This is a genomic window from Azospirillum aestuarii, assembly GCF_016632405.1.
GTDB classification, from domain to species: Bacteria; Pseudomonadota; Alphaproteobacteria; order Azospirillales; family Azospirillaceae; genus Azospirillum; species Azospirillum aestuarii.
Window position 1 is genome coordinate 57672 of sequence record NZ_JAEPIV010000013.1, and the last position, 113221, is coordinate 170892.

Sequence of the window (113221 nt, forward strand, 5' to 3'; positions counted from 1 at the left end):
CGGCGTTGACCTCCCGCGCGATGGCGACGCGGTCGCGCAGGCGGATGAACATGTCCTTGTCGCGGGTCAGCCGCACCCGGTAGCGGCCCGAGCCTTCCAACTGGCGCTTCAGCTCCCGCGCCATCGCCAGCGTGATGTCCTTCTCATAGACCCCGCCGACCCCGACCGCGCCGGGATCGACCCCGCCGTGGCCGGGATCGACGACGATCATCGGCTTTTCCGGAACCGGCGCCGCCCGCGGCGGGACCGGCGGCGGCAGGGCCGCGGCGACCGGCACGATGGGGTCCCTCTTCGCCGGCGGGCGGGCCGCCTCGCGGCTCACCGACGCGGTCCCGGTGGTCACGGCGACCGGGGCGGAGGCGGCGAATTGCGCCGGGGTGGTGCGGGCGATGTCGAGGACGAAGCGCGGCTTGAAGCCGTCGCGCGGCGGGATGAGGTAGGACTCGACCACCCGCGCCGGCCCGTCGGTCTCCACCACCAGGCGGGAGGCCCCGCCGTCGCGTCCCCCGCCGTCGCGCCCTTCGAAGCGGTAGCGGGCGACCACGCCCTTGCCCGCCATCACCGTGTTGCCGCCCGGCCAACTCACGTCCGGCAGATCGACCACGACGCGGTAGGGCGAGCCGTGCACCGACACGGTGAAGGGCACCGAGTCGGTGAGTTCCAGAACCAGCCGCGTCTTGTCGGGATGCAGGCCCAGCCGCGCGTTCAGGACGGACACCCGTTCCTGCACCGGCGGCGGAAAGGGAAGCGCCGCGGTGGTCTGGGCCTGCGCCGGGGCGCACGGCAGGACGGCCGCCCCCAGAAGGGCGCCCAGCGCAGCGACAATCGCGAGCAATCGGGGCATCCGTTCCACCAGAAACCGCAAACCGGCAAAGCCAGCGGTCAGCTATAGCGCAGCGAAATCAAGGCGCTCAACGGTGGTGTCCGGGTGCGTGGCGGAATTGTCGGCGAGGGTGCCGTTCATGCAACACCGCCCTGCCCCCGCAAGATGCCGCCGAACCGGATGCGGCGGACCGCAACTTTCGCCGAATTCCACGTTGTGCATGGTTTCGTGCTTGTCTATGGTAGCTCTGCGACATACCGCGACCCACCAGCCCACTCTTCCGAGAGGTTTCTCTCCGGGGTGACTGTGGGCGTCGCCCGCGGACCCCAACGGCCGAAATTTACATCATCGGGCGCGGTCCGGGGCGTGACGCTTCTGGGTTGCCGGTGGATTGGGACGAAACCTCGAAGCTGGTGCCGGCCGCAAGGCCGTAACCCGGAGGCCGAAGCCCGACCCGTCCTGGCTGCTTCGTCAGCGCCGTTCGACGGGTTAGGGGCCGGTTCCGCAGGCTTCGCTCACAACGATGACGCGCCCCGGCGGCTTGACCGTCGCGCGGGCGGCCTGGGGCGTCATGGGGATCTTGTATGGCCAAGCGCATGCTGGTGGACGCCACGCACCCGGAGGAAACCCGGGTTGCCGTGGTCAATGGGAACAGACTCGAAGACCTCGACTTCGAAATCGCCACCCGGAAGCAACTCAAGGGCAACATCTACCTTGCCAAGGTGACCCGGGTCGAGCCGTCGCTCCAGGCGGCCTTCGTGGAATATGGCGGGAACCGGCACGGCTTCCTGGCCTTCTCGGAAATCCATCCCGACTATTACCGCATCCCGATCGCCGACCGTGAGGCCCTGCTGGCCGAGGAACGCCGGTTGGAGGAGCAGGCCGAGGCCCGCGCCGAGGCCGCCGCCGACGGCGCCGTGATGGCCGAGCCGATCCGCCCGGAGCAGGTGGAGGAGGAAGTCTCCCCCATGCCCGGCTCCTACGCGGAGGCCGAGGGCGACGGTTTCGAGGGCGACGTCCCGGCCTTCGCCACGGACGCCGGTTCGGAGGGCGGTTCGGACGAGGCCGCGGATTCGGATGAGGCTCCGGAAGGCGCCGCCCAGGCCGAAAGCCCGGACGTCATCGGCGGGGACGAGGTCGAGGAGGCCCACCGCCGCCGCGCCCGCCCGCTGCGCAGCTACAAGATCCAGGAAGTCATCAAGCGCCGGCAGGTCATGCTGGTCCAGGTGACCAAGGAGGAGCGCGGCAACAAGGGCGCGGCGCTGACCACCTACCTGTCGCTGCCGGGCCGCTACTGCGTGCTGATGCCCAACACGGGCCGCGGCGGCGGGATCTCCCGCAAGATCACCAACCCCGCCGACCGCAAGCGCCTGAAGGAGATCCTGTCCGATCTCGACATTCCGGAAGGCATGGCGGTCATCCTGCGCACCGCGGGGCTGGAGCGCTCCAAGCAGGAGATCAAGCGCGACCTCGAATATCTGCTGCGCCTGTGGGACGACATCCGCGTCCAGACGCTGAAGTCGTCCGCGCCCTGCCTCATCTATGAGGAGGCGAACCTCATCAAGCGCTCGATCCGCGATCTCTACACCGACGACATCGACGAGATCTGGGTGGAGGGCAGCGCCGGCTTCAACACCGCGCGCGACTTCATGCGCATGATGATGCCGAGCCACACCAAGCGCGTCATGCAGTACCAGGACGACACGATCCCGCTGTTCCACCGCTATCAGGTGGAAACGCAGATCGACGCGATCCACAGCCCGGTCGTGCAGCTCCGCTCCGGCGGCTACATCGTCATCAACCCGACCGAGGCGCTGGTTTCCATCGACGTCAACTCGGGCAAGTCGACGCGCGAGCGCAACATCGAGGAAACGGCCTACAAGACCAACCTCGAAGCCGCCGACGAGGTGGCGCGCCAGCTTCGCCTGCGCGACCTCGCGGGCCTCATCGTGATCGATTTCATCGACATGGAGGAGCCCCGCAACAACGCCGCGGTGGAGCGCCGCCTGAAGGAGGCGATGAAGAACGACCGGGCTCGCATCCAGCTCGGCCGCATCTCCGCCTTCGGCCTGCTGGAGCTGTCGCGCCAGCGCCTGCGCCCGTCGCTGCTGGAAACCAACTTCGAGCGCTGCCCGCACTGCTCCGGCACCGGCGTCATCCGCTCGGTGGAGTCCGCCTCGCTGCACGTGCTGCGCGCCATCGAGGAGGAGGGCATCCGCAAGCGGTCGTCGGAGATCACCGTCTTCGTGCCGACCCGCATCGCGCTCTACATCCTCAACCAGAAGCGCGGCGAGCTGACCAAGATCGAGGACCGCTACCGGTTCCGCGTCATGGTCCAGGCCGACGACACGCTGATCGCGCCGGATCTGCGCCTTGAGCGCGTGAAGGCCCGCACCCCGGAAGACGATGTGCCGCTGGTCAGCGCCGAGCGCGCCCTGGCCGAGACCGACCGCATCCTGGCCGCCGAAGCCGAGGAGGCCGAGGAGGAGGCGCCCGTCGTGGAGGCCGTCGAGGCCGAGGTGACGGAACGCGCCGACGCCGCCGGGGAGAGCGAGGGCGACCGCCGCCGCCGCCGCCGCCGCCGCCGCGGCCGTGGGCGTGACCGCGAGGATGGCCGCGCGCCGTTCGGCGAGTCCGCCGAAGCGGCCGACGAGGCGGCCGAGGGTGACGAACTCGAAGCCGATGCCGCCGATGCCGACGAGACGGCGATCGATGAGGAAGCGATCGAGCGCGCCCAGATCGAGGCTCCGGAGTTCGTCATCAACGACGTCGATGTCGGCCCCGCCCACATCGAAGACGGGGACGACGAGGACGAGGACGCCGATCTGGCGGCGTCCGAGGCGGAAGACGGCACCGACGGGTTCGAGACCAACGGTGACGCCAATGGCGAGCGCAAGAAGCGCCGCCGCGGCAAGCGCGGTGGTCGCCGGCGGTCCCGCCAGCGCGAGGGGCTGGAAGCCGGCGAGGGCATGCCCTCCGACGGCGCCGAGGGCGAGGCGGAGGCCGAACCCTTCCCGACCGCCGTCGAGGCCGGCCGCGCCGTCAATCCGCCGGAACTGCCGGCGGACATGGAACCGGTCGAGTTCGACTGGGTCCTGACCAGCGCGGTGGCCGCCGAGTCCGCTCCGGAAACCACGGCGGACACCGCCGCGGAGATTCCGTCCGCGGCGCCTGTCGCCCCGGTGGCGGAGGAGGCTCCTGCCCGCAAGCCGCGTCGTGGCCGCGCCAAGGCGACCGCCGCGGAAGCTGCCGAGGCGGTGACGGCGGAGCCGGAAGCGGCCCCCGCCAAGCCGAAGCGCGCCGCGAAGAGCGCCAAGGCCACCCCGAAGGCTGCCCCCCAGGCCGTCGCGGCCAAGGCTTCGGACGAAGCGGCCGCCCAGGCGCCGGCCAAGCCGTCGCGCAGCCGCAAGGCGAAGGCCGAGGCTGTCGAGGCCGCTCCGGCCCCGGTTGCTGCGGCCCCGGTCGCCGAGGAGCCGAAGAAGCGCCCGGCGCGCAAGCGCAAGACCGCGGCGGACGCTCCCGCCGAGGCGGCGCCCGCTCCGGCCCCGGTTGCGGCCCCGGTCGCCGAGGAGCCGAAGAAGCGTCCGGCGCGCAAGCGCAAGACCGCGGCGGACGCCCCCGCCGAGGCGGCGCCCGCTCCGGCCCCGGCTGCGGCCCCGGTCAACGAGGCGCCCGCGGCCCCGGTCAACGAACCGGCGGCTGAACCGGCCAGCGCAAACCCCGCTCCGGGGGCCAAGGCGCGCCGGGGCTGGTGGAACCGCTAAGCGCGTTTCATCGCCGAGCAGACTGGAGAAGGCGCCGCGAGGCGCCTTTTCCTTTTCCTGAAACCGCGAAGGGTCCCGACCATGAGCAAGGCCTTCACCCGGGAAAACGACTCCGCCGGCGACGACGACGAGGCCGACGATCCCAAACCCTTGCCCAAGGGCGTGAAGAACTACATGACGCCCGAAGGCTTCCAGCGCATGCAGGAGGAGCTGCGCTCCCTGCTGCGCGTCGAACGCCCGAAGGTGGTCGAGGTGGTGTCCTGGGCCGCCGGCAACGGCGACCGCTCGGAAAACGGTGATTACATCTACGGCAAGAAGCGCCTGCGTGAGATCGACCGGCGCATCCGCTTCCTGACCAAGCGCCTGGAATCGGCGGAGGTGGTCGATTCCAGGCTCCAGAAGAACCGCGACCGCGTGTTCTTTGGCGCCACCGTCACCTACGCGCGGGAGGATGGGACGGAGAACACCATCACCATCGTCGGCGCCGACGAGGTGGACATGGACCGCGCCCATGTGAGTTGGATTTCGCCCATCGCCCGCGCCTTGCTGAAGGCGCAGGAGGGCGACGTGGTGGACCTGCACACCCCCGCCGGGCTGGAGCAGATCGAGGTCGTCACAATCCGCTATCCAGGCGACGCGGCGTGAAGAAGGCTGGGGCTACAGCAGCCCCAGCTCCCCCAGTTCGGTGCGCAGGCTGGCGGCGCCGGAGAAACGATGCGCCGTCATGCCGAGGTCGCGGGCGGCCTCGACGTTGGCGGGGCTGTCGTCGATGAAAAAGCAGTCCGCGGCCCGCAGACCGTAGCGATCCAGCAGAAGCTGGAAGATCGCCGGGTCCGGCTTCACCAGCCTCTCATCACCGGACACGATCACGCCGTCGAACAGGGTCAGGAAATCGAAGCGCTGGCGGGTCAGCGCCAGCTTGTCCGATGAGAAGTTGGTGATGGAATAGAGCGGCGTCCCGCGCTGCTTCAGCTCCGTGAGGATCTCCGGAGTTCCGGCGACGGGGCCGGGCACCATCTCCTCCCACCGCTCGTGATAGGCGCGGATCAGCTCGCGGCAATCGGGGAACTCGGCGGTCAGAAGGGCGACCGCCTCGTCCCACGGGCGGCCGCGATCCTGCTCCAGGTTCCAGGCGGGTGTGCAGACGTTGTCGAGGAAGTCCTCCATCAGGTCCTCGTACCCGTCGAACAGTTCGCGGTAGAGATGCCGCGGGTCCCATTCGATGAGCACCTGGCCGATGTCGAAGACGACGGTGGTCGGCTTGGTCATCGTCAACTCCCGTGTCAGCCTCAGCCCTTGCGGGCCGCGGCGACGAGTTCCTTCATCTGGTCCAGCTTGATGGCGCCGGGGACCAGCTCGTCGCCGATGACGAAGGCCGGGGTGCCGCGGATGCCCAGCTCCTCGGCCAGCGCCTGGTTGGCCGCGATGACCTTCAGCACCTCGGGGCTGTTCATGTCCTTCTTCAGCTTGTCGGTGTCGAGCCCGACCGACTTGGCCAGCCGCTGGATAACCTCGTCGTCGAGCTGGCCGCGGTGGGCCATCAGGGCGTTGTGGAATTCCAGATACTTGCCCTGCCCGCGCGACGCCAGGGCCGCCTTGGCCGCGCTCAGCGAGGCCGGGCTGAGGATCGGGAACTCCTTGAAGACGAAGCGCAGCTTGCCGTCGTCCTTGATCAGGCGCTCGGTGTCGGCCTGCACGGCCTTGCAGTATCCGCACTGGTAGTCGAAGAACTCGACCACCGTCACGTCGCCCTTGGGGTTGCCGGCGACCGGATCGGCGGGGTTCTGGAACAGCGCTGCCTTGTTGTCGGCCAGCGCCGCCTTGGCCTTCTGCTCCTCGGCCATCTTCTGGCGCTTCTGGAGCGAGTCCACGGCCTCCAGGATGATTTCTGGATTCTTGAGGATGTAGTCGCGCACCACCTCCTCGACGGCCTTGCGCTGCGCGTCGTCCATCGGGCTCTGCGCCTGGAGGGCGGGGGCCAGCAGCCCCGTCGGAAGGGCCAGCGCGGCGGCGAGCGCCAGGGCGGCGGGGCGGAAGCGGGTCATGACAAACTCTCTCGTGGGGAGCCAAAACGGCGCGAATCGGGGCGATACTGTGGACCGGGACGGCGGGGTCAGGCAAGACGGCTGTGCGCCGCGCGAACGGAGGACGCTCACTTGCCACCCGCCTGCCCGCGGATGTCCTGGGCGCGCAGCCAGCCGGGGGAACCAGCGGGCAGCAGCTTCTCCGCCCGCTCCGCCTGGAAACGGGCCATCGGCTTGTCGCCGCGGGCGAAGGCCTCCTCGGCGGTGGCGTAGGCAACCATGCCGGCGTTGCCCTTCATGCTCCAGGCCTGGGCCATCAGCCGCCACAGGAAGGCGGACTGCGCCTGGGTCTTGGACGCCACCTGAAGGTTGCGCAGCGCCTCGTCGGCCAGCCGGCCGTCGTTCTGCTCCATCAGCGAATGGGCCAGCGAGACGCGGATGCTGCCGGCGTCCGGCTCCAGCTCGATCGCCTTGCGGTAGGGGGCGGCGGCGTCCACCGCCCGCCCGTTCTGCAGCATCAGGTCGCCCTTCATCTCATAGAGGAAGGCGTTCCTCGGCTCCTGGGCGATCAGCCCGTCGACCAGCGGCAGGGCCTGCCGGACCTCGCCGCGCCGGAAGTAGGCGTAGGCCCGGCCGTAGCGCGCCACGAAGGACGGATCGTCCGCCTTGTAGCGGCGCAGCGCCCCGTTGGGGTCAAGATAAGCGTAGAGCTTGGCCTGGATGCGGCGGAACTCCTCGTTCCACTGCGCCGGCACCGGCTTCTTGCCGGCGCGCGACCGCTCCACGAAATTGCGCACCGTCTCGATGCGCTCGCGGGTCAGCGGGTGGGTGCGGCGGTAGCCGGCGTCGCGGTCCACCAGCAGCGGATCGTCGGCGGCGCCCAGCTTCTCCAGGAAGGTGACCAGCCCCTCCGCCGAGATGCCGGACTGCTCCATATAGGACAGGCCCGCCTGGTCGGCCGAGGACTCCTGGCTGCGCGAGAAGGACAGGAAGTTGCGCTCCGCCAGATGCTGGCCCAGCATGACACCCGCGGCACCGGCCCCGGCGTTGCCCGCGGCGATGCCGCCGACGATGCCGATGCCCATGCCGATCAGCGAGGACAGGAAGGCGTTCTCCATCGCCTCCGACCCGCGGACCAGATGGCCGCCGGCGATGTGGCCGGTCTCGTGGGCGATCACGCCGATCAGCTGGCCGGCGTCCTCCAGCCCGAGCAGCAGGCCGGTGTGCAGGAAGATGTTCTGCCCGCCCGCGACGAAGGCGTTCATGGTGTTGTCGTTGACCAGGACGATGTTCACCACGTCCGGATCGATGCCGGCGGCCTGGAAGATTGGCCGCGCCATGTCGCGGATGATATGTTCCGTCTCGGCGTCGCTCAGGAACTGCATCTCCTGGCGCCGCTGCGCGCCCGCGGGCGGCGACCACGACAGAACCATCACGGCAAACATGGCGATGACCGAAACCAGCCTGCTGGGCTTGCGCACCGTTTCTTCCTCCGCACACCGGGGCACCGGGCAGCCGGTCAAGATGCCGGTCCGGGCGCCCCATTCCACCCGCCGAATCTGGCAAGGGTTGGGCGCGATTGCCATAGCCGCATCGCTGGTGGGCGGTTGCGTCAACACGAAATACCGCACGGGCGCCCCGTCCCAGAGCTTCGTCGCGGCGGACGAGCCGCGCGCGGCGGAGATCGGGCGCGACATCATCGCCCAGGGCGGCAAGGCCGGTGACGCCGCCACCGCCATGGCGATGGCGATGGCCGTCACCCTGCCGTCGCGCGTCGGGATGACCGGTGGCGGCGTCTGCGTGGTGTTCGACGCGGCGAAGAAGGAAACCCGCACGCTCGACTTCCTGCCCCGACCCGCCGGCACCGGTGGGGCCGCCCTGCCCGGCTTCCTGCGCGGCGTCTACGCGCTCCAGGCCGCAACGGGGGCGATGCGCTGGGAGCAGACCGTGGTCCTGGCGGAGCAGCTCGCCCGCTCCACCCCGGTCAGCCGGGCGCTGGCCCGCGACCTCGCCGACTCCGGCGCCCGCCTGGCCGCCGATCCGGAGGCGCGCCGCGTCTTCCTGCCCAGCGGCGCGCCGCTGGCCGAGGGCGCGCCGCTGAGCCAGCCGGAGCTGGCCGCCACCCTATCGCAGGTGCGCCGCAGCGGCATCGCCGCGATGTATGGCGGGCCGCTGGGCGGCGCGGTGGCCCAGGCCGCCGCCATCGATCCGGCGACCGTCCGCGGTTTCCAGCCGCGCTGGACCGGCACTGCGGCCATTCCGCTGGGCATCGTGTCGATGCATTTCGCCCAGCTTCCCGAGACCGACAACGGCGCCGCGCTGACCGCCGCCTGGAACGCCGCCGCCGGCCTGCCGTCCGACCAGCGGGCGGCCCGCGTGGCCCAGGCGCTGGGCGCCACCGGCAGCGGCGCCTCCGCGCCCGGCGCCGGCCTCGTCGTGATCGACCATGAGGAGAACGGGGTCGCCTGCTCCTTCACCATGGGGGCGCCCTTCGGCAGCGGCCGCATGGTGCCGGGCACCGGCCTGCTGGCCGCCCGCGGGGTGGACGGCGCCGGCTTCGGCGCGCCCGCCCTGCTCACCAACGCCATCGTCGGACGCACCCAGTTCGCCGGGGCGGCCAGCGCCGCCGGCAACGACGGCCCCGCCGCCGCTCCCGCCGCCCTGCTGACCGCCGCCCTGCCCGCCGCGCTCGACAAGGAGCCGGGCGCCGCCATCCGGGTCAGCCGCGCCACGAACGGGCCGGGCCGGACCACCTTCGTCACCTGCCAGACCTCGATGGAGAGCGGCTGGAAGGAATGCCAGATCGCCGCCGACCCGCGCGCCCACGCCCTGGGCATCCTGGTCGAAACCGAGCGTTGACGCACAAAAGTCTGGAATCATGAGCAAAGCACCCAAAGTCTCCAAACGGGGCGCCATCCCGCCCTTCTTCGTCATGGAAGTGATGCGCGCCGCCGCCGAGCGCGAGGCCGCCGGCCTTGAGGTCCTGCACATGGAGGTCGGGCAGCCCTCGACCGGGGCGCCGAAGGGCGTGCTGGAGGCCGCCCACCGCATGCTCGACGCCGACGTGCTGGGCTACACCGGGGCGCTGGGCATTCCGGCGCTGCGGGCGGCCATCGCCGGCTGGTACCGCGACCGTTACGGGATCGACGTGCCGGAGCGGCGCGTGGTGGTCACCACCGGCTCCTCGGGGGCCTTCCAGCTCGGCTTCCTGGCGGCCTTCGATCCGGGCGACCGGGTGGCCATGGCCTCGCCCAGCTACCCGGCCTACCGCCACACGCTGACCGCCATCGGAGTCGAGCCGGTGGAACTGCCGACCGGGCCGGAGCACCGCTTCCAGCCGACCATCGAGCTTCTGGAACAGCTCGATCCGCCCATCCAGGGCCTGATCGTCGCCAGCCCGGCCAACCCGACCGGCACGATGCTGAGCCGCGAGGAGCTGACCGCGCTCGCCAACTGGTGCGACGCCAAGGGCGTGCGCCTTGTCTCCGACGAGATCTACCACGGCCTGACCTACGGGCCGGAGGCCGTCACCGCCGCCGAGGTCAGCGAGAGCGCGCTGGTGGTGAACAGCTTCTCAAAATATTTCTCGATGACCGGCTGGCGGCTCGGCTGGATGATCGTGCCGGACGACCTGATCCGTTCGGTCGAATGCCTCGCCCAGAACCTGTTCATCTCCGCCCCCAGCCTGTCGCAGGCCGCCGCGGTCGCCGCCTTCAGCTGCACCGAGGAGCTGGACGGCCACGTCGCCCGCTACGCCCGCAACCGCGAGCTTCTGCTGAGGGAGCTGCCGAAGGCCGGGTTCGACAAGCTGGCTCCGGCGGACGGCGCCTTCTACATCTACGCCGACGTGACGGAGATGACCGACGACAGCGAGGCCTTCTGCAAGCGCATCCTGGCGGAGACGGGCATCGCCTGCACCCCCGGCGTCGACTTCGACCCGGCCCGTGGCCTCCGCTTCGTGCGCTTCAGCTTCGCCGGTTCGGAGGAGACCATCGCCGAGGCGGCCCGGCGGCTGATCGCCTGGAAGAGGTAGGATAGCCCTTCGGTCCTCTCGCACTGAGCCCCCACCCCGACCCTCCCCCGCTGCGCAAGGGAGGGTGCCTTCTGCGAAGCGGCGGAAGTCCCCTCCCCTGCGATAGCGGGGGAGGGTTAGGGTGGGGGCCCAACGCGACCACTTTGCCAAGCCGCCGCCGGCGCGGAACTCAGTACGCGTACTCCTTGAACACCGGGTCCACGCTGCCCCCCCAGGGGCCGTTGAACTTCGCCAGAAGCTCGTCGGCCGGGGTCTGGCCGGACTCGGCGATGTCGAGCAGCGTGTTCAGGAAATGCGCCTCGTCGTCGCCCCAGTTGTCGTTGCGGGCGCGCCGCGCCAGACCGCCGCGGGCGATCTCCAGCACCTCAAGAGCGACCTCCCGCACCGTGCGGCCGCGGAAGGGGGTGCGCAGGGCGTGGCGCGGCACCTCGGCGCGCAGATGGGCGCGCTCCTCCGTCGTCCAGCCCTTCACGAGGTCCCAGGCGGCGTCCAGCGCCTGGCTGTCGTAGAGAAGCCCGACCCACAGGGCCGGCAGGGCGCACAGGCGCCGCCACGGGCCGCCGTCGGCGCCGCGCATCTCCAGATACTTCTTCAGACGCACCTCGGGGAAGGAGGTGGTCATGTGGTCGGCCCAGTCGGTGATCAGCGGGACCTCGCCCGGCAAAGCCGGCAGGCGGCCCTGCATGAAGTCACGGAAGGACTGGCCGGAGGCGTCGATGTACGCGCCGTCGCGGTAGACGAAGTACATCGGCACGTCGAGCAGGTAATCCACGTACCGCTCGAAGCCGAAGCCGTCCTCGAACACGAAGGGCAGGTCGCCGGTGCGGTCGGGGTCGGTGTCGGTCCAGATGTGGCTGCGGAAGCTCTGGAAGCCGTTCGGCTTGCCCTCGGTGAAGGGCGAGTTGGCGAACAACGCCGTGGCGATGGGCTGAAGCGCCAGGCTGACCCGGAACTTCTTCACCATGTCGGCTTCCGACGCGAAGTCCAGGTTCACCTGCACGGTGCAGGTGCGCATCATCATGTCCAGGCCGAGATTGCCGCGCTTGGGCATGTAGTCGCCCATGATCCTGTAGCGGCCCTTGGGCATCCAGGGGATCTCGTCGCGCCGCCATTTCGGCTGGAAACCGAGGCCCATCATGGCGATGCCCAGCTCGCCCCCGATCTCCTTCACCTGCTCGAGGTGGCGGTGCACCTCGGCGCAGGTCTGGTGCAGGGTCTCCAGCGGCGCGCCGGACAGCTCGACCTGCCCGCCCGGCTCCAGCGTGATGTTCGCCATGCCCTGGGTCAGGGCGATGAGGTTGCCCTTCTCCTCCACCGGGTCCCAGCCGAAGCGCTGCAGGCGGGTCAGCAGTTCGCCGATCCCATCCGGCCCCTCGTAAGGCAGCGGCCGGTGGTCGGAGACGCGGTAGGCGAATTTTTCGTGTTCGGTCCCGATGCGCCACTGGTCCGTCGGTTTGCTGCCGGATTCCAGATAGGCCGCCAGCTGGCGGCGGTCGGTGATCGGTTCACCACGCGTCTGCGGAGGTGCGGACATGGAAGCTCCCGCTTTCAAAAAGTCTAAACTGGCCAACGAGTCAAACGGCCCGCCTCGGAACAGCGGCGCGTCGAGCGGCCCTTACTCCCCAGCGGTGGGGTCGGCCGGCGCGCGGAAGGGCGGTCGGGTGTCGCCCCCGTCCGCCGTCCAGTCCCCCGCAAGGGCCTGCCAGCAGGCGAGCGCCGCGACCACCGCCGTGTCGGCCCGGAGAATGCGGGGCCCCAGACCGACGGGAACAACAAAGGGGAGTTTGCAAATTTCGTCAAGTTCGGACTGCGCAAAGCCGCCCTCCGGCCCGATCAGGAAGGCGGCGGGGCCGCGCGGACGGGCGCGGACGGCCTCCGCGATGGGGCGTACGTTCCCGGCCTCGGCGCACAGGTACAGTGTACGCTCCGCAGGCCAGCCGGCCAGCGCCTTGTCCAGCGGCAGCGGGTCGGCCATCTCCGGCACGGTCAGCCGCTCCGACTGTTCGGCGGCCTCGATGGCGTTGGCGCGCAGGCGGTCGGTGTTGACGCGGTTGGGGTCGGTGCGGCGGGTGAAGACCGGCCACAGGCGCGACACGCCCAGTTCGCTGGCCTTCTCCGCCACGAAGTCGATGCGCCCGCGCTTGATCGGGGCGAACAGCAGCCAGAGGTCGGGCCCGGCCGCCTGAAGACGCCGCTGTGCCGTCACGGTGAGCGAGCACCAGCCCTTGCCGAAGCCGTCGATGGCGGCCAGCCATTCGCCGTCCTGCCCGTTGAAGACGGCCACGACATCGCCCTTGTCGAGCCGCAGGACATGGCGCAGGAAATGCGCCCGCTCGTGATCGAGCCCCACCGCCTGCCCCTCGCCGAGGGGGCTGTCCACATAGAGGCGGGTCTTCGGTTGGTCTGACATGGCGCAAAGGTCTCCGGTGTGCGGCGCCGACTATAGCGATATCGGTCCGGGGCGGAAACGGCCCAGCCTTGCGAGGACCCACCCCCGCCGCTACCTTGCCCCCCGGCTTCTTCCACTCCCCATCCCCGAGTCCGCCATGACCAGCCCCGCCTCCCCCGCTCCCGGCGACTTCACCGACATCCGGCGCGGCGACTGGATCGACCGCTTCGCCCCGGCGGCAACTCGTCCCTATCTGCGGCTGGCGCGGCTGGACCGTCCCATCGGCACATGGCTGCTGCTGTTTCCCGGCTGGTGGAGCATCGCGCTGGCCGGACCGGGACCGCTGCCCGACCTCTGGCTGATGGCCTTGTTCGCGGTCGGCGCGGTGGTGATGCGCGGGGCCGGCTGCACGGTCAACGACATCCTCGACCGCGACTTCGACGCCATGGTGGAGCGCACGCGGACCCGCCCGATCCCCTCCGGGCAGGTGTCGGTGAAACAGGCGCTGGCCTTCCTCGCCGTCCAGCTCCTGATCGGGCTGGCGGTGCTGGTGCAATTCAACCCGCTCACCATCGGGCTTGGCGTGCTGTCGCTGGCGCTGGTCTTCACCTACCCGCTGATGAAGCGCATCACCTGGTGGCCGCAGGCCTTCCTGGGGCTGACCTTCAACTGGGGCGCCCTGATGGGCTGGACCGCGGTGCGCGGCGATCTGGAGTGGCCGGCGCTGGCCCTCTACGCCGCGGGGATCGTCTGGACGCTGGGCTACGACACCATCTACGCCCACCAGGACAAGGAGGACGACGCGCGAATCGGCGTGAAGTCCACCGCTCTGCGGCTGGGCGACCAGAGCAAGATCTGGATCTACGGCTTCTACACGCTGACCTTCGTGGGGATCGGCATCGCCGGGCGTCTGGCCGGGCTGGGCGGGCTGTTCCTGCCGCTGCTCTCGCTGGCCGCGCTGCAATTGTCCTGGCAGGTCGCGACCTGGAACCCCGACGATCAGACGGACTGCCTGAAGAAATTCAAGTCGAACCGCTGGTTCGGCTGGCTGGTTCTGGCGGCCTTCCTGGCCGGGAAGATCTAGGCGGAGGGAGATTTCAGCGCGTCAGCTCGGCGACGGTGCTGTCGGCGGAGCCCGGCTTGCGCGGCGGCAGGACCGCGCGGATGCCCTCGGTGGAGGCCACCATCTCGACGCCCTTTTGCGCGGCCGGCAGGGTCGGCTTGCGGGCCGGCAGCACGGCGGCGGTCTGGAGCGGAAGAACCGCCTTCGCGGCGGCGCCCTTGCCGGAGAGGGTGAGGGATGCGGTCAGCACCTGCGGCTTGCGGCCCGGAACGGCGACGGCGTGGCCTTTCAAGGAGGCTTCCATCAGGCGCGGCCCGGCGGCGGGCTTGGGCGCGGAGCGGCCCTGCGGGGCGACGGCGAAGGTGCTGCCGATGCCGGCACCTCGGGAGTCGGCCTGACGGATTTCCGCTTCCTCGCCGTCCGGCAGGATGAAGCCGTAGGTGGTGTAGACGCGCAGGCCGAGCTGGTCCGACGGCTCGTGCCAGACGCGGACGGCCGACCAGTCGTTGCGCGGCGACACATCGACCACGCGCATGTTGCGGCGCAGGCCACGGCCGTCGAGCCAGGAGTGATCGACCTCGATGGTGCGGCGGTCGACGATGTGGCTGACCAGGGAGACGTGGCCGCGGCCCAGCCGCTGCGACCGCTTGAAGACGAGGACGGAGCCGAGAGTCGGACGCTGGTCGCGCTCATATTGTTGGTTGGCGGCGGTGTTCCACCACGTCCAGGCATCGCCCCGGATGTCGAAATCCGATATGGAGCGCACTGTGCGGACGCAATCCCCGTCCTGGGCCTGGGCTTTGGATATGACAAACGGGCTGAGAGCGATGAACGCCGCGAACGAAGCGCAGAGTGCAATCCCTTTCGACCGCATATCGACCCCATGACCTTTGTTTTTCTCCTTTCGAACGGGTAACACGGGACAGCAGGTGTGTCTACTCCGTTTGAATTATGTAACCAAAACCGGTTGTGGATAGATCATCCACGCCCGCGCAGCTCCGGTGAGAGTCCCGTTATGAACAACTTTTCTCAAATCGACTTCATCCGCTCCAACACGGTCGTAACGCGGACTCCTTTGCTGCCCGAAATCGCCCTGCATCTGGCGACGGAAATCACGCCGCTGTGGGAAGCTACGGAGGATTCTTTGAAAGAGTCCAATGTACCGCCGCCCTATTGGGCCTTTGCTTGGCCGGGCGGTCAGGCGGTGGCGCGGCTCGTCCTCGACCGGCCGGAACTGGTGGCGGGCAAGTCGGTGCTGGATTTCGCCGCCGGCACCGGGCTGGTCGGCATCGCCGCGATGATGGCCGGGGCGGCGCGCGTGCAATCCTGCGACATCGACCGCTTCGCCCTGTCCGCCATCGCCCTGAACGCCGAATCCAACGGAGTCGATGTGAAGGCGGTCAGCGCCGATCTGGTGGACCGCCCCCTGCCCGGCATCGACGTCGTTCTGGCGGGCGACGTCTGCTACGAGAAGCCGATGGCCGACCGGGTGACCGCCTGGCTGCGCGCAATCGCCGCAACCGGCACGCTGGTCCTGCTGGGCGATCCGGGCCGCGCCTATGTCCCGCTCAGCGGAATTGAACGGGTCGCGCAGTACAGCGTCCCGACCTCCCTGGAGTTGGAAGACCGCGAAATGCGCGAAACGGTGATCTGGCGCCTGCTGCCGGAGGCTTGAGTCATGCCCACGACCGCCCCGCGCAAGGGCGCCACCCGGATGGCCGACATCCCGCCGGAGGTGCTGGCCGACCTGAACGCCGGCCGGCGCGAGACCGCCACGCTGGCCGAATCGCTCGCCATCGACTTCGCCGCCCTGCTGGCCGCCGCGGTTCCGGAGGCCGCGGACGCCGTTTCCTTCGACCCGAAGGACGGCGTGACCCGGCGCATGGCGACGGCGGGGAGCGCGGCCTTCGAGCGCCTTGGCCTGGGGGCCGTGGAGCGGCTGGCCGCACACCCGTCCGACACGGTGCGCGGCTGGGCCTGCTACGCGCTGGCGGCGGCCCCCGGCCTGACTCTGGCGGAGCGGCTGGAGCGCGTCCGCCCGCTGGCCGACGACGCGCATTTCGGCGTGCGCGAATGGGCGTGGCTGGCCCTGCGCCCCCACATCGCCACCGCCATCGACGACGCGCTGGCTCTGCTCACGCCCTGGACCTCCGAGCCGTCCGAACGGTTGCGCCGCTTCGCCAGCGAGGCCACGCGCCCCCGCGGCGTCTGGTGCGGCCACATCGGCATGTTGAAGACCGATCCGGCGCGCGGGTTGCCGGTGCTCGACCCGCTGCGGGCGGACGGCGCGCGCTACGTCCAGGATTCGGTCGCCAATTGGCTGAACGACGCGGCGAAGAGCCAGCCCGGCTGGGTGCAGGCCCTCTGCGCCCGCTGGGAAACGGACAGTCCCGATCCGGACGCCACCCGCCGCATCGTCCGCCGCGCCCTGCGCAGCGTGAAGGAACCCGCGTGAGGCGGCACCTCCCCCCTTGACGCGGCGCCGTCCAGGCCGATGCTAAGCGCCCTCTCTTGATCCGACCCCATCGCATCCGAACGGACCTTCGACCATGCCCTACACCTCGTTGCGCGACTTCATCGACCGGCTGGAGAAGGCCGGGCGGCTGGTGGTGGTCCGGGAGCCGGTGTCCACGGCGCTGGAGATGACCGAGATCCAGACCCGCCTGCTCGCCGAAGGCGGCCCGGCGGTGCTGTTCGAGAACGTCATCAAGGCCGACGGCACCCGCTCGGAGATGCCGGTGCTGGTCAACCTGTTCGGCACGGTGGAGCGCGTCGCCTGGGGCATGGACCGCGAACCGCACGAGTTGCGCGGCGTCGGCGAGACGCTGGCCTTCCTGAAGCAGCCGGAGCCGCCGGGCGGATTCCGAGAGGCGATGGAGTTGATCCCGCTCGCCAAGACCGTGCTGTCGATGAAGCCGAAGACGGTCGGCTCCGCTCCCTGCCAGGAGGTCGTGCTGACCGGCGACCAGATCGACCTCGGCCGCCTGCCGGTGCAGAGCTGCTGGCCGGGCGAGCCGGCGCCGCTGATCACCTGGCCGCTGGTCGTCACCAAGGGGCCCACGGCCAAGCGCGAGGACGACTTCAACCTCGGCATCTACCGGATGCAGGTGCTGGGGAAGAACAAGACGATCATGCGCTGGCTGAAGCACCGCGGCGGCGCGCAGCATCATCATCGCTGGGCCGCCAGCGGCAAGCGCGAGCCGCTGCCCTGCGCGGTGGTCCTGGGCGCCGATCCCGGCACCATCCTGGCCGCCGTCACGCCGGTGCCGGACACGCTGTCGGAATACCAGTTCGCAGGCCTGCTGCGCGGCAAGAAGGTCGAACTGGTGGACTGCAAGACCGTACCGCTGAAGGTGCCCGCCCAGGCCGAGATCATCCTGGAAGGCCATGTCAGCCTGGACGAATACGCCGACGAGGGCCCCTACGGCGACCACACCGGCTATTACAACTCGGTCGAGCCCTTCCCGGTCTTCACCATCACGGCGATGACCATGCGGCGCAACCCCATCTACCTCTCCACCTTCACCGGCCGGCCGCCCGACGAACCGTCGGTGCTGGGCGAGGCGCTGAACGAGGTCTTCATCCCCCTGCTGACCCAGCAATTCCCGGAGATCGTGGATTTCTGGCTGCCGCCGGAAGGCTGCTCCTACCGGATCGCGGTGGTCAGCATGAAGAAGGCCTATCCCGGCCACGCCAAGCGCGTGATGATGGGCGTGTGGTCCTTCCTGCGCCAGTTCATGTACACGAAATGGGTGATCGTCGTGGACGACGACATCGACGCGCGGAACTGGAAGGACGTGATGTGGGCGATGAGCACCCGCATGGACCCGGCCCGCGACATCACCGTGATCGAGGGCACCCCCATCGACTATCTGGACTTCGCCAGCCCCGAGTCGGGCCTGGGCGGCAAGGTCGGGCTGGACGCCACCAACAAGTGGCCGCCGGAGACCAAGCGCGAATGGGGCCAGAAGATCCGCATGGACCAGGGCGTGGTCGACGAGGTGTCGCGCAAATGGGCGTCCTACGGTCTTCCGGGCAGCGGGACCCCGATCTGGAAGTGAGGCGTTAAGGGACGGTCCGCTTTCGCCAAGGAGTCCCGCCATGCCCAGCGACGCCGCCCATCCCATCGCCAGCCCCATCGCCACCGTCCGCCTGATCTTCAGCGACGGCGGCGAAACCGCCGGGGACCTGTCGGTGGCCGAGCGGGCGGGAAGCAACCTGTTCGTAGCGTCGGACGAGGGCGCTCAGGTCGTCCATTTGGCGGCCGAGGAGGGCGGCACCGTCTACCGACAGGACGCCGTCTTTTTCTTGGCGGACTTCCTTGCCCTGCCGGAGACCGAACCGGGCAAGGACGAGGTGGACATCGAGGGCATGGCCATCGCCGACCGCTGGCTGTGGGTCACCGGCTCGCACGCGCTGGCCCGCAAGAAGCCGGATCGCGAGGAGAACAGCGCCGAGAAGGCGCTGGAGCGGCTGACCGAGGTGCGCTGCGACCCCAACCGCTTCCTGCTGGGCCGCATCCCGCTGATCACCGAGGCGGACGGGCGCCTCACCCCGGTCCGCCGCGACGGGAAACGGACGGCCGGTTGCCTGAAGTTCCGCAAGGGCGGCAACGCGCTGACCAAAGCGCTGGCGGAGGACGAGCATCTGGCCCGCTTCGTCGCCGTGCCCGCCAAGGAGAACGGCTTCGACGTGGAGGGGCTGGCCGCCCATGGCGACCGGGTCTGGCTGGGGCTGCGCGGCCCGGTGCTGCGCGGCTGGGCCTGCATCCTGGAATTGGCGGTGGAGGATCACCCGGATTACGGGGAGCGCCTGCGGCTGCGCCCCGTCGGGCCGAACGGCGAGAAGTACCGCAAGCATTTCGTCGATCTGGACGGGCTGGGCATCCGCGAACTGACCTTCGACGGGGAGGATCTGGTCATCCTGGCCGGGCCGACCATGGATCTGGACGGTCCCGTCGCCGTATGGCGCTGGACCGACGCCCTGTCCGTCACCCAGGAGACGGTCATCCCGCGCGACCGGCTGGTTCCTCTGCTGAACCTCCCGTACGGCAAGGGCGACGACCACGCGGAGGGCATCGCCTGCGTCCGCCGCGACGGCGCTCCGCCCGCCCTTCTGGTGGTCTATGACAGCCCGTCCAAGGCCCGCCTTCACGGCGCCGGGACCACCGCCGACCTGTTCACCCTGCCCTCCCGCTACGATCCGGCAAACGCCTTCCGGGCGTGAGGTTTTGTTCTCAATCAAGCAACAATCAGTGCATGAATAAGCGGATTATCCCAACCGAGGATATCGCTATTCTTGGCCTCAGACGACAACGGCCCCGGCGCGGGGCACCACGCTGAGACAAGGAAACCAAGCCATGAACGCCGCCATCGACAACCGCACCGCCCCCTACGCCGCCTTCCTGCTGCGCGTCAGCCTGGGCCTTCTGTTCATCGCCCATGGACTGATCCTGAAGGTCTTCACCTTCGGCATCGCCGGCACGGTCGGCTACTTCGAGAGCCTCGGCTATCCCGGCCTCTTCGCCTATCTGGTGATCCTCGGCGAGATCGGCGGCGGCCTGCTGCTGGTGGCCGGTGTCTTCACCCGCTGGATTTCGCTGGCCCTGCTGCCGATCATGATCGGCGCGACGCTCCAGCACACCGGCAACGGCTGGGTCTTCTCGGCCCAGGGCGGCGGCTGGGAGTTCCCGGTGTTCTGGACGGTGCTGCTCGGCGTGCAGGCCCTGCTGGGCGACGGCGCCTTCGCCCTGAAGCTGCCGACCGCCGGCCGCAGCACCCTGCAGAACCGGCTGGCCTGACCCTAAAGCAAGACCTGACAAGCGGCGCGCGGGTGGGCACCAAGCCCCCGCGCGCCGCCGCGTTTGCACCCGGACCGTGCCCGACCTGAGGCGATATGCCCCTTCCTCTTCTTCTCCGGGCTCCCATTTGCTAGACAAGCCGGAGACCTAGCGGAGACCGTAATGCCCGTTTCGACCACCTCGCAACCTGACGTGCTGACCCTGCTGGACGATTTGATCCGCAAGGCGAAGGGTGCCGGGGCCGATGCCGCCGACGCCGTGCTGTTCGACAGCGCCTCCCTGTCGCTGAGCCAGCGTTTCGGCAAGACGGAGAAGCTGGAGCGGTCCGAGTCGGGCGATCTGGGCCTGCGCGTCTTCATCGGCAAGCGGCAGGCCATCGTCTCTTCCACCGACCGCAGCGCCAAGGCGCTGGACGAGTTGGTGGAGCGCGCCGTCGCCATGGCCCGCGTGGTGCCGGAGGACCCCTTCTGCGGCCTCGCCGACCCGGAGCAGATCTACACCACCCTCCCCGACCTCGATGTGTGCGACCCGTCGGAGCCGTCGGCGGAGCTGCTGATCGAACGCGCCCGCATCGCCGAGGAGGCCGCGCTGGCGGTCGAAGGCGTCACCAATTCCGAGGGCGCCGACGCGGGGTGGAGCCGCTCCACCATCGCCATCGCCGCGTCCAACGGCTTCACCGGCCGCTATGGCGTGTCGCGGCAGTCCCTCTCGGCCTCGGTGCTGGCCGGGACCGGCACGGGGATGGAGCGCGACTACGATTATGACAGCAAGGTCTATGGCTCCGACCTGCGCGATCCGGCGTCGATCGGGCGCGAGGCCGGCGAGCGGGCCATCCGCCGCCTGAACCCGCGCCGGGTCAAGAGCTGCAAGGTGCCGGTGGTGTTCGACCCGCGCGTCTCCCGCGGGCTGCTGGGCCATCTGACCGGCTCGATCAGCGGGCCGAGCATCGCGCGCGGCACCAGCTTCCTCAAGGACAAGATGGGCCAGCGCATCTTCGCCGCCGGCATCACCATCGTCGACGACCCGCATGTGAAGCGCGGCCTGCGCTCCCGCCCCTTCGACGCGGAGGGCATCGCCACCACCCGCCGCAACCTGATCGAGGACGGGCACCTGACCACCTGGCTGCTCGACCTGCGCTCGGCCCGCCAGCTCGGCCTGTCGACGACCGGCCACGCCGCCCGCGGCACCTCCGGCCCGCCGGGTCCGGCCCCAGCCAACGTCTACATGGCGCCGGGGGCCAAGAGCCGCGACGAGCTGCTCGCCGAGATCCCCAACGGCTTCTACGTGACGGAGCTGATGGGCACCGGCGTCAACGGGGTGACCGGCGACTACAGCCGGGGTGCCGCCGGCTATTGGATCGAGAACGGCCAGATCGCCTACCCGGTCACCGAACTGACCATCGCCGGCAATCTCAAGGAGATGTTCCTGAACCTGGAGCCGGCCAGCGACCTGGAACTGCGCTTCGGCATGGACGCTCCGACCATCCGCATCGACGGGCTGACCGTAGCCGGCCTGTGACCGCAACAGGTGAGGCGCCTTTCGGCGCCTCGCTCCTCACCTGAACCGGCGGGTCCGTCGCCAGGACAGGGCATCAGACCGTCACGCTCATCGCCCCCCCGGCACCGCGCACCGACAGGTTGGGCAGGAAGTCCCGGAACAGCGACAGGCTCTTCAGGTCGGACACGTAGCCCGTGCCATCCCCGCCCATCGTCTTTCCACCGATGCTCTTCATCACGTCGGCGGTCTGCGCGTCCTGGGCCTCCAGCGCGTCCTTCAGGACAGAGGCCAAGGCGCTGCCGTAGCCCAGCCGCTCCATCGGCGCGCCGGTTTCCTTCGTCGTTTTCTCGTAGCTGTACTGGAGCGCCGCCCGCTGGACGGACCAGTTGACCGACTCCTTCTCCTCCTTGCTGGCCTCGTCGAGGAACTTCACCCCGGCGCGGTAGGCGGCGGCCTTGTCGGTGCCGAGGGGGTCGGCGGCGTCCATCGCCTCCTTCTGCTGACGGGCCATGATGGATTGCGCCGCCTCCTGCTCGTTCTTGGAGAAGGTCCCGTCCTTGTTGCTGGCGATGGCATGGAGGCTGCGCCGGTCGAAGCCGCCGAACAGCCGGTCCACGTCCTTTCCGGTCGGGTCGGAGTAGTTCACCCCCTTGCCTTCCTTCGCCATGGCCGTGTAGGTGGCGTCCAGCGAGTCACGGGCGTCCTGGATGACCTTCGCAAAGCCCTGGAGCCCCGGGGTCTGGGTGGTGGTCAGCACCGTGGTGGGCGGCGGCGGCAGGCCGGCGGCCTCGGCCTCCTCCTTGGCGGAGGGCTCGTAGCCTTTGCCCCCTGGGAAGCTCTTGTCGACTTCACCACGCCCGATGCCGGGAATGTTCACGTCCGCGGCGTACTGCGCGAGACCATTCGCGTAAAGCTTCCCCTCGAAGCCCAGGTCATACATAAGCTTGGCGGCGGCCTTTCCCTTCTCATTGTCCGGCGATAGCAGCCCACCCTCGCTGCCCTCCGCTTCCGCGCCGAAATCCAATTTTTCGAACGCCTCCTCTCCCTTCGTCGCGAAATACCTGAAGGCATTGCCCTTGATCTTGTTCGGGTCGCCACCGACGGTTTCCATCATCTCGCGGTCGATGTCCGCCGTCTCCGCGCGGAAGAGGGCATTGGCCGGAGCCATCGCCGCCTGGAACGCCTCGGTGTCCTCATCCTTCCCGAAGGCGTCGTAAGCGGCGGTCCGCGCCTCGTTCAGGGCCGACATGGCCTTGCCCATGCGTTCCGTCTTGGTCTTGAAGGCCTTTTCAGCCGCCCCGACCTTCTCCGCCCATTCCTTGTCCTCCTCATCCTGGGGCCGCTCCTTGATGAAGCGGTCCTTCACGGCGTTGGTCGCCATTTGGCGCAGCCCCAGCGCCACATCCTTCTCGGTCATCTTGCCGGTCTTGACGAAGTCCTCCAGCATAGCGCGGCCCTTGGAGCCGATGGATGCGAAGACCTTTCCCGCCACGCCGGTCAGCGACTTCGCCAAGCCGCTGAGTTCCACGCTGTCCTCGCCCTTCAAGGCGGCCAGGGCCGCGGCACCCGCGGAGGACCCGGCGTCGGAGGCCGCCTTCCAGGTTCCCTCCGCCTCGGCGGCCCCCCCGGCGGGCTTCCATTTGGTGGTGGTCGCGGTGGCGCTGGCCGTGGTGGCCGAGAACAGGGCGTTGATCGACGTGGACATGGCTTCCCCCTTGCGGTCCCGCCTGAGCCGCGGGGCCTTAATCCTTAGAGACCGAAGTAATTATTGAATGTTCCCAAAGTAATTTTCTCAAGAGACCCGTTAACGGACTCTTAAAACAGTAATCAGCGCGTCAGCACCGGCAAGATCCAGGGCGCCAGCGCGATCTCCACCGGGAGACGGGCGATCACGTCGCCGTCGCCCTGCACGGGTTCCCCCACCGGCCCATCGATGATCACCCGCCGGGCCGGCAGGATGCGGTAATCGGGAAAACGCGGCAACCGCCCGGCGGTGACGCCCCACAGGTAGCGCAGGGCGTTCCCCCGCCCCGCCCGCGGGAACAGGCAGACGTGCAGCCGCGGGTCGGTCAGCCGGGCGTCGGGCGCGCAGACGAAGCGCCCCCCATAGAAATGCCCCTTGGCGACGATGACGGAGGCGACCTCCATCGGCTCCGCACCGTCAACCGCCACCCGGTAGGGGCCGCCGCCGCCCGCGGCGATCCGGGCCAGCGTTTCCACCGCATAGGCGCCCTTGCCGATCAGCCGCTTCAGCCGCGTGTCCACCCCCTCCACGACGCGGGCGTCCAGGCCGGCGCCGGCCATCATGGCGAAGGCGCGGCCATTCGCCACACCCAGATGCACGGGCGTCGCCCGCCCCTCCGCCAGCACCCGCGCCACGCCCTCCGCATCCAGGGGCAGGTCCAGTTCATGGGCCAGCACGTTGGCGGTTCCCAGCGGCACGATGCCCAAGGGAATCGCCGCACCTCCACCGCCGCGCGTTCCCAGCCCGTTGACCACCTCGTTGATGGTGCCGTCGCCACCCGCGGCGACCACCGCGTCGAAGGCGCCGGGCGCCACCGCGCGGGCCATCGCCTCGGCGTCGCCGCGCCCGCCGGTGGCCCGAAGCGTCACCGCGGCCCCATGGCGCCGCTCCAGCAGTTCCAGCACCGCGCCCAGGCGGCGCGCCCGCCGGGCGCCGGCCACCGGGTTGTGGATCACCAGAAGTCGCCGCCGGGTCGCCGCGGCCGGCCCGGATGTTTCAGGCACCGATTCGCCCCTATCCGTCACGCCACCCCCAATGTGACCATCCTGTTTCAGTTTTAATAAAGTCATTTATCGCCTTTGTTTCACTATCAAGAAGTCTCATCAAAATCATCACCCCCAACAGATGCGGGCGGCCGAAATCATTGTCAAGAGAATGCCCCGCGGATATACGGAAGACGTTTCAACGAACCCTTGCCGGCATGGCGATGGAGCGGGGCATGAGCGCATCACGCGACGTCAAGCAATACCGCAGCATCTGGATCTCCGACGTCCATCTGGGCACGCGGGGATGCAAGGCGGAGTATCTTCTCGATTTCCTGAAGCACAACGAGTCCGACCACCTCTATCTCGTCGGCGACATCGTGGACGGCTGGCGTCTGCGCAAGACGTGGTACTGGCCGCAAGCGCACAACGACGTGGTGCAGAAGATCCTGCGCCGGGCGCGCAAGGGCGTGCAGGTCTATTACATTCCCGGCAACCACGACGAGGCCGCCCGCGACTACGCCGGCTTGCAGTTCGGCGGCGTCCAGGTGGTGGAGGAGATGATCCACGTCACCGCCGACGGGCGGCAACTCCTGGTCACCCACGGCGACCGCTTCGACGTGGTGGTGAAATACGCCCGCTGGCTGGCCTTCATCGGCGACAACGCCTACGTGGTCCTGCTCCAGGCCAACACGCTGTTCAACTGGGTCCGGCGCAAGCTGGGCTTCCCCTACTGGTCGCTGTCCGCCTTCCTGAAGCACAAGGCGAAGACCGCGGTGGAGTTCATCGGCAACTACGAGACCGCTCTCGGCGACGAGGCCCGGCGCCGCAAGGTGGACGGGGTCGTCTGCGGTCATATCCACACCGCGGAAATCCGCGACATGGAAGGAATCCTCTATTGCAACGACGGCGACTGGGTCGAGTCCTGCACCGCCTTGGTCGAGCATCCCTGCGGCCGGCTGGAGATCATCGATTGGGCGGCGGACATCCGCCGGCGCGCCGCAACGACGCTGCCCGCCCGCATCCCGGCCAAGGAGAAGCCGGAGAATGTGAAGGAGAAGGCGGCGGCGTGAACATCCTGATCGTCTCCGACGCCTGGCTGCCCCAGGTCAACGGCGTGGTGCGCACCATCGGCACCGTCCGCGCGGAGCTGGAGGCCATGGGCCACAGGGTGGAGGTGATCGGCCCCGACCGTTTCCGCACCGTGCCCATGCCCACCTATCCGGAAATCCGGCTGGCGCTGGGCGCGGGGCGGCGGCTGCACGCGATGATCGACGCGCTGCGCCCCGACTGCATCCACATCGCCACCGAGGGGCCGCTGGGTTTCGCCGCCCGGCGCTACTGCCTCGGCCGCGGCCGGCCCTTCACCACCGCCTACCATACCCGCTTTCCCGAGTATGTGCGTGACCGGGCGCCGGTGCCGCTGGCGCTCAGCTACGCGGTGGTGCGCCGTTTCCACAAGCCGTCCTCGGCGGTGATGGTGGCGACGCCATCCATCGAGAGCGACCTCGCCGCCCGCGGCTTCACCAACATCCGGCGCTGGACCCGCGGCGTGGACACCGAGCTGTTCCGCCCCCGCACCAAGAGCTTCCTGGCGCTGCCCCGCCCCATCGCCCTCTATGTCGGGCGCGTGGCGGTGGAAAAGAACCTGGAGGATTTCCTCAGGCTCGACCTGCCGGGCAGCAAGGTGGTTGTCGGCGACGGCCCGGCCCGCGCCGACCTTCAGCACAGGTATCCGGAGGTCCATTGGGCCGGTGCCCGCCATGGCGAGGAACTGGCCCAGCATTACGCGGCGGCGGACGTCTTCGTCTTCCCGTCGCGCACCGACACCTTCGGTCTGGTGCTGCTGGAGGCGCTGGCCTCGGGCGTGCCGGTGGCCGCCTACCCGGTGCCCGGCCCCCTGGACGTGGTCGACGGCTCCGGTGTCGGCTGCCTGGACGAGGATCTCAAGGGGGCGGTCGAACGCGCCCTGGCCATCCCGCCGGAACACTGCCGGGACCATGCCCTGAACTTCTCCTGGCGGCGCTCCGCCGAGCAGTTCCTGGCGAACCTCCGGCCCTTCGCCTGAACGGGGAGGGAAGCCGGGCCGGCGCGCTGCAGGCCCGTCCCCCCTGCGATCACGCGGCGCGGATGCGCTGCATGAACAGGTCCACGCTCTCACGCAGGCGGTCGGACTCGCGGTGCAGGTTGCCGGCGCTCCCCAACACCTCCTCGGCAAGGCTGCCGGTCTCCGACGCCCCCCTGGTCACCGCCCCGATGGTGTCGGTCACGCTGCGGGTTCCGCGGGCGGCCTCCTGGACGTTGCGGACGATCTCCTGGGTGGCGCTGGTCTGCTGCTCCACCGCCGCGGCGACCGTGATGACGATGTCGTTGATGCTGCCGATGGTGGCGCCGATGCCGTTCAGCGCCTCGGCGGAGCCGCGCGCCACCTCCTGGATGCCGGTGATCTGGGCGGAGATGTCCTCGGTCGCCTTGGCCGTCTGGTTGGCGAGATTCTTGACCTCCTGCGCCACCACGGCGAAGCCTTTGCCGGCCTCGCCGGCGCGGGCCGCCTCGATCGTGGCGTTCAGCGCCAGCAGGTTGGTCTGACCGGCGATGCTGTTGATGAGCTGAAGCACCGCGCCGATCTTCTGCGCGGCGTCGACCAGCCCGTTCACCGTGGCGTTGGTCCGCTCCGCCTCGGCCACCGCGCCGCGGGCGATCTGCGAGGACTGGGCGACCTGCCGGCTGATTTCGCCGATGGAGCTGGTGAGTTGCTCGGACGCGGCGGCGACCGTCTGCACGTTGGCGGACGCCTGCTCGGCGGCGACGGCGACGGCGAGCGACTGGCGGTTGGCGGCGGCGGCGATCTGCGCCATGCGCTGGGCGTTGCCCTTCATCTCGTCCGACGCGGCCACCGTGTTGTCGGCGATGCCGCGGACGCTGCTTTCCAGGCTGTCGGCGAGTTGGTTCAGAATGGCGCGCTTGCTTTCCTGCTCGGCCGCCGCGTAGGTCTCCAGCAGCACCTCGAGGTCGAGCCAGGTGACGCGGCCCAGCGTGTCGCGCAGAGCCGCCCGCTCCGCCGCCTTTCGCGATCCGAACAGCGACCGGCGCCCCTCCGCCGCGTCCAGACCCAGTTCGCGGACGATGCCGCTGGACACCGTGTGATGGCAGATGGCGACCGCGTAGCCCGGCACGCCGTGGTCGTAGAAGGCCTTGGCCAGCCGATGGGCGGACTCCAGGAAGCCCGGACCGAGATCGCCCGAGACCACACGGGTCCAGTGGGACACGCGCGCGGCGTGCACGTCCGGCAAGGTGAGGGCGTCGCGGATTTCCGGCCACGCCGCGAAAGCGCCGTGCCATTGCTCCAGCAGAACGGGCAGGCGGTGCTGCGCGAAATCCCGGTTGGCGCGCAGACGCGCGATGTCCGCTTCGGTGATGTTGAAGGCCCGGAGCCGGTTTTCCTGGCCGCCACGTTCCTGTACGCCCGCCATGATATTATCACCCTGAAATGTTGAAGGCCGGCGCATTGCCCGCCTTCTTCGAAGCTGCCAACGTTTCTACGTCATCAGGATAGCAGCGGATTGCTTCAAAATTATCATAATGGGTCTCAAATTCGTCATACCCTGGTATGCGCGCCGCACCCATACGGCCATCAGCCTTCCGCTGAGTGTTAGCGCAAAGCCTTACCTCTGCCACCGCCCTCCGTGCTAACGTGGAGGGGACCGCGGCCGGGAAACCGGGCCGCGTTGGTTTTGTCGGATGGCGTTTCGACCCGCATGCTTCAATCACTTTACCGCGGCCTGACGACCCTCGCCGGGCCGGCGGTTCGTCTGTATCTCGAGCGGCGGCTGGCCGCCGGCAAGGAGGACTCCGCCCGCCGGGGGGAACGGTTCGGCACGGCCGCGCGCCCGCGCCCGCCCGGACGGCTCGCCTGGATTCACGCGGCCAGCGTCGGGGAGGCCAACTCCGTCCTCGTCCTCATCGACCGGCTGCTCGACGAGACGCCGGACCTGACGGTCCTGATGACCACTGGCACGGTCACCTCGGCGGAATTGATGGCCCGCCGCCTGCCGGAGCGCGCCTTTCATCAGTATGTGCCGGTGGATTTGCCCGCCGCGGTGGACCGCTTCCTCGACCATTGGCGACCCGATCTGGTGCTGTGGACGGAATCGGAGATCTGGCCCAACCTGCTGGCCGCGGTGCGGGCGCGGGGCATTCCGGCGGCCCTGGTCAACGCGCGCATGTCGGAACGCTCCTTCTCCCGCTGGCGCTGCGCGTCGGGCCTGATCACGCCGCTGCTTTCCACCTTCCAGGTCACGCTGGCCCAGTCGGACGGCGACGCCGACCGTCTGCGCCGGCTGGGCGCGCGTGGCGTCGTCAGCGTCGGCAACCTGAAATTCTCCGCCGAGCCGCCGCCCGCCGACCCCACGGCGCTGGAAACGCTGCGCGCGGCCTGTGCCGGGCGCCCCGTCTGGCTGCTCGCCAGCACCCACCCCGGCGAGGACGAACTGGCCGCCGCCGTGCACGAGGCACTGGCCCCGCGCCTGCCCGGCCTGCTGACCATGCTGCTTCCCCGCCACGCCCATCGCGGCCCCGACATTGCGGAGCTTTTGCGCGGACGCGGCCTGACGGTCTCGCGCCGCGGCGAGGGCACGCTGCCCGCCGCCACCGATGCCGTGCACATCGCCGACACGATGGGCGAGGTCGGGCTCTTTTACCGGTTGGCGCCGGTGGTGTGCATGGGTGGGTCCTTCGTGCCGCACGGCGGCCAGAACCCGGTGGAGCCGGCCCTGCTCGGCTGCGCGGTCCTCTACGGCCCGCACATGTGGAACTTCGCGGAGATCACCCGCCAGCTCGAAGCCGCCGGGGGCGCCCTGCCGGTGGCCGGAGCGGAGGCGCTGCCCGACGCGGTCGGCCGCCTGCTGACCGACGCATCCGCCCGCGCCTGCGTCGCCGCCGGGGCGACCGCGGTGACCGAGGGCAACCGGCGGATCGTGGACCGCGCGCTGGCGGCGCTTTCCCCCGTCCTGGGCGTGGGCAGCGTCCGGCCCGCGGCATGAGGACTCCCGGCTTCTGGTACGGGTCCGGCGGGTTCGCCGGGGCGGCCCTGGGCTGGGTGCTCGCCCCGCTGGGCGCGCTCTACGGGCTGGCCGGGCAACTGCGCATGGCGTCGGGGAATCCGGAACGGGCCGCCGTCCCGGTCCTCTGCGTCGGCAATCTGGTGGCGGGCGGGGCCGGCAAGACGCCGATCTGCATCGCCCTGGCCGAGTCCCTGCGCGCCCGCGGCGTCGCCCCCGCCTTCCTCACCCGCGGCCATGGCGGACGGGAGCGCGGCCCGCTGGCCGTCGACCTCGGCACCCACGACTCCGCCGCGGTGGGCGACGAGGCGCTGCTGCTGGCCGCCCATGGTCCCTGCTGGGTGGCGCGCGACCGCGCCGCCGGGGCGCGGGCGGCGGTCGCCGCAGGTGCCTCCGTCCTGGTGATGGACGACGGCTTCCAGAATCCCGGCCTCGCCAAGGATCTGTCGCTGATCGTGGTGGACGGGGCGGTGGGCTTCGGCAACGGCCATCTCGTCCCGGCCGGCCCGCTGCGCGAGCCGGTGACCCGAGGGCTGGCCCGCGCCGGGGCCGTCGTGGTGCTGGGCGAGGACCGCGCCGGGGTGGAGCGCCGCCTGGCCGGCGCCCTGCCCGTCCTGCACGCCCGGCTGGAACCGGCCGAGGACGCCCGCGCCCTGGCCGGTCGGACGGTCCTGGCCTTCGCCGGAATCGGGCGGCCCGAGAAGTTCTTTGCCACGCTGGAGGCGCTGGGCGCCCGCGTGGTCGAGCGCGTCGCCTTCGCCGACCATCACCCCTACCGCCCCGAAGAGGTGATGGCGCTGGTCGACCGCGCCGACGCGCTGGGCGCCCTGCCGGTCACCACCGTGAAGGACGCCGTCCGCCTGCCGGACCCTCTGCGCGCCCTGGTCCGGGCGGTGCCGGTGCGCGCCGTCTGGCGGGAGCCCGCCGCCCTCGACCGCCTGCTCACCCCCCTCCTGACCGCGCTTCCGACTGGAGTTCCCCATGGCTAAGCCGCGCGGCCCCCTGGTGTCCTGGCTGACCCGCCGGGTCGGCTACCCGCTGGAGGCCGTCCTCGTCCACGGCTTTTGCGGCCTGTTCCGCGCCCTGCCGCTCGACCGCGCCTCGGCGCTCGGCGGCTGGATCGGACGGACCGTCGGCCCGCGCCTTCGCGGCACCCGCACCGCCCGCCGCAACCTGGAGCGCGCCTTCCCGGAAAAATCCCGCGCGGAGATCGACGCGATCGTCCTTGGCATGTGGGACAATCTGGGCCGTGTCATCGCCGAGTATCCGCATCTCGACGCCATCGGCGAGTACGGCCCCGGCGGCCGGACCGAGGTGATCGGGAGCGAGCACATCGACGCCCTGCGCGACGACGGGCGGGCCGGCATCCTGGTGTCCGGCCATTTCGCCAACTGGGAGGTGAAGCCCGTCTGCTCCCGCAAGATGGGAATGGAACTGGCGGTGGTCTACCGCGCGCCCAACAACCCCTATGTCGGCCGGCTGCTGACCGAGTTGCGGGGGGCCGCCGGCGGCACGCACATTCCGAAGGGGCCGGAGGGTGCGCGCACGCTTCTGCGCACCCTGACCAAGGGCGGGCATGTCGGCATGCTGATCGACCAGAAGATGAACGACGGCATGCCGGTCCCCTTCTTCGGGCGCGACGCCATGACCGCCCCGGCGGCGGCGCAGCTCGCCCTGCGGCTGGGCATCCCGCTGGTGCCGGCGCGGACGGAACGGCTGGACGGCGCGCGCTTCCGCATCACCGTCCTGCCGCCGGTGGAACCGCCGAACACCGGTGACCGCAACGCTGATGTGCGCATTTTGATGGAGCGCCTGAACGGTCTGTTGGAGCAATGGATTCGCGAGCGCCCGGCCGAATGGCTCTGGCTGCACCGGCGCTGGCCCGACTGACGGAGAAAGTCCCATGTCCCTGCCGCTCGACCCGCACCTGCTTCAGCTCTACCTCGTCGCGGCGCTGGTCCTGACGCTGGCGCCGGGACCGGATTCCCTGCTCGTCCTGTCGCGCAGCGTGATGGACGGGCGCAACGCCGGGGTGGTCGCCACCGCCGGCATCACGCTGGGCAACCTGATCCACGCGCTGCTCGCCGCCGCCGGCATCTCGGCGCTGGTCGCCGCCTCGCCGACCCTGTTCGACGTGCTGCGCTACGCCGGCGGCGCCTATCTGGGCTGGATCGGAGGGCGGGCGCTGTGGAGCGCCCTGCGGAGCGGCTTCGGCCGCGGCGGCCGCGCGGAGGAAGCCACGGCCAAGCCCGAGTCGGCCCCGGCGCACCGCGTCTTCCTCCAGGCGTTGCTGACCAACCTGCTGAATCCGAAGGTCATCCTGTTCTATCTCGCCTTCGTGCCGCAATTCGTCGCACCGGCGCTCGGCCACGTCGCGCTGCAGATCTTCCTGCTGGGCGCGATCCTCGGCGGGATCGGCGGCCTCTACCTGCTGGGGGTCGCGGCCCTCAGCGCCGGTGCCGCGCGGCGCGCGCTGTCCAGCGCGCGGGTGCGCGCGGTTCTGGACGGCGTCGCCGGGGTGCTGTTCCTGGGTTTCGCGCTGCGCCTGCTGCTGTCCGACCGGCGCATCGCCTGAGGGCAAATCCGTCAGGCGGGAAAAGACGTTGCAGAGTCTGTGGACGAGCGTGGCCGGGGGTGTCATAGTGCCGCCCGCGTTTAACCGGCCAGCCCGTCCGGCCGAATGGCTTACCGACCGCGAGCGACGATGAGCGAGAAGATCTCCCTGATCACCTGGATGGCGAACATCCACATCCGGTTTGTCACCTGGCGCCGGGGCAACAAGGTCGGCACCGACCGCTTCGGCAATACCTATTACCGCTGCCCGAGCAAGATCGCCGGCGTCAAGGAACGCCGCTGGGTGATCTATGCCGGGGAACCGGATGCCTCCAAGGTGCCGCCGGAATGGCATTCCTGGCTCCACCACACCACCAAGGAGCCGCTGCCGGAAGGCAACAGCGCCTTCCACAAGCCGTGGCAGAAGGAGCATCTGCCGAACCTGTCCGGCTCGCTCCAGGCCTACCGGCCGCCCGGGCATCAGTATGCGGGCGGGCAGCGCGTGCGCGCCACCGGCGATTACGAACCCTGGACTCCGGGCTGAGACGCCCGCGCGGTCCCTTAGGAATTTCTCATGCGCCGCAATGTGATTGAAACCGTGCTCGGCGGGGTCGTCCTCGCCGTGGCCGGCTTTTTTCTGGCTTTCGCCTACACCAGCGCCGATTTGCGCAAGGTGAGCGGCTACGCCCTCACCGCCAATTTCACCAGCATCTCCGGCCTGCAGAGCGGGGCGGACGTGCGGATCAGCGGCGTGAAGGTGGGATCGGTCACCGAACTGACGCTCGACCCGAAGAGCTATCAGGCGGTCGTGCACATGTCGATCCACCCGGACATCAAGCTGCCCAAGGACACCGCGGCGGTCATCGCCTCGGAAAGCCTGCTGGGCGGCAAGTTCCTGTCGCTGGAGCCTGGCGGCGAAGAGGACATGCTCAAGCCGGACGGCCGCGTCGAATACACGCAGAGCACCCCCGGCATCGAGCAGCTTCTGGGTCAGGTCATCTTCTCGCTGCAGAACATGAGCAAACCGGGCCAGGAGGGCGGCGAACCGCCCAAGCTGTAAGCGAAGCGCACAAGACACGACGAACGAAGGGGCCTCACGGCCCCTTTTTTCGTTTGGGTCACCCACTTTTCCCCACCCCCCTTCGGAACAGCCGCGGCCACGCTGCCGTTTCCTCTCCCAGACCCATCACGGCACACATCACGCCAGACCCATCACAGAGGAGATCAGCGATGAAAGCCCGTTTCCTGGTTCTCGGCCTCGCCCTGCTCGCCGCCGCCTGCGGCGTCAACACCGAGGAGAAGGCCGCCAGCGGCGCGCTGGGCGGGGCTGCGGCGGGCGCCGTGATCGGCGGCCCGGTCGGCGCGGTGGTCGGCGGTGCCGCGGGGGCCGGGGCCGGCACTGCCACCCAGAAGGTCGAGGAGAAGAACGGCACCAGTGGCCCGTCCACCAACGCCCCCTATGGCGGCAGCCGCCCCAGCGGCAGCATCACCCAGTAAAGCGGGTCCAGTAAAGCCGGCCCAACAAAGCCGGCACGGAGTAGACGGGGCGCCGCTTCCGGGATAGAAGGCTGTCGGGTTCCGGCCCACGCCGTTCGACATCACGGAAGCGATCCCCAGTGACGACGATCCCAGTGACGACTCCGAAAAGCCTCATCGGCCCGATCGTTGGCAAACGCGCTCGCGGCGCGGCCCTGGCGGCCGCGCTGCTCTGCCTTCCTGCCGTGAGCCTGACCAGCCCGGCCGCCGCCGCTCCGGTGCCGGAGGATATGGTCAGCCGCCCCGCCGCCAAGCTGCAGGGGCTGGACAAGATCACCGCCCGCACCTCGACCTTCACCATCGCGGTCGGCGAGACCAGGGCGCTCGGCAGCCTGCGCATCACCTTGCGCGCCTGCAAGGAGAACCCGCCGATCGAGACGCCGGAAACCGCCGCCTTCCTCGAAGTGATCGAGAACAAGCCCGGCGAGCAGGCCGAACCGGTGTTCAGCGGCTGGATGTTCGCCTCCAGCCCCGCCCTGTCGGCGATGGAGCACCCGATCTACGATGTCTGGGTTCTGTCCTGCGAGGGCGACTGAGGCGAAGCGAGAGCGACGCCCTCAGCCCTCCGCGCCGAACAACCCCGTGATGGCCGTCTCCTGGTCGACGCCGCAGAAGTCCGTCGGCACAGCCAGGGCGGCCGCCAGCCGGCGGCGGTACTCGGCGCGCGGGATCTCCATAGCGCCGAACTGGCTCAGATGCTCCGTCACGAATTGCGCGTCCAGCAGCGTGTAACTCGCCGCCCGCAGTCGGGCGACCAGATGCACCAGCGCCACCTTGCTGGCGTCGGTGACGCGGCTGAACATGCTTTCCCCGAAGAAGGCGCCGCCCAGCGCGACGCCGTAGAGGCCGCCGACGAGTTGGCCGCCGCTCCAGCATTCCACGCTGTGGGCGCAGCCACGCTCGTGCAATTCGGTGTAGAGCCGCAGGATGTCGCCGTTGATCCAGGTCTTCGGGCGGTCCGGCGTCGGTTCGGCGCAGGCCTCGATCACCGCGCGGAAGGCCGTGTCGAAGCGCAACTCGAACGGGCCGCGCCGCACCGTCTTGCGCAGCTTGCGCGGGACGTGGAAGCCCTCCAGCGGCAAGACGCCGCGCCGCTCCGGATCGAACCAGTACAGCTCCTCGGAGTCGGCGTTCTCCGCCATCGGGAAAATGCCGGCGGCGTAGGCGCGCAGAAGCAGCGATGCGGACAGCTCGATCATCGCGGACACTATAGCCGTTTGCCCCCTCACCCCCGCAACGTTATCTCAGCGCACCACTTCCGCGCGACAGGTGGTTCCCACCATGGTATGCAACGGAAAGAGGTGTTCATCGCAGGAGTTCCAACATGAAGACGGTTCTGTCAGCCATCATCGTATCGGTGGTTGCGTTTCTCTCGATGACCGGCGCGTCATGGGCGCAGCGCAAGGCGGAGCCCGGCACTTTCGATTACTATGTGCTCAGCCTGTCCTGGTCGCCCACCCACTGCGCCAAGAATCAGGGCGACGCCGATCCCGACCAGTGCGGGGTGGAGCGCAAGTTCGGCTTCATCGTCCACGGCCTGTGGCCGCAATACAGCAACGGCGGCTATCCGGCCACCTGCACCCGCGACCGCACGGTCCCCCGCGCCGTGGTGGACGCCACCATGCCGGTGATGCCCAGCGTCGGGCTGATCGTGCATCAATGGACGAAGCACGGCACCTGCAGCGGCCTGCCCGTCACCGACTATTTCGCGCAGGTCCGCAAGGCCTTCGCCAAGGTGAAGATCCCCGAGGCGCTGCAGGCCCCGAAGTCCGATCTGTCAATCCCGGCGACCCAGGTGGAACGCCTGTTCGTCCAGGCCAATCCGGGGCTGGAACCGGAGTCGGTGGCGCTGATCTGCGCCAAGCGCGACGTGGCCGAGGTGCGGCTGTGCCTGAACAAGGACCTGTCCTTCATGCCCTGCGGCGCCAAGGTGGTGGACCGCTGCCGCCGCGACGCGCTGCTGACCGCGGCGCCGTGACGGTGGGGTGCGGGATTCTCGGGGGACAACAGGGTTTTCACGGATTGCGCGGATTTTGACACGGATTTCGCGGATTTTCTCTATTCGCGCCTAGCGCGGGCCTGTTCGATCAGCGAGGGCTGAGCAAGCCCAAAGAAATCCGTGTCATCCGTGCTCAAATCCGCGCAATCCGTGAAGACTTGGTTGCCCGCAAGAATCCCGCGCTCACACGAACGAAAAGAGCCCGTCCTCCCCATCGGGAAGAAGGGCTCTTTTTCATTCAGCCAAACAAACGATTACTTCTTCATGCCCATCAGCTGCTCGAGCCAGTGAATGTCGTAGTTGCCGTCGATGAAGGCCTGCTGCGCGATGATGCGCTGGTGCAGGGGCAGCGTGGTGTCGACGCCGCCGATCACATATTCCTCGATGGTCCGGCGCAGCCGCATCAGGCACTCGTTGCGGGTGGTGCCGTGGACGACCAGCTTGGCGATCAGGCTGTCGTAATGCGGCGGGATGCGGTAGCCGTCGTAGAGCGCCGAGTCGACACGCACGCCCAGGCCGCCCGGCGCGTGGTAGCCGTCGATCTTCCCCGGCGACGGGATGAAGGTCTCCGGATGCTCCGCGTTCACACGGCACTCGATCGAATGGCCCTGGAACCGGATGTCCGCCTGGCCGTAGCCGAGCGGGGCGCCGGTCGCCACGCGGATCTGCTCGCGCACCAGATCGATGCCGGTGATCATCTCGGTGATCGTGTGCTCGACCTGCAGGCGGGTGTTCATCTCGATGAAGTAGAACTGCCCGTCCTCGAACAGGAACTCCATGGTGCCGACGCCGCGGTAGCCGATGGCCGCCGCCGTCCTGGCCGCCAGATCGCCGATGAAGGCGCGCTGCTCGGCGTTCAGAGCCGGCGACGGGGCTTCCTCGATGACCTTCTGGTGACGGCGCTGCACGGAGCAGTCGCGCTCGCCGAAATGCACGCAGTTGCCGTGCTCGTCGCCGAGAAGCTGGATCTCGATGTGCCGGGGCTTGCCGAGATACTTCTCGATGTAGACCTCGTCGTTGCCGAAGGCGGCGCGCGCCTCGCCACGGGCGAGCTGGTAGGCTTCCTTGAGCTGGTCGGGGTTGCGGGCGACCTTCATGCCCTTGCCGCCGCCGCCCGCCGCCGCCTTGATGAGGATCGGATAGCCGGTCTCGCGGCCGATCTTCTCCGCCTCCTCCAGCGTCGGCACCGGGCCGTCGGAGCCGGGAACCACCGGCAGCCCCTGCTCCATCACCGTCTTCTTCGCGGTGACCTTGTCGCCCATGATGCGGATGTGCTCCGCGGTCGGGCCGATGAAGGTGAAGCCGTGCTCCTCCACCATCTCCGCGAACTGGGCGTTCTCCGACAGGAAGCCGATGCCGGGATGGATCGCGTCCGCCCCGGTGATCGACGCCGCCGACAGGATCGCCGGAATGTTCAGGTAGCTTTCGCGGGCCGACGCGGGGCCGATGCACACGCTCTCGTCCGCGAGGCGGACGTGCATGGCATCGGCATCGGCGGTGGAATGCACCGCCACGGTCTGGATGCCCATTTCGCGGCAGGCGCGGTGGATGCGCAGAGCAATCTCACCGCGGTTCGCGATCAGGACCTTCTCGAACATCGCCAAGGGATGATCCCCGCTCACTCGATGATCATAAGGACTTCGCCGAACTCCACCGGCTGGCTGTCGGAGATCAGGATCTCGACGACCGTGCCGCCCCGCGGGGCCTTGATGGGGTTCATGACCTTCATCGCCTCGATGATGAGGACGGTCTGGCCGGCCTTCACCGTGTCGCCGACGCGCACGAAGGGCGTGCCGCCCGGTTCCGCCGCGGCGTAGGCCGTGCCGACCATCGGCGAGGTGACCGCGCCCGGATGGCTGGCGGGCTTGCCCGCGGGGGCGGCGGCCGGGGCCGTGACGAGGGCGGGAGCGGCGACCGGAGCGTGCACGGCCACCGCCTGGGCGGCCGTCGGGCGGGTGACGCGAATCCGCTTCTCGCCCTCGGCAAACTCGATCTCGCTCAAGCCCGTCTCACGCAGGAGATCCGCGAGCTTGCGGACCAGATCGCCGTCGATGTCGAAGCTTGCCATGGTGTTCGTTTTTCCCGTGTTCCTTAGTCGCGCTCGAGGATATTCGCCATGGCGTCCAGCGCCAGCAGATACCCGTGAGGGCCGAAGCCGCAGATCATCCCCTTGGCCACCGCGGAAATGTGCGAATGGTGGCGGATGGCCTCACGCTTGTAGATGTTGGAGAGATGCACCTCGACGATCGGCAGCTCGGACAGGATCAGCGCGTCCATGATGGCGACGGAGGTGTGGCTGTAGGCGCCGGCGTTGATGACGATGCCGTCATGCTCCGTCCGCGCCTGCTGAATCCAGGAAACGAGTTCGCCCTCGTGGTTCGACTGCCGGAAATCGATGGCCAGCCCGAGCTGTTCGGCGCGTTCCTGGCACGCGCCTTCCAGGTCGTCAAGCGTCATGGAGCCATAAATGTGCGGTTCGCGCACGCCCAGCATGTTCAGGTTCGGTCCGTTCAGGACCAGAACGGAAGCGTCGATGGCCACGGGCCACGCCCCTTTTCCAAGATCGAGTCCGCGCGTTTATAGCACTTTGCGTCGCGCTGGCAATGCCGCATGGCGCAAACGTTACGCCCATTCGGCGTGTTCTGCCCCCTTCGACGCCAAACGCCTCACGGCGCGGCGGACAGATGGCGGCGCAGAATCTCCTCGAACGCGCCGCCATCCTTCAATTTCCTCAATCCGGCGTTGAAGGCGACCAGGATCGCCGCCGCCTCCGGCAACGAACGGGAGAGAATCAGGTGGTGCCCGGCGCGGGCGTAGGGCAAGGAGGCGACACGGATCTCGTCCCCGGCCATCGCCTTCGCCACCGCGCTCCGCCCGGTGAATTCGTCGATGACGAAGGCGTCCACACGGCCCGAAGCGACCATCCGAACGCAGGCCGCCAGATCCGCCGGGCTTTCCCGCGGCAGCGCGTAGCTGCCCGGCGCGCAGACCGTGCGGCCGCGGAAATCCTCCGGGGAGCGGAACACCATGCCGCTGTGGGTGGACAGATGGACGAGCTGCCGCACCTCCAGCAGCGGGTCGGAGAACAGCATCTCCATCGCGCGGTCCGGCGTGCGGGCATAGGGAAAGGTGTCGAGGAACCTGCCCGCCAGCACGCCGTCGTAGCCGCGGCGCCAGGGCATGAAGCGCACGCCGTAACGCAACCCGACCTCGTCGAAGGCGCGGCGCACGATCTCGGTCAGCAGGCCGCCCTCCGGCACATCCGCCCCGGTGAAAGGGGCGAAATCGTTGCCGGTGACCAGATCCAGGGCCGAGTCGAGCGGGGCCGCCCGAACGGGTCCGAACGCCGCCAGCAGGAGGAGCAGGGCCAGAAGACACCGCCGCCCCGCCATCGCCCGCCCCACGATGTTCTCCTGCGAACGCCCGCTCACTCCGCCGGGGCGCGGTTGCGCCGCCCGGCGGGGTCGGTGAACAGGTCGTTGATGCGCTGGACATGCTCCGCCACCGCCTCGCGGATGGAGAAGATGCGCTTTTCGGCACCGCTGCTCCAGCCCACCGGCTTCTTGCGGAAGATCGAGCGGAAGAAGCGGGTGTTGCGCAGGAAGCCCTGCTGGAGGTTGAGGTCCACGTCGCCGTAACGCTCCGGCAGGCTGCGGGCGACCCGGCGGGCCATGAAGGAGCGCAGCCAGAAATGGCCGGCGCCGAACAGGCCGGCCAACACCACCAGCGCCACCAGCACCCCGACCGGCAGGCCGCCGGCCCAGGCCGGCTGCGACTGGGTCAGCCAGGTGAGGAAGGCCGACACCGTGTCCCCGCCGGCGAGGCTGGCGATCCCGCCGAACAGCGCGGCCAGCAGGGCCAGCCACACCGCGTCGCCGATCAGCACCAGCTTGCGCCAGCGCTTCATCGCCGCGGCGAGCTGCGGGACGATCTCGCCCTTCAGCTCCTTCACGAGGCTGTCGATCATGCCGACGATGCGGTAGGCGCGGGCGACCTCCACCTCGTTGATGCGCACCTGGAGTTCGGCGAGGTCGGCGTCGCGCCGCGCCTCGTAGCGGGCGCGCACCGCGTCGTCGGCTATGGCGACCGCCGACGTGCTGTCGTAGAGCGCGTAGAAGCGGCCCGACACCAGACCGGCCTGGGCGATGGCGCGCTGCCACGCGCCGAACACCGCCTCCAGATTGTCTTCCTTCGCCGTGGTGTCGATCTGGTTGAGGATGTAGCAGACCTTGCGGGCGTCGGCGCGGTCCACCGTCTTCGCCACCAGATGCTTCAGCGTGTCCTGCATCGCCCCCGGTTCCGGGTGGCGTCCGTCGAAGAAGACCAGCACGAGATCGGACAGCTCGACGATGTGGTCGACCAGCCGCAGCACCGAGCGGCGCTGGTCGTCGGCGTCGAAGCCCGGCGAGTCGATGAAGATCTTGCCGCGCGCCCGGTCGCCGGACAGCGTCTTGAGCTGCAGGTAGTTGTCGATGCGCTTGCCCTCGCCCGCCGCGACCTTCTCGATCTCGTCGGCGATCCGGTAGAAGGGAAAGCGTGGGTCGGCGTTCAGCGCGGTGCCCGGCAGGGCCTCCCGCCGGGTTTCCGGGCCGTGGCAGATCACCGTGAATTTGTCGTCCACCGCCTGGTTGCCGGTGCTCTGCAGCGGCGCGCCGAGATAGCCGTTGAGGAAGGTGGACTTGCCCGCGGAGAAGGTGCCCAGCACCGCGATCATCGGCCACCATGGGATGCGCGTGGTCAGCGACTCGTGCGGCCCCAGCAGGCCCAGCCGGACTAGGACCCGGTCGAAATTGCGGAAGGTCGGGATGACCGGGAGAAGGTTCGGGTTTTCCGCGCGGAGATGCGCGTCCAGGGCGGCGAGGCGCTGCTGGAGGGCTTGCCTGGGGGTCATGGCCGGCCGGGTCCCGTCTGCTGTGAAATGGGTGACGTCTCGTGTCGGGGGCATTCTCTAGCACGAGGCGCCGTTGCGATGGACAGCGAAATCGCCGTGGCCGGAAACGCCGCAACGGCCGCGCGACAGGGCATGGAGCCGACCACGCGATCCGACGAATGCGCCGTCTGTGACCTTCTTCGGTTGCATGGATCGATGTCGGTGGCTGAGACGTTGCTTTCGGCATGGATGCCGAAAACGACACCGACTCCTTGCGCCTGACCGCGGAGGAGCTTGCCTTCCTTCTCAGCGATCCGCAGAGCCGCGCGGACCGGGAGGAACGCAACGCCCGCGCCAACCGGACCCGCACCGAACGGCGCCGCAACGATCCCGCCTATGCGGAGCGGCTGCGCAACGAGGATCGCTTGCGCCAGCGTCGGCACCGCGCCAAGGCGGCCATCGGCCAGCCCGAACGGGAACCGGACCCGCCCGTTCCCCTGCCCGCCCTGTCGGCGGCGGACGCCCTGCGCCGTCTGGAAGCCCATCTGGACGCCGCCGCCACCCCGCAGGCGGCCCAACTGCGCCGCCGTCCGGAAGCCTTGCGGCGCTACGCCGCGGCGTTCGAGCTGTACCGCGCCCTGTCGGACCGGGGGGAGCGCCCGACGCGGGGCGCCCTCGCCGCCGCCTTCGCCGCGAGGCTCGGCCTCGCCCTTACCCCGTCGCAGATCCAGAAGCTGCGTGATCAGGTCGAAGGATTTGCCCGTCCCGGCGGCCCCTGGCACGCCGGCTGACCGGCGGAGCGGCAAGGCCGATACAGCCGGTCACGCAGACAGGCCGATGCGGCCTCTGTTCGGCTCGCGAACGGCTGTTAACTCGTTATTAACCATGAATTAAGGCGCCGTTAAGCCTTTTCGAAGGCTCCGCCGGGCATCGGAAACCACATCGCCGCGCTGCGTGACCGGCTGTATCGGGCTTAGCCACCGCCTTACAGGTCGGTCGGCGCGTTCGGCACCGGGGGTTCGGACTTCGGGGGTTCGGCCGGTGCCGGATTGAGTGGTGCCGGACGGGAACGGTCGAGCCGGCGGATGACAATGTCGCCCTCCGGCGTGACTTCGGGGGGAGCGAACAGCGGCACCTGCCGCACCCACCCCTCCAAAGCCTTCATCAGAAGCTCCACCCCCTGGCGGGCCTGCTCGCCCGGCGTGGAGGGCGCGCCGGGAGGAGGCGGTGCGGCGCCGGGTGGGGGCGGCGTGTCGGCGGCCCCACCCGGCCCAGCCCACAGGGCGCCGGCAAGGACCAGGGGCACCATGAATTTCACGGAGTTGAGGCGGCGCGCGGTCATGGGTTCGTCACTCCCGGTTGGTGTGATGGCCTACCCTGACAAACGTCCGCGCCGCCCTTTCCATCGCACGCCTTTTTTCAGAAAGGGCCGGTCAGAACTCCTTCCAATCGTCCTCGTCGGCGGAAGCGCGCTGGAGGGTCGCCGAGGCCGCCTTGCCCGCCGCCGGACGGGCCGGAGGCGCCGCCTTGCGGGCGGCGGGCTTGGCCGGCGCCGGCTTGGTCGGGGCGATGCTGCGCCGCAGAGCCGGAGCCCCGCCGCCCTGATGACCGGCGGGAGCCGCCATGAAGGCCGCGGCGTCCAGCTTGAAGAAGCTGACCAGCGACCGCAGGTCCGTCGCCTGATTGGCGAGCGACTGCGCGGCCGCGGTGGTTTCCTCGACCAGCGCGGCGTTCTTCTGGGTCATCTCGTCCATCTGCGAGACGGTGGCGTTGATCTCGTCGAGCGCCGCCGCCTGCTCGCTCGACGCCGAGGCCATCTCGGCGATCAGCCCGGCGACCTGCTGGACGCCCGACACGATGCCCTCCAGCGCGTCGCCGGCCTTCTTGACCAGCTCCACCCCGTCCTTCACCTGGCTGTCGCTGTCGAGGATCAGGCCCTTGATCTCCTTGGACGCCTGGGCGGAGCGCTGGGCGAGGTTGCGCACCTCCTGCGCCACCACGGCGAAGCCGCGCCCGGCGTCGCCGGCCCGCGCCGCCTCGACCGCCGCGTTCAGCGCCAGCAGGTTGGTCTGGAAGGCGATCTCGTCGATCACCCCGATAATGTCGGTGATCTTGCGGCTCGACGCCTCGATGCGCTTCATCGCGTCGATCGCCGAGTCCGCCACCGTCCCGCCGGACTCCGCGGCGGTGCGGGCGTCGGCGGCCATGCCGTTGGCGCGCTGGGCGTTGTCGGCGTTGGAGCGTACGGTCGCCCCCAGCTCCTCCATGCTCGCCGCCGTCTCCTCCAGCGACGATGCCTGCTGTTCCGTCCGCTCGGCGAGGTCGCTCGACCCCAGCGAGACCTCGGACGCCGCGCCGGAAATCGCGTCGGTGGCGCGCAGGATCTGGCCGACGATCTCCGACAGCTTGGCGGAGGTGGTGTTGACGTCGGTCTTCAGCGTCTGGAAGGCGCCCTGATAGTCGCGCTCCACCCGCTTGTTGAGGTCGCCCTGGGCGAGCGCGCTGAGCACCGCGCCGAGGTCGGCGATGACCGCCTCCACCGTGTCGGTCAGGCGGTTGATGCCCGCCGACATCGTCCGGTAGAAGCCGTCCTTGCCGGTCAGGTCGAGGCGGCGCGACAGGTCGCCCTTCGACACGCCGTCGATCAGCGCGGCGATCTCCTCGCCGATCGCCGTCTCGCGGGCGCGCTGCGCCTCGTCGGCGCGGCGTTCGGCCTCCAGGCGCTCGCGCTCGGCCTCGTCCATCGCCTTCTTCTGGATGGCGTTGTCCTTGAACACCTGCACCGCCTGGGCCATCCGCCCGATCTCGTCGCGGTTGGCCAGCGCCGGGATGGTCACCGTCAGGTCGCCGTCGGCGAGGTTCGTCATCGTCTCGGTCATCGACACGACCGGCTTCACGATGGACCGCGCCACCGCCCAGGCCAGAAGCAGGCCGAACAGGAAGGCGCCGGCCGCGATCGTCATGTTGGCCGACAGGGTGCGGTCCATGCTGCCGGTGGTGTCGGCCAGCACGGCGTCACGCTCCTTGCCCTCGATCGCGACGGTGCGGTCGGAAAGGTCGGCGAACTCGACGCCGCGGGCGCCCATCACGTCGACCAGCCGGGTGTTTTCCAGCATGACCGTGGCGGTCTCGCGGAACAGGGAGACGTAGCGGTCGGCGAGCTGGTCGGCGGCCTGCGCCGCGGCCCGGCGCGCCGGGTTGCTCAGCCGCTCGGTCGCCCGGCGAATGGCCTCGCCGAAGGCGTCGTCGCGGGCCGACACCTCCGCGATGATCGACTCGTTCGGGCTGGTGAAGAAGCGCGACGCGGCCAGCCGCGCCATCAGGAACTGTTCCTGGGCAAGGGCGGCGTTGGCCGCCGCCTCGTGCTCGCCGTCGGCGATCAGGGCGGAGACGAGTTGCGACACCGTCTCCCGCGCCTTCTCGCCCGCCGGGACGAGCTGCTCGGCGTAGAGGCGGTCGCGGCGCAGGCGAAGCTCCGCCAGCGTGTTGAAGTCGGCCACGTAGCTGGCGAAAATCTGGTTCATCCGCTCCAGCAGGGCGCGACGCTCACCGGTCGTTCCGTCGAGCGCGCCCCGCAGGTCCTTCACGAGGGTCGCCTGGACGGCGCGCACCTGGTCCGCCACCTTCGGGTCGCCGAACGTGTTGAAGGTCAAGGCGAGGCGACGCATCTGGGCGACCTGCGCGTCGATGGCGCTGACCTGGATCGAGTGATTGCTCACCGATGCGTAGGATTCGAAGCCGTCGCGCGCCACCCCGAGCCCCCGCACGCCGATGGCGACGACCACCGCCAGCAGCAGCAGAACCACCAGGAAACCGAAGTAAATGCGGGTTCCGACCTTGAAGCGCCCCGCCAGACTGCTTGTCTGCATCGACCTGATCCTTTGATTGCGATCCGGCGGCGCAGGGGAGCGTCGCCGCCGATCATCGCCGCCTACCGGCCCCGCCGGCCCGATGCTGCCGGCCCGGCGCTGCCCGTGGCGCGAACTCTATCCCATGCGACCTATCCGAATTTGATTATCAAAGTGTTTCCACACCAACCCGCGGACTCAGAATCCCCATAATTCGACATATTCGGTACGTTCGCCGCCGCCATTCCCCCCGTTTGTTTCCCTGCCGCCGCGGGCACCGGCCACGCAACCGGCACGCGCGCTGCCGAAAGAACACCGCAATCAGCGTTTTCAGCATCCCGGTGTGACAAGGGCGCCAGAGACTCCATATGCCATTATGCCTGTCCAAGTCATGGCACCGGCGCAGTAATTTCACAGATTCCGCTTGCCTGTCGGATAGTTCTGTGTGAACAATCCTACCGACATTCTCAAATCCTACATATTTATTCGCAAGCATTGGAGTCCCGGGTCCATGAGCGAACCTGCGGTACGCAAAAGAGGGCGACGCGGATCACCCGAGTCCTGGTCGGTCGACGCTCATGTCGGACAGCGCGTACGCATGCGCCGCACCTTACTGGGCATGAGCCAGGAGAGGCTGGGCGAAGCCATCGGCCTGACCTTTCAACAGGTCCAGAAGTACGAGCGAGGCTCCAACCGTATTTCCGCCGGAACGCTATATCGCCTAGGACAGGTACTTGACGTTCCCGTCAGCTTTTTCTTCGATTGCTACGACGACCCGCAGGCCCCCGCCGCAAAGGCGACCGCAGCGGACAACGCCCGGCTCAGCGACAGCTCGATCAGCCGCCGCGAGGCGCGCATGCTTCGCTTGTGGCGGGCGGCACCGGAGGGGGTGGGCGACGAGCTTCTGTCGCTCCTGAGTTCCCTGTCGCCCCACCTGCATGACACACGGGATGACGAGGGTGGCGGGTCAACGGACATCGTCTCCTCGACCGCCGCGCCAACGAAGGCTTTCCCGCGGGAGGGGATCGTCCTGACGGTCCCGGCAGCGTCGAAGGCCGTCCCCGCGGCGCCAGTCGGCAAGGCGGTTCTGCCAGTCGGAAAGGCGGTTCTGAAGGCCGCCGTCAAGCCCCGTGCCAAGGCCGAGACGGCAACCGGCGGCAAGCGGCGGCGTCACGGTGCCGTCTGGGACCCGGCGGACATTTACCGCGCTGGGAAGGCGCCCACCGGCAAACCCAGCAAGGCGCCCCCCTGACGGTGAAACGACGACGGGGCGGCGCCATCGGACGCCACCCCGCCTAGCGGTGGATTGCAAAAAAAGCCCTGGATCAGAAGCGCAGGATCGCCGCGGTCGAAGCCCCGGACGGCAATTCCTCTTTGGTCACCACATGCACCTCGCCGCCGCGCAGGAGCGTTTCCGTGGCGGCCTCCTCGACGAGGTCGATGGCGCCGTCCGTCTCGTGGTGCAACGGGAAGGCCCGGTGATAGTCCTCCCGGAAGTGGCCCCAGACCTTGCCGTTCTCGGCCACCAGAAGAACCCCGACCCGCCCCTCGCGCGCCGCAACCATCACGTCCTCGGCCCGCGTCGTCGTCCGCTCCGCCGTGTTGCGGTCTCCGTAGAGGGCGTTGAACCGTTCCACCGCCGTCCGCCGGGTCGATTCGAACATCGGCCGGACCACCGCGTACGCGCGGCGGTGCAGGTCTTCGATCTCCAGGGCGTCGGGGTTCGTCACGACCCCCTCCTCCAACACCCCCCGAAGATGCGCGTCCTTGCGGAGATGCCCCTGGATCTCCTCGTCGGCCACCAGAACCAGCGGACCGCTGAACGGTTTCAGGTGATCGCGCACGCGGCCGGCGACCCGCCCGAGATACTCGATGAGATGGGCCTTGCGCAGCCCCTCGGGGTCCTCGCCGAAGTTGTGCGTCTTGACCATCGACACGCCGCCGCGGTCCGTGCGGTCGGCATGGCGGGCCGGCGGGGCGGAATGCAGGTTGTTCTCGTAATTGGTTTCGGCGTGGATTTCCGCGACACCCTGCGGCAGGTCGGCGTCCTCCTCCGCGATGCCGTGGCGGGTCGCACAGAACAGGCGGGTCCGTCCGGCGGTGACGGCCAGGATCATGAAGGCCCCATCGTCCGCCAGCAGCGGCAGCAGCGGCCGCAGCGTGAAGCGGGAGTTGACGGCCACCTCCTCCGGCAACTCGACGGGCACGCGGTGGATGGCCGACACCCCTTTGGCCAGGAAGATGGCCAGACCGCGGTCCATGTGGCGCCAGAACTCGCTCTGCTCCAGCAGGTCGGAGGCCGGCTTGAGGAACGCCTCGGCGTCGGGCCGGCGCAGGCCGTGTTTCTCGCACAGCTGGTCCTGGGCTTTGGCGAGCAGGTTGCGCAGCCGGATCACGTCTTGGCGGATGTCGCGCCCGGCGATGTGGGTGGGCAGGAAGATGGACACCGCCGGGGCGGCATCGACGGTCAGGAGCCGTTCCAGATCGTGTTTGCAGAACATCGCCTTCGTCGCCCTCCGTGTTGCTCGTTCGGGGAATTCCGATAGGAGCAACCGGCACGTCGGGCCATGGTTCCGGGGTGCCTACCGACTGGGCAGGCGCCCGGAACAGGGCGTACGGCAAGTCAGCCTATGACGCCCGCGACGCGGACCTCGGCCCACGACAGGGCGAACGTCACCAGGTGCGGACCGGCCCGGTGTCGATGTGCACGAAGCCGCTGCGCGGATAGTAGCCGACGCCGCCGGCCTCCATGCCGCGGGCCGCGGTGGCGATGGCCTTCAGCTCGACATCCGGCAGCATCACGTCGATGGCCATGCCACGGGTGTGGTAGCTTTCCTTCGCGACCCCGCGCGAGCGGCGGCGGGCCATGGCGTTGGTGCGGCGCGACCGGTAGCCGCAAATGACCCGGAAGGGCTCGTCGCTGTCCAGCGTCTGGTGCAGGCGGGCCAGCACGTCGAACAGGCGCGGGTCGTAGCGGCCGACCTGCTTGGCGCGATGATCGCGCAGCAGCACGTCCAGCTTCTTCAGCGCGTCCGGACGATAGGCGCCATCGGCCCAATAGACGCCGCTGAACTGTTCGTTGGTGTTGATGTTGTGCAGGGACAGGCGGCGGAGGCCGCCGGCCAAGGGGGCCGCAAGGGCCGGTGCGGCGGGCACCAGGGCCGGAACGGCCAAGGCGGTCAGGGTCGCGGCGGCGAAGGTCAGAAACCCACGGCGGCCGGTCTCGCGCCCATTCATCGGCGCGGCACGGTCGTCATTCCCCAAAAGCATCACTCCCTATGCATTTTGGTGATCGGGCCGCACCGTTCCAGCGCCGGACGACCCCCTATGGATTGTTCGGCTAGGACCAAAATATTGCGGTCATAGCGAACGACTATTTCCTATAGGCTAGGGCTTGACCGGGATCAACCCGAAAATGGCCCGATTCCGTCACAAATCGGCCCCGCACCGCGACCGGCACCGGCCCTGCCGAACGGTCGTCCCTTGGCCGGAGGCCGTACGCCGATTTCCCGAGCCTGCGGACGCGCGTCCCCGCCTCGCCGGACGGGGGTTGACGTACTACATTCGATAGCAAGGACGGGGCATCGGACCACCTGCCAGCGGACCACCTGCCAGCCGAGGACGGATCATGCACACACCCCAGACGCTTACCGACCAACGACGCCGCCCGGCGCCGGTCCTGGCCGCGCTGACGCTGGCGCTGTCCGTGATCGCCGGCACGGCCGCCACCCGGACCACCGCCGAGGCGGCCTCCTATCACGACACGCTGACCGGCTGGGCCGACCGGCTGGACGCCGCCGCCACGCTGCTGGAGGCGGAGGCGGAGCGCCCCGTCACCCGCATCGGGTCCGGGCCGCTTCTCAAGAAAGGCAGCAGCGGCGAGCGCGTGGAGCGGTTGACGTTACGTTTGGCCGAGCTGGGCTTCCTCGACCGGGCGCGCCAAGGCGAATTGTTCGATGAGGGGGTGGACACCGCGGTACGAGCCTTCCAGTTCAGCCAGCGCATGAAGGTGGACGGGCTGGTCGGCGGCGGCACGCGGGTGGCGCTGGACCGCAGCCCGCAGGAGGCGGCCGCCCAGATGAGGCGCAGCGCGCTGTCCATGCGCGCCTTCCGCGACACCGCGCCGGACACCGTGATTCTGGTGAACCTGCCCAGCCAGACCACCACGCTGGTCCGCGACGGGGAGGAGGCGCTGACCATGCGCTCCATCGTCGGGCGCCCGTCGCGCGAGACTCCGCTGCTCCAGGACCAGATCACCCACGTGATCGTCAACCCGACCTGGACCGTGCCCCCCACCGTCCTTAGGGAGGACAAGCTTCCCCTGCTGCGGGCCAAGGGCACGCCGGGCATCGCGAACGCGGTGGTCTATCTGGATGGTACCCCGGTGGAGCCGGCGATCGTGGACTGGCGCAACGTCTCGCCGCGCCGCGTGCGGATCGTCCAGCAGCCCGGCGACCACAACGCGCTGGGCCGCTACCGTTTCAACATGACCAACCCCTACAACATTTACCTGCACGGCACCAACGAGCCGCGGCTGTTCGACCGCGAGATCCGCACCGTCAGTTCCGGTTGCGTCCGACTGGAGGACGCGCGCGGCATGGCCGAGGCGCTGCTGGCGACCGAGCATGTTTCCACGGCGCGGCTCAACCGCATGCTGGACCGGCAGGAGCCGCAGTGGGTCAGGTTGACCCAGCCGGTGCCGGTCCGCTTCGTCTACTGGACCGCGACGGTAGACGACCGCGACGCCGTCCGCCTGCATCCCGACATCTACGACCTGAACGAGGACCCCGTCCCCACGGCCGCGCCGGACCCGACCGGCCCAACCTCGGCCGACCCGATGCCCCCGGCCCAGAGGGCCTGAACCCAAGAGAAACCGCTCAAAGAAAAAGCCCCCGCCGATCGGCGGGGGCTTCGTTATCAGGTGGCCCGCAACTCGGTGTCGGACCCGGAGGCGCGCCAGACCTTGGAGGCGGTCGGGCCGGTGTCGCCCGTGGCTTCCACATACTTCACCGGGTCGCCGGCCTTGAGCTGGTCCATATCGACGTTCAGACAGCTGTTCCGGTGGAAATAGAGCTGCGTCCCGGTGTTGGTCGTGATGAAGCCGTGGTCCTCGTTCGGGTTGAGCTGCGACACACGGCCGGGTTGCTCCGGATCATGGACCTTCACGTCGCGGCGCATCTTCTCCTTGTATTCCTTCAGCTGCCGCTCCGCGGCTTCGAAGGCGTCGCGGATCGACGTGCGGGCGTCGGGGTTGGCGTAGCGCTCCTTCGCCTTGTTCGGCTTGCGGCTGACCACGATGTCCTGGCCCGGCACCATCAGCTCGATGTGGACGTCGAAGACGTTGCCGGTCTTGTGCTGGCGGTGCTGGGCTTCCACGGCGACCCGCATGCCGACCAGACGGTCGAACAGCTTTTCCGTCTTCTCCGCCCGTTCGCGGATGTAGGCTTCCAACTCCGGCTGGGAGTCCATGTTGTGGAAGGCGATTTCCAGGTTCGTGTCCATGGGGGTCCTCTTCAAGCACGGCATGAGCAAAGCGGCGTGGCGCGGGCCGCGGTCAGGAGTCGCGGGATCGACCGGGAATGCGGAACTCCTCGCCCTGATCGGCGATGCCCGGCATCTCGCCCTGGTTTTCCATGCTCAGCACGGGTTCGACCGGCTCGGTCCGCTCGGCGGTGTCGTCGGGGCCACGGGCCGGGTTCGGGCGCAAGGTGTCCCGGTAATTGTCCTCGATGGCGATTTCCTCGCGGGCCAACGTCCAATGATCCGCGGCGCGATCCTCCGGACGGCCTTCGCGCTCCCAGATCTGGTGAGCGCGCGCTCTGATCCGGCTTTCCAAATCATCCGCCATCCGGGCTGCCTCCATTCGGTTCTCGTTCCGCGCCCGCCATGCCCTCCCGCGGGATGAGGCGTCAGACCGGGCGCGCTTCCCGTCAACCGCGCCGGAACACCGAAGGTTCCTCGCCAAGGGATAGGCCAAGGGATGGCCGGAGCGGCGACACCGACGGGAGCCGCGCCGTTTGAATTAATCCCGAAGGGGTGGTATTCGACGCGGGCGACGATCCGGAGGAGACACGTGTGAACCGGCCTGACCACGGACGCTCCCTCACGTCCTGCCTCTTCACGGGCATGCGCCGCTTCCGCTCCTCCCTGCTTGCGCTGCCGCTGGCCGTGGGAGCGCTGGCGGCTCTCCCCGACACCGCCGCCCGCGCCGCCGATGGACCGTCGCTGCTGCAACTCGGCCTTTTCCAGAAGGAGGGGGATGCCTGGTGGGCATGGGACAGCCTGCGCCGCCGCTCGCCCGATCTGGCGGATGGGCTCAGCCCGGCGGTCGTTCCGCTCGACGCGCGGCGCCAGGGCGAGGGCGTCGCCCTGCGGGCCACCGCACCGACGGGGCTCGACGTGGCGTCGCTGTGCCGCCGCATGCTCGGCGCCGGGTTCGGCTGCCTCGTCCTCGATGCGCCGCCCCCGCCCTCGCCGGCCCAATCAGCGCCCCAGGCACCGGCCCAGGCGCCGGAGATCAAGCCGCACTCCGACAGCGCGCAACTCGCCCCGCCGCGCCCCGGCAACGAGGCCAAGCCGGACGTCGCCATCACCTACCCGCCGGAAGCCGCCCGGACCATGGCCGCCATCGAGAAAACAGGGCGCCGCAAGGGCCGGCTGGGCGCGGTGATCCCCGATACGGCGCTGGACGTCATGCCGGCGACGCTGAAGGAGGAGGGCTGGAACCTCTGCGCCCTCACCTTCGACGACGGGCCGCACCGGGTGGTCACCCGCCAGATCCTGGACGTGCTGAACCGCGAGAAGATTCCCGCAACCTATTTTCCGGTCGCCAGCGTCGCCGAGAACCAGGGCGAGGTGATCCGCGACTTCATCGCCGCCGGGCACGAGATCGGCAACCACAGCCTGACCCACGCCGACCTGCGCGCCATGGACCCCGAGGCGCAGCGGCACGAGATCGCCGAGGCCAACCGCATCCTGCGTGGGTTCGGCGCCAACCCGGTGCTGTTCCGCCCACCCTATGGACGCTACACGCCGGATCTGCTGGCCATCGCCCGCGAGGAGAGCATGAGCCCGGTCCTGTGGACCGTGGACACCCGCGACTGGCAGGTCCGCGACCCCGACCGCATCGTGCAGCATGTGAAGACCGAGGCGGGGACCGGCAGCGTGCTTCTGCTGCACTCCACCTATCCGTCCACCCTCAACGCCCTGCCCCGCGTGATCGCCGCGATGCGCGCGAAGGGCTGCGAGTTCGTCACCCTGTCGGAGTGGATCGAGCGGATGCACCAGATCGCCACGCCGGCCACGGCGATGGTCCCCACTCTGGTGAAGGCTGGGGCAAAGACCGTCGACACGCCTCTCCGCGCCGCCAACTGAGCGGCGCGGGCCGCCGAAGCCGGGTCGGGTCCTTACTTTCCGGTCTTCTGCTTGCGGATCTGCAGATATTTGCGGATGGTCGCCTCGACCTCCGGCGGCAGCATGTTCCAGGCGCCGGACACCGATCCACCCTTGACCTCCTCGATGGTCACGGTGGCGGCGAAGCTGAACTTGCCGCAGGCGTCGTCGACCCGCACGGTGATGCGCGCGGTCTGGCTGGGAATCAGGGACCCGTCGAAGCCGGTCGCCACGAAGCCTTTGTGGCTGACCCCGGCCAAGGGAAAGCTCTTGCCGTCGAACTCGATCACGTTCGACGGGCCGGCGGACGCGTTGGGCCGGCGCGGCGCCGCCCTCTTCTCGTCCTTGACGGTCACCTTCAGAAAATCGAACAACCCCATGCACAGCCCCCGCCGAACAGCGCCGTCCATCGCCACGGCGTCATCACTTTATGCGCGGACTTGCAAATGGGGCAACCGTGATTTCCCCGGCCGGCGGCGCTTCAACCCTGTGGCGAAGCCGTTCTACCGCGCCGTTCCGATCCGGCGGCCAGCGCATCCTGCGCCCTCCGGATGCACAGCAGGGCGAAGGGAAGCAGAACCACCAGCACCGCCGCCATGCCAACCGCCACCGTCAGCACCCCCGCCATGTCGGCTCCGCCCAGATGGGTGGCGAAGGTCAGCAGCAGATGGAGGATCAACGCGGACAGCATCGCCGCCGCCAACGCCGGACCGGCAAATCCTTGCACGCGCCGGCACCGTGGCTCACCGGTCTCCGCGCGCCACGACCATCGCGGACGCGCCGCCGGGCAAGACGTCCCATAGACATCCAGCATGGGCACCCCTCCCGTCATCACTCACCCGGCGCCGGTTGATTTGGAGCAATACGGCGGGATGAGGCACGACCACTATAGCGGCAAAAATGCGCGGAGCCTAAAATCTGAAGTACTTATTCTGATTGGACGGCCCTCCCGCCAAAGGTTATGGGCCGGGGACAGGCTCCCTCACCTCCCGCGTAGGCTCTCCACAGAGTCTGTGGATAACTGTGTTGACAAGGCCCGGCTTTTCCCGATTCGAGTCAAGCGCGACAAGGCCATAGCGCGATTTGCCCAAATTTTGGGCATGTCACACAAACCATTGAAATGCATTGCCTTTCCAGATTTCAGGGAGTGTTGCAGCGCTCACGCCTGTCAATTGGATTCTGATGCCGGACTCCCGGCGCGGCGATTTCGCGCGGGTCTGTGCCCTGTTGACAACTGATTGTCCGAATCCCCCGCATGAGGCACCCCGTTCCCGCCGCCCCTCCCCCCACCGGCGGAAACGGTTCGCCCAGCCATCCGTTCGCCAGTGTTACAATCAGCCGTTTCCTCCCGATGTCAGGGCCACCGTGACCGCGGTTCCACCGCCCGGCTTGCTGAGGACCCGGATGCCGCCGCCCATGCGCTCGACCAGCGCCTTGCAGATCAGCAGGCCGAGGCCGCTCCCCACCTCGCCGTCGGCACCGGGCGCGGCGTGGTGCGGGTCGATGCGGAACAGATGGGGCTGACGCTCCTCCGGAATTCCCAACCCGTTGTCCTGGACCCGAACGGTCACCCGCCCGTCCGCCAGGGCGGCGGACAGCATGACGATGCTTCCCGAGGGCGAGAAGCGCACCGCGTTCTCGATCAGATGCTTCAGCACGGTGTTCAGCGCGGACAGGTCGCCCAGCACCGGAGTGGCGACGATGCGGTTGACGATGAGGATGTCGCGGGAACGGGCGCGCGGCTCCAACTCCTCCAGCACGTCCTGGAGCAGGCCGCCCAGCTCATAGACCCGCAGGTCCATCGGCACCTGATTCAGCTGCAGACGGGACCACAGCGACAAATTCTCGATGGTCCGCATCATCTGCCGCCCGGCGTCGCTGCACAGCGCCGCGTAGGCCCCCAGATGCGCGGTCCCCGGCGCGGGGCTGGCGCCCGCCGGATCGGGCGACGCCACGTCGGAGGAGATCATCTGGGTGGCGCCCAGAATGGCGCTCAGCGGGTCCTTCAACTCCTGGCAGATCTGCCCCAGGAAGCGGTTCATGCGCGCGACCGCGTCCGCCAGCTGGTCCACCCGCAAGGCGCGTTGCATCTCCTCCTCGCTGCGGCGGGTGATGTCGGTGACGAAGATGCAGAAGCCCGGCGCCGGTCTGCCGTCCGGGTCGGCATCGCCGTCCAGCCGGGAATCGTTGAAGATCGCGCGGAGCCGTGTCCCGTCGGAGCGGATCAGGGTGACGTCGTAGCTGCGGTGCGGGGTCAGATCACGGATGGCCGCCTGCCGCTCCAGGACGCTCCGGCTGTCCTCGGCCACATAGGCCAGAAGATGGGTTCCGACCAGTTCCCCCGCCCGGTAGCCGAGCAACGCGCAGAGCGCCGGATTCACGCCGACGGTGACCAGTTCGCGATCGACCACCCAACAGGCCTGCGCGCTCTGGTCCATGATCCGCCGGCTCAAGCGGTCCCAATCGACCACCGGGCGTGTGGGCTTCGACAGCAGTGCCAGCATGACCCCTCCCGTCATCATCCTGCGCGGGCCAGTCACACGGCTGTGTGTTCGTGAATTTTCTTTCCGACCCGCCACCGATGATAGGCACGGGCGGCAGAAACCTTCAACAGAATGTGGGTTTCACGGATGTTATAGCGCCGTCATCGATTCGCACCTTTCCCGAGTCGCGGCTTTCTTTTCAGTAACCAAGCACGCTTTCCAACATCTGGCCTTAACTTCTTATGACGCTTTTCATAGGCGGAACGACAAGAACGCTAGGATCATTGATCCTCGGCGGTCGCTGCCCAGCAGCGCAGGACCTCCGCCACGCTCCAGGCCTGCGAGATGCAACCGCGCGGGCTGAAGGGCGGCTCGGCGTCGAAGATCTCGGAGATGGTGCCGATCCCCGTCTGGTCCAGATGCGGCAGGAAGCCCTGGAGCAGCTCCCGCGCCCCGGCCTTGTCCTCCGGATGCAGCTTCAGCCACGCATCGACGTAGGGGCCGATCAGCCACCCCCACACCGTGCCCTGGTGATAGGCGGCGTCGCGGGCGCGCAGGTCGCCAAAGTATTTTGGTTTGTAGTCGCGGTGCCCCGGCGCCAGCGACCGCAGACCGACCGGGGTCAACAGCCGTTGCCGCACCGTCTCCACCACCGGCTCCCAGCGGGCGCGGTCGAGCACCGGGTTGTCGAGCGAGACGGCGAAGATCTGGTTGGGCCGGCAGGCGTCGTCGTCGCCCCGCTCCCCGTCCACCACGTCGTAGAGGTGCCCGGCGTGGGCACACCAGAAGCGCGCGTTGAAGGAGGCTCGGGCCCGTTCCGCCAGCTCCTCCAAAGGGCGGGCGGCCTGGATGTCCCCCTCCTCCGTCAGCCATCCGGCGGTCAGGCACAGCGCGTTGTACCAGAGCGCGTTGATCTCCACCGCCTTGCCCCGGCGCGGCGTGACCACCCAGTCCTCGACCTTCGCATCCATCCAGGTGAGCTGGTAGCCCTCCCGTCCCTGGCGCAGCAACCCGTCGCCGAGGTCCACCGCGATGCCGAAGCGGGTGCCGCGCCGGTGATGGTCGATCACCTCGACCAGCCGGGGCAGCAACAGTTGCAGCGTGTGGCGGTCGCCGGTCGCGCGGACATAGCGGTTCAGCGCGTGGAAGAACCACAGCGTGGCGTCGGCGGTGTGGTACAGCCCCTCGTCCTTGCCGTCGGGGAACATGTTGGGGATCAGCCCGTCGCGGATGTAATGGGCGAAGGTGCGCAGAATCCAGCCGGCCTCCAGGTGGCGCCCGGTGGTCAGGGTCAGCCCTTCCAGGCTGATCATGGTGTCGCGGCCCCAGTCGGTGAACCAGTGGTAGCCGGCGATCACCGTGCGCACCTCGTCGCCCTCGGCGCGGGCGCGCATCTGGTCGGCGACGCGGCCCGCCGGCACGAACAGGAAGCTGTCCGCCGACAGCACCAGCTCCGCCATCGCCCCCTCGCGCAGCGACGGATGGGCCGTCCCGACGATGCGGCGGCGCCGCTCCTTCTCGAAACGCAGGACGTCGGCGGGCGGCAGCGCCCACAGCCGTTGCCAGGGTTCGGTGGCAGCGACGAAGCTCAGCGTCTGGCCCTGGCTAAGCGGGCCGCTGAAATAGCCGGGCGTCCACAGCGAGCCGCGTGATTCGTAGCCGCGCTCCGCCTCCACCGGATAGACGATGTCGCGCCGCGCCCCGCCGTCCAGGGTCAGGGGAAGCTCCGCCCCCTCGATGGTCATGCGCAGCACCGGCAGTTCCGGCCCGGCCCAGATCTCGTATTCGTGCCCGCGGGCGGTGACGCGGTAGTCGCGGGCCAGCGGTTCGTCCACCGCCGATTCCAGCTTGCGGAAGGCCATCACCGGGCGCAGGCGCAGGAAGATCGGCTGCGGTGCCTTGACCACCCGGTAGGTGACGTGGACGATGTTCTGCAGGTGCGGCAGCACGATCTGCTTCTCGATCACCACGTCGCCGAATTCGTAGCGCCAGACCGGCAGCCCGGACTCCATGCGGAATTCGGCAAGACCGGAGGGGGCGGCGTCCGACGGGTAGTTCGGGTCGGGCCACTGGTCCGCCTGCGGGTTGTGGCTGGTCAGCCGCCGTTCGGTGCCGTCCGGCTGGATCAGCACGTCGTTGAGCTGGCTCAGCATCACCACGCGGCCCAGCGGGGTCGGCAGCGCCGCCACGAGCAGCCCGTGGTACCGCCGCGTCACCGCCCCCGACAGGGAGGAGGAGGCGTAGCCGCCCAGCCCGTTGGCGACCAGCCATTCGCTGGAAAGCGCGGCGTCCGGCGTCGATCGCAGGAGGTCGCGCGTGATCTTGCGGACGTAATCAGCCATGGGTCTCCTGAGCGCTTTCGCCGTTGCCTTCGCCCGGTTCTTCGTCCGGAACAGCGTCCTTGATGGTCAGGACGACCGCCGCATGGCCGGGAAGCCGCCAAGCGCCGTCCGGCGACTCCAGCGGAGCGATGCCGCAGCCGCCGTAGCGGGCGTCCTCGCTGGACCAAAGGGGCGTCCAATCCCTGCCAACCGGCGGCGCCAGCAGCGGTTCCGGCAGGATGTCCAGCCGCAGGTCGCGGCCGAGATTGACCAGCAGCAGCCGGTCGTCCCCGCCGTCCCCCGCTCCGAAGAAGCGCAGGACGAACGCCTCCTCCCCCAGCACGGCGCCGTCCAGCCCGCCGTCCCCCTGCGCGCGGAACACCGGGTCCTCCCGGCGCAGGCGCAGAAGGTCGCGGTGCAGCGCCCAGACGTCCGCGTGAGTCTCCCGTTCCGCGTGGTCGAGCTTGGAGCGGCGGAAGGTGTCCTCGTCCTGCGGGCGTTTCAGGTGGGCGCGCATGGCCGGGTCGGCGAGGCTGCGGAACTGGGAGAGGAACTCCGCCCGCCCCTCCTCCACCTTGGCGGCGAGATCCGGTTCGTGGTCGGCGAAATAGTGGAAGGGCGCGCTGGCCGCGAACTCCTGCCCCTGGAACAGCATCGGCGTGCCGGGACCCAGCAGGGTCAGCGCGGTCAGCGCCCGGAAGCGCCCCGGCGTCGTCAGGGCGTGGACCCGCAGGCCGCGACCGGAATTGGCGATCTGATCGTGGTTCTGGAGGAAGGTGACGAAGGCCGGTTTCGGCAGCCCATGGGCCGGCGTTCCCCGCCGCTTGCCCTGCCAGCGGTACCATTGCCCCTGGTAGAGAAAGCCGTGCTTGACGGCCGACAGCAACTCCTGCGGCGTGCCGCGGTAGTCGGTGTAATAGGCCTCGTTCCGCCCGGTCAGCGCGACCAGGGCCGTATGATGGAAATCGTCGTTCCACAGGGCGTCCAGCCCGCAGCCGCCCCGTTCAACCGGAGTCGCCATGGCGGCCTCCTGGGATTCGTTCTCCCCGATCAGCAGCGTGCCGCGCCCGCGCGCCGTCTGGCGGACGGCCTGCCCGATCTCCTGGATGATGTGCGGAGCGGAGCGGTCGAAGATCTGCTGGGTGGCGTCCAGCCGCAGCCCGTCGAGATGGTATTCGTCAATCCAGAAGGCGGCGTTCGCCCGGAAGAACTCCCGCACCGGGCCGCAGTTCGGGCCGTCGAAATTGAGCGCGTCCCCCCACTCGTTCCTGTAGCGGGTGGTGAAGTAGTCCGGGGCGAAGCGGGACAGGAAATTCCCGCTGGGGCCGAAATGATTGTAGACCACATCCAGGATCACCGCGAGGCCCAGCGCGTGGGCGCGGTCCACGAAGCGCCGCATGTCGTCCGGCCCGCCGTAGAGCCGGGTCGGGGCGAACAAATCCACGCCGTCGTAGCCCCAGCCGAAGCGCCCCGGAAACTCCGCCACCGGCATCAGTTCCAGGACCGTCACCCCCAGCTCCGCCAGACGCGGCAGTTCGCGCTCCGCCGCCGCCCAGGTGCCTTCCGGCGTGAAGGTGCCGATATGCATCTCGTAGACCACCTGCCCGCGCAGGCCGCAGCCCGTCCAGCCGGCATCGGTCCAGGCGAAGGCGGACGCATCCACGACCTGCGACGGCCCCTCCGGCCCTTCGGGCTGGAAGCGGGAGGCCGGGTCAGGGAAGGCCGGGCCGTCGTCCAACCGGAACCGGTAGAGGCTGCCCACCGGCACCCCCTCCACCGTCGCGGAGAAATAGCCGTTGCCTTCCGCGTCCAGCGTCACCGCGCGCTCCTCCGGCCCGACCAGCAGCCGGATGCTGCGGCAGGCCGGCGCCCAGACCCGTGCCAGTGCGCGATCACCGGGCGCGGGTTCGACGCCTATGGGACAGCGGCGGACGGTGAAGGCCGAACCGCCGGCGTGCGCTGCATCGGGAGGACTCGACACGGGACGTTCTCACCGCACTGTTTCGACCACCGCCCCCAACAGGCGCCGGCCTCCTTCGTCCCAAGAGCGACAGGGTGATGGCGGACATTGCCGACGTCATCAAATGGGAGCGCCACGTGACGTTGCACGAGGCTCACACCCGCTCCCCAAAGCTCTCCGCCGCGGCGTCGATCACCGCGGGATGGGCGCGCAGGCTGTTGAGGGCGGTGTTCCGCTGGGAATCGTCCAATTCCAGTGTGACGATCACATCGACGGCGCCGCCGCGCTCCGCGTCGCGCTCCTCGCGTCCGGTCTGGACGACGTGGCCGCAGCGGTCGCGCAAGCCCCCGACGATCTCCGCCTCGACGCCGCGCCCCTTCTCCGCCGGGTAGGCATAGACGATCTTCATGGCCTTCCACCCCTCATTCCGGCCCGCCGTCACGGCGCGAAGACGACCCGCATGCAGTCGTCGGCCTTCTCCTTGAACATGCGGTAGCCCTGGGGCGCGTCGTCCAACGCCCATTTGTGGGTCAACAGGTAGGCGGGATCGAGGTCGCCCTTCTCGATGTGCTCGAACAGGCGCTTGACGTAGCGCTGGCCGTGCTGCTGGCCCATGCGGAAGGTCAGCGCCTTGTTCATCGCCGCCCCCATCGGGAACTTGTCGATGAGACCGCCATAGACGCCGACGATGGACAGGGTGCCGCCCTTGCGGCAGCACTGGATCATCTGGCGCAGAACGGCGGGCCGGTCGCTCTCGAGCCGCAGGGCCTGCTTGCCGCGGTCATAAAGGTCTTCAATGGCCAGACCCTTGGTGGACGGGGCGCCGCTGTCCGCCTCCATGCCCACCGCGTCGATGCAGACGTCCGGCCCGCGCCCGCCGGTCATCGCCAGCAGGGCGTCGTAGATGTCCACGCGGCTGTAATCCAGCGTCTCCGCCCCCGCCTTCATCTGGGCGGCGCGCAGCCGGTCGGGAACGCGGTCGATGCCGATCACCCGCTCCGCCCCCATCAGGAAGGCGCTCTTCATCGCCATCTGGCCGACGCCGCCGCAGCCCCAGACGGCCACCACGTCGCCCGGCTTGATGCTGCCCATGTCGGCGGCCATGTAGCCGGTCGGCACGGCGTCGGAAACGAAGACCGCCTGCTCGTCCGTCACCCCCTCCGGCACGCGGAAGCAATTGGTGTCGGCGAACGGGACACGGATGTATTCGGCGTGGCTTCCGGCGTAGCCGCCGAAGGCGTGGCTGTAGCCGAAGATGCCGGCGGTGCAGTGTCCGTAGGCCGCCTCCTCGAAGGCCGGTTGCGGGTTGGAGTTGTCGCAGAGCGAGAATTCCTCGTGCCGGCAGTGCCAGCATTTGCCGCAGCCGATGATCGACACGGTGATCACCCGGTCGCCGCGGTTCAGCCGCGTCACCTCCGGCCCCTTCTCGACCACCTCGCCCAGGAACTCATGGCCGATGATGTCGCCGGCCCGCATGGTGGGGACATGGCCGCCGATCAGATGGAGGTCCGACCCGCAGACCGAGGACAGGCCGACCTTGATGATCGCGTCCTGCGGGCCGAGGATCGTCGGGTCCGGCACCCGCTCCACCCGCAGGTCGTTCACGCCGTTCCAGCAGAGCGCCCTCATCCCGTCACCTCCTGCATTCGCGACCGCGACCCGCCCCGCTCGGCCCGCCCGCTCGGCTGGCCGTCGATGGTGGGAAGCTCCCCGACCTCCATGATCCGCTTCAGGCGGCGCAGCGCCTCGCGCGCCTGCTGCTCCGGAGCGACGCCGAACAGGCGGGACACGGCGTCGCCGCCGGCGCCGCCCGGCGGGTGGTAGGCCAGCGTCAGGCTGACCTCCGTCCCGCGCCCGCCCGGTGCCTGACGGAACAGGACGGTGCCGCGGTGCGGCAGGTCCGCCCCCTCCAGCGTGTGCCAGGTGATCAGTTCGTTCTCCCGGACCTTGTCGAGCCGGCTGTTCCAGACCACCGGAACGCCGCCGGGGCCATGGGCCTTCCAGCGGCTTTCCGTGTCGGACAGGATTTCCACGGCGTCGAGGTGGGGGAACAGCGCCGCCAGATGGCGGACGTTGCGCCAGTGGCGGAACAGCTTGTCGGCCGGGACCGCGATGGTGACGTTCGCCTGGGTGGTCGTCGGCTCCCGGCGCAGCGCCGGCAGCGCGGCCTGCCGCAGCGGACTGGACAGCGGAACCCCCGCCGCCCCGGCGAGGAACAGCCCGCCGCCAAGCGCAGACAGTGCCCAGCTTCCCCGCCGTGCCCCGGCGAAGCCCAGCGCCGTGCCGCCGAGGATGGCGGCCCAGCGTTCGAGCGTCCCGGCGGAGCCCTCCGGGTGCCGCCCGCCGTCCCGGCCGCTGGTCATTGCCCGTCCTTCTTCTTCAGGAGGTCCAACTCGTACAGCCCCTTCATCAGGTCGCGGTGCAGGTCGATGCGCTCCGCGATGTCGGTGTAGTGGGTGGCGTCGGGCGCCCGCCCGGCCTCGTCCAGCGCGCGGTCCCACTGGTTCCCGGCGAAATCGCCGCGCCCCACGAACATGACGGCGCGCAGTTCCATGCGTTGTTCGGGCGTCAGGTCCTCCAGCATCCGGTTCAACTGGCTCAACGCGCCGCTGGCGTCGGAGGACAGGATGCTGAGGGCGTCGAGATCGGTCGGGTTCCGCGAACCGCGTTCGCTGGTCTGTTCCCCAAGGTCGATGTTGCGCATTCCCGCGAGGAAACGCTGGCGGTCGGCCACGGCCTCGTAGGCGAGGTCAGCGGCCTGCTTCACGGTATCGACCGAAATCTGTTTGAGCATGTGTCGCACTTCTTTTCAGTTGCACGGCTTTGCCCGACGCCAACAGCCGGGCTGCGGGGGCGTCGGACTACGGCCCGTGTCGCGGACCGCCTCTCGGCACAACCGGAGACGGCGCGGCGAGGTTCCGAACCAACACGCCGGAGCAACAGAGATGCCCGGTGGCTTGTTAACTCCCGCAAGACCTTGGCAAGCCGGAGAACACCCATGCCGCTCCTGTCGGCGCAGATCGGTGACACCGTGGACGAGGGGTTCGCCCCCGTGCGTCTGGACACCGACCGCGGCACCGTGGACGCCCGCCTCTACGCCGCCCCCGATGGCCACAAGGCGGCGGGAACGCTGGGCGTCATCTGGCTGGGCGGCGTCGGCGGCGGCTTCGACTCGCCGGCCCACGGGCTTTATCCGCGGCTGGCGAAGGATCTCACGGCGCACGGCATCGCCTCGCTGCGCATCCGCTACCGCAACCCCCACGCGCTGGACGAGGCGGTCTACGACGCGCTGTGCGGCCTGACCTTCCTCGGCCGGATGGGCATCCATCACGTCGCCTTGGTCGGCCATTCCTTCGGCGGGGCGGTGGCGATCCAGGCCGCGGCCTCCAACCGCGGCGCGGTCTGCACGGTGGTGGCGCTGGCGACCCAGGGGCTGGGCACCGACGCGGTGGCGGACCTGAGTTGCCCGGTGCTGCTGGTCCATGGCGAGGCCGACGAGGTGCTGACGCCGATGTGCTCCATCCATGTCCACCGCATGGCGCGCGAGCCGAAGAAGCTGGTCCTGATGCCCGGCGCCGGTCATTGTCTGGACGAGACTGCCGAGGCCGTCTGCCGCGAGCTGCGCGACTGGCTCAAGGCTCAACTGCTGGCGCGGTAGGGCATATCCTCTCCCTCACGGCAGGCTCCGGGATTAGGCTGCGGCCACCTCCCCGAAAAGCCCGGAGCCTGCCGATGCTCGGCACCCTGACCCTTCTTCTCTCCTGCCAGCTGGCGGGGGAACTGACCGCCCGCCTGCTGCATCTGCCCGTACCGGGGCCGGTGCTGGGCATGGTCCTGCTGTTCGTCGGCCTGCTGGTCCGCGGCGGCGTGCCGGAGCCGTTGCAGGAAACGGCGGGCGGCATCCTGCGGCACCTGTCGCTTCTCTTCGTTCCGGCGGGCGTCGGGGTCATGGCCCACCTGAACCGGCTGGAGGCGGAGGCCCTGCCCATCGCCGCCGCCCTGCTGGGCAGCACGCTGATCGGCGTCGCGCTGACCGCCTGGGTGATGAGTATCCTGAGCCGCCGCAGCCCGGACGCCGAATCCGGCAATGGGGAGGACGTGCCATGAGCCCGGATTTCCACGAGATCTGGGTCTATCTGTCGGCCAGCCCCCTCGCCGGCCTGACCCTGACGCTGGTCGCCTATCAGGCGGGGATGTGGGTGTTCGAACGGTTCGGGCGGCGGCCCGCGCTGAACCCGGTGATGATCGCGGTGCTGTTGATCGCCGCGACGCTGATGGTGGCGGGGATCGACTACCGCACCTATTTCGACGGCGCGCAGTTCGTGCATTTCCTGCTCGGTCCCGCCACGGTCGCGCTGGCGGTCCCGCTCTACCGCCAGTTCCAGCAGGTCCGCCGCTCCGCCGTGGCGCTGCTGGTCGCCCTGCTGACCGGTTCCGCCGCGTCGGCGCTGAGCGCGGTCGCCATCGCCTGGGCGCTGGGCGCGTCGGAGCGGACCATGCTGTCGCTGGCGCCGAAGTCGGTGACCTCCCCCATCGCCATGGGCGTGTCGGAGCAGATCGGCGGCCTGCCCTCCCTCACCGCGGTCTTCGTGATCCTGACCGGGATCATCGCCGCCTCCTTCGGCACCTGGGTGCTGAACCTCGTCCGGGTGACGGACTGGCGGGCGCGCGGCTTCGGCCTGGGGGTGGCCGCCCACGGCATCGGCACCGCCCGCGCGCTCCAGGTGAACGAGGTGGCGGGGGCCTTCGCCGGGTTGGGGATGGGGCTGAACGGGCTGGTGACGGCAATTCTCCTGCCGGTCCTCTACCGCCTGTTCTTCACGTGAAGCCCCGCTCCGCGAAAGAAGATTTCATGGAATCGCGGCTTGACAGAGCAAGCCTGCCTGCGCACAGTGTGTCCCATGATCCGCATCGACCACACGAACGCCCTTCTGCGACTTATCACCCCGGCGCTTTGAGCGTCCGGGTCGTCTGCGTTCGTCTGCCCTGTTTCCTGGTCGAAGTGTCTGTTTTCCCATGAGCACCCACAGTTTGCGCCATTTCGGCACGCGCCCTTGCGGGGTGAGGCGTGTCTCCCGGCTGGGGCCGGGGCTGCGACTTAGGAACGGTCGCTGAGCCGCCCGGCAGCTCGGCGACCGTAGTCCCGCCGGTCCCCACACGACACGAGACAACGCCCCGCAGCAAGAACCGGGGCTCCCAAGGGATCACGAAGCGTCATGAACCACATCGCCACCCCCGCCGCCGCCACCACGTCTGCGACCTCTGCCGCCAAGCACGAGAAGTATGTCCCCTTCGCCCCGGTGAAGCTGACCGACCGCCAGTGGCCGAACCGGACCATCGAGAAGGCCCCGGTCTGGTGCTCGGTGGACCTGCGCGACGGCAACCAGGCGCTGATCGAGCCGATGGGTCCGGACCGCAAGCGCGCCATGTTCGACGCGCTGCTGAAGATGAACTTCAAGGAGATCGAGATCGGCTTCCCCGCCGCCTCGCAGACCGACTTCGACTTCTGCCGCGAGATCATCGAGGGCGGCAAGATCCCTGACGGCGTCACCATCCAGGTGCTGACGCAGGCCCGTGAGGAGCTGATCCGCCGCACCTTCGAGGGCATCAAGGGCGCCAAGCGCGCCATCGTCCACCTCTACAACTCGACCTCCGAGTTGCAGCGCCGCGTCGTCTTCGGGCTGGATCGCCAGGGCATCGTCGACATCGCCGTCGCCGGCACCAAGCTGATCAAGCAGCTGGCCGCCGAGCATCCGGAGACCGAGATCGTCCTGCAATACTCGCCGGAGAGCTTCACCGGGACCGAGCTGGAGTTCGCCCTGGAGATCTGCGAGGCGGTGATGGAGACCTGGGGCGCCGACGCCGGCAACAAGGTCATCCTGAACCTGCCGGCGACGGTGGAGATGTCCACCCCGAACATCCACGCCGACCAGATCGAGTGGTTCTGCCGCAACATGAAGAACCGCGACGCGGCGATCATCTCCCTGCACCCGCACAACGACCGCGGCACCGGCGTCGCGGCGGCGGAGCTGGGCATGCTGGCTGGCGCCGACCGCGTGGAAGGCACCCTGTTCGGCAACGGCGAGCGCACCGGCAACGTGGACGTGATCACGCTGGCGCTGAACCTGCTGACCCAGGGCGTCGATCCGGAACTGCGCATCGACGACATCAACGAGATCGTCCGCGTCGCCGAATACTGCACGCAGCTGCCCGTCCATCCGCGCCACCCCTACGCGGGCGAGTTGGTCTTCACGGCCTTCTCCGGCTCGCACCAGGACGCCATCAACAAGGGCCTGAAGGCGCTGGCCAAGTCCAACCACGGCACCTGGGAGGTCCCGTACCTGCCTATCGACCCGCAGGACCTGGGCCGCAGCTACGAGGCGGTGATCCGCATCAACAGCCAGTCGGGCAAGGGCGGCATCGCCTATGTGCTGGAGAAGGATTACGGCATCCAGATCCCGCGCCGCCTGCAGATCGAGTTCTCCAAGACGGTGCAGCGCATCGCCGACGAGACCGGCAAGGAGCTGGCCCCCGCCGACATCCACAACGCCTTCAAGGCCGAGTATCTGGACATCGACGCCCCGCTGGCCCTGATCGAGCATTCGACCGAGCCGCGCGGCCCGAACTCCGGCGCCCGTGTGCTGAACGTGGTGGTGTCGCGCGACGGCGTGGTCAGCACGCTGAAGGGCTCGGGCAAGGGTCCGATCGACGCCTTCCTGGACGCGCTGCGCCAGGGTGCGGGCATCGACCTGCATGTGGTGGACTACCGCGAGCACGCCGTCGGCGAGGGCGAGGACGCCCAGGCCTGCGCCTATGTCGAGGTGAAGACCAAGGACGAGCGCACCCTGTTCGGCGTCGGCATGGACGCGGACATCGTGACCGCCTCGCTGCGCGCCCTGGTCAGCGCCGCGAACCGCGCTGTGCGGTAAGGGGTTGGAGGAAAGAAAAAAGGGGCGCCCGGTGGGGCGCCCCTTTTTTGTTGGGATGGTGGGGAGTGGCGGCGCCGGAGCCCCCTCCCTAACCCTCCCCCGCTTCGCAGGGGAGGGGACTTTGGAAACTCCCCCTCTCCCGCGAAGCGGGGGAGGGAGGGGACCCACGAAGTGGGGAGGGTGGGGGCACCGCGCGGCCCCCCCTGCCCCATCACCCCTCGATGCGCGAGAAGTCCGCCACGGCGTTCAGCGTCGCCCGGATCTGGCTGAGCAGCCGCAGGCGGTTGGCGCGCAGGTCGGCCTGCTCGGCGTTCACCGTCACCTTGTCGAAGAAGGCGTCCACCGGGCCGCGCAGGCGGGCCAGCGCCGCCATGGTGCCGGTGAAGTCCTCCTTCGCCAGCAGCGGCCGGGCCGTCTCTCCGGCATCGGACAGGGCGCCGTAGAGGTCCTTTTCCTCCGTCAGCGTCAGCAGGGCCGGATCGACCGGCTGGTCGTAGGCCTTGCCGTCCTTCTTCTCCTCGATGCGGACGATGTTGCTGGCGCGCTTGTAGGCGGCGAGCAGGTTCGCCCCTTCCTCCGACCCGACGAAGGTCTGGAGCGCCTTGACGCGGGCCAGCAAACGGACGAGATCGTCCTCGCCGCCCAGCGCGAACACGGCGTCCACGAGGTCGTGCCGCACGCCCTGGTCGCGCAGCGTGACCTTCAGGCGGTCGGCGAAGAAGGCCATCAGGTCGGTGGCGACGCCACCGGCAGCAGCGAAACCACTGACCGTATAAGCGCCGTGCGCGGCCTTGAAGAGTTGCGTCAGGTTCAGCCGCAGCCCGTTCTCCAGGATCAGCCGGATGATGCCCAGCGCAGCGCGGCGCAGCGCGTAGGGGTCCTTCGAGCCCGTGGGCTTCTCGTCGATGGCGAAGAAGCCGACCAGCGTGTCCAGCTTGTCGGCCAGCGCCACGGAGACCGACACCGGAGCCGTCGGGCAGCTGTCGGACGGGCCGAGCGGCTTGTAATGCTCGGCGATGGCCTCGGCGACCGCCGGGTTCTCGCCTTCGCCCAGCGCGTAGTAGCGGCCCATGATCCCCTGGACCTCGGGGAACTCGCCGACCACCTCGGTCACGAGGTCCGCCTTGGACAGCAGGGCGGCGCGGGTCGCCGCGTCCGCGTCGGCGCCGATGGCGCGGGCAATCTCCGCGGCCAGGACCTGGACGCGCGTGACCTTCTCCGCCACCGTGCCGAGCTTGGCGTGGAAGGTGATGGCTCCCAGCTTGGACACGCGGTCTTCCAGCTTCGTCTTGCGGTCCTGGTCCCAGAAGAACTTGGCGTCGGACAGACGGGCGCGCAGAACGCGCTCGTTGCCGGCGACGATCGCCTTGCCGCCGTCCGCCGTCACCGTGTTGGCGACCACGACGAAGCGCGGGGCCATCTTGCCGGCCTTGTCCAGCAGAGCGAAATACTTCTGGTGCGTGCGCATGGAGGTGATGAGGACCTCCGACGGCACGTCCATGAACTTTTCGTCGATGGTGCCGACCAGCGCGACCGGCCATTCGACGAGGCCGGCGACCTCCTCCAGCAGCCCGTCGTCGGGGGAGAGGGTCAGCCCCTCCGTCGCGGCCAGCGCTTCGGCGTCGGCCTTGATCTTGGCCTTGCGCTCGGCGCGGTCGAGCACGACGTGGGCGTCGCGCAGCTTGGCCTTGTAGTCGGCGAAGTCGGTGACCGTGAAGGCGTCCGGCGACAGGAAGCGGTGGCCGCGGGTGCTGTTGCCGAACACCAGCTTGCCCTGAGCGCCGCCCAGGTCGAACGAGCCCTCCAGCACGGCGCCGCCGAACAGGGCGATGATCGAGTGCAGCGGGCGCACCCAGCGCACCGTGCCGGTGCCCCAGCGCATCGACTTCGGCCAGGGGAAATCGCCCATGACCGCCGGGATGATCTCGGCCAGAACCTCCGCGGTAGCGCGGCCCTTCTTCTCCGCCACGGCGAAGTAGAAGACGCCCTTTCCGGTGTCGCGCTGCTCGCACTGGTCCAGGCTGGTCAAGCCGGCGGACTTCAGGAAGCCGGCGACCGCCTGCTCCGGCGCGCCGACGCGCGGCCCTTTCTTCTCCTCGCGGACGTCGGCGGTGCGCTCGGGCAGGCCGTCGATCACCAGCGCAAGGCGGCGGGGGGTGGAATGGGCCTCGGCCGAAGCGAAGGTCAGGCCATTGGCGGCCAGCTTCTCGGTGACGAGACGCTTGAGGTCGTCCGCCGCGCGCGCCTGCATGCGGGCCGGGATTTCCTCGGAGAAGAACTCGATCAGGAGTTCGGGCATGTTGACCGACATGTTACTTGGCCCCCCCGGCGGTCCACGCCTCGCAGCAGGCTTTCGCCAGCGCGCGCACGCGGCCGATGTAGGCGGCGCGCTCCACGACGCTGATGACGCCGCGCGCGTCCAGCAGGTTGAAGAGGTGAGACGCCTTGATGCACTGGTCGTAGGCCGGCAACGCGACGCCCTTGGCGATCAGCGACTGGCACTCCGCCTCGGCGTCCTTGAAATGCTGGAGCAGCATGTCGGTGTTGGCGTGCTCGAAGTTGTGGGCCGAATACTCGACCTCGGCGCGCTTGAACACGTCGCCGTACTTCACGCCCTGCCCGTTGAAGTCCAGGTCGTAGACGTTCTCCACGCCCTGCACATACATGGCCAGACGCTCCAGCCCGTAGGTCAGCTCGACCGCGACGGGGTCGCACTCGATGCCGCCGACCTGCTGGAAGTAAGTGTACTGGGTGACCTCCATGCCGTCGCACCAGACCTCCCAGCCGAGGCCCCAGGCGCCCAGCGTCGGGCTTTCCCAGTCGTCCTCGACGAAGCGGATGTCGTGCAAGCCGGGGTCGATGCCCAGCACCTTCAGGCTTTCCAGATACAGCTCCTGCGGGTTGGCCGGCGAGGGCTTCAGGATCACCTGATACTGGTAATAATGCTGGAGCCGGTTCGGGTTCTCGCCGTAGCGGCCATCCTTCGGGCGGCGCGAGGGCTGCACGTAGGCCGCCTTCCACGGCTGCGGGCCGAGGGCGCGCAGCGTCGTCGCCGGGTGGAAGGTGCCCGCACCCACCTCCATGTCGTAGGGCTGGAGGATCACGCAGCCCTGCTCCGACCAGAACTGGTGGAGCTTGAGGATCAGGGCCTGAAAGGACAGGCCGCGGCTGTCTTGGGAAGACCCGCTCGGGGAGGCCATCGGCGGTCACTTATGATTGGTGTGGAAAAACGCGCCGCACGATACGCGGCGGTATCCCCGGAATCAAGCGCGCCCACCAATCAAGCGCCCGCCAGAGGTTGCGGTTCAGCGCCCGTAGGGGCAGACCGGCCGGCCGCAGGCCACGGCAGAGCGCGGGGCGACGTAGGCGCCGCATTCCGGGCACTTCTCCATGTCCTCCGCGGCCACCTGGGGCGAGCCGCCACCGCTGGTGGAGGTGGGCTTTCCGGAGCCGCGGCGCTCCCGCTCGCGCAGGCGCTCGCGCCCGACCGCGCCGACGCGGTTGTACCAGCGCCAGCCGAACCACACGGCGCCGATCACCAGGATCAGGAACAGGATCTTGGAAAGACTGAACATGGGGGAGGATTAGGGCCTGCGGGGTGCCGCGGTCAAGGGGGGCCTTCACCCCAAAAGATCGACCCGTCGAAAATCGATCGAACATCGAAAGAAGCGTCCGTCGAGCGCAAAGAATCCTTGTCGTCCGCAGCGGAAGCGGCACCTAATGGGTGAAAACCGTGCGCAGAGGAGACGCAACGTCATGAACGCCAGCGCCTATCCGGTCATCGTCCGCCCCCTTCCCCCGGAACAGGGCGTCGGCTATGTGGCCGAGGTGCCCGACCTGCCGGGCTGCACCGCGGGCGGCGCCACCCCCGCCGACGCCAGCACGGCGGCGCTCGATGCCATCGCCGCGTGGATCGAGAACGCCCGCCGCGCCGGGGAACCGGTCCCGCCCCCGTCCGAACGCCTGCGCGAAGTCACCCAGTGAGTGGAGTTCTGTTAACAGGGACGTAAAAGCCTTCGCACCGGGCCCTACCCCATCCCTCCCCCGCTGTGCAGCTGCGGTGTGCACAGACCTCGCAGGGTCCATCCTGCGGCCATGGTTCTGAGGGCGTCGAGGCCGTTTTCGAAGGTTATGGGACCAGGGGGTCTGGAGGATGGGCAGCCGGCCCATCCTCCAGACCCACGCGACGCCCAGGCCGGCCCAGGCCAGGGAGCGGGGCGGGTGTATGGCCTTCCGACCGCCGGCGCAGGCACACGCTTCCCAAACGCACCTTGCGTTCGAGACGCGCGGCCATGCCGGGTCAAACCTCCGCACTCCATTTCCTCCACCGGCATGTGCGCACGCCGTAGCGCCCAGCGGGGGAGGGTTGGAGCGGGGGGAGGGATCATACCACCTCTTCCTCGGTGACCGCCGCCCGCGCCCCCGCGGACAGGAGCGTGTCCACCCACGGGCCGTCCGGCATGCGGCGGGCCAGTTCGGTGATGTTCCGGTTCCACCACAGGCGCTGCTCGACCAGATCGTCGTAGTCGAAGTTCGACTGGCGCCACAGCCGCTCCTCGGCGTTGAAGGTCACCATGTCGATGGGGAAGCCGACGTCGTTCGACGAGAAGCGCGTGCTGTCGAAGGACAGGTAGGCGATCTTGAGCGCCGTCTGCATGTCGGTGTTGTAGGACAGCGCGCGGTCCAGGATCGGCTTGCCGTAGGCGGTGGCACCGATCGACAGGTAGGGCGTGCGCTCGTCCACCTCGATCCAGTTGCCCTCCGGATAGACCAGGAACATGTACGGCTCGCGATCCTCGGCGAGCTGGCCGCCGATGATGGCGTGCAGGTTGAAGGCCAGCTTGGACGCCTCCAGCGCCTCCTTGTCCTCGACCGCCACCTGGCGCAGGCAGGCCGTGAAGGCCGACAGCGCGTCGAGCATGGTCGGGTAGGTCTCGCCGCGGCGCCGGGACATGTCGCGGCGCAGGTAGGCCAGCGTCTTGTCGCGCACGCTGCGCAGGCCGGAATTCAGGATGAAGAAGCGGTCGCCGCCGCCGCCCACCATGGTCACCTTGCGCGCGGACGACAGCTGCGAGCCGCTGGTGATGCGCCCATCCGACAGGCCGATCAGGCCGTCGCGGGTCTTGATGCCGAGGCAATAGGTCATGAAAGAACGTTCCCGAACTGAAGGCTGCGACGTTCCGCCGCGGTTGGTCTGACCTTTGGCCGAAGCGCGTCCCTTCGGCGGGCAGGGTAGGATTGGGCACGATCGGCGGTAAAGCTTTCGTAAAAGCTCCGTCCAGTCGAACCGAAGTGGATCGGTTTTCCCCTTTGGCGGAACGGTGAGGCTTGCGCCGTACCGCCAAGCAAAGGGAACAGGTTCAACTGATATATTGTGCGACGCACAAGATTTTTTGTTGACTCCACGGACTACTGCCCATAGTTTAGCCATTGCTGCACTGCAGCAATTTCGGGCCCGGAACCGTCCGGGCTTCCCCAACGCAGCCGGTCTGCGCCCCGCAGGCGGACAGTCCGCCGGTGCGGGTTTTGCGCGCCGGGCTTCGACGAAGGAAGGAACGCAAGACATGACGACCGTGACGAAGGCCAAGCCGGCCCCCGCCCCCACCCAGGCGTTCGAGAGCGCCGCCATTCAGGCCGCCGCCGCCCAGGCCAAGGAGCAGGTCGAGGGCTTCGTCAAGGCCGGCCAGGAGCAGGCTGCGAAGACCTTCGAGCAGACCGCCTCCGCCACCAAGGAGCAGGTCGAGAAGCTGTCCGCCCAGCTCCTGAAGATCTCCGCCGAGCTTCAGGCCCTGAACAAGGCCAACGTGGAAGCGCTGATCCAGAGCGGCAGCATCGCCACCCAGGGCGCCGAGGAGCTGACCCGCGAGGTGACCGCCTACGCCCAGTCCTCCTTCGACAAGTCGGTCACCACCGGCAAGGCCCTGCTGACCGCCAAGTCGCTGAAGGAGGTCGTCGATCTCCAGAGCGAGTATGTGAAGGCCAGCTTCGACGCCTTCGTCGCCGAGTCCACCCGCCTCCAGGGCATCGGCACCCGCGTCGCCACCGCGGCCCTGACCCCGCTGAAGGATCGCGTGTCGGTCACCGTCAGCACCCTGTCCAAGCCGATCGCGGCCTGACGCGGCGGCACACCAGGACAACGAAGCCCGGCCGTTCCACGACGGCCGGGCTTCGCGCGTGAAGGGGCCGGCCGGGACGCGCCAAAGTTTTTGTGCACCGCACAAAATCCCGTTGACAGGCGCCGGGACCTGCCCTAAGTTTAGTCATGCTGCATTGCAGCATCGACCCGACGCCCGAAGCCACGGGGTCGCTGGTCGGATCATCCGCGCGGTCGCCAATCGGTGGGTCCGGCGCGGGTCAACCCGATGAAATTCGAGGAGCCGTTCCATGACCGACAAATTCGCCGCCGCCACCAAGACCTTCGAAGACGCCGTGTCCGCCGCCAAGCTCAACGTGGACGGTCTGGTCAAGTCCCAGCAGGTGCAGTTCGAGAAGGCCTCGGCCCAGATCCTGAAGGGCTTCGACGAGCTGACCGCCCTGACCAAGGGCAACGTCGACGCCGTCGTGAAGTCGGGCACCATCGTCGCCAAGGGCGCCGAGGAAGCCGGCAAGCAGGTCGCCTCCTTCACCCAGTCCTCGCTGGAGAAGAGCGCCGCCACCGGCAAGGCCCTGCTGGCCGTCAAGACCATCCAGGAGCTGGTCGAGCTGCAGAGCAGCTTCGCCAAGGCGAGCTTCGAGACCTTCGTCAAGGAGAGCGCCAAGCTGCAGGAGCTGTCGCTGAAGACCGCCAAGGACGCCTTCGCGCCGATCAACGACCGCCTCCAGGTCACGGTCGAGACGCTGTCCAAGCCGGTCGCGGCGAAGGCCGCCTAACAGCGCCGGCCCCAGACCAGCCTGAGACGAAATGTCCCGGAGCCAGCAATTCCACAGACCCGGCCGCGAGGCCGGGGCGGCTCCCACCTCCGCCGCCCCCGGGACGCTATCGTCCGGGGGTGCGGACGGCGCAAGGCGGTACCGCTTTAAATCCTGCCGCCTCACGGCATTGTGAAGTTCCGGGAAAGCCCGGCGGTGCAAACCGCCGGGCTTGTTTCTTTTGGGCGCGGTGGACATGTACAGGGTGCCGGCCGTGCTATTTTTGGCACGCCTGTGCGGCAGTTCTGCCGCAATATCAAATGCCTTCCACCAATTCCGGGGTAGCCGGGCAGGTCTTGTTCCGAATGGGCCTCTCCCAAATGGGGACTCACCGAAAACGGCCCCTTCCCACCGCGCCCGGAGTTCTCATATCATTCATGCGACGTACATCGCGATGCTGACCTGTTGAGACCATGGCCGAAAACGACAAGCACGGCGACGAGGGCACCACCACGGGCGTGGTCATCAAAACCAAGCCTAAGACTAAAAAGCCCTCGATGTATAAGGTCTTGATGTTGAACGACGACTACACACCTATGGAATTCGTCGTTCATGTCTTGGAGCGCTTCTTTGCCAAGTCGCGCGAGGAGGCCACACGGATCATGCTGCATGTGCACCGGCGGGGTGTGGGCTTGTGCGGCGTGTTCACCTACGAAGTGGCGGAGACGAAAGTCACGCAGGTTATGGACTTTGCGCGCCAGAACCAGCACCCGCTGCAATGTACGCTAGAAAAGGATTAAGGCCACAGATGCTGTCGCGTAACTTGGAACAGACGCTGCACCGAGCCCTGGCCCATGCGAACGAGCGCAGGCACGAATACGCGACGCTCGAACACTTGCTGCTCGCATTGACCGAGGATGCCGATGCAATGGCCGTCTTGCGCGCTTGTGGGGTCGATCTGGACCGCCTGCGCGCCGAACTCTCGGATTACCTCGACAACGAGCTTGCGAACCTGATCACGAACAGGCCCGATGATGCGAAGCCGACGGCTGGCTTTCAGCGGGTGCTGCAACGCGCGGCCATCCACGTCCAGTCGTCGGGGCGTGAAGAGGTGACGGGAGCAAATGTGCTCGTCGCCCTGTTCTCTGAACGCGAAAGCCACGCGGTCTATTTCCTGCAGGAGCAGGAGATGACCCGTTTCGACGCGGTGAACTACATCTCTCACGGAATCGCGAAGGCCCCGGGCCGCTCGGAAGCGAAGCGCGTTACCGGAGCCGACGAGGACGCGGCGGCGGAGAAGGTCGTGAAGAAAGGCAGCGAAGCCCTAGAGGCTTATTGCGTCAACCTGAACAAGAAGGCGGCCAGCGGGAAGATCGATCCGCTGATCGGACGGGAGCAGGAGGTCGAACGGACCATCCAGATCCTGTGCCGGCGGTCGAAGAACAACCCGCTGTATGTCGGTGACCCCGGTGTCGGCAAGACCGCCATCGCCGAGGGGCTGGCCCGCCGCATCGTCCATGGCGAGGTTCCGGAGGTGCTGAAGGGCGCCACCATCTTCGCGCTCGACATGGGCTCCCTGCTCGCCGGTACGCGGTACCGCGGCGACTTCGAAGAGCGCCTCAAGGCCGTCGTCTCCGAACTGGAGGCCACGGAAGGTGCCGTCCTCTTCATCGACGAGATCCACACGGTCATCGGCGCAGGTGCGACCTCGGGCGGTGCGATGGACGCCTCGAACCTGCTGAAGCCGGCCCTCGCCTCCGGCTCGCTGCGTTGCATCGGTTCGACGACCTACAAGGAGTACCGGAACTATTTCGAGAAGGACCGGGCGCTCGTCCGGCGCTTCCAGAAGATCGACGTCAACGAGCCGACGGTCGAGGATGCGATCAAGATCCTCCAGGGGATCAAGACCTACTACGAAAAGCATCACCGGGTGAGCTACACCAACGACGCGATCCGTTCGGCGGTGGAGCTGTCCGCGAAGTACATCGGCGACCGCAAGCTGCCCGATAAGGCCATCGACATCATCGACGAGGTCGGGGCCGCGCAGATGCTGCTGCCGGAGAACAAGCGGAAGAAGAAGATCTCCGTCAAGGACGTGGAGGCGGTGGTCGCCAAGATCGCCCGCATCCCGCCGAAGTCGGTCAGCCGCGACGACAAGGAGACGCTCCTCAACCTGGAGCGCGACCTGAAGACCATGGTCTTCGGCCAGAACAAGGCCATCGACGCGCTGGTCTCCGCCATCAAGCTGGCCCGTGCCGGCCTGCGTGAACCGGAGAAGCCGATCGGCAACTACCTGTTCACCGGCCCGACCGGCGTCGGCAAGACCGAGGTGGCCCGCCAGCTCTCCCTCACGCTGGGCATCGAGCTGACCCGCTTCGACATGTCGGAGTATATGGAGCGGCACACCGTCTCCCGCCTGATCGGCGCCCCTCCGGGCTATGTCGGGTTCGACCAGGGCGGCCTGCTGACCGACGCCATCGACCAGCATCCGCATTGCGTGCTGCTGCTCGACGAGATCGAGAAGGCGCATCCGGATCTGTTCAACATCCTGTTGCAGATCATGGATCACGGCAAGCTGACCGACCACAACGGCAAGACGGTCGACTTCCGCAACGTCATCCTCATCATGACCTCCAACGCGGGCGCCGCGGACATGGCCAAGCCGGCCATCGGCTTCGAGCGCGAGCGTCGGGTCGGCGAGGACATGGAAGCGGTGGAGAAGCTGTTCACGCCGGAGTTCCGCAACCGTCTGGATGCGATCATTCCCTTCGCGCCGCTGACCCAGGAGGTCATCAACCGCGTGGTGGACAAGTTCATCATGCAGATGGAGGCTCAGCTCGAGGACCGTGGCGTCACGATCGAACTCGACGATCAGGCCCGCGAGTGGCTGGGCAAGAAGGGCTACGACCCGCTCTACGGCGCGCGTCCGCTGGGCCGGGTGATCCAGGAGCACCTGAAGAAGCCGCTGGCGGAGGAGCTGCTGTTCGGCAAGCTCGCCAAGGGCGGTCTGGTCAAGGTCACGGTGAAGGACGACAAGCCCGCCTTCGACTACACCGAAGGGTCGCGCAAGCGGCGCTCCGGCGACGAGGACGAGGACGAGGTCGTGCACGAACTGGCGGAATGACGCCGCGTCGCACGGAACGCGAAAAAGGGGGCCGCAAGGCCCCCTTCTTTTTGTGCGGCATTCGGAAAAGCCTGCCGGCGCTCATTCCTCGACCAGGACAACCGCGTCGTTGGAACCCTTCATCAGGGCGATGCCGTGCAGGCAGTCGCGCTCGGCCGTGTAACCCTCGCTGCTGACGGCGATGGTTTCGCCGTTGGCGGCGTGGAAGGTCCAGCGCCATTCGTTGCGGTGATCCTTGTAGACCTTGTACTTGGACGCCTTGCCCGCGGACATGTTTTCCTCCTCGTCGTTGGTCTGTTACGGACGGCTGTGGCGGCACGAATGTGAGGGGCGGATGGTTGCATTCCCGACGCTGCATCGCGGACACTCCACAGCGGCGCCCTTCCTAAAACGAAGAATGAGGAAACGCACCATGCCCCTGCCCTTCCTGAGCGGACTGCGCGTCATCGACCTCGGCCAGTATCTGCCGGGTCCCTATGCCGCCCAGATGCTGGCCGACCTCGGCGCCGAGGTCGTCAAGGTGGAGCCGCCGAGCGGCGATCCGCTGCGCCGGATGGGTCCCACCGACGCCGACGGCACAACCGCCGCCTACAAGCTGCTGAACGCCGGCAAGACCGTCATCCGCCTGAACCTGAAGGACGACGGCGACCGCGCCGCCTTCGAGACGCTGATCGCCGGGGCCGACGCCCTGGTGGAAAGCTACCGCCCGGGCGTGCTGGACAAGCTGGGGGTCGGCCACGCCCGGCTGCGCGCGCTGAACCCGCGGCTGGTCCACGCCAGCCTGTCCGGCTGGGGCAGCAGCGGCCCCTACGCCCGGCGGGCCGGGCATGACCTGAACTACATGGCGGTCGGCGGCGGGCTGGACTCCTCGGGCACGCCGGACCGCCCCTCGATCAGCCACCCGCCGGTCGCCGACTTCGCGTCGGCGCAGCAGGCGGCGCTGGCGGTGGTCGCCGCCCTGTTCGGGCGCCAGCGCAGCGGCGAGGGCTGCTTTCTCGACCTGTCGATCATGGAGACGGTGCTGGGCTGGCAGGGCTTCAACCTGACCGCCGACGCCCGCGGGGAGGTTCCGGAGCGCGGCGAGGCGCTGCTGTCCGGCGGGGCCGCCTGCTACCGCATCTACCGCACCGCCGACGGCCGTTTCGCCACCCTGTCGGCGCTGGAGGCCAAGTTCTGGCAAGGCTTCTGCGAGGCGGTGGGGCGCCCCGACTGGATCGCCCGGCAGGCCGACCCGCTTCCCCAGGCCGCCCTGATCGCGGAGGTGGATGCCTTGTTCGCCAGCCGCAGCCTCGCCGACTGGAAGGCGTTGCTCGACCCGGTGGACTGCTGCTTCGAGGCACTGCCGACGCTGGCGGAGATGCCGGACCACCCGCACATCGCTGCCCGCGGCCAGATCCGCGTCACGCCGGGGCCGGAGCCCCTGGTGGAGACGCTGATGGGCCTGCGCGTCGATGGCGGCAATCCGCCCGAGCGAGCCCCATTGCGCGAATCCACCGCCGCCGCGGTGGTCGACGCCTGGAGGTGAAGGTTACAGGGCGATGAGCGGCCCGCCGCCGTCGCGCGGCGGCCGCGCATCCAGAGGGCCGCGGCGGGTGCCCATCAGGCTGGCCTTCGACAGGTTCGCCGCCGCGTCGTCGCAGCCGCGCAGGTCGGCGGAGGCGAGGTTGGCCATCTCGAAGCTGGCGCCGGCCAGCTTGGCCCCAGTCAGGCGGGCGCCGCGCAGGTCGGCAGCGGCCAGCGTGGCGTTCGTCAGGTTGGCGGGCCAGCTCCGCCCGGTCGGGGTGCCGTCCGGGTTGCGCAGGTCCACCATGCCGAGGTCGCCACCGTGGAGGTCCGCCCCGGTCAGGTCGGCCCCGCTCAGGTTCGCCCCGGTCAGAACCGCCTGGTCCAGCCGCGCTCGGCGCAGGCTGGCTCCGCCAAAATCGGCCAGCGAGAGCGAGGCGTTGGACAGGCGGGCCTCGTCCAGATTGGCGTCGCGGAACACCCCGCCCGACAGGTCACAGGCGGTCAGGTCCAGTCCGCGCAGGTCCATCCCGGTGAAATCCGCCCGTAGCCCGGCCCCGCCGCCGCTGTTGATCCACAGGATATGGGCGTCCAGCACGTTGCGCACCGGCATCGGCAGGGCGTCGGCGTTCCTCATGTAAACGGCGCCGCTCAGGTTGGCGCCCTGCGTGTCCGCCACGGTCAGGTCGACGTTGCGCAGGGTCGCCTCGCGCAGGTCGGCGTTGCGCAGGATGGCGCGGGTCAGGTTGGCGCCGTTCAGCACCGCGCGCTTCATCTTGGCCCCGCTGAAGTTCGCCTCGGTCAGATCGGCCCCGGCCAGATTGGCGGCGAACAGGTTGGCGTTGCTGAAATCGCCGCCGGCCGTCGAGGCGTTGGCCAGTTCGGCATGGCTGAGGTCGGCGCCCTTGAAGCTGACGCCGTCCATCCGCGCGTCCGTCAGGTTGGCGGGCCGCCGCTCCTCCTCGTCCTCGCGCCCGGCGCGGTGGACCATGATCTGGCCGGGGCGCAGGTCGGCCCCCTCGAAGTCGGTGCGGGTCAGGTCGGCCTTCAGGAAGTTCGTCCCACGCAGGTCCGCCCGCGCGAAGGAGGAGCCCACCAGCTTCGCCCGGCTGAAATTCGCCCCGAACAGGTCGGACATGGCGAAGCTGACCTCCTCGAGCTGGGCATCGGAGAAGTTGCCCTGGGTGAGGATGGCCGTTTGCAGGTTGAAGCCCTTCAGCCGCAGCCTCGATAGGTCGACGCCCTTCGCCTGAAGCCGCACACCGCCCGGCTTCAGTTTGAGATAGAATAGATGGTCCCGCACCTGCTTCAGGAAATCCATGGTGCGGTCGGTCATCGGGCGGGTCCGTCGGTCGGCTGTTCCCGCCCACACTACGCCTTGTGTATGGTCAGTAAAGGGGAAATCCCCAATCGTCCGCCGCCCCTGCAATGCCGCGGGCGCATGCCGGGCCTGGGCTGCGGAGCAGTCACTAAACGATTGATCGACAACGCGGTTAGGGTTGGGAGAGGGAAAGCATGACGAGTTTCGACACGGATTGCCTGCGCCGCGCCATCGCGCTCAGCCGCACACACATGCAGGGCAACGCCGGCGGCCCCTTCGGCGCGGTCATCGCGCGGGACGGCCGGATCATCGGCGAGGGCTGGAACTGCGTGACCTCCACCAACGACCCGACGGCGCACGCCGAGGTCGTCGCGATCCGCAACGCCTGCCGCGACCTCGGCAGCTTCAGCCTCGCCGGGGCGACCGTTTACACCAGCTGCGAGCCCTGCCCGATGTGCCTGTCGGCCATCTACTGGGCGCGGATCGAGCGCATCGTCTACGCCAACGGGCGCGACGACGCGGCGGCCATCGGATTCGACGACGCCTTCCTCTACACCGAGATCGCCCTGCCGCTGGAGCAGCGGGCGATCCCCATGCAGCGTCTTCTGGCCGACGAGGCGCGCGCCGTCTTCGACGAATGGGCCGCCCGGCCCGACCGTGTTCCCTACTGATCCAAATGGCCATCCCGGCGGTAGGGTGACAACTCCATCAGCGCTTCCCGCTCCGCCGCCACGCCGGGCCGCTCGCGGCGCAGGTAATCCGCGATGGCGCGGCGGAAGCCGGGGTCGGCCACCCAGTGGGCGCTGTAGGTCGGCACCGGCAGATAGCCGCGCTGGATCTTGTGTTCCCCCTGGGCGCCGGCCTCGACCCGGCCGAGACCGCGCTCGATGGCGAAGTCCAGCGCGCGGTAATAGCACGCCTCGAAATGCAGGAAGCGGTAGCTCCCGTCGGAGCCCCAGTTGCGGCCGTAGAGGGCATCGGTCCCGATCAGGTTCAGGGCGCCGGCCACCCACTCCCCGCCGTCCTCGCACATCACCAGCATGACCCGGTCGGCCATGGTCTCGCCCAGCAAACGGAAGAAGGCGCGGTTCAGATAGCCGCCGCCCCATTTGCGGTCGGCGGTTTCCAGATAGAAGCGGTGGAAGGCGTCCCAATGCTCCGGCTTCAGGTCGGCGCCGGTCAGGCTGTGCAGGCGGACGCTGCTTTCCGCCACCTCGCGCCGTTCCTTGCGGATGGCCTTGCGCTTGCGGCTGTTCAACGTTTCCAGGAAGTCGTCGAAGCAGGCGTAGCCGCGGTTCTCCCAGTGGTACTGCACGCCCTCGCGGAGCAGCCAGCCGGCCTCGCCGAGGCGGCGCCAGTCGCCCTCTTCCGGGAAGGTGACGTGGACGGAGGAGACGCCGTAGCGCCGCGCCACCTCCTCCATCCCCTGGATCAAGGCGCCGGCGACCGCCTCCATCCCCTGGATCGAGGCGCCGGGCCGGACGAGAAGGCGCGGCCCCGGCACCGGGGTGAAGGGCACGGCGCATTGCAGCTTCGGATAATACTGCCCGCCCGCCCGCTCATAGGCATGCGCCCAGGCGTGGTCGAAGACATACTCGCCGTAGGAATGGTTCTTCAAATAGAGCGGCACCGCCCCCATGATCCGCCCCGCCCCGTCGAGAGCGGCGAGGTGGCTGGGCTGCCAGCCGGTGCGGCCGACGGTCGATCCCGATTCCTCCAGCGCCAGCAGGAAGGCGTGGCTGAGAAACGGGTTGTCCGGCCCGGCGCAGGCGTCCCACTCCTTCGGGTCGGCCAAGCCGATGCCGGTCAGGACCTTGACGGTGATGGCCTCCCCGGCACCGGGGTCGGAGCTGGGGCCGGTGTCCTTGCCGTCGGGCATGCTTTCTCCTTCGCGGGCTCCTTCGCGGGCACGCCGAGGGAGGTGGGCGCTGTCCCGCGCCGCGGCAAGAGGCCCGCCCCTCCCCCGATCCGAAGCCCGGATCAGGCCAGTTCGAGGATGGCGTCCACCTCGACGGCCACGTTGCCGGGAAGCGACGGGGCGCCGACGGCGGCGCGGGCGTGCTTCCCGGCGTCGCCGAACACCTGCATCATCAGCTCCGACGCGCCGTTGATGACCAGCGGCTGGTCGTGAAAGTCCGGAGTGCCGTTGACGAAGCCGCCCAGCCGCAGCACGCGCACCACCCGGTCGAGATCGCCGCCGCAGGCCGCCTTCGCCTGGGCGATGATGTTGAGGGCGCACAGCCGCGCCGCCTGCTGCCCCTGCTCCACCGTGAAGTCCTGGCCCAGTTTGCCGATGAAGCGGCGCTCGCCGTTCCACACGGTGACCTGCCCCGACACGTAGAGCGTGTTGCCCGACCGGGTGTAGGGCACATAGGCCGCCACCGGGGCCGCCGCCTGCGGCAGCTCGATCCCCAACTCCTTAAGCCGCGCCTCGATGCGTCCGGCCATGCTCATCCCTCCGTCTTTGTTGCGGGCGCCCGCGCGCCTGATGGGGAGCGCCCGATGGGTGCGACACCCCGACGATAGCCCCCTCCTCGGCCGACACCAAGAGCTTACCGGCACCCCCCAACTGGGTAGTTTTGTCCCGGAGTCCGGGGCGCAACACCCTTTCTGCCCGGCAAAACTTTCCACCGCCATGGGAAGGACCGTCCCGCCGGCCAAAGCCGAAACGCCGCGCAAGGTCAGCAAATATCATTTTAAAACAGTATCTTATCGAGATTTTTTAGAACTGGCACGGGACTTGATAGAGGAGGACCGCGCAAATGCACGTTGCCTCGCTTCGGTTTCAAGCACCAGCCGCGGGGCGAGCCTCAGAAGGAGACTTGGAACCATGGCCATCAACGACGTCACTCTCACCGCGTCAATGCGCACGAATCTGCTGCAACTGCAGAGCGTGAACGACAAGATCGGTGTCAAGCAGAACATCCTCTCGACCGGCAACAAGATCAACTCGGCGCTCGACGGCCCGACTTCGTTCTTCGCAGCGAAGAGCCTGACCCAGCGCGCCGGTGACCTGTCGTCGTTGAAGGACGCCATGGGTCAGTCGATCAGCACCATCAAGGCCGCCGACAAGGGCGTGACCGCGATCGAAAGCATGATCGAGCAGGCGCGCGGCCTGACCACCGCTGCCTATTCCGCGCTCGGCACCGACGCCGGCTCCGTCGCCACGCGCAAGACGCTGTCCGCCCAGTTCAACGCGCTGAAGGAGCAGATCGACAAGCTGGCCGGCGACAGCGGCTATGCCGGCAAGAACCTGCTGGCCGGCAACGGCCTGCGCCTTGACTCCACCAGCGAATCGCGCCGCGCCGTCAACACCATCCAGGGCATCGAGAACGCCCGCGTCACCAACGTGGTGTCGACCGACACCTACACGGTGCGCATCAAGGGCGACGGCTCCATCGAAGGCGCGGCCGGCGAGATCAACAGCGCCGAAATGGCCCACGGCCTGGTCGGCCTGAAGCTGTCCGGCACGATGGCCACCACGCTCGGCAGCTTCTCCGACGTGCAGATCGAGGTCCGCGGCGCGTCGGGCCGCGAGCGGTCGTTCATCATCACGGACGGCAACGAGTCCCGCACGATCACCTACTTCGACAACAGCCAGACCATGGCTGCCAACACGACAACGGCGGCCAAGACGGGCACCCCGCAGATTACCGAGGTGACGCTGGGCGGCACGATCGAAGCCGGCGACAGCTTCACCATCACCGTCGAAGACCAGACCTTCACCTACACCGCCACCGCCGGCGACGTGGCGACGGGTCAGACCGCGCGCAACAACATCGCCAACCAGCTGAAGGCGTCGATCAACAGCGCGCTGGGCGCCAACGGCCGCCTCAGCGGCAAGGACGTCCAGACCGTCACGACCGGCTCGTCGGGCACGATCACGCTGTCCGGCGCGACGACGACCAACGCCGCCCGCGAGATGACGGTCAAGGCGACCGCCGAGAACGCCCTGACCAAGCGCATCTCCGAGAGTTTCGCGTCGGGCACCATCGTGTCCTTCACGGTCGACCGCAAGCTGCTGGAGCAGGCCGCCAACGCGGGCAACGGCATCTCGTCGATCGAGAAGAAGGTCGACATCCAGATCTCGGTCAGCAACCTGAGCGGCGCCACGGTGACCCGCGACGGCATGTCCAAGCGCGGCGAGGGCAAGCTGTCGGAAGGTGAGAACGCCTTCGCGTTCGACACCGGCACGGTGCGCTTCAACGTCGATCAGAAGAGCATCAAGCAGGCGGCGGCGGCCAACTCCGCGGCCAACCTGGTCTCGGTGCAGGTGACCGACGCCAACACCTCGAACGACCTGACGGTGCAGCTCAACGAGCGCAACACCAACGCGATCACGGTGAAGTCGCAGAACCTGAGCACCAGCGGCCAGGGCCTGCGCATCGACTACGCGCAGAACGACTGGACCGACCGCGCCGACATCGACAAGGCGGTCGCCAGCATCGATTACGCGAAGCAGAACCTGCGGTCGGCCTCGCAGACGCTGTCGACCAACCTGAACATCATCACGACCCGCGAAACCTTCACCAAGGAGTTCAGCGACGTGCTGGTCGAAGGCGCCAACAAGCTGACGCTGGCCGACCAGAACGAGGAAGGCGCCAGCCTGCTGATGCTGCAGACCCGTCAGCAGCTCGGCACCATCGCCCTCTCGCTGGCCAACCAGTCGCAGCAGTCGATCCTGCGTCTGTTCTAACCGGCAAGGTCCAGCCGGCGACCACAGGCCGAGGCAAGGCATTGCGCAGCAGGCGCCCCAACCGGGGCGCCTGTTTCCTTTTGGCGCACCGGCCACCCTACCGCAGGGCGGCCTCGATCAGGGCGCGCGCGTCGGCGGCCAGCTTCGCGCGCTCCGGCGCCCGCGTGTACATCATGTGGCCGCCCTCATAGACCGTCACGGCGACCCGGTCAGCCTGCCCGTCCGGCAGTTCCAGGCGGGACGCCACCCAGCGCGACGCCATATAGGGGGTGATGAGGTCGGTGCGCCCATGGGCGATCAGCACCCGCAGCGCGGGTTGCAGGGTCAGGGCGGCCTGGAGGTCGTCCACCGCGCTGGGCTGGCCGGAGCGCGGCCATTCCCAGCCCCGGTTCACCCGGTCGCTGAGCAGGTCGAACGGCACCTCCGTCCGCACGCCCAGCCGCTCGTGGGCGTAGGCGGCGAAGGCGGTGGTGTAGGTCGGCACCGTGCCCTTCAGGAAGGGGTCGAAGGAGAGGCGGGCCGCCGACGGGTCGGGGTCAGCGGCGGTGAAGGTGCCGTCATAGACGCTGGCGACCCGCCCGCGCCCGCGCAGCAGTTCGCGGGCGAAGATGTCCGTGGGGATCTCGCCGCGGAAGCGGGTCACCAAGTCCTCCGGCAGGCCGGTGGTCCGCGCCACCTCGGCGAAGAAGCCCTGCGCCGCGTCGGGCCGGCGGTAATCCAGACCGGCCAGCCCGGTGAGATAGCCGGTGAAGGCGTAGCGCTCCGCCGCCGCGGCCGCCTGCTCCGGGGTCCCGGCAACCAGACCGTTGGCGGCGGCCGAAGCGGCGTAGGAGGGCAGCCGCAGCGCCGGCACCAGAAGCCCGCCGCCGCCGCGGATGGTGGCGAAATCGACCACCGGCGACACCATGATCAGCCCGTTGACCGCGATGCCGGTGTCGTCGATCAGCCGGTTGGCCATCTTGGCGATGCGGAAGCCGCCATAGCTTTCCCCCACCAGGAACTTCGGCGACTCCCAGCGCCCGTTGCGGGTCAGCCAGAGCCGGACGATCTCCGCCATGGCCCGGCTGTCGGCATCGACCGACCAGAAGCGCTTGCCGGGGTCCTCGTCCCGCCGCGCGCCCTCCTCCTTTCCGCCGTCACGCCGTACGCCGCGGCTGTAGCCGGTGCCGACCGGATCGATGAAGACCAGATCGGCGAAGGCCAGCCAGCTGTCCGGGTTGTCCAGCAGCGGAGCCGGCGGGCGGGCCAGCGACCCGTCCTCGTTGAAGCCGACCACCGTCGGTCCCAAGGCTCCCAGATGCAGATAGGCCGAGGACGCTCCCGGCCCGCCGTTGAACACGAAGGCGACCGGCCGCTGGCCGCGCGGCGCTCCGTCCTGTGTGTAGGTGACGGTGAAGACGCGGGCCGCCACCTCCTCGCGCGGGCCGTCGCGCAGGGGCAGGAACTCCGCCACCGCCGTGTAGGCGAGCGGCCCGGCGGGCAATGGCAGCTGGTGCCTGGTCTCGCTGCGCTGGGCGTCGAACCCGCCGCCGGCCCGCTCCGCCGGTTTCGGCGCGCTCCGGGTCTGCTCGTTCTGGGCCTGCTCATTCCGGGCCGGTGCGTTTGGGAGCGGTCCGTCCTGGGCGTTCGCGGCCTGAAGCGGCGGCAGCGCCAGCAGGGCGAGCAGCGGCAATAGGCGGAGGCGGCGGTTCATGGCACGTCGCATGGCGCATCCCGTCGGCTGTGTCGTCACAGGCCCGCATATTGACCCGCGCCCGGCGTCCGGCAAGGACACAAGCACTCCGCCAGCGCCACGGTTCGCCGCCAAAACCGCGACAATTTATCTCAATTCAAACCGTTGATGCACATACGACCCTGACTATGATGACCAAATCGTTACCACTTTAAGCCGAGTCACCCCGATCATGGACATGCCCGCCGAGAATTTCCAGGATCTCGTCTGGAGCGACGATCTTTCGTTGGGCATCGACGACATCGACGAGCAGCACAAGCATTGGATCGAACTGGTCCAGGCGTTCCATGTCGCCGTCGCCGAAGGCCGTTCCCGCGAGGAGGTCTATCGCACGCTGGCCGACGCCGTGGTTTATACGGAAATTCATTTCGCCAGCGAGCAGAAGGTGATGGAAGAGGCCGGTTATCCCTTCCTGGCCGATCATCTCGTCCAGCATTCCCTGGCGTGGGAGCAGTTGCACGCCTTCACCACCGGAAACGTGCCGGAGGAGAACATCGCCGAATATCTGGCGACCTTCCTGCCGCAATGGCTGATGCTGCACATCAACTCCGCGGACCGCCAGTTCGCCCGCTGGCTGAAGGAGCGTGACGCGATCCCGGCGGAGTTGGCCGACGCCCAGCTGTCCGGCCGCGTCTTCCCCAACATCCCCGTCTGATCCCGTTCCACGCCCGCACCGGAGCGCGCATGAAAAAAAGGGGAGGTCCGAGGACCTCCCCTTTTCCACGCCATGCCGGGGATGGAGCCGGCTGGCCTCAGCTGCAGCCCGTGGTGGAGCCGCAGGTGTCGCACTTCAGGCAGGTGCCGTTGCGGACAAGCGTCATGTTGCCGCACTCCCCGCACTGATCCCCCTCGTAGCCGCGGGCGCGCGCCTCGCGGATGCGGTCGTAGCGCTGGTCGCCGTTGCTGCCGCCGTAGGCCGTGCCGGTGGTGCCGCCGACCGGGGCCGTGCCGCCGGCATGGACCACCGCGGCGCCGACCGCCGGGCTGGAGGCCACCGCCGCGTGGGCGGCGGACGCCGTGGCCTGGACCGCGGCGCCGGTGGCGGCCAGGGCCGCCGCGGCCGAGGCCCGCTGGGTCTGCCCGCCGTTGAGGACGCGCAGGTTGTTGCGGACATAGCCGGTGGACGCGACCTTGCGGACGATGTCCGAGGGCTGAACCGCGCCGGTCTCCGGCAGGTCGCCCTGCTTGTCGCCGCTGCCCACCGTGAAGGGCACCAGATCCTCCGGCGTGGCGTGCGCCAGATCGGTGCGGCCCAGGTAGGAGATGGCGATCTCGCGGAAGATGTAGTCGATGACCGAGGTCGCCATCTTGATGGTGTCGTTGCCGGTGACCATGCCCGACGGCTCGAAGCGGGTGAAGGTGAAGGCCTCCACGAACTCTTCCAGCGGCACGCCGTACTGCAGGCCGATCGACACCGCAATGGCGAAGTTGTTCATCAGCGAGCGGAAGGCGGCGCCCTCCTTGTGCATGTCGATGAAGATCTCGCCGATGCGGCCGTCCTCATACTCGCCGGTGCGCAGGTAGATCTTGTGACCGCCGACGGTCGCCTTCTGGGTGTAGCCCTTGCGGCGGTGCGGCAGGCGCTCGCGCTCGGTGCGCTTGCGCTCGATGATGCGCTCCACGACTTTCTCGACGATGCGCTCGGAGACCATCTGGGTGCGGGTGGCGTTCGCCGCCTCGACGATCTCCTCGACCGCGTCCTCCTCGTCGTCCAGCAGGGCGGCGGAGAGCGGCTGGCTCAGCTTGGAGCCGTCGCGGTACAGCGCGTTGGCCTTGATGCCCAGGCGCCAGGACAGCAGGTAGGCGTCCTTGCACTCCTCCACCGTCGCCGTGTTCGGCATGTTGATGGTCTTGGAGATGGCGCCGGAGATGAAGGGCTGCGAGGCGGCCATCATGGTGATGTGCGATTCCCAGGACAGGAAGCGCTTGCCGATGCGGCCGCAGGGGTTGGCGCAGTCGAACACCGGCAGGTGCTCGTCCTTGAGGAAGGGCGCGCCCTCCAGCGTCATGGCGCCGCAGCAGAAGGTGTTCGCCGCCTCGAGCTCGGCCTTGGTGAAGCCCAGCGCGGTCAGCAGGTCGAAGCCCGGCGCGTCCATCTGCTCGGCGGGGATGCCCAGCGTGTCGACGATGACGTCGGCGCCGACCGTCCAGCGGTTGAAGGCGAACTTGATGTCGAAGGCGGTGGCGAGGTTGCCCTCCAGCTTCTCCAGCACCTCGGCCGGGAAGCCCTTGGCCGTCAGCGTTTCGTGGTTGACGCCCGGCGCGCCCTTCAGCGTGCCGTGGCCGACCGCGTAGCGCTCGATCGCGGCGATCTGGTCGGCGGTGTAGCCCAGCGTGCGCAGGGCCTCCGGCACCAGACGGTTGACGATCTTGAAGTAGCCGCCGCCGGCCAGCTTCTTGAACTTCACCAGCGCGAAGTCCGGCTCGATGCCCGTGGTGTCGCAATCCATGACCAGGCCGATGGTGCCGGTCGGGGCGACCACCGTGGCCTGGGCGTTGCGGAAGCCGTGCTGCTCGCCCAGTTCCAGCGCCATGTCCCAGGCGCGGACGGCGGCCATCGCCAGTTCCTGCTCCGGGCACTCGTCGGCGACGAAGGGCACCGGCTTGACCGACAGGCCCTCGTAGCCCTCCATCTCGCCGCAGGCGGCGCGGCGGTGGTTGCGGATGACCCGCAGCATGTGGTCGCGGTTCTGCTCATAGGCCGGGAAGGCGCCCAGCTCCTGCGCCATCTCGGCGGAGGTGGCGTAGGCGACGCCGGTCATCACCGCCGAGATGGCGGCGCAGTAGGCGCGGCCTTCCGCCGAGTCGTAGGACAGGCCCGACGCCATCAGCAGGCCGCCGAGGTTGGCGAAGCCCAGGCCCAGCGTGCGGAACTCGTAGGACAGCTGGGCGATCTCCTTGGACGGGAACTGCGCCATCAGCACGGAGATTTCCAGCACCATGGTCCACAGGCGGCAGGCGTGCTCGAACGCCTCGACGTCGAAGGAGCCGTCCTTCAGACGGAACGACATCAGGTTCAGCGAGGCGAGGTTGCAGGCCGTGTCGTCGAGGAACATGTACTCCGAGCACGGGTTCGAGGCGTTGATGCGCCCCGAGGCCGGGCAGGTGTGCCAGTCATTGATCGTCGTGTCGAACTGCACGCCCGGATCGGCGCAGGCCCAGGCGGCGTAGCCGACCTTGTCCCACAGGTCGCGGGCGCGGAGCTTGCGGTGGACCGTGCCGTCGGTGCGGCGGATCAGGCTCCATTCGTCGTCGTTCAGGACGGCCTGGATGAAGTCGTCGGAGATGCGCACCGAGTTGTTGGAGTTCTGGCCGGCCACCGTCAGGTAGGCGTCCGAGTCCCAATCGGTGTTGTAGGTCTTGAACTCGATGCTGGTGAAGCCCTGGCCGGCGAACTGGATCACGCGCTGGACGTAGTTCTCCGGCACCTGCGCCTTGCGGGCGGCGACGACGGCCTTCTTCAGCTCCTTGTTGACCTTCGGGTCCTGGCCGTCCTGGGCGGCGGCCATGATGGCGGTCAGGTGCTCGCGGCAGATCTTGGAACCGGTGACGAGGGCGGCGACCTTCTGCTCCTCGGTCACCTTCCAGTCGATGTAGGCCTCGATGTCCGGGTGGTCCATGTCCACCGTGACCATCTTGGCCGCGCGGCGGGTGGTGCCGCCCGACTTGATGGCGCCCGCCGCGCGGTCGCCGATCTTCAGGAAGCTCATCAGGCCCGACGACTTGCCGCCGCCGGCCAGCTTCTCACCCTCGCCGCGCAGGCGGGAGAAGTTGGAGCCGGTGCCCGAGCCGTACTTGAACAGGCGCGCCTCGCGGACCCACAGGTCCATGATGCCGCCCTCGTTCACCAGATCGTCGGCGACGGACTGGATGAAGCAGGCGTGCGGCTGCGGGTGCTCGTAGGCCGACGCCGAGGAGGTCAGCAGGCCGGTCTTGAAATCGACGTAGAAGTGGCCCTGGCTCGGGCCGTCGATGCCGTAGGCCCAGTGCAGGCCGGTGTTGAACCACTGCGGGCTGTTCGGGGCCGCCATCTGGGCGGCCAGCATGAAGCGCATCTCGTCGAAGAAGGCGCGGGCGTCGGCCTCGGTGTCGAAATAGCCGCCCTTCCAGCCCCAATAGGTCCAGGTGCCGGCCAGACGGTCGAAGACCTGCTTGGCCGACTTCTCACCGGCGTAGCGCTTCTCCTTCGGGAGGGCGGCCAGCGCCGATTCATCAGCGGTCTTGCGCCACAGCCAGGACGGGACGGTGTTCTCCTCGACCGCCCTCAGGGCGACCGGAACGCCGGCCTTGCGGAAGTACTTCTGGGCCAGGATGTCGCTGGCGACCTGGCTGTAATTGTCGGGAACCTCGATGTCCGTCTGCTGGAAGACCACAGAGCCGTCAGGGTTGCGGATCTCGCTCGTCGTGCGGCGGAAGCCGAGAGCGGCGTAAGCATCCTGACCCTCTTTCGTGAAACGACGCTGGACCCGCATGTGACTCGTGCTCCCTCTGGCTGGCGAACAAAGGTGTCGCGCTCCGTGCGGCGCAGCTCGCGCTGGCTGACGAACGCAACACCCTGTATGTTGGTGCGCATCCTAGCCTCAAGCTTTGGGCCAAGCAAGAGCCGGCCCAAGATATTGTGTGCTTGACGCGGGCCCACCTCCTAGATATGGCGCTTCCGGTCAACGGGCCAAGCCGCCGCGGGTTCCCGGAAAAAATCCACCCACCCCCCACATCTAGTCCCGCGCAGGGAGCCTCCAGCGCCCGGTTTCTGTAAGGAATCCGTCATTTTCGCGGGGTTGCCGGGACCACCCGAACGCAGGAGTCACAGGGGGCGAATCGGCGGTAAGCCCTTCTTCCGATCCCCTCACCCGCAGCGCCACGTTTTCCCGCTGGACCAGCCCTGCGGCAGGGCCGCTCCAACGGTGCCCGAGTCGCCCAACGATGTCACAGGCGGCCCCGCGCGACCTTTCCCGCTCCCTCCGGTTGGAAGGGGCGGTTTCGTGCAACGAGGAGACCTTCCATGCACAAGACGGTGATCGCGACCCTGTCCGCCCTGGCGCTGACGACCGGCGCCGCGGTGGCCCAGACCGGCACCGGCGGTTCGGCCCAAACCCCGGGCGCCCAGGCCCCGAACTCGGTCATCATGGACCAGGGCCAGAGCGCCCGCCCGGCCGGCCCCACAAGCAACGCCACGGGCGGCGCCAGCGTCGAGCATCTGATGAGCCGCACGGTGATCGGCGCGGACGGCGAGAAGGTCGGCAAGGTGTCCGACGTGATCCTCGGACCGGACGGCAACGCGCAGCTCCTGGTGATCCAGAGCGGGGGCTTCCTCGGCATCGGCGGCAAGGAGATCGCCGCGGACATCGCGTTGGCCGACGTGCTTCCGGGCAACGGCCCGATCACGCTGCGCGACGTCACCCAGGCGAGCGTGCGCGACATGCCGGAGTTCGAGTACAACGACAGCATGACCTCGCTGAACCGTGGCCCGAAGAACAGCGGCGAGCCGAACAAGCAGTGACGCGCTGAACATCAATATTTCCCCTTTCCCCTCTGGGGAGAGGGTTAGGGTGAGGGGGTTGCGCGTGGCGGTACGTCCGGCACCAGCACATCCCCCTCACCCGGCCTTCGGGCCACCCTCTCCCCGCTTTCGGCGGACCGAAGGTCCGCCTGTCGCGTCAGCGCAAACTTCGTTTGCGCGTGAGCGGAGGGGAGAGGGGTTTTGCCCTTTACGACTCCACCCCGCGATCGCGCAGGTAGGCGCCCAGTTTCGTGTCCACGCCCAGGATGTGGCCGGACAGCCATTTGGCGAGGAAGCCCAGCACGAAGGCGCCCTTCTCGCCCCCCGCGTCCAGCGCGCTGTTCACGTCGTGAAGCTGGCGGACGAAGCTGTCGTGCAGCGCCTTATGGGCGGTGTAGTCGGGATAGCCGTGCTCGCGCATCAGCGTTTCTTCCCGGTCGAAATGCGTGTCGGTGTAGTCGAGCAGCTCCCTCAGCACATCCTGGATCTCGCTGTCGGCGCGGAACTCGTTCACCGCGGTGACGAATTCGTTGAACAACTCGAACAGGCGCTTGTGGTCGGCGTCGATCACGGCGTTTCCGACGCCGAAGCCGTCCTGCCACGCCATCGTCGCCCAACGCGGGTCGGCAAGGTTCGGCTTCATCGTCTTCGGCTGCGTATTGTTTAATTGCATGACGTTTCCCCCTTCAGGAAACATCATTATAAGCCGCCGCCCGCCCGCCGCCGGGGCGGCAGATAGTCACACTTACAGTATGGTTATAGGATTGCTGATCAGTTCATCTGTGTCAGCGGCAGGTTGACCAGCAGGTTCTGCGGCTTGAGGCGCAGCTTGCGGTCGGCGGTCATCGCCAGGGCCAGATAGACGGGCCGCCCGGCGATGTCGGCGCGCATGGCCGCGGGGTCGGCGAACTCCAGCCGGAACAGCGACAGGATGCGGGCCAGCCGCTCCTCTCCCACCTCGGCCCCGTTGTAGAGGTCGTTGAGGATCGCCGTGGCCTCCCCGTCCAGCCCGACATGCCAGACCCAGCGCTCGTCGCTGATCCGCTGCACCGGCTGGATCGACACCGCCACCCCCAGGAAATGCCGTACCCAGCCTTCCAGGACGCGGCACAGCGCGTCCAGCCCGGCCGCGGCGAAGGTCACGTCCAGCACGGTGTCGTGCCGCGAATCGCGCTCCCAGTAGCGGGGGTGGTTGGTCTCGTCAAGGATGTCGAGATCGACGGAGCGCGGGACGGTCCCGGCCTCCACCACCAGCCGGCCCAGGCTGCCGAAGCCGCCGGTCGCGGCCAGCATCTCCACCGTCTCGCTGTCGGCCAGCCGGACCCGCCCGTCGTCCACCGACACCGTCTGGGGCCGGAAGAACAGCTCCCCCGCCCGCGCCCGCAGGCCCGACGGCGTGCCGTCCAGGATGTTGCGCAGGATCACATGGGCCATCTGGTCGATGAACAGACCCGGCACGCCCCGCGCCCCCTCGCGGAACAGGCGGAGGTAGCAGCCCTCGACCGTGCCGGCGGCGAGCAGCCGGTCGCGGAAGCCCAGCCAGACCGCCCAGTTCTCCCGCGCGTCCGCGTCGGCCAGCGCCTCCACCATGCCCGGCGGCACGGGGCGGGCGGGATCGTCGAGCAGGCCGGCGAACAGCGTGTGCTCGGTCTCGCAGGCGTCCTCGGGCGGGCGCATCTCCGGCCGCATCAGATAGGCGCGCAGGAAGTCCGGCGTGACCGCCAGCCAGCCGTCGGCGTCGCGCGTCAGCAGATGGAAACCGGACTCTTTCCAGAAATCGGACATGGAAGGCAGACCCTTGAGCGTAAAGACGGGCGTAAAGCCGGTGGCAAAACGTCCATCATGTGGGCGCGTGACCGTCGGCGCCAAGGACCTAGCACAGCCCGGCCTACAGATGCCCGGCTTACAGATGTAGGGCGGCCAGGAAGGCGTCGATGTCCGCCCACACCCGGTCACGGATGTCGTCACGCTCCATCAGCAGCTCGTGCTTGGCATCGGGATGCTCCTTCAGCACGGCGTTGCCCAGCCGGGCGGCGGCCAGCCGGTGCGACTCCGAGCGGACGACGGCGTCGGCGGGCGCGCTCAGCAGCAGGATGGGCGTCGTCACCCGCTCCAACGCTGCGGTGAAGCGGATGTGGTCGGCGGCGCGCAGGGCCGCCCGCACCCAGCCGAAGCTGACCCCGCCCACCCGCAGCTCGGGCCGGTCGCGGAAGGCGTCGTGGTAGGTGGCGTAGCGGCGGGGGTCGGCGGTGATCGGGTTGACCGGGGTGAACAGCCCCTCCACCGGGTCGTAATCGTGCTGCCCGAAGGCGTATTCGGCGGCCCGCCCGCGGGCGCAAAGGCGCTCGGCCAGCCAGACCGCCATGCGGCGCGGCACCGGACCGGTGAAGATGTCGAACATCGGCGCCGTCAGCACCGCCGCGTCGCACAGGGCCGGGTTGCGCAGCAGGGCCATCAGGGCGACCAGCCCGCCCATGCTGTGGGCGACCAGCAGCAGCGGCCCGTGCCGCCGCGGCCTCACCAGCTGCTCCACAACCTCGTCGAGATCGCCGGCCAGCGTGTCGAAGCTGTCCAGGTGATGGATCTGGCGGTTGGGCAGGGGCCGGTCGGACAGGCCCTGGTTGCGCCAGTCGAAGGCGAAGACGTCGAAGCCGCGGGCGAGCAGCTCCCCCGCCGTCTCGGCGTATTTCTCGATGAACTCGGCCCGGCCGGTCAGCAGCAGCGCGGTGCCGCGCGGCGGGGTGGCGGTGGCCGTCCAATGGGCCGTGCGCAGCCGGGTCCCGTCCCCCATCGTCACCCAGCCGAATCGTGGCTCCACACCCAGATCCGCCACGCTGACGGCCATTCCCGCGCTCTCCATCGTTGACGGGACGATTGAAGCATCATCGGGCCGGGCGGGTCCAGCGTCCGGCGGCGGGGCCGGCCATTCGCCCGCCATTCGGTGGAACCCCCACCCAACCCCGGATGTTGTCCAGGTCCGATGGGAGGTACATTCGAATGCACATGGCGCGTACACTGTCCATGGCGCTCTGCGCCCTGTCCCTGTCCCTATCCCCCATGGCCGCCGCCCAGGCCCAGCCCTCATCCAAATCGCAAAGCCCCAAGGACGCGTCGGTGCCGCCGATCGCCGTGGAGCGTACGGACGAGGGCGAGCCGGTGATCGTCCATGAGGGCGAGGCGTCCTTCTACGGCGGCTCGTTCCACGGCAAGAAGACGGCCAGCGGCGAGCGTTTCGACCAGAACAAGCCGACGGCCGCCTCGCGCGAGCTGCCGCTGGGCAGCAAGGTCACCGTGACCAACCAGGACAACGGCAAGAGCGTCGACGTCATCGTCAACGACCGCGGCCCCTATGTGGACGGGCGGGTCATCGACCTGTCGAAGAAGGCCGCCAAACAGCTCGACATGATCGAGGACGGCGTGGCCCCGGTCCGCGTCGAGGCCAAGCCGTCCGAACAGCCGACCGAGTCCGTGAAGGAGAAGGTCGAGGCCAAGGCCGAGAAGGCCGACAAGACTCAGGTCGCCGAACAGCCCTCGCCTGACAAGAAAGGGACCGGCGCCGCCCGGTCCGGCTCGTCCCGCGCCGATCAGCAGAGCGGGTCGGGGTCCGACCGCTAAAGCGGATTTCAATCCGCTTTGGACCGCGACTGCGGTCCCGGCCGAAGCCCGGCCGGCAAATGAGGCCGTATGAATCTAAAGCGAATGAAAATTCGCTTTAGGGTCAGGCCCGCGGCGGGCGGACGGTCCTGCCGGCGCGCTGGCCGCGGTCGAAGGCGGCCAGCAGAGCGCCCAACCCGCCGGACGCCGCGTGGCGCGACCACAGGAAGGGGCGCAGCATGTTGCGGGCGCCGAAGCCGTGCACATGCACCGTGCGGCACCCCAAAGCCTGCAACCCCTCCCGCGCCACGTCCAGCGGATCGGCGGCCCCCGGCAGCGCGTTCAGGGCGAAGCCGGCGCGCTTGCCGAAGGCGGTGCGGGTGGCGCCGGGGCACAGGACCAGCACATCCACCGGCTTGCGCTTCAGCTCCGTCGCCAGCGCCTCGCCATAAGCCAGGATGAAGCTCTTGCTGGCGCAGTAGGTCGCGAGGAACGGGACCGGCTGGAAGGCCGCCGTGCTCGACACCAGGATCAGCCCCGCCCGCCGCCCGTCGCGCGCCGCCCGCTCGATCATGCCGGGCAGCAGCGCGCGGGTCAGCACCGTGGTCGCCACCACGTTAAGCTCCACCGTCGCCCGCTCCGCCTCCGGCGCGTTGTCCAGCACCGGCCCGAAGGCGCCGGACCCGGCGTTGTTGATGAGCAGGTCGATCTCCAGCGTCTCCGCCTTCTGGATCAGGGCGTTGCGCCCTTCGTCGGTGGTCAGGTCGGCGGACAGCACCTCCACCCGGCGGCCGGCGGATTCCAGCTCGGCCTTGCGGGCGGTCAGTGCCTCGGCGTTGCGGGCGGCCAGCAGAAGGCCGGTGTCGGCGGACAGGGCGCGGGCGAAGCCGGCGCCGATGCCGGAGGTGCCGCCGGTGACCAGCGCGAAGCGGTGGAGCATGGGTCGGACTCCGTCACGGTTCGGGGAAGGGATGAAAGGTGACGGTTGGCCGCGACGGCGGGATGTCAAGACGTCCGCCCCCGAGTCGCCGCGCATTCCGCGGTGCAGCACGCCGAATTGTCAGTACACATATTAACTGGAGCCGCTCCGGACTTTTACTGTCACGGATCTGAAATCGCCGGGCCAGAGGAAGCAGGCGAAAGGCCTCGACTGCCTCCTCTTTCGAAAGAGGTTAGCGGTTTTTTCACTTTTTCAGGCGAGTCGTGTTGCCATCACGTGGTTGCAGTGCATATATCGCATTGCACCATACGTGTTGCCGCACCGCTCTGCCGGTGCTTGATGAAAAGGAACCGCGGTATGGATGATGTTCGCCAAGTCCTGAAGGACAACGAGGGCCACTGCATCGAGGATCTGACCGTCGGCATGACGGCGTCCTTCGCGAAGACGGTTACCGAGGCGGACATCGTGCTGTTCGCCGGCATCTCCGGCGACACCAACCCGGTCCACCTGAACCAGGAATACGCCAGCGGCACCATGTTCCAGGGCCGCATCGCCCACGGCATGCTGAGCGTCAGCTTCATCTCCGCCGTTCTGGGCACCAAGCTGCCGGGTCCGGGCGCCATCTACATGAGCCAGACCGTGCGCTTCAAGGCGCCGGTCCGCGCCGGCGACACGGTGACCGCCCGCGCCACCGTGACCGAGATCATCCCGGAGAAGCGCCGCGCCGTCGTCCGCACGGTCTGCACCGTCGGCGAGACGGTGGTGATCGAGGGCGAGGCCCTGCTGATGGTCCCGTCGCGCGGCTGATCCCGCCAAACCTGTAAAGCGGGCAAGCCTTTAACACGTGAAACGACTTGCCGGTCGCCGGTGCGTAGACCACGCGCCGGCTCCGGTCTATATAAGACGCCCATGGCATGGCCCGCCCCGGCGGGCCGCCATCGTTTCCGGGGGCCGTCCGCGGCCCGCAGACCATCAGGGCGTGACGCATGCGATTGTTCCGACACACCGCCGACCTGCCGGAGGACGCCCGCGGGGCCGTCGTCGCCCTGGGCAACTTCGACGGGGTGCACCGCGGTCATCAGGCGGTGATCGCCACCGCCCAGCGGATCGCCCGCGATCTCGGCGCGCCCTCGGCGGTGATGACCTTCGAGCCGCATCCCCGCTCGGTCTTCCGCCCCGATGACGCCCCCTTCCGCCTGTCGCCCTTCCGCGTCAAGGCCCGCCACATCGAGGCGCTGGGGGTCGACCTGCTGTTCGTCTGCCATTTCGACGAGAGCTTCCTGCACAAGACCGCCGACGCCTTCATCCAGGAGGATCTGGTGGCCGGGCTTGGCGTGCGGCACGTCGTCTGCGGCTACGACTTCCTGTTCGGGCACGGCCGCGGCGGCGACCCCGCCCTGCTGCGTCAGGCCGGCGCGGCCTACGGCTTCGGCGTGACCGAGGTCGGGCCGGTGGCCGACGATGCGGACGGCGTCTATTCCTCCACCCGCGTGCGCGACGCGCTGGTCGCCGGCAACCCGCGCGAGGCCGCCCGGCTGCTCGGCGCCCCCTGGGAGATCGAGGGGCGCGTGGAGCATGGCGACCACAAGGGCCGCACCATCGGCTTCCCCACCGCCAATGTCGAACTGGCCGACTATCTGCGCCCCGCCTTCGGCGTCTACGCGGTGCGCACCGGGGTGGACCAGGGGGCGGGCACGGTCTGGCGCAACGGCGTCGCCAACCTGGGCCGCCGCCCGACCGTGGGCGGAACGGTGGAACGGCTGGAAACCCACATCCTGGACTTCGACGGCGACCTCTACGGCCAGCATTTGCGCGTGCAGCTCATCGAGTTCCTGCGGCCGGAGCGCAAGTTCGGCAGCTTCGGCGAGTTGAAGGACCAGATCGTCCAGGACGCCGCAGCCGCCCGCGCCGTGCTGACCAAGGAGCCGGCCGGCGGAGCAGAGGGCTGAGCGACGATGGAACCGTGCAAGGCCGCCGAGCCGTCGCCGTCCGGTGCTGACCCGCTGCATCACGCTGGCGCTGCCGGGGAAGTGACGGCGAAGGGCGAGCCCGCCCCATTGCGATTCGCACGCCGGGGGGCTACACACGGGGCAGTTTGAGCCTCCCTGGGAGCCGTTAGGCCATGACCACCGCCGCCGCCCTGCCCGCCCCGACCAATGGTGACCGGGCCACGATTGCCGCCACCGCCGCGAAGATCCTGCTGGAAATCAAGGCGCTGCATTTCAACGCCGAGACGCCCTTCATCTTTACCTCCGGCTGGGCGAGCCCGGTCTACACCGACTGCCGGCGCATCGTGTCCTTCCCGCGCGCGCGCAAGGCCCTGATGGACTTCGCCGTCCAGACCATCGAGCGCGAGATCGGTTACGAGAGCATCGATGCGGTGGCCGGCGGCGAGACGGCAGGCATCCCCTTCGCCGCCTGGATCGCCGAACGGCTGGAACTGCCCATGCAGTATGTCCGCAAGAAGCCGAAGGGCTTCGGGCGCAACGCCCAGATCGAGGGCGTGCTGACCGAGGGGCAGCGGGTCATCCTGGTCGAGGACCTCGCCACCGACGGCAAGAGCAAGGAGAACTTCGTCACCGCGCTGCGCAACGGCGGGGCCACGGTGACCGACAGCTTCGTGATCTTCCATTACGGCATCTTCCCGCAGTCGAAGACCAACATGGACCGCATCGGCGTCCGCCTGCACGAGCTGTGCACCTGGTGGGACGTGCTGAAGGTCGCCCGCGAGAACCGGTACTTCGACGAGAACACCCTGTCGGAGGTCGAGAAGTTCCTGAACGACCCGGTCGGCTGGTCCGCCGCCCATGGTGGCAAGGCCAGCTTCGACTGAGGCCCTTCGCAGGGAAAGCCGCTCGCCCTGCTCCTTGACCGCACCGCACACCCCGCTAATATCCGCGCCATGAAGCTCGATTGGCGGGTCACGGCGCCTCCGGCGCGAATTACCGGCCCGGCTCTCTGAGGAGGGCCGGGCAATTCCGTGTGTGCGTCGGGCGGCCCGACCGCTGCCGCCCGAAGAATTCGTCTTCCAGGAATCCCCGATGACCCGCGACTACAAGTCCACCGTCTTCCTGCCCCGCACCGACTTCCCCATGCGCGGCGGCCTGCCCACCAAGGAGCCGGAGCTGCTGAAGCGCTGGGAGGACATGGGCCTCTTCCAGCGGCTGCGCGAGACGGCGAAGGACCGCGAGAAGTTCGTCCTGCACGACGGCCCGCCCTACGCCAACGGCAACATCCACATCGGCCACGCCGTCAACAAGGTGCTGAAGGACGTCATCGTCCGCTCGCGCCAGATGCAGGGCTTCGACGCCAACTACGTCCCCGGCTGGGACTGCCACGGCCTGCCCATCGAGTGGAAGATCGAGGAGAAGTACCGCGCCGAGGGCAAGGACAAGGACGAGGTTCCGCTCAACCAGTTCCGCGCCGAGTGCCGCCAGTTCGCCCAGAAGTGGGTGGATGTGCAGGCCGGCGAGTTCCGCCGCCTGGGCGTTGAGGGCAACTGGGCCGACCCGTACCTGACCATGACGCTGCCCGCCGAGGCGCAGATCGTCCGCGAGATCCACAAGTTCGCCATGAACGGCGGCCTCTACAAGGGCGCCAAGCCGGTCATGTGGTCGGTGGTGGAGAAGACCGCGCTGGCCGAGGCGGAGATCGAGTACCACGACCACACCTCGACGACGGTCTTCGCGCGCTTCGCCATCTGGGGCTCGCCGGCGCCGGAGGTCGACGACGCCAACATCGTCATCTGGACGACCACGCCCTGGACCCTGCCGGGCAACCGCGCCATCGCCTTCGGCGACGACATCGAATACGCGACCTACAAGGTGCTGGCGGTCGAGGAGGGTAGCCTCGCCGAGGTCGGCGAGCGGCTGGTCATCGCCACCGCGCTGGCCGAAAGCGTCTTCAAGGAAACCAAGATCGCCGACGCGCGGCTGCTGCACCGCTTCCCCGGCTCGCGTCTGGCCGGCGGCTACTGCCACCACCCGCTGACCCGCAGCGGCTACGACTTCAAGGTGCCGCTGCTGGCCGGCGACTTCGTGACGACCGACGCCGGCACCGGCTTCGTCCACATAGCACCCGGCCACGGCGAGGACGACTTCCACCTGGGTCAGGCCAACGGCATCGAGGTGCCGCAGACGGTCGGCGAGGACGGGCGCTACTACGATCATGTGCCGCTGTTCGCCGGCCTGCGCGTCTACACCGCCGAAGGCAAGCCGGGCGAGGCCAACGGCGCCGTGCTGAAGGCCTTCCAGGAGGTCGGGGCGCTGCTCGCCAAGGGCCGCGTCAAGCACAGCTACCCGCACAGCTGGCGCTCGAAGGCCCCGCTGATCTTCCGCACCACGCCGCAGTGGTTCATCTCCATGGAGACGAACGACCTTCGCAAGACGGCGCTGCAGGCGATCTCCGACACGACGTGGTTCCCCGCCCAGGGCGAGAACCGCATCCGCGCGATGATCGAGCAGCGTCCGGACTGGTGCATCAGCCGCCAGCGCGCCTGGGGCGTGCCGATCGCCCTGTTCGTCCGCAAGGACAACGGCGCGATCCTGCGCGACGCCGAGGTGTTCAACCGCATCGCCGACATCTTCGAGAAGGAAGGCTCCGACGCGTGGTTCGCCCGCCCGGCGCAGGACTTCCTCGGCAACGCCTACCGCGCCGACGATTACGAGCAGGTCAAGGACATCGTCGACGTGTGGTTCGAGTCCGGCTCGACCCACGCCTTCGTGCTGGAGCAGCGGCCGGAGCTGAAGTGGCCGGCGTCCCTGTACCTTGAAGGCTCCGACCAGCACCGCGGCTGGTTCCACTCCTCCCTGCTGGAAAGCTGCGGCACGCGCGGCCGGGCGCCCTACGACGCGGTGCTGACGCACGGCTTCACGCTCGACGAGCAGGGCCGCAAGATGTCCAAGTCGCTGGGCAACGTGGTCGCCCCGCAGGAGGTCTGCGACAAGTACGGCGCCGACATCCTGCGCCTCTGGGTGGTCAGCACCGACTACACCGAGGACCAGCGCATCGGTCCGGAGATCATCAAGTACCAGGCCGACCATTACCGCCGCCTGCGCAACACGCTGCGCTACATCCTCGGCGCGCTGGCCGACTACACCCCGGCCGAGCGGATCGCCGTCGCCGAGATGCCGGAGCTTGAGCGCTGGGTCCTGCACCGCCTGTCGGAGCTGGACGCGCTGATCCGCGCCAAGATCGAGGCCTACGACTTCCACGACCTGTCGGTTGCGATCCACAATTTCTGCGCCGTCGAGCTGTCCGCCTTCTACTTCGACGTCCGCAAGGACAGCCTCTATTGCGACGCGGCCGGCTCGGTCCGCCGCCGCTCGGTCCGCACGGTGATGGAGCATCTGCTCTCCACCCTGACCGCGTGGCTGGCCCCGATCCTCTGCTTCACCGCGGAGGAGGCGTGGCTCGCCCGTCCCGCGGGCCTGACCGGCGTCGATGGCTGGACCGAGGAAAGCGTCCATCTGCGCGTCTTCCCGGCCATCCCGGCGGAGTGGCGTAACGACGATCTCGCCGCCAAGTGGGAGTCCATCCGCATCGTCCGCCGCACCGTCACCGGCGCGCTGGAGCTGGAGCGGGCCAACAAGAAGATCGGTTCGTCGCTCCAGGCCAACCCGACCGTCTTCGTGGACGCGGCGACCAAGGCATTGCTCGACGGCGTGGACTTCGCCGAGATCTGCATCACCTCGCAGATCACGGTGGCGGAAGGCACGGCCCCCGAGGGCGCCTTCGTCCTTCCCGACGTGGCCGGCATCGCGGTGGTGCCCGGACTCGCCGAAGGGGGCAAGTGCGAGCGCTGCTGGAAGATCCTTCCGGAGGTCGGCACGAACGCCGCACACCCGACGCTGTGCCTCCGTTGCGCCGAAGCCGTGGACGCGGAACCGGCGTTCTAATACGCGTTGCCGGAGCCTGCGCCTTATCCCCTCTCCCCTCTGGGGAGAGGGTTAGGGTGAGGGGGTTCCGCCTCCTCGCCGCGTCCGGCAAACGCGCAACCCCCTCACCCCGACCCTCTCCCCAGAGGGGAGAGGGAGCAGGAGCACTCCATGAGCAGCCTCTCCACGTCCGGCAGCCGCAGCTTCACGGTCTTCGGCCTGTCCGTCGCCGCGCTGGTGGTGGTCCTCGACCAGCTCACCAAATGGTGGATTCTCGACGTGGTCATGCAACCCTATCCACGGGTTGTCGAGGTCACGCCTTTCTTTAATCTCGTGCTGGCCTGGAACACCGGGGTCAGCTTCGGCACCTTCGGCAGCTCCCACGCCTGGATGCCCTACGTGCTGGCCGCGGTGGCCTTCGCCATCGTGGTGGCGCTGCTGCTCTGGCTGAGGCAGGCCGACCGGCGCTACCTCGCGCTGGCGCTGGGGATGGTCATCGGTGGAGCCATCGGCAATGTGATCGACCGGTTCCTCTATGGGGCCGTCGCCGATTTCCTCGATTTCCACATCGGGGGGTGGCATTTCTGGGCCTTCAACGTGGCGGACAGCGGAATCAGCGTCGGCGTGGCGCTTCTCGTGCTGGATGGGCTGTTCGCGGGCCGCGAAAAGTCGTAATAGTTCACGCGACGGAGCCGCTATAAGGGACGCGGCCCGACGACAAGCGGCCTGACGACTAGACGACGGGACTCGAACGTGACCATGCTTTCCTTCGCCTCCTCCATCGCGCGGCGCTCCACCCGTTCCCTGGGGCGGGGTCCGCTGCTGGGCTTGGCGCTCGTCGCGCTGGCGCTCACCGGATGCACCGACGTCCGCCGCTCCATCGGCCTCGACCGCACGAGCCCGGATGAGTTCACGGTCGTGTCCCGCGCGCCGCTGACCATGCCGCCGAGCCTCGCCCGCCTGCCGGAGCCGCGCCCCGGAGCGGCGCGCCCGCAGGACGCCACCTCGGCCGCCGTGGCCGCCGCCTCGGTCTTCGGCGGCTCCTCGCGCGCCACGGCTGCCACCGCCGGACACACGGCGGGCGAGTCGGCATTGATCGCCCAGGCCGGCGCCAAGAGCGGCATCGAGCCGGGCATCCGCAACAAGGTCGATCAGGAGACGACCCAGCTCGTCGTCGCCGACAAAAGCTGGATCGACTCCCTGCTGTTCTGGCAGACGCAGGAGCAGCCCTACGAGGTCGTCGATCCGAAGAAGGAGAACCAGCGCCTGCGCGAGGCCCAGGCCACCGGCAAGGCGCTGAACGACGGCACCGTCCCGACCATCGAGCGCAAGCGCCGGGCGCCGCTGGAAGGGCTGTTCTAAGCCGATTTCAGGAGCCCAATTCAGGGCCCCAACTCAGGGCATTGTTCCGGGTGCTTCGCCGCACCAGTATCTAGGGGGCGTTCCCAGACGGGGACGCCCCCTTTGCATTCCCGTCCCCTTCGCTCCCAACGAGAGGCCCATGCTCCCCAACGGCCCCACCGCCCCGCCACCCTGGAAACGGCCCTGGCGCCGGCTCGCCGCCGCGGGCGTCCTGGCGTTCGCCCTGGCCGGCGCCATCCCCGCCGCCGCCCCAGCCTTCGCCGCCGAGAAGGGCGTCTTCTTCCCGGAGACCTTCACCCTGTCCAACGGGATGCAGGTCGTGCTGGTGACCAACCAGCGCGTGCCGGTGGTCACCCACATGGTCTGGTACAAGGTGGGTGCGGCGGACGAGCCGCGGGGCGTGTCGGGCATCGCCCATTTCCTTGAACATCTGATGTTCAAGGGGACGGAGGAGGTTCCGCCCGGCGCCTTCTCCCGCATCGTCGCCAAGAACGGCGGGCGCGACAACGCCTTCACCTCCTGGGATTACACGGCCTATTTCCAGAACGTGGCGCGTGACCGGCTGGAGCTGGTGATGAAGATGGAGGCCGACCGCATGTCGAACCTCCGCCTCACCGATCAACTGGTCTACCCGGAGCGCGACGTCATCATCGAGGAGCGCCGCCAGCGCATCGAGAACGAACCCGCCGACCGCATCGGCGAGCAGATCAACGCCACCCTCTACGTCCACCACCCCTACGGCACGCCGATCATCGGCTGGCCGCAGGAGATGGCCACCCTGACGCGGGAAGAGGCGGAGTCCTTCTACAAGAGCTGGTACGCGCCCAACAACGCCGTGCTGGTGGTGTCCGGCGACGTGACGGCGGAGGAGCTGAAGCCGCTCGCCGAGAAGTATTACGGCGGCATCGCCGCCCGCCCGGTGCCCGAGCGCGTCCGCGTGCAGGAGCCGCCGATCAGCGCCGCCCGCCGGGTCATCCTGCGCGACGACGAGGTGCGCCAGCCCTCCATCCGCCGCAACTGGCTCGCCCCCTCCTACCGCACCGACAAGGAGGGTCACGCCTACCCGCTCCAGGTGCTGTCGGAGATCATGAGCGGCGGCCCGACCTCCCGCCTCTACCGCAGCCTCGTCGTCGAGCAGCGCATCGCCACCTCGGCCTGGCTGGGCTACAGCCCGTCGGCCTGGGACATGACCTCGCTGGCGGCGGGCGCCTCGCCGGCCCCCGGCGTGACCATGGAGAAACTGGAAGCGGCGCTGGAGGCCGACATACTGACGCTCGTCGAGAAGGGCGTGACGGAGGAGGAGGTGGCCACCGCCAAGAAGCGCATGCTGGCCGAGGCCGCCTACGCCCGCGACAGCCTGACCGGCCCGGCCCAGACGCTGGGCGCCGCCGTCGCCACCGGCCAGAGCATCGACGATGTGGAGAACTGGCCGGTGCGCATCGACGCCGTGACCGCCGATCAGGTCAACGCCGCCGCCCGCGCCGTTCTGGGCCAGACCAACCACGTCACCGGCCTTCTGCTGCCGCTCCAGGACAAGGGAAGCTGAGATGATCGTCCTATCCAAGCGCCTCATGTCCAAGCGCGTCTTCGGCGCCTGTCTTTTCCTTTTCGCCTTCGCCATCACCACTCCGGCAACCGCCATCGAGATCAAGCGGGTGGTCAGCCCCGGCGGGATCGAGGCGTGGCTGGTCGAGGACCACAAGGTCCCGATCATCGCCCTGGAATGGGCCTTCGAAGGGGCCGGCGCGTCCGACCCCAAGGGCAAGGAGGGCCTCGCCAACCTCGCGGCGCGCACGCTGGACGAGGGCGCCGGCCCCTATGACAGCCAGGCCTTCGCCGCGCGGCTTCAGGACAACGCCATCGCGCTGGGCTACGACGCCGGGCGCGACGGTTTCGGCGGCAGCCTTCGCACGCTGAGCGACCGCCGCGACGAAGCGTTCGAGCTGACCCGCCTGTCGCTGGCCGAGCCGCGCTTCGACGCGGAAGCGGTGGAGCGCATGCGCGCCGCCGTGCTGTCCAGCCTGCGCCGCGATCAGGCCGATCCCAACTATGTCGGGCGGCGGCTGTTCTACTCCACCGCTTTCCCCGGCCATCCCTACGGCGACGAGATCCGCGGCACGCTGGAGTCGCTGCCGACGATCACGCCGGACGACCTGCGCGGCTTCGTGAAGAACGGCTTCGGTCGCGACCGTCTGGTCGTCGCCGCGGCGGGCGACATCAGCCCGGAGGATCTGGGCCGCGCACTCGACCATGTGTTCGGCGGCCTGCCGGCGACGTCCGCGAACGCCGCCATTCCCGACGTCGAGCCGAAGGGGCTGGGCGAAACGCTGGTCGCCACCCGCCCGACGGCGCAGACCGTCATGCTGATGGGCCAGACCGGGCTCAAGCGCGCCGATCCAGACTGGTACGCGGCGACCGTGATGAACTACGTCCTGGGCGGCGGCGGCTTCGGCTCCCGCCTGATGGAGGAGGTTCGGGAGAAGCGCGGCCTCAGCTATGGCGTCTACAGCTACCTGATCCCGATGGACCATTCCGCGCTGGTCATGGCCGGCGGCAACACGGTGAACGCCAAGGCCGGGCAGGCCCTGGACATCATGCGCCAGGAGTGGAAGCGCATGGCCGACGAGGGCGTGACGGAGGAGGAGCTGGCCGACGCCAAGACCTACCTGACCGGCAGCTTCCCCCTGCAACTCGGCAGCACGCAGGCGATCGCGGGTATCCTGCTCCAGGTCAAGCGCGACCAGCTGGGCATCGACTATCTGGACCGCCGCGACGCCTTCATCAACGGCGTCACCCAGGCGGACGTGCAGCGCGTGGCGAAGCGGCTGCTCGACCCCAACCGGCTGCTGACCGTGCTGGTCGGCCGTCCGGAAGGCGTGACGGCGACGCGGACGATCGAGGGGGGAAGCTGAGCAACGTTGTTGCGACGGGCCCCCACCCAACCCTCCCCCGCTCTCGGCGGACCAAAGGTCCGCCTGCCGCGTCAGCGCAAACCTCTGGTTTGCGCGAGAGCTGACGCAGGGGAGGCTTTTCTCCTCCCCCAGCGAAGCGGGGGGAGGTCGGGAGGGGGCCCCGCCGCGACCACGTCACTCACGCCAAGTCCGGCTGGCTCCCCGGAAAGCGCGGATCGCCGGGGTCCACGGGGCGGCCCGGCACCTTGCCGGGGATGATGCCCACCTGATCGGGCCGCTCGTCCTCGCGGCGTTCCTCCTCAGCCGGAACCGGCGGATTCTGTTCGGGTTTGCTGGGATCGGTCATCGTCACCTCCTGTCCCGAAAAGAACACAGGGCAGCGGTTGCCGGTTTCATCGTCCGCCCCGCATAGTCCGCTCACCCTAGACCTTTGTGCACGTTGGATGCGCCGCTTTGGCGCGTACCCGCCGCGCACCGAACGGTGCTAGGCTCCGCGCACGCGAGAAGGAGGCAAAATCCCAATGTCAGCGCTCACCCGTTCGCCCGCCTGGGAAGCCCTGGCCCGTCACCGCCAGGACGTTTCGGCCCTCCACATGCGCGACCTGTTCGCCGCCGACGCCGACCGCTTCAACCGCTTCTCCCTGGAAGCCTGCGGCCTGCTGTTCGATTATTCGAAGAATCGCATCACCGAGGAGACTCGGACCCTTCTGCTCGACCTCGCCCGCCAGCAGGACGTGGAGGGCTGGCGCGACCGCATGTTCGCCGGGGAGCGGATCAACATCACCGAGGACCGCGCCGTCCTGCACACCGCGCTGCGCAACCGCTCCAACCGCCCCGTGCTGGTGGACGGCCAGGACGTGATGCCGGAGGTGAACGCCGTCCTGCACCGCATGGAGCGCTTCGTCCGGCAGGTCCGCGACGGCGCCTGGACCGGCTACACCGGCCACCCGATCACCGACGTCGTCAACATCGGCATCGGCGGGTCCGACCTCGGCCCGGTGATGGTGACGGAGGCGCTGACCCCTTATCTGCACCCGCAGATCGGCGTGCATTTCGTCTCCAATGTGGACGGAACGCACATCAGCGAGACGCTGGAATGGCTGGACCCGGAGACGACGCTGTTCGTCATCGCGTCCAAGACCTTCACCACCCAGGAGACGCTGACCAACGCCCACACCGCGCGGCGCTGGTTCCTGGAGAGCGCCGGCGACCCCGCCCACGTCGCCAAGCATTTCGTCGCCGTCTCCACCAACGAGGCGGAGGTGCGCAAGTTCGGCATCGATCCGGCCAACATGTTCGGCTTCTGGGACTGGGTCGGCGGGCGCTATTCCCTGTGGTCGGCCATCGGGCTGCCCATCGCGCTCGGCATCGGCATGGACCGCTTCCATGAGCTGCTGGCCGGCGCCCACGCGATGGACGAGCATTTCCGCACCGCGCCGCTGGACCGCAACATGCCGGTGCTGATGGCGATGCTGGGCGTCTGGTACGTCAATTTCTGGGGCGCGAAGTCCCACGCCGTGCTGCCCTACGACCAGTATCTGCACCGCTTCCCCGCCTATCTCCAGCAATTGGACATGGAGAGCAACGGCAAGACGGTGGACCGGCAGGGCGCGCGGGTGGACTACGCCACCGGCCCGGTGGTCTTCGGGGAACCGGGCACCAACGGCCAGCACGCCTTCTACCAGCTGATCCACCAGGGGACGGAGCTGGTCCCCGCCGACTTCCTGGCCCCGGCGGAAACCCACAACCCCATCGGCGACCATCACCGCATCCTGCTGTCGAACTTCTTCGCCCAGCCGGAGGCCCTGATGCGCGGCAAGACCGCCGACGAGGTGCGCGCCGAGATGGTCAAGTCGGGCAAGCCGGCCGACGCCGTCGAGCCGCTAGTCCCTCACCGCGTGTTCGAGGGCAACAAGCCGTCCAACAGCATTCTGTTCAAGAAGCTGGACCCGCACACGCTGGGCGCCCTGATCGCGCTGTACGAGCACAAGGTGTTCGTCCAGGGCATCGTGTGGAACATCAACAGCTTCGACCAGTGGGGCGTGGAGCTGGGCAAGCAGCTTGCCGGGAAGATCCTGCCTGAACTCCAAAGCGGCCCGACCGGCGCTCTGGGGCATGACGGCTCGACCAATGGGCTGATCGGCTGGTACCGGAAGAACCGCTGAGCGGACCCATACGGCAAAGAGATGGCCAAGCGGAAGAGCGGCAGCCTGCCGCTCTTCCGCCTTTCTATCGCCCTATGCCGACCGGCGGGAAACCCGTCAAACGACACCCAGCAGAGCTGGGAAGTTGTAGACCGTGCTGCCGACCTGGAGCTGCTCGATCGTCGAAATTCCGACGGTGTTGGAGTTGGTCCGGAAATTCTCGATCAGAACACCGTTGTCGATCTGCTGGTTGTCATTGATGTCAGCGATCGTATAGAGCCACAGGTCATTGGTGTTGACCCAGGTCGCCTGCAGGTCACTCAGCGACACGTTCAGGAAAACCAGCCGGTCCGCCGAACCCGGATTGCTGTTCGCCGAATCGAAAATGTAGGTGTTTCCGCCCAGAAGGGGATCGTGGTAGTAGGTGTCGTCGCCGGCACCACCGTAAAGCTCGTCCCACGAGTAGGAACCGCCCCCGATCAGCGTGTCGTTCCCCGACGCCGAGGTCGTTCCGCCGTAGATCACGTCGTACCCACTGCCACCATGCAGCAGGTCCGCCTCGGTATCGCCGTTCAGATCATCGTCGCCGTTGCCGCCCAGCAGCGTATCGGAACCGCCATGGCCGAACAGGTTGTCGTTGCCATCACCGCCGTCGAGGTAATCGGCATAGTAGCCGCCGGCGATCGTATCGTTGCCCCCCAAGCCGTAGATTGAGAATTGATCCGTGATAGAGCCCGGGTATGATCCACCCGGCGCCAAGTCATTCCCATTGGACAGCGCATAGTTATAGTAGGTCACAATTTTCCTCCATGAATTAAAGTTCGTGCCCATACAATGAATGCACGCTATTCATTTATCATGATTCTTGTGAATGGCAAAATAATTTTAAATGAAATACAGCTGTACGGGCGCATACTATAGTATTACTTAGATAACTAAGTAATATAGAGCCGCCTTGTATTTCGATCCTATTGCGGATATCAAAAAAAAAGCATATAAGCGATGGAAGGAATCGAGATCCCAGGAGGATGCGGCCATGGATGTTCAGTCAGCCTCGATCGGTGCATATTCGATATCATCGGCCGCCTCCACAAAAGCCACCTCCCAGTCACGCGCCGCCGATGGCGATCAGATCGGCAGCACAGCCGCTACCGCCACTGCGGGCACCAAGGACACCCTGTCCCTGAGCACGCTGGCGGCAAGCCTCAAGGGGCCTTCGCTGGACCTGTTCAACAAGCTGAAGCAGAACGAACGCACCCTCCTCGGCGACCTTGTGGACAGTGGCAAGGTCACCGGGGACGACGTGAACAACGCGCTGATGAGCAGCCTGAAGCAGGCACGCCGCACGTCTTTCGCGACCGGCAGCATGATGTTCGAGTCCCGGAATCCCGGCCTCTTCGCCCGTGCCGACAGCGTCACCGCAGACGAGATGCTAAAGGCGACGGACAACACGCTGGCCCGGCGCAAGGAACTGGTTTCGCGGCTGGGCGAACTGGAAAAGAACGGCCAGGGCGGTTCGGACGATTACAGCGCGATCCTGAGCGCTCTCTCCGGATCGGAATCCGGCTCGGGCCGCCGGGACATGCCGGTGAATGGTCCTCCCCGTTCGACCCGGATCGTGTCGCCCTATACCATGAATCTGGCCGATCCGCGCTTCCTCCAAAGCGGCGAAGAGGAAGCGGCAAGCAATAAGTTGAAGGACTCCGGTGTCTCGCTGTCCAGTTTCACGGAAGCCGCCCGCAGCATGGCCGAAGAGGACGTGATGGGCATGGTGAAGGAACAGGCGTCCTTCCTGGCTGAGATCATGCGGCGGAACGGCGGCTGAGTCAGCGCAGCGGGGCGGATGAGGTCAGGTTGGATGGACAATGCGGCGTCCATCCGGGCGCCGGCCCCACCCGTCCGCCAATTTGGTGCAATCGCTTGTAGCGCCATCAATCCTCCACCGCCACGCTTCTCCGGACCGCCTCGGAAGCCCCCGTGCGTGTGGAGACGCTGATGCCCATCCTGAAATTCATCGAGGTCAACGCCGCCAAGGCCATCCTGGCGGAAGCCAAGCCCAAGAACATCACCTTCGGCAACGGCAAGCTGAACATCGGGATCGGCGTCGAGTTCGATAAGGAGTTCATCGAGAAGCTCCAGGACGATCCGCTGTCCTGGCAGAAGCTCCAGGACGCCGCCTCCTCGGCCTACAAGGACTTCATCGCCGAGGCGGTCGCCGAAGTCGTCAAGACGGACAAGGTGATCGGCCGCCTGGTCGGCGACCCCACCATGCAGAAGGCGGCGGCGGACGTCTGCTACGCCGGCCTCAAGATGAAGGCGTCCAACCTGACCACGGCGGTGGACGCCAACGTCAAGAAGGCGTGGGCGCAGATCATCAAGACCAACAAGGACTACAGCAAGTACAAGTGGCGGGCCGCCGTCCATGTCGGCCTCCAGATCGGCGGCGTCGCGATCTCCGCCGCCGGGATCGGCGGGGCCGTGGCGACCGGCGGAGTGTCCGCGGTCATCGGCATCTATGGCATGGTCAAGAGCTGCCTCGGGCTGTTCAAGGACCTCGTCAAGCTCTGGCTGTCCGCCGAGAAGTTCCGCACGGCGATCAACGGGCAGGTCACCAAGCTCGTCAAGGCCTACAACGCGAAGAAGTCGGTGGCGCGCAACAGCTCCGACTCCGCGAAAGAGGTCATCAACGCGGTCTTCGGGACGGAACTCGGCACGATCGGGAAGTGCCGCGGCGACATCAAGCAGTATCTAAGCAAGCTCGACGGCGTGGACGTCAAGTCCCACGAAATCTCGCGGGAGCTCGGCAAGGTGATGTCCAAGCTCGACCGGGCGATGAAGGACATGAAGACCGTCGCCAAGAACAACAAGGCGCTGGCCGCGGCGCTGCCCAAGCTGGAAGAGCAGATCAACGACCTGATCGTCAAGATCGTCGCCAAGCAGGAGATGATCAACGAAGGCCGCGAGTGGGCGAACCGGATGGACGAGGCGCTGGAGATGCTGGAGAAGGGCAAGCCGGGCTGGCTGAAGGTTTTCGACAAATCGCTCGTCCTGCTCGATCTCGGCCTCTCCTTCACCGACCTGTCCGCCCAGGCCGACAAGATCGTGGAGATCGCCTGGGGCGCCGCCCAGGCCGCGGAGGAGCTGTACGACGACATCAGCGAGGCGGTCGCCTGACGTCGGCATGACCGAGACGCCGGGCGACGCTCCAGCAGGAAAACCTTGTGCGGCGCGGCGATCCGGCGTAGGGTGCAGGCCATGAACCCCGTGCGCCTCACCTCTCCCGCCCTTCTGGGGCGATTTTGGTACCGCTGGTACACACCGGCGGCCTAGGTATCGCACACCCACGATGCACCCGAAGCCGCCCGACCCGAGGCGGCTTTTGTGTTTTCAGCACGCGGTGCACGCAAAATCCCCCTGACGGTCACGGCGGCCTCCCTTACGAACCGGAGGTCCCATCATGTCCGATTTCGATTTCGACGTCGTCACCGGCCCGTCCCGCGCCAGCTGCCCCGCCGCTCCTGCCGAGCCGGAGGCGGAGGACCATGGGCACCCCGCGGACGCGACCACCCCGGCGTGATCTGCCCCGTCCGTCGGTGGACGGGACCGGGCAGCACGGTTTGACGGGTCGCATTCGCCGCATGGCCAACCAGCGTCGGACAAGGCATTCTTCTGCACCACCTCAGGCTGTGACTTGAGGGCCGAACCATCGGCGATCAGGGGAAACGCGCATGTCCGTCACCGACATCACCGGCACCACCCCCGCCGCCTATGGCGTGGGCTCCGCGAAGCCGGCTCCGGCAAAGTCGCCCGATGCCTCCGCTCGGGGAGCGGCCACCGCCGGTCGCGGGAGCCGGGAGGATGTGGTCAGCCTGTCTCCCGATGCGGTCAAGGCCATGAACGCCCGGTCCTTCTCCATCACCGTCCCGCCGGAGGGAGGCGGCGCGTCCGGGGCCGCCCTGCCGTCCGGCATCGACGCCGCGAAGCTCAACCCGAACTACATGCTCGCCCGCATCGACTATATGGAGAAGCATGGAGACTACATGGAGAAAGCGTTTGGCCTGCTGCGCCAGACGCTCGGCCTCCCCGAAGACCGGCCGTTCTTCCTGGGCGGGGCGGGCAATGCGCTTCTGGACAAGATCGCGCAGAAGAACGGCCTGACCAAGCCCGAGATGCCGGAGATCCTGCGAGCCGCCGGGGAGAAGGACCCGTTCGAAGACGATTCCGACGCCGATGCTGGAGTGATCGGGATCGGCCTGCCCAACAGTGGCAAAGAACTGCAGGTCGTCTTCAGCCGCCACGACCTCGCTTCCATCTCAGCCAAAGCGGCCGATTCGCTGAAGATGGTTTCCCTGACGGACCAGAACGAGCGCAGCGGCCCGCTGCTCGGCACCATCAAGGAGGGCGTGCTGGGGCGCTTCACCGACACCCGGCCCGGCCAGGGCGCCAACCTGTGGGCGGTGACCGATGGCGGCGGCCCGAACGCCCGCGTGGTCGCTTCGGTCCGCTCCGTGGGCATGGACGACGTTGCCGGCGAGGTGGCGACGGGTTTGCTGAAGAACCTGAAGGAACTGTTCGCCAAGGCGTAAGCCCCGCCGCACATGGTGGCATTCCCGACGCCGGCCTACTATATTTGGGCCATGCCGATCCGCATGTTGCCCGACACGCTCGTCAACCGAATCGCCGCCGGCGAGGTGATCGAGCGACCCGCCGCCGCCGTCAAGGAACTGGTGGAGAACGCCATCGACGCCGGGGCCACCCGCATCGACGTGGTGGTGCGCGACGGCGGCAAATCGCTCATCACCATCACCGACGACGGCTGCGGCATGGCGCCGGACGAGCTGGCGCTCGCCGTGGAGCGGCACGCCACCTCCAAGCTGCCGTCCGACGACCTGCTGGACATCCGCTCGCTGGGCTTCCGGGGGGAGGCGCTGCCCTCCATCGGGGCGGTCAGCCGCCTGACCCTGACCAGCCGCCCGCGCGGCGCCGACAGCGCCTGGGCGCTGACCGTGGACGCCGGGCTGAAGGGCGCGCCGCAGCCCGCCGCGCTCGCCCAGGGCACTCGGGTGGAGGTGCGCGACCTGTTCGCCGCCGTGCCCGCCCGCCTGAAATTCTTGAAGGCCGCCCGGACCGAGTTTGACCACATCGGCGACTGCATCGAACGGCTGGCCATGGCCCATCCCGGCGTGGCCTTCACGCTGGACGGCGAGGGGCGCTCGACGCTGCGCCTGTCGGCGGCGCAGGGCGACCTGCTGGATGCCCGGCTGACCCGGCTGGGCGCCCTGATGGGGCGCGACTTCCAGGACAACGCCGTGCCGGTGCGGGCGGCGCGCGAGGGGGTGGCTCTCGCCGGCTGGATCGGGCTGCCCACCCTGCACCGCCCCACGGCCCGCCACCAGCACCTGTTCGTCAACGGCCGCCCGGTGCGGGACAAGCTGATGGTCGGCGCGGTGCGGGCCGCCTACGCCGATTTCCTGCCGCGCGACCGCCACCCCATGCTGGCGCTGTTCCTCGACCTCGACCCGCAGGAGGTGGACGTCAACGTCCATCCCGCCAAGGCGGAGGTGCGGTTCCGCGACCAGGGTCTGGTGCGTGGGCTGATCGTCGGGGCGCTCAAGCACGCGCTGGCCGAGGCCGGGCATCGCGCCTCGACCACCGTGGGGCTGGCGACGCTGGGCGCGCTGCGCCCGGAGAGCGGGGTGGACGCGGACGGAACCATGCCACCGCCTTCTCCCCTGCCCTACCGCAACCCGGCGCACCAGCCGGCGCCGTCCTGGGGCGGCGGCTACGGCTCCGTCGTGCCGCGCGGGCTGGCCGACCGGGCGACCGCCTTCCAGGCGCCCCATCAGGCACCGCTCCCCCCCTTGCAAGGCCGCCTCGCCGGCTGGCAGGCCGCACCTGCCGCGCGCCCGCCGGATTACGCGACGCAGGCCGCCGCCGCTCCGCCGCTGGACAGCCACCCGCTGGGGGCGGCCCGCGCCCAGGTCCACAACACCTACATCGTCGCCCAGACCACCGAGGGCATCGTCATCGTCGACCAGCACGCCGCCCACGAGCGGCTGGTCTATGAGCGGATGAAGACCGCCCTTCTGGAGGGCGGCGTCAAGCGGCAGGCCCTCCTGATCCCGGAACTGGTGGAGTTGGACGAGCCGTCCGCCAACCGCCTGCTGGGCCGCGCCGCGGAGTTGGCGGAACTGGGTCTGGCGGTGGAGGGCTTCGGTCCGGGCTGTGTCCTGGTGCGCGAAGTGCCGGCCCTGCTGGGGCAGAGCGACGTGAAGAGCCTCGTCCGCGACCTCGCCGAAGAGTTGGCGGAGTTGGGCGACGCGCTGTCGTTGAAGGAGCGGCTGGAGGACGTGTGCGGGACCATGGCCTGCCACGGCTCCGTCCGCGCCGGGCGGTCGCTCAGTGTGGAGGAGATGAACGCCCTGCTGCGCCAGATGGAAGCCACCCCCCACAGCGGCCAGTGCAACCACGGCCGCCCCACCTATGTGGAGCTGAAGCTGTCCGACATCGAACGGCTGTTCGGGCGACGGTGAGTGAGCTGGTCCCCGTTTCCCGGACAGTCGGATAAGCTTGGTTCGCCCATCAGGAAGGACGGAC

General features: G+C 68.6%; 100 protein-coding genes and 1 pseudogene (1 of these 101 running past the window's edge). 54 read left to right on the forward strand and 47 right to left on the reverse strand.

The window, feature by feature from the left end:
• Nucleotides 1-835 carry the 5' portion of an N-acetylmuramoyl-L-alanine amidase family protein gene (locus tag JJL56_RS20590; protein ID WP_145626867.1) on the reverse strand. It extends 479 nt beyond the left edge of the window, so only the first 835 of its 1314 coding nucleotides appear in the window; it begins with the start codon at nt 833-835; its stop codon lies beyond the left edge, outside the window.
• A gap of 572 nt (nt 836-1407) precedes the next feature.
• On the opposite strand from JJL56_RS20590, the gene JJL56_RS20595 reads away from it, so the two are divergent.
• Both JJL56_RS20595 and greB read left to right on the forward strand, forming a co-directional pair.
• Nucleotides 1408-4587 carry an Rne/Rng family ribonuclease gene (locus tag JJL56_RS20595; protein ID WP_200486116.1) on the forward strand — a complete coding sequence of 1060 codons (3180 nt, stop codon included), beginning with the start codon at nt 1408-1410 and terminating at the stop codon, nt 4585-4587.
• A gap of 81 nt (nt 4588-4668) precedes the next feature.
• Nucleotides 4669-5232, forward strand: a complete 564-nt coding sequence (gene greB / locus JJL56_RS20600) for a transcription elongation factor GreB (RefSeq protein ID WP_200486117.1) — start codon at nt 4669-4671, stop codon at nt 5230-5232.
• Nucleotides 5233-5244: 12 nt separating this feature from the next.
• On the opposite strand, the gene JJL56_RS20605 is transcribed toward greB, so the two are convergent.
• The 3 genes from JJL56_RS20605 to JJL56_RS20615 form a co-directional block, all read right to left on the reverse strand.
• The gene (locus JJL56_RS20605; RefSeq protein WP_200486118.1) at nt 5245-5856 is read right to left on the reverse strand and encodes an HAD family hydrolase; all 612 of its coding nucleotides are present in this window, start codon (nt 5854-5856) and stop codon (nt 5245-5247) included.
• A gap of 20 nt (nt 5857-5876) precedes the next feature.
• Nucleotides 5877-6632: a DsbA family protein gene (locus tag JJL56_RS20610; protein WP_145626862.1), complete on the reverse strand. Its 756-nt coding sequence runs from the start codon at nt 6630-6632 to the stop codon at nt 5877-5879.
• Between the two features lie 107 nt (nt 6633-6739).
• On the reverse strand, nt 6740-8092 hold the full coding sequence (locus JJL56_RS20615) for a M48 family metalloprotease (protein ID WP_247889516.1): 1353 nt from the start codon (nt 8090-8092) through the stop codon (nt 6740-6742).
• Between JJL56_RS20615 and JJL56_RS20620 the strand changes: the two genes are divergently transcribed.
• Entirely contained in the window at nt 8061-9470 is a 1410-nt protein-coding gene (locus JJL56_RS20620; protein WP_247891171.1) for a gamma-glutamyltransferase, read from the forward strand. The genes JJL56_RS20615 and JJL56_RS20620 overlap by 32 nt on opposite strands.
• Nucleotides 9471-9489: 19 nt before the next feature.
• Entirely contained in the window at nt 9490-10644 is a 1155-nt protein-coding gene (locus JJL56_RS20625) for a pyridoxal phosphate-dependent aminotransferase (RefSeq protein WP_035675215.1), read from the forward strand.
• 169 nt (nt 10645-10813) lie between these two features.
• Here JJL56_RS20625 and JJL56_RS20630 read toward each other — a convergent pair whose 3' ends face one another.
• Both JJL56_RS20630 and JJL56_RS20635 read right to left on the reverse strand, forming a co-directional pair.
• A complete protein-coding gene (locus JJL56_RS20630; RefSeq protein WP_145626855.1) occupies nt 10814-12178 on the reverse strand; it encodes a glutamate--cysteine ligase in 1365 nt (454 codons plus the stop codon).
• Between the two features lie 81 nt (nt 12179-12259).
• A complete protein-coding gene (locus JJL56_RS20635; RefSeq protein WP_145626854.1) occupies nt 12260-13054 on the reverse strand; it encodes a 16S rRNA (uracil(1498)-N(3))-methyltransferase in 795 nt (264 codons plus the stop codon).
• A gap of 136 nt (nt 13055-13190) precedes the next feature.
• Between JJL56_RS20635 and ubiA the strand changes: the two genes are divergently transcribed.
• Nucleotides 13191-14117, forward strand: a complete 927-nt coding sequence (gene ubiA / locus JJL56_RS20640; protein ID WP_145626852.1) for a 4-hydroxybenzoate octaprenyltransferase — start codon at nt 13191-13193, stop codon at nt 14115-14117.
• Nucleotides 14118-14130: 13 nt separating this feature from the next.
• Here ubiA and JJL56_RS20645 read toward each other — a convergent pair whose 3' ends face one another.
• The gene (locus JJL56_RS20645) at nt 14131-14862 is read right to left on the reverse strand and encodes a CHAP domain-containing protein (RefSeq protein ID WP_345772613.1); all 732 of its coding nucleotides are present in this window, start codon (nt 14860-14862) and stop codon (nt 14131-14133) included.
• A 249-nt stretch (nt 14863-15111) separates the two neighbouring features.
• Here JJL56_RS20645 and JJL56_RS20650 point away from each other — a divergent pair, with 249 nt between their 5' ends.
• From JJL56_RS20650 to JJL56_RS20675, 6 genes are all read left to right on the forward strand, one after another.
• Nucleotides 15112-15771 carry a class I SAM-dependent methyltransferase gene (locus tag JJL56_RS20650; RefSeq protein ID WP_145626850.1) on the forward strand — a complete coding sequence of 220 codons (660 nt, stop codon included), beginning with the start codon at nt 15112-15114 and terminating at the stop codon, nt 15769-15771.
• 3 nt (nt 15772-15774) lie between these two features.
• Nucleotides 15775-16551 (forward strand): DNA alkylation repair protein, encoded by a 777-nt coding sequence (locus tag JJL56_RS20655; protein ID WP_200486120.1) that lies wholly within the window; start codon nt 15775-15777, stop codon nt 16549-16551.
• Nucleotides 16552-16645: 94 nt separating this feature from the next.
• A complete protein-coding gene (locus JJL56_RS20660; RefSeq protein WP_200486121.1) occupies nt 16646-18157 on the forward strand; it encodes a UbiD family decarboxylase in 1512 nt (503 codons plus the stop codon).
• Between the two features lie 40 nt (nt 18158-18197).
• The gene (locus tag JJL56_RS20665; protein ID WP_200486122.1) at nt 18198-19322 is read left to right on the forward strand and encodes a DUF3616 domain-containing protein; all 1125 of its coding nucleotides are present in this window, start codon (nt 18198-18200) and stop codon (nt 19320-19322) included.
• A 133-nt stretch (nt 19323-19455) separates the two neighbouring features.
• Nucleotides 19456-19896, forward strand: coding sequence for a DoxX family protein (locus JJL56_RS20670; protein ID WP_145626841.1), 441 nt, complete (start codon nt 19456-19458; stop codon nt 19894-19896).
• 162 nt (nt 19897-20058) lie between these two features.
• Nucleotides 20059-21414 (forward strand): TldD/PmbA family protein, encoded by a 1356-nt coding sequence (locus JJL56_RS20675; RefSeq protein WP_145626840.1) that lies wholly within the window; start codon nt 20059-20061, stop codon nt 21412-21414.
• Nucleotides 21415-21487: 73 nt separating this feature from the next.
• Here JJL56_RS20675 and JJL56_RS20680 read toward each other — a convergent pair whose 3' ends face one another.
• Together JJL56_RS20680 and JJL56_RS20685 are read right to left on the reverse strand one after the other, a co-directional pair.
• Nucleotides 21488-23098, reverse strand: a complete 1611-nt coding sequence (locus JJL56_RS20680) for a hypothetical protein (protein ID WP_200486123.1) — start codon at nt 23096-23098, stop codon at nt 21488-21490.
• 122 nt (nt 23099-23220) lie between these two features.
• Nucleotides 23221-24141: a diacylglycerol/lipid kinase family protein gene (locus tag JJL56_RS20685; RefSeq protein ID WP_345772614.1), complete on the reverse strand. Its 921-nt coding sequence runs from the start codon at nt 24139-24141 to the stop codon at nt 23221-23223.
• A 215-nt stretch (nt 24142-24356) separates the two neighbouring features.
• Between JJL56_RS20685 and JJL56_RS20690 the strand changes: the two genes are divergently transcribed.
• Entirely contained in the window at nt 24357-25193 is an 837-nt protein-coding gene (locus JJL56_RS20690; RefSeq protein WP_145626836.1) for a UDP-2,3-diacylglucosamine diphosphatase, read from the forward strand.
• Nucleotides 25190-26188, forward strand: a complete 999-nt coding sequence (locus JJL56_RS20695; protein ID WP_145626834.1) for a glycosyltransferase family 4 protein — start codon at nt 25190-25192, stop codon at nt 26186-26188. The genes JJL56_RS20690 and JJL56_RS20695 overlap by 4 nt, the downstream gene beginning before the upstream one ends.
• Before the next feature lie 49 nt (nt 26189-26237).
• Here JJL56_RS20695 and JJL56_RS20700 read toward each other — a convergent pair whose 3' ends face one another.
• The gene (locus JJL56_RS20700; protein WP_200486124.1) at nt 26238-27593 is read right to left on the reverse strand and encodes a globin-coupled sensor protein; all 1356 of its coding nucleotides are present in this window, start codon (nt 27591-27593) and stop codon (nt 26238-26240) included.
• Nucleotides 27594-27878: 285 nt separating this feature from the next.
• Between JJL56_RS20700 and JJL56_RS20705 the strand changes: the two genes are divergently transcribed.
• The 8 genes from JJL56_RS20705 (at nt 27879) to JJL56_RS20740 (ending at nt 33805) form a co-directional block, all read left to right on the forward strand.
• A complete protein-coding gene (locus tag JJL56_RS20705) occupies nt 27879-29162 on the forward strand; it encodes a 3-deoxy-D-manno-octulosonic acid transferase (protein ID WP_200486125.1) in 1284 nt (427 codons plus the stop codon).
• Nucleotides 29159-30169, forward strand: coding sequence for a tetraacyldisaccharide 4'-kinase (gene lpxK, locus JJL56_RS20710; RefSeq protein WP_200486126.1), 1011 nt, complete (start codon nt 29159-29161; stop codon nt 30167-30169). The genes JJL56_RS20705 and lpxK overlap by 4 nt, the downstream gene beginning before the upstream one ends.
• Entirely contained in the window at nt 30162-31070 is a 909-nt protein-coding gene (locus JJL56_RS20715; protein WP_145626826.1) for a lipid A biosynthesis lauroyl acyltransferase, read from the forward strand. The genes lpxK and JJL56_RS20715 overlap by 8 nt, the downstream gene beginning before the upstream one ends.
• Before the next feature lie 13 nt (nt 31071-31083).
• The gene (locus tag JJL56_RS20720) at nt 31084-31755 is read left to right on the forward strand and encodes a LysE family translocator (RefSeq protein ID WP_145626825.1); all 672 of its coding nucleotides are present in this window, start codon (nt 31084-31086) and stop codon (nt 31753-31755) included.
• Nucleotides 31756-31884: 129 nt separating this feature from the next.
• Entirely contained in the window at nt 31885-32277 is a 393-nt protein-coding gene (locus JJL56_RS20725; RefSeq protein WP_109067800.1) for an NADH:ubiquinone oxidoreductase subunit NDUFA12, read from the forward strand.
• Nucleotides 32278-32307: 30 nt separating this feature from the next.
• A complete protein-coding gene (mlaD, locus tag JJL56_RS20730; protein ID WP_114859011.1) occupies nt 32308-32793 on the forward strand; it encodes an outer membrane lipid asymmetry maintenance protein MlaD in 486 nt (161 codons plus the stop codon).
• 170 nt (nt 32794-32963) lie between these two features.
• The gene (locus tag JJL56_RS20735) at nt 32964-33230 is read left to right on the forward strand and encodes a hypothetical protein (RefSeq protein WP_145626823.1); all 267 of its coding nucleotides are present in this window, start codon (nt 32964-32966) and stop codon (nt 33228-33230) included.
• 119 nt (nt 33231-33349) lie between these two features.
• A complete protein-coding gene (locus tag JJL56_RS20740; RefSeq protein WP_247889513.1) occupies nt 33350-33805 on the forward strand; it encodes a DUF2155 domain-containing protein in 456 nt (151 codons plus the stop codon).
• Between the two features lie 21 nt (nt 33806-33826).
• Here the strand turns inward: JJL56_RS20740 and aat are convergent, their stop codons facing one another.
• A complete protein-coding gene (gene aat, locus JJL56_RS20745; RefSeq protein ID WP_200486127.1) occupies nt 33827-34468 on the reverse strand; it encodes a leucyl/phenylalanyl-tRNA--protein transferase in 642 nt (213 codons plus the stop codon).
• A 125-nt stretch (nt 34469-34593) separates the two neighbouring features.
• Here aat and JJL56_RS20750 point away from each other — a divergent pair, with 125 nt between their 5' ends.
• Nucleotides 34594-35247 (forward strand): ribonuclease T2 family protein, encoded by a 654-nt coding sequence (locus tag JJL56_RS20750; protein WP_200486128.1) that lies wholly within the window; start codon nt 34594-34596, stop codon nt 35245-35247.
• A gap of 275 nt (nt 35248-35522) precedes the next feature.
• Here JJL56_RS20750 and accC read toward each other — a convergent pair whose 3' ends face one another.
• From accC to JJL56_RS20775, 5 genes are all read right to left on the reverse strand, one after another.
• A complete protein-coding gene (gene accC, locus JJL56_RS20755; RefSeq protein WP_145674416.1) occupies nt 35523-36866 on the reverse strand; it encodes an acetyl-CoA carboxylase biotin carboxylase subunit in 1344 nt (447 codons plus the stop codon).
• A gap of 20 nt (nt 36867-36886) precedes the next feature.
• Nucleotides 36887-37336 (reverse strand): acetyl-CoA carboxylase biotin carboxyl carrier protein, encoded by a 450-nt coding sequence (gene accB, locus JJL56_RS20760; protein WP_200486129.1) that lies wholly within the window; start codon nt 37334-37336, stop codon nt 36887-36889.
• A 23-nt stretch (nt 37337-37359) separates the two neighbouring features.
• Complete coding sequence (gene aroQ / locus JJL56_RS20765; protein ID WP_014241158.1) at nt 37360-37809, reverse strand: type II 3-dehydroquinate dehydratase; 450 nt, start codon at nt 37807-37809, stop codon at nt 37360-37362.
• A 125-nt stretch (nt 37810-37934) separates the two neighbouring features.
• A complete protein-coding gene (locus JJL56_RS20770; RefSeq protein WP_345772615.1) occupies nt 37935-38699 on the reverse strand; it encodes a substrate-binding periplasmic protein in 765 nt (254 codons plus the stop codon).
• Complete coding sequence (locus JJL56_RS20775) at nt 38696-40159, reverse strand: dynamin family protein (protein ID WP_145626815.1); 1464 nt, start codon at nt 40157-40159, stop codon at nt 38696-38698. Before JJL56_RS20775 ends, JJL56_RS20770 begins: the two co-directional genes overlap by 4 nt.
• Nucleotides 40160-40383: 224 nt before the next feature.
• Here JJL56_RS20775 and JJL56_RS20780 point away from each other — a divergent pair, with 224 nt between their 5' ends.
• Nucleotides 40384-40929, forward strand: coding sequence for a hypothetical protein (locus tag JJL56_RS20780; RefSeq protein WP_200486130.1), 546 nt, complete (start codon nt 40384-40386; stop codon nt 40927-40929).
• A 194-nt stretch (nt 40930-41123) separates the two neighbouring features.
• On the opposite strand, the gene JJL56_RS20785 is transcribed toward JJL56_RS20780, so the two are convergent.
• Nucleotides 41124-41480, reverse strand: a complete 357-nt coding sequence (locus JJL56_RS20785) for a hypothetical protein (RefSeq protein ID WP_145626811.1) — start codon at nt 41478-41480, stop codon at nt 41124-41126.
• Nucleotides 41481-41571: 91 nt separating this feature from the next.
• Nucleotides 41572-44007, reverse strand: a complete 2436-nt coding sequence (locus JJL56_RS20790; RefSeq protein ID WP_200486131.1) for a methyl-accepting chemotaxis protein — start codon at nt 44005-44007, stop codon at nt 41572-41574.
• 490 nt (nt 44008-44497) lie between these two features.
• Here JJL56_RS20790 and JJL56_RS20795 point away from each other — a divergent pair.
• Nucleotides 44498-44761: pseudogene (locus JJL56_RS20795) on the forward strand (helix-turn-helix domain-containing protein); the annotation flags it as partial.
• Between the two features lie 550 nt (nt 44762-45311).
• Here the strand turns inward: JJL56_RS20795 and JJL56_RS20800 are convergent.
• Together JJL56_RS20800 and mepK are read right to left on the reverse strand one after the other, a co-directional pair.
• Nucleotides 45312-46487: a baeRF3 domain-containing protein gene (locus tag JJL56_RS20800; RefSeq protein ID WP_145626807.1), complete on the reverse strand. Its 1176-nt coding sequence runs from the start codon at nt 46485-46487 to the stop codon at nt 45312-45314.
• Nucleotides 46488-46659: 172 nt separating this feature from the next.
• Nucleotides 46660-47256 carry a peptidoglycan L,D-endopeptidase MepK gene (gene mepK, locus JJL56_RS20805; protein WP_200486132.1) on the reverse strand — a complete coding sequence of 199 codons (597 nt, stop codon included), beginning with the start codon at nt 47254-47256 and terminating at the stop codon, nt 46660-46662.
• 358 nt (nt 47257-47614) lie between these two features.
• Between mepK and JJL56_RS20810 the strand changes: the two genes are divergently transcribed.
• A complete protein-coding gene (locus tag JJL56_RS20810) occupies nt 47615-48847 on the forward strand; it encodes a L,D-transpeptidase family protein (protein ID WP_200486133.1) in 1233 nt (410 codons plus the stop codon).
• Between the two features lie 56 nt (nt 48848-48903).
• On the opposite strand, the gene JJL56_RS20815 is transcribed toward JJL56_RS20810, so the two are convergent.
• A complete protein-coding gene (locus JJL56_RS20815) occupies nt 48904-49488 on the reverse strand; it encodes an HPF/RaiA family ribosome-associated protein (protein WP_186452973.1) in 585 nt (194 codons plus the stop codon).
• A 52-nt stretch (nt 49489-49540) separates the two neighbouring features.
• The gene (locus JJL56_RS20820; RefSeq protein ID WP_145626801.1) at nt 49541-49834 is read right to left on the reverse strand and encodes a DUF2934 domain-containing protein; all 294 of its coding nucleotides are present in this window, start codon (nt 49832-49834) and stop codon (nt 49541-49543) included.
• 227 nt (nt 49835-50061) lie between these two features.
• On the opposite strand from JJL56_RS20820, the gene JJL56_RS20825 reads away from it, so the two are divergent.
• Nucleotides 50062-51360: a polysaccharide deacetylase family protein gene (locus JJL56_RS20825; RefSeq protein WP_345772616.1), complete on the forward strand. Its 1299-nt coding sequence runs from the start codon at nt 50062-50064 to the stop codon at nt 51358-51360.
• 32 nt (nt 51361-51392) lie between these two features.
• Here JJL56_RS20825 and JJL56_RS20830 read toward each other — a convergent pair whose 3' ends face one another.
• From JJL56_RS20830 to JJL56_RS20870, 9 genes are all read right to left on the reverse strand, one after another.
• Entirely contained in the window at nt 51393-51788 is a 396-nt protein-coding gene (locus JJL56_RS20830; protein WP_247891172.1) for a hypothetical protein, read from the reverse strand.
• Between the two features lie 71 nt (nt 51789-51859).
• Complete coding sequence (locus tag JJL56_RS20835) at nt 51860-52105, reverse strand: hypothetical protein (RefSeq protein ID WP_145626799.1); 246 nt, start codon at nt 52103-52105, stop codon at nt 51860-51862.
• 607 nt (nt 52106-52712) lie between these two features.
• Nucleotides 52713-53882, reverse strand: a complete 1170-nt coding sequence (locus JJL56_RS20840) for a PAS domain-containing sensor histidine kinase (protein WP_200486134.1) — start codon at nt 53880-53882, stop codon at nt 52713-52715.
• Nucleotides 53883-54142: 260 nt separating this feature from the next.
• Nucleotides 54143-56203 (reverse strand): amylo-alpha-1,6-glucosidase, encoded by a 2061-nt coding sequence (locus JJL56_RS20845; RefSeq protein WP_145626795.1) that lies wholly within the window; start codon nt 56201-56203, stop codon nt 54143-54145.
• Complete coding sequence (gene treZ, locus JJL56_RS20850) at nt 56196-58163, reverse strand: malto-oligosyltrehalose trehalohydrolase (protein WP_200486135.1); 1968 nt, start codon at nt 58161-58163, stop codon at nt 56196-56198. The genes JJL56_RS20845 and treZ overlap by 8 nt, the downstream gene beginning before the upstream one ends.
• 133 nt (nt 58164-58296) lie before the next feature.
• The gene (locus tag JJL56_RS20855) at nt 58297-58551 is read right to left on the reverse strand and encodes a (2,3-dihydroxybenzoyl)adenylate synthase (RefSeq protein WP_145626794.1); all 255 of its coding nucleotides are present in this window, start codon (nt 58549-58551) and stop codon (nt 58297-58299) included.
• 29 nt (nt 58552-58580) lie between these two features.
• Nucleotides 58581-59771, reverse strand: coding sequence for a zinc-dependent alcohol dehydrogenase (locus JJL56_RS20860; protein WP_200486136.1), 1191 nt, complete (start codon nt 59769-59771; stop codon nt 58581-58583).
• Entirely contained in the window at nt 59768-60505 is a 738-nt protein-coding gene (locus JJL56_RS20865) for an SRPBCC family protein (RefSeq protein WP_200486137.1), read from the reverse strand. Before JJL56_RS20865 ends, JJL56_RS20860 begins: the two co-directional genes overlap by 4 nt.
• Entirely contained in the window at nt 60502-60936 is a 435-nt protein-coding gene (locus JJL56_RS20870; protein ID WP_038526583.1) for a DUF3775 domain-containing protein, read from the reverse strand. Before JJL56_RS20870 ends, JJL56_RS20865 begins: the two co-directional genes overlap by 4 nt.
• Nucleotides 60937-61140: 204 nt before the next feature.
• Between JJL56_RS20870 and JJL56_RS20875 the strand changes: the two genes are divergently transcribed.
• The 4 genes from JJL56_RS20875 (at nt 61141) to leuA (ending at nt 65071) form a co-directional block, all read left to right on the forward strand.
• Nucleotides 61141-61800: an alpha/beta hydrolase gene (locus tag JJL56_RS20875; protein WP_145626788.1), complete on the forward strand. Its 660-nt coding sequence runs from the start codon at nt 61141-61143 to the stop codon at nt 61798-61800.
• A 74-nt stretch (nt 61801-61874) separates the two neighbouring features.
• Nucleotides 61875-62249 carry a CidA/LrgA family protein gene (locus tag JJL56_RS20880; protein ID WP_145626786.1) on the forward strand — a complete coding sequence of 125 codons (375 nt, stop codon included), beginning with the start codon at nt 61875-61877 and terminating at the stop codon, nt 62247-62249.
• Nucleotides 62246-62968 (forward strand): LrgB family protein, encoded by a 723-nt coding sequence (locus JJL56_RS20885; RefSeq protein WP_200486138.1) that lies wholly within the window; start codon nt 62246-62248, stop codon nt 62966-62968. The genes JJL56_RS20880 and JJL56_RS20885 overlap by 4 nt, the downstream gene beginning before the upstream one ends.
• A 390-nt stretch (nt 62969-63358) precedes the next feature.
• Complete coding sequence (gene leuA / locus JJL56_RS20890; protein WP_200486139.1) at nt 63359-65071, forward strand: 2-isopropylmalate synthase; 1713 nt, start codon at nt 63359-63361, stop codon at nt 65069-65071.
• Between the two features lie 211 nt (nt 65072-65282).
• On the opposite strand, the gene glyS is transcribed toward leuA, so the two are convergent.
• The 3 genes from glyS to JJL56_RS20905 form a co-directional block, all read right to left on the reverse strand.
• Entirely contained in the window at nt 65283-67370 is a 2088-nt protein-coding gene (gene glyS / locus JJL56_RS20895; protein WP_200486163.1) for a glycine--tRNA ligase subunit beta, read from the reverse strand.
• 13 nt (nt 67371-67383) lie between these two features.
• Nucleotides 67384-68271 carry a glycine--tRNA ligase subunit alpha gene (locus JJL56_RS20900; RefSeq protein ID WP_145626780.1) on the reverse strand — a complete coding sequence of 296 codons (888 nt, stop codon included), beginning with the start codon at nt 68269-68271 and terminating at the stop codon, nt 67384-67386.
• Between the two features lie 105 nt (nt 68272-68376).
• Complete coding sequence (locus JJL56_RS20905) at nt 68377-68646, reverse strand: hypothetical protein (RefSeq protein ID WP_035675333.1); 270 nt, start codon at nt 68644-68646, stop codon at nt 68377-68379.
• 181 nt (nt 68647-68827) lie between these two features.
• Between JJL56_RS20905 and JJL56_RS20910 the strand changes: the two genes are divergently transcribed.
• A complete protein-coding gene (locus tag JJL56_RS20910; RefSeq protein WP_109070091.1) occupies nt 68828-69055 on the forward strand; it encodes a type II toxin-antitoxin system HicB family antitoxin in 228 nt (75 codons plus the stop codon).
• Between the two features lie 400 nt (nt 69056-69455).
• Here the strand turns inward: JJL56_RS20910 and JJL56_RS20915 are convergent, their stop codons facing one another.
• Nucleotides 69456-70217 carry a proteasome-type protease gene (locus JJL56_RS20915; RefSeq protein ID WP_200486140.1) on the reverse strand — a complete coding sequence of 254 codons (762 nt, stop codon included), beginning with the start codon at nt 70215-70217 and terminating at the stop codon, nt 69456-69458.
• Nucleotides 70218-70635: 418 nt separating this feature from the next.
• Between JJL56_RS20915 and JJL56_RS20920 the strand changes: the two genes are divergently transcribed.
• The 4 genes from JJL56_RS20920 to clpA all read left to right on the forward strand — a co-directional run bounded on the left by JJL56_RS20920 (nt 70636) and on the right by clpA (nt 75044).
• The gene (locus JJL56_RS20920) at nt 70636-71187 is read left to right on the forward strand and encodes a phasin family protein (protein ID WP_145626775.1); all 552 of its coding nucleotides are present in this window, start codon (nt 70636-70638) and stop codon (nt 71185-71187) included.
• A gap of 268 nt (nt 71188-71455) precedes the next feature.
• On the forward strand, nt 71456-71941 hold the full coding sequence (locus tag JJL56_RS20925) for a phasin family protein (protein ID WP_145626773.1): 486 nt from the start codon (nt 71456-71458) through the stop codon (nt 71939-71941).
• A 452-nt stretch (nt 71942-72393) separates the two neighbouring features.
• Nucleotides 72394-72720 (forward strand): ATP-dependent Clp protease adapter ClpS, encoded by a 327-nt coding sequence (gene clpS, locus JJL56_RS20930; protein ID WP_035672033.1) that lies wholly within the window; start codon nt 72394-72396, stop codon nt 72718-72720.
• Nucleotides 72721-72728: 8 nt separating this feature from the next.
• Nucleotides 72729-75044 carry an ATP-dependent Clp protease ATP-binding subunit ClpA gene (gene clpA / locus JJL56_RS20935; protein ID WP_145626772.1) on the forward strand — a complete coding sequence of 772 codons (2316 nt, stop codon included), beginning with the start codon at nt 72729-72731 and terminating at the stop codon, nt 75042-75044.
• Between the two features lie 81 nt (nt 75045-75125).
• Here clpA and JJL56_RS20940 read toward each other — a convergent pair whose 3' ends face one another.
• Nucleotides 75126-75317 carry a YegP family protein gene (locus tag JJL56_RS20940; protein WP_145626770.1) on the reverse strand — a complete coding sequence of 64 codons (192 nt, stop codon included), beginning with the start codon at nt 75315-75317 and terminating at the stop codon, nt 75126-75128.
• A gap of 139 nt (nt 75318-75456) precedes the next feature.
• On the opposite strand from JJL56_RS20940, the gene JJL56_RS20945 reads away from it, so the two are divergent.
• Entirely contained in the window at nt 75457-76569 is a 1113-nt protein-coding gene (locus JJL56_RS20945; protein WP_200486141.1) for a CaiB/BaiF CoA transferase family protein, read from the forward strand.
• A gap of 3 nt (nt 76570-76572) precedes the next feature.
• Here the strand turns inward: JJL56_RS20945 and JJL56_RS20950 are convergent, their stop codons facing one another.
• The gene (locus tag JJL56_RS20950; RefSeq protein WP_200486142.1) at nt 76573-77883 is read right to left on the reverse strand and encodes a pentapeptide repeat-containing protein; all 1311 of its coding nucleotides are present in this window, start codon (nt 77881-77883) and stop codon (nt 76573-76575) included.
• A 179-nt stretch (nt 77884-78062) separates the two neighbouring features.
• Between JJL56_RS20950 and JJL56_RS20955 the strand changes: the two genes are divergently transcribed.
• On the forward strand, nt 78063-78539 hold the full coding sequence (locus JJL56_RS20955; RefSeq protein WP_145626764.1) for a nucleoside deaminase: 477 nt from the start codon (nt 78063-78065) through the stop codon (nt 78537-78539).
• Here JJL56_RS20955 and JJL56_RS20960 read toward each other — a convergent pair.
• Nucleotides 78533-79747 carry a GNAT family N-acetyltransferase gene (locus JJL56_RS20960; RefSeq protein WP_200486143.1) on the reverse strand — a complete coding sequence of 405 codons (1215 nt, stop codon included), beginning with the start codon at nt 79745-79747 and terminating at the stop codon, nt 78533-78535. The two genes, JJL56_RS20955 and JJL56_RS20960, sit on opposite strands and share 7 nt — an antisense overlap.
• A gap of 101 nt (nt 79748-79848) precedes the next feature.
• Nucleotides 79849-80316 (reverse strand): RidA family protein, encoded by a 468-nt coding sequence (locus JJL56_RS20965; RefSeq protein ID WP_035671998.1) that lies wholly within the window; start codon nt 80314-80316, stop codon nt 79849-79851.
• 382 nt (nt 80317-80698) lie between these two features.
• Between JJL56_RS20965 and JJL56_RS20970 the strand changes: the two genes are divergently transcribed.
• Nucleotides 80699-82564: a flagellin N-terminal helical domain-containing protein gene (locus JJL56_RS20970; RefSeq protein ID WP_200486144.1), complete on the forward strand. Its 1866-nt coding sequence runs from the start codon at nt 80699-80701 to the stop codon at nt 82562-82564.
• Nucleotides 82565-82661: 97 nt separating this feature from the next.
• Here JJL56_RS20970 and JJL56_RS20975 read toward each other — a convergent pair whose 3' ends face one another.
• The gene (locus tag JJL56_RS20975) at nt 82662-84257 is read right to left on the reverse strand and encodes a S10 family peptidase (RefSeq protein ID WP_247889510.1); all 1596 of its coding nucleotides are present in this window, start codon (nt 84255-84257) and stop codon (nt 82662-82664) included.
• Between the two features lie 211 nt (nt 84258-84468).
• Between JJL56_RS20975 and JJL56_RS20980 the strand changes: the two genes are divergently transcribed.
• Complete coding sequence (locus JJL56_RS20980; RefSeq protein WP_145626753.1) at nt 84469-84951, forward strand: bacteriohemerythrin; 483 nt, start codon at nt 84469-84471, stop codon at nt 84949-84951.
• 97 nt (nt 84952-85048) lie between these two features.
• Here the strand turns inward: JJL56_RS20980 and JJL56_RS20985 are convergent, their stop codons facing one another.
• Nucleotides 85049-88768, reverse strand: coding sequence for a vitamin B12-dependent ribonucleotide reductase (locus tag JJL56_RS20985; protein WP_200486145.1), 3720 nt, complete (start codon nt 88766-88768; stop codon nt 85049-85051).
• A gap of 530 nt (nt 88769-89298) precedes the next feature.
• On the opposite strand from JJL56_RS20985, the gene JJL56_RS20990 reads away from it, so the two are divergent.
• Nucleotides 89299-89796, forward strand: a complete 498-nt coding sequence (locus JJL56_RS20990) for a PRC-barrel domain-containing protein (RefSeq protein ID WP_247890484.1) — start codon at nt 89299-89301, stop codon at nt 89794-89796.
• Between the two features lie 208 nt (nt 89797-90004).
• On the opposite strand, the gene JJL56_RS20995 is transcribed toward JJL56_RS20990, so the two are convergent.
• From JJL56_RS20995 to JJL56_RS21005, 3 genes are all read right to left on the reverse strand, one after another.
• Nucleotides 90005-90469: a bacteriohemerythrin gene (locus tag JJL56_RS20995; RefSeq protein WP_186452971.1), complete on the reverse strand. Its 465-nt coding sequence runs from the start codon at nt 90467-90469 to the stop codon at nt 90005-90007.
• Nucleotides 90470-90567: 98 nt separating this feature from the next.
• Nucleotides 90568-91581, reverse strand: coding sequence for a DUF6352 family protein (locus JJL56_RS21000; protein WP_200486146.1), 1014 nt, complete (start codon nt 91579-91581; stop codon nt 90568-90570).
• A gap of 118 nt (nt 91582-91699) precedes the next feature.
• On the reverse strand, nt 91700-92641 hold the full coding sequence (locus tag JJL56_RS21005; protein WP_145626742.1) for an alpha/beta fold hydrolase: 942 nt from the start codon (nt 92639-92641) through the stop codon (nt 91700-91702).
• A 152-nt stretch (nt 92642-92793) separates the two neighbouring features.
• Between JJL56_RS21005 and JJL56_RS21010 the strand changes: the two genes are divergently transcribed.
• Nucleotides 92794-93411, forward strand: coding sequence for a septal ring lytic transglycosylase RlpA family protein (locus tag JJL56_RS21010; RefSeq protein ID WP_145626741.1), 618 nt, complete (start codon nt 92794-92796; stop codon nt 93409-93411).
• A gap of 103 nt (nt 93412-93514) precedes the next feature.
• Here JJL56_RS21010 and JJL56_RS21015 read toward each other — a convergent pair whose 3' ends face one another.
• On the reverse strand, nt 93515-94330 hold the full coding sequence (locus JJL56_RS21015; protein WP_186452970.1) for an SDR family NAD(P)-dependent oxidoreductase: 816 nt from the start codon (nt 94328-94330) through the stop codon (nt 93515-93517).
• A 357-nt stretch (nt 94331-94687) separates the two neighbouring features.
• Here JJL56_RS21015 and JJL56_RS21020 point away from each other — a divergent pair, with 357 nt between their 5' ends.
• The 8 genes from JJL56_RS21020 to JJL56_RS21055 all read left to right on the forward strand — a co-directional run bounded on the left by JJL56_RS21020 (nt 94688) and on the right by JJL56_RS21055 (nt 104480).
• Complete coding sequence (locus tag JJL56_RS21020; protein ID WP_014239679.1) at nt 94688-95137, forward strand: MaoC family dehydratase; 450 nt, start codon at nt 94688-94690, stop codon at nt 95135-95137.
• Nucleotides 95138-95316: 179 nt separating this feature from the next.
• Complete coding sequence (locus JJL56_RS21025; protein ID WP_200486147.1) at nt 95317-96279, forward strand: bifunctional riboflavin kinase/FAD synthetase; 963 nt, start codon at nt 95317-95319, stop codon at nt 96277-96279.
• Between the two features lie 173 nt (nt 96280-96452).
• Nucleotides 96453-97163, forward strand: a complete 711-nt coding sequence (locus tag JJL56_RS21030; protein ID WP_200486148.1) for an orotate phosphoribosyltransferase — start codon at nt 96453-96455, stop codon at nt 97161-97163.
• Between the two features lie 208 nt (nt 97164-97371).
• A complete protein-coding gene (ileS, locus tag JJL56_RS21035; RefSeq protein WP_200486149.1) occupies nt 97372-100227 on the forward strand; it encodes an isoleucine--tRNA ligase in 2856 nt (951 codons plus the stop codon).
• Nucleotides 100228-100377: 150 nt separating this feature from the next.
• Nucleotides 100378-100881 (forward strand): signal peptidase II, encoded by a 504-nt coding sequence (gene lspA / locus JJL56_RS21040; protein WP_200486150.1) that lies wholly within the window; start codon nt 100378-100380, stop codon nt 100879-100881.
• 84 nt (nt 100882-100965) lie between these two features.
• Nucleotides 100966-101568 (forward strand): DUF3035 domain-containing protein, encoded by a 603-nt coding sequence (locus tag JJL56_RS21045; protein WP_186452979.1) that lies wholly within the window; start codon nt 100966-100968, stop codon nt 101566-101568.
• Between the two features lie 139 nt (nt 101569-101707).
• Complete coding sequence (locus tag JJL56_RS21050; RefSeq protein WP_200486151.1) at nt 101708-103114, forward strand: M16 family metallopeptidase; 1407 nt, start codon at nt 101708-101710, stop codon at nt 103112-103114.
• A gap of 1 nt (nt 103115) precedes the next feature.
• Nucleotides 103116-104480, forward strand: coding sequence for a M16 family metallopeptidase (locus tag JJL56_RS21055; RefSeq protein ID WP_200486152.1), 1365 nt, complete (start codon nt 103116-103118; stop codon nt 104478-104480).
• Between the two features lie 178 nt (nt 104481-104658).
• Here JJL56_RS21055 and JJL56_RS21060 read toward each other — a convergent pair whose 3' ends face one another.
• The gene (locus JJL56_RS21060; RefSeq protein ID WP_200486153.1) at nt 104659-104826 is read right to left on the reverse strand and encodes a hypothetical protein; all 168 of its coding nucleotides are present in this window, start codon (nt 104824-104826) and stop codon (nt 104659-104661) included.
• A 175-nt stretch (nt 104827-105001) separates the two neighbouring features.
• Here JJL56_RS21060 and pgi point away from each other — a divergent pair, with 175 nt between their 5' ends.
• Nucleotides 105002-106645, forward strand: a complete 1644-nt coding sequence (gene pgi / locus JJL56_RS21065; RefSeq protein ID WP_200486154.1) for a glucose-6-phosphate isomerase — start codon at nt 105002-105004, stop codon at nt 106643-106645.
• 96 nt (nt 106646-106741) lie between these two features.
• Here pgi and JJL56_RS21070 read toward each other — a convergent pair whose 3' ends face one another.
• Entirely contained in the window at nt 106742-107422 is a 681-nt protein-coding gene (locus JJL56_RS21070) for a calcium-binding protein (protein WP_145626725.1), read from the reverse strand.
• Nucleotides 107423-107660: 238 nt separating this feature from the next.
• Here JJL56_RS21070 and JJL56_RS21075 point away from each other — a divergent pair, with 238 nt between their 5' ends.
• From JJL56_RS21075 to mutL, 4 genes are all read left to right on the forward strand, one after another.
• On the forward strand, nt 107661-108449 hold the full coding sequence (locus JJL56_RS21075; RefSeq protein WP_145626724.1) for a hypothetical protein: 789 nt from the start codon (nt 107661-107663) through the stop codon (nt 108447-108449).
• A 170-nt stretch (nt 108450-108619) separates the two neighbouring features.
• The gene (locus JJL56_RS21080; protein WP_145626723.1) at nt 108620-109798 is read left to right on the forward strand and encodes a hypothetical protein; all 1179 of its coding nucleotides are present in this window, start codon (nt 108620-108622) and stop codon (nt 109796-109798) included.
• Nucleotides 109799-110352: 554 nt separating this feature from the next.
• Nucleotides 110353-111210: a hypothetical protein gene (locus tag JJL56_RS21085; RefSeq protein WP_200486156.1), complete on the forward strand. Its 858-nt coding sequence runs from the start codon at nt 110353-110355 to the stop codon at nt 111208-111210.
• Between the two features lie 51 nt (nt 111211-111261).
• The gene (gene mutL / locus JJL56_RS21090) at nt 111262-113157 is read left to right on the forward strand and encodes a DNA mismatch repair endonuclease MutL (RefSeq protein WP_200486157.1); all 1896 of its coding nucleotides are present in this window, start codon (nt 111262-111264) and stop codon (nt 113155-113157) included.
• The last annotated feature ends 64 nt before the right edge of the window (nt 113158-113221 follow it).

Excerpts from the sequence above, each read along its gene's own strand:
- JJL56_RS20595 (WP_200486116.1), top strand. The coding sequence starts at position 1,408 with ATGGCCAAGCGCATGCTGGTGGACGCCACGCACCCGGAGGAAACCCGG.
- greB (WP_200486117.1), top strand. The coding sequence starts at position 4,669 with ATGAGCAAGGCCTTCACCCGGGAAAACGACTCCGCCGGCGACGACGAC.
- JJL56_RS20605 (WP_200486118.1), bottom strand. The coding sequence starts at position 5,856 with ATGACCAAGCCGACCACCGTCGTCTTCGACATCGGCCAGGTGCTCATC.
- JJL56_RS20610 (WP_145626862.1), bottom strand. The coding sequence starts at position 6,632 with ATGACCCGCTTCCGCCCCGCCGCCCTGGCGCTCGCCGCCGCGCTGGCC.
- JJL56_RS20620 (WP_247891171.1), top strand. The coding sequence starts at position 8,061 with ATGACCGAAACCAGCCTGCTGGGCTTGCGCACCGTTTCTTCCTCCGCA.
- JJL56_RS20625 (WP_035675215.1), top strand. The coding sequence starts at position 9,490 with ATGAGCAAAGCACCCAAAGTCTCCAAACGGGGCGCCATCCCGCCCTTC.
- JJL56_RS20630 (WP_145626855.1), bottom strand. The coding sequence starts at position 12,178 with ATGTCCGCACCTCCGCAGACGCGTGGTGAACCGATCACCGACCGCCGC.
- JJL56_RS20635 (WP_145626854.1), bottom strand. The coding sequence starts at position 13,054 with ATGTCAGACCAACCGAAGACCCGCCTCTATGTGGACAGCCCCCTCGGC.
- ubiA (WP_145626852.1), top strand. The coding sequence starts at position 13,191 with ATGACCAGCCCCGCCTCCCCCGCTCCCGGCGACTTCACCGACATCCGG.
- JJL56_RS20650 (WP_145626850.1), top strand. The coding sequence starts at position 15,112 with ATGAACAACTTTTCTCAAATCGACTTCATCCGCTCCAACACGGTCGTA.
- JJL56_RS20655 (WP_200486120.1), top strand. The coding sequence starts at position 15,775 with ATGCCCACGACCGCCCCGCGCAAGGGCGCCACCCGGATGGCCGACATC.
- JJL56_RS20660 (WP_200486121.1), top strand. The coding sequence starts at position 16,646 with ATGCCCTACACCTCGTTGCGCGACTTCATCGACCGGCTGGAGAAGGCC.
- JJL56_RS20665 (WP_200486122.1), top strand. The coding sequence starts at position 18,198 with ATGCCCAGCGACGCCGCCCATCCCATCGCCAGCCCCATCGCCACCGTC.
- JJL56_RS20670 (WP_145626841.1), top strand. The coding sequence starts at position 19,456 with ATGAACGCCGCCATCGACAACCGCACCGCCCCCTACGCCGCCTTCCTG.
- JJL56_RS20675 (WP_145626840.1), top strand. The coding sequence starts at position 20,059 with ATGCCCGTTTCGACCACCTCGCAACCTGACGTGCTGACCCTGCTGGAC.
- JJL56_RS20680 (WP_200486123.1), bottom strand. The coding sequence starts at position 23,098 with ATGTCCACGTCGATCAACGCCCTGTTCTCGGCCACCACGGCCAGCGCC.
- JJL56_RS20690 (WP_145626836.1), top strand. The coding sequence starts at position 24,357 with ATGAGCGCATCACGCGACGTCAAGCAATACCGCAGCATCTGGATCTCC.
- JJL56_RS20700 (WP_200486124.1), bottom strand. The coding sequence starts at position 27,593 with ATGGCGGGCGTACAGGAACGTGGCGGCCAGGAAAACCGGCTCCGGGCC.
- JJL56_RS20705 (WP_200486125.1), top strand. The coding sequence starts at position 27,879 with ATGCTTCAATCACTTTACCGCGGCCTGACGACCCTCGCCGGGCCGGCG.
- lpxK (WP_200486126.1), top strand. The coding sequence starts at position 29,159 with ATGAGGACTCCCGGCTTCTGGTACGGGTCCGGCGGGTTCGCCGGGGCG.
- JJL56_RS20715 (WP_145626826.1), top strand. The coding sequence starts at position 30,162 with ATGGCTAAGCCGCGCGGCCCCCTGGTGTCCTGGCTGACCCGCCGGGTC.
- JJL56_RS20720 (WP_145626825.1), top strand. The coding sequence starts at position 31,084 with ATGTCCCTGCCGCTCGACCCGCACCTGCTTCAGCTCTACCTCGTCGCG.
- JJL56_RS20725 (WP_109067800.1), top strand. The coding sequence starts at position 31,885 with ATGAGCGAGAAGATCTCCCTGATCACCTGGATGGCGAACATCCACATC.
- mlaD (WP_114859011.1), top strand. The coding sequence starts at position 32,308 with ATGCGCCGCAATGTGATTGAAACCGTGCTCGGCGGGGTCGTCCTCGCC.
- JJL56_RS20735 (WP_145626823.1), top strand. The coding sequence starts at position 32,964 with ATGAAAGCCCGTTTCCTGGTTCTCGGCCTCGCCCTGCTCGCCGCCGCC.
- aat (WP_200486127.1), bottom strand. The coding sequence starts at position 34,468 with ATGATCGAGCTGTCCGCATCGCTGCTTCTGCGCGCCTACGCCGCCGGC.
- JJL56_RS20750 (WP_200486128.1), top strand. The coding sequence starts at position 34,594 with ATGAAGACGGTTCTGTCAGCCATCATCGTATCGGTGGTTGCGTTTCTC.
- accC (WP_145674416.1), bottom strand. The coding sequence starts at position 36,866 with ATGTTCGAGAAGGTCCTGATCGCGAACCGCGGTGAGATTGCTCTGCGC.
- accB (WP_200486129.1), bottom strand. The coding sequence starts at position 37,336 with ATGGCAAGCTTCGACATCGACGGCGATCTGGTCCGCAAGCTCGCGGAT.
- JJL56_RS20775 (WP_145626815.1), bottom strand. The coding sequence starts at position 40,159 with ATGACCCCCAGGCAAGCCCTCCAGCAGCGCCTCGCCGCCCTGGACGCG.
- JJL56_RS20780 (WP_200486130.1), top strand. The coding sequence starts at position 40,384 with ATGGATGCCGAAAACGACACCGACTCCTTGCGCCTGACCGCGGAGGAG.
- JJL56_RS20785 (WP_145626811.1), bottom strand. The coding sequence starts at position 41,480 with ATGACCGCGCGCCGCCTCAACTCCGTGAAATTCATGGTGCCCCTGGTC.
- JJL56_RS20790 (WP_200486131.1), bottom strand. The coding sequence starts at position 44,007 with ATGCAGACAAGCAGTCTGGCGGGGCGCTTCAAGGTCGGAACCCGCATT.
- JJL56_RS20800 (WP_145626807.1), bottom strand. The coding sequence starts at position 46,487 with ATGTTCTGCAAACACGATCTGGAACGGCTCCTGACCGTCGATGCCGCC.
- mepK (WP_200486132.1), bottom strand. The coding sequence starts at position 47,256 with ATGCTTTTGGGGAATGACGACCGTGCCGCGCCGATGAATGGGCGCGAG.
- JJL56_RS20810 (WP_200486133.1), top strand. The coding sequence starts at position 47,615 with ATGCACACACCCCAGACGCTTACCGACCAACGACGCCGCCCGGCGCCG.
- JJL56_RS20815 (WP_186452973.1), bottom strand. The coding sequence starts at position 49,488 with ATGGACACGAACCTGGAAATCGCCTTCCACAACATGGACTCCCAGCCG.
- JJL56_RS20820 (WP_145626801.1), bottom strand. The coding sequence starts at position 49,834 with ATGGCGGATGATTTGGAAAGCCGGATCAGAGCGCGCGCTCACCAGATC.
- JJL56_RS20830 (WP_247891172.1), bottom strand. The coding sequence starts at position 51,788 with ATGGACGGCGCTGTTCGGCGGGGGCTGTGCATGGGGTTGTTCGATTTT.
- JJL56_RS20840 (WP_200486134.1), bottom strand. The coding sequence starts at position 53,882 with ATGCTGGCACTGCTGTCGAAGCCCACACGCCCGGTGGTCGATTGGGAC.
- JJL56_RS20845 (WP_145626795.1), bottom strand. The coding sequence starts at position 56,203 with ATGGCTGATTACGTCCGCAAGATCACGCGCGACCTCCTGCGATCGACG.
- JJL56_RS20855 (WP_145626794.1), bottom strand. The coding sequence starts at position 58,551 with ATGAAGATCGTCTATGCCTACCCGGCGGAGAAGGGGCGCGGCGTCGAG.
- JJL56_RS20860 (WP_200486136.1), bottom strand. The coding sequence starts at position 59,771 with ATGAGGGCGCTCTGCTGGAACGGCGTGAACGACCTGCGGGTGGAGCGG.
- JJL56_RS20865 (WP_200486137.1), bottom strand. The coding sequence starts at position 60,505 with ATGACCAGCGGCCGGGACGGCGGGCGGCACCCGGAGGGCTCCGCCGGG.
- JJL56_RS20870 (WP_038526583.1), bottom strand. The coding sequence starts at position 60,936 with ATGCTCAAACAGATTTCGGTCGATACCGTGAAGCAGGCCGCTGACCTC.
- JJL56_RS20875 (WP_145626788.1), top strand. The coding sequence starts at position 61,141 with ATGCCGCTCCTGTCGGCGCAGATCGGTGACACCGTGGACGAGGGGTTC.
- JJL56_RS20880 (WP_145626786.1), top strand. The coding sequence starts at position 61,875 with ATGCTCGGCACCCTGACCCTTCTTCTCTCCTGCCAGCTGGCGGGGGAA.
- JJL56_RS20885 (WP_200486138.1), top strand. The coding sequence starts at position 62,246 with ATGAGCCCGGATTTCCACGAGATCTGGGTCTATCTGTCGGCCAGCCCC.
- leuA (WP_200486139.1), top strand. The coding sequence starts at position 63,359 with ATGAACCACATCGCCACCCCCGCCGCCGCCACCACGTCTGCGACCTCT.
- glyS (WP_200486163.1), bottom strand. The coding sequence starts at position 67,370 with ATGCCCGAACTCCTGATCGAGTTCTTCTCCGAGGAAATCCCGGCCCGC.
- JJL56_RS20900 (WP_145626780.1), bottom strand. The coding sequence starts at position 68,271 with ATGGCCTCCCCGAGCGGGTCTTCCCAAGACAGCCGCGGCCTGTCCTTT.
- JJL56_RS20905 (WP_035675333.1), bottom strand. The coding sequence starts at position 68,646 with ATGTTCAGTCTTTCCAAGATCCTGTTCCTGATCCTGGTGATCGGCGCC.
- JJL56_RS20910 (WP_109070091.1), top strand. The coding sequence starts at position 68,828 with ATGAACGCCAGCGCCTATCCGGTCATCGTCCGCCCCCTTCCCCCGGAA.
- JJL56_RS20915 (WP_200486140.1), bottom strand. The coding sequence starts at position 70,217 with ATGACCTATTGCCTCGGCATCAAGACCCGCGACGGCCTGATCGGCCTG.
- JJL56_RS20920 (WP_145626775.1), top strand. The coding sequence starts at position 70,636 with ATGACGACCGTGACGAAGGCCAAGCCGGCCCCCGCCCCCACCCAGGCG.
- JJL56_RS20925 (WP_145626773.1), top strand. The coding sequence starts at position 71,456 with ATGACCGACAAATTCGCCGCCGCCACCAAGACCTTCGAAGACGCCGTG.
- clpS (WP_035672033.1), top strand. The coding sequence starts at position 72,394 with ATGGCCGAAAACGACAAGCACGGCGACGAGGGCACCACCACGGGCGTG.
- clpA (WP_145626772.1), top strand. The coding sequence starts at position 72,729 with ATGCTGTCGCGTAACTTGGAACAGACGCTGCACCGAGCCCTGGCCCAT.
- JJL56_RS20940 (WP_145626770.1), bottom strand. The coding sequence starts at position 75,317 with ATGTCCGCGGGCAAGGCGTCCAAGTACAAGGTCTACAAGGATCACCGC.
- JJL56_RS20945 (WP_200486141.1), top strand. The coding sequence starts at position 75,457 with ATGCCCCTGCCCTTCCTGAGCGGACTGCGCGTCATCGACCTCGGCCAG.
- JJL56_RS20950 (WP_200486142.1), bottom strand. The coding sequence starts at position 77,883 with ATGACCGACCGCACCATGGATTTCCTGAAGCAGGTGCGGGACCATCTA.
- JJL56_RS20955 (WP_145626764.1), top strand. The coding sequence starts at position 78,063 with ATGACGAGTTTCGACACGGATTGCCTGCGCCGCGCCATCGCGCTCAGC.
- JJL56_RS20960 (WP_200486143.1), bottom strand. The coding sequence starts at position 79,747 with ATGCCCGACGGCAAGGACACCGGCCCCAGCTCCGACCCCGGTGCCGGG.
- JJL56_RS20965 (WP_035671998.1), bottom strand. The coding sequence starts at position 80,316 with ATGGCCGGACGCATCGAGGCGCGGCTTAAGGAGTTGGGGATCGAGCTG.
- JJL56_RS20970 (WP_200486144.1), top strand. The coding sequence starts at position 80,699 with ATGGCCATCAACGACGTCACTCTCACCGCGTCAATGCGCACGAATCTG.
- JJL56_RS20975 (WP_247889510.1), bottom strand. The coding sequence starts at position 84,257 with ATGAACCGCCGCCTCCGCCTATTGCCGCTGCTCGCCCTGCTGGCGCTG.
- JJL56_RS20980 (WP_145626753.1), top strand. The coding sequence starts at position 84,469 with ATGGACATGCCCGCCGAGAATTTCCAGGATCTCGTCTGGAGCGACGAT.
- JJL56_RS20985 (WP_200486145.1), bottom strand. The coding sequence starts at position 88,768 with ATGCGGGTCCAGCGTCGTTTCACGAAAGAGGGTCAGGATGCTTACGCC.
- JJL56_RS20990 (WP_247890484.1), top strand. The coding sequence starts at position 89,299 with ATGCACAAGACGGTGATCGCGACCCTGTCCGCCCTGGCGCTGACGACC.
- JJL56_RS20995 (WP_186452971.1), bottom strand. The coding sequence starts at position 90,469 with ATGCAATTAAACAATACGCAGCCGAAGACGATGAAGCCGAACCTTGCC.
- JJL56_RS21000 (WP_200486146.1), bottom strand. The coding sequence starts at position 91,581 with ATGTCCGATTTCTGGAAAGAGTCCGGTTTCCATCTGCTGACGCGCGAC.
- JJL56_RS21005 (WP_145626742.1), bottom strand. The coding sequence starts at position 92,641 with ATGGCCGTCAGCGTGGCGGATCTGGGTGTGGAGCCACGATTCGGCTGG.
- JJL56_RS21010 (WP_145626741.1), top strand. The coding sequence starts at position 92,794 with ATGCACATGGCGCGTACACTGTCCATGGCGCTCTGCGCCCTGTCCCTG.
- JJL56_RS21015 (WP_186452970.1), bottom strand. The coding sequence starts at position 94,330 with ATGCTCCACCGCTTCGCGCTGGTCACCGGCGGCACCTCCGGCATCGGC.
- JJL56_RS21020 (WP_014239679.1), top strand. The coding sequence starts at position 94,688 with ATGGATGATGTTCGCCAAGTCCTGAAGGACAACGAGGGCCACTGCATC.
- JJL56_RS21025 (WP_200486147.1), top strand. The coding sequence starts at position 95,317 with ATGCGATTGTTCCGACACACCGCCGACCTGCCGGAGGACGCCCGCGGG.
- JJL56_RS21030 (WP_200486148.1), top strand. The coding sequence starts at position 96,453 with ATGACCACCGCCGCCGCCCTGCCCGCCCCGACCAATGGTGACCGGGCC.
- ileS (WP_200486149.1), top strand. The coding sequence starts at position 97,372 with ATGACCCGCGACTACAAGTCCACCGTCTTCCTGCCCCGCACCGACTTC.
- lspA (WP_200486150.1), top strand. The coding sequence starts at position 100,378 with ATGAGCAGCCTCTCCACGTCCGGCAGCCGCAGCTTCACGGTCTTCGGC.
- JJL56_RS21045 (WP_186452979.1), top strand. The coding sequence starts at position 100,966 with ATGCTTTCCTTCGCCTCCTCCATCGCGCGGCGCTCCACCCGTTCCCTG.
- JJL56_RS21050 (WP_200486151.1), top strand. The coding sequence starts at position 101,708 with ATGCTCCCCAACGGCCCCACCGCCCCGCCACCCTGGAAACGGCCCTGG.
- JJL56_RS21055 (WP_200486152.1), top strand. The coding sequence starts at position 103,116 with ATGATCGTCCTATCCAAGCGCCTCATGTCCAAGCGCGTCTTCGGCGCC.
- JJL56_RS21060 (WP_200486153.1), bottom strand. The coding sequence starts at position 104,826 with ATGACCGATCCCAGCAAACCCGAACAGAATCCGCCGGTTCCGGCTGAG.
- pgi (WP_200486154.1), top strand. The coding sequence starts at position 105,002 with ATGTCAGCGCTCACCCGTTCGCCCGCCTGGGAAGCCCTGGCCCGTCAC.
- JJL56_RS21075 (WP_145626724.1), top strand. The coding sequence starts at position 107,661 with ATGGATGTTCAGTCAGCCTCGATCGGTGCATATTCGATATCATCGGCC.
- JJL56_RS21080 (WP_145626723.1), top strand. The coding sequence starts at position 108,620 with ATGCCCATCCTGAAATTCATCGAGGTCAACGCCGCCAAGGCCATCCTG.
- JJL56_RS21085 (WP_200486156.1), top strand. The coding sequence starts at position 110,353 with ATGTCCGTCACCGACATCACCGGCACCACCCCCGCCGCCTATGGCGTG.
- mutL (WP_200486157.1), top strand. The coding sequence starts at position 111,262 with ATGCCGATCCGCATGTTGCCCGACACGCTCGTCAACCGAATCGCCGCC.